The following is a 115,343-nucleotide window of genomic DNA, read 5'->3' as shown; positions in this document are numbered from 1 at the left end:
CTCGACCGTGGTGTACGTGTTGTCGGAGTCGTTCTCCGATCCTTCCCGCGTCCCCGGACTCAAGGTCAACAAGGATTCGATGCCCAATATCCGCAAGATCAAGGAGAGCACCACCTCCGGTCTTATGCTTTCTTCCGGATACGGCGGTGGCACCGCCAACCTCGAATATATGGGGTTGACCGGTTTGTCAATGGCCAATTTCGACTCTTCATTGACCAGTCCATATCAGCAGCTCGTGCCGTCCGAACATTGGACCCCCACCGTGAACCAGCTATGGGGTGCGCCAGCCAACTCATTGGGCTATCATCCGTACGAGTCCAGTATGTACTCACGTGCCACGAACTATAAGAAGTTCGGCTTCTCGCATTTCTATACGCTCACCGGCCCCGATATAATCAAGTATCAGGATAAGATCGACGAGTCGCCTTACGTCTCCGATAAGTCCACCTATGATTCCGCGCTTGAAGGCATCAAGGACGGTTCTGCCAGCAAGTTCATTCAGATCATAACGATGCAGAATCACATGCCGTACCACGAATGGTATGAACATAACGATTACACTGCTCAATCCACCACCGGCACTCCGCTGGAGGAGGATGAGAAGGAGTCGATCGAGACCTATCAGAAGGGTGTGGAACTCACCGATCAGGCCACGCAGGAATTCCTTGATGAACTTGATCAGCTGGATAAGCCGGTTACGGTAGTATTCTACGGCGATCATCTGCCGGGCATCTACTCTTCGGCCAGCCAGGATGAGAACAACTCGTTGGCCCTGCACCTGACCGACTACTTCATCTGGTCGAACAAAGCCTCCAAGTCTCAGGGCACTTCAATCGAGAATGCCGACTATTCCTCGCCGAATTTCTTTGTGGCGCAAGCCGCCGAACATATGAATGCCAAGGTTTCGCCATATTTGGCCTTCCTGACCGAGATGCATACGAAAATTTCCGCGATGGAACCACCGGTGGTCAACAAGATCCAAGGTTGGGACCGTATCCCCGAAGGACAGTCCATCTATCTGGATGCCGAGGGCAATCCGATGAGCGAGACCGACTTCGATGAGGAGACCAAGCAGCTGCTGGCCGACTACAAGCTCATTCAATACGACATCACCACCGGCAAAAACTACCTCAAAACCACCGATTTCATGACGTTGCCGTAAAGCAAACAACCTGCCGAGCCGTGAAGCGGACAGTCCGGTGGACTGTCCGTAGGTGAGGGGAGCGGCTGTGCCGCGACGGAAATCCGTGAGGATTTCGGTTTTTAGGCAACGTGGCGAGCCGTCAGGCGAGTCAGCGGGGTGCGGGCGTAGCCCGTCCGAAATTGCTGTAGCGTTGCCGTAAAGCAAACAACCTGCCGAGCCGTGAAGTGGACAGTCCGGTGGACTGTCCGTAGGTGAGGGGAGCGGCTGTGCCGCGACGGAAATCCGTGAGGATTTCGGTTTGTAGGCAGTGGCGAGCAGTCATATGCCGATCTGGCGTCAGTGAACAACGGCCTGATCAGTGGAAGTGACGGTACGATAGGTGGCAGGTCGGTATCCGAGAACGGCCGGGTGGGAAGGACTTGCCATGATCGATGCGACGTTTGCCCGATTGCGCGACGCTTATGAATCCGGTCGTACGCGGCCCCTGACTTGGCGACGGACTCAATTGGATGCGTTGCGACGGATGGTTGTGGAACATCAGGAGGATTTTGTTGCGGCGCTGACGGTCGATTTAGACAAGCCGGCGGCAGAAACCGTACTGATGGAGCTGAATCTGGTAGCGGATGAGGCAAGGTTTGTGCGCAACCGGTTGGACAGATGGGCTGCCAGGCGTCCAAAGCCGATACCGGCGGCATTGCAGCCTGCTGCCGGTTGGACTGTGGCTGAGCCGAAAGGTGTGGTGCTTGTCATAGCGCCATGGAATTACCCTGTACTGCTTGCATTGGCACCATTGGCCGATGCGATTGCCGCCGGTAATGCCGTATGCTTGAAACCTTCTGAGCTGGTGTCGAACACATCACGACTTATTGCCGAATTGGTGCCGCAGTATCTCGACCCGGAAGCGGTGCGTGTGATCGAAGGCGGTGCGAAAGAGACCGGTGAATTGCTGAAGCAACCGTTCGATCATATTTTCTATACCGGCGGCGAGCGGGTCGGAAAAATCGTGATGAAGGCCGCGGCTGAGCATTTGACGCCAGTCACATTGGAACTTGGCGGCAAATCACCTTGTTTCGTGGACCGTACAGCGGACATCAATGTTGCTGCACGGCGCATTGTCTGGGGTAAATTCACCAATGCCGGGCAGACCTGTGTGGCACCGGATTATGTACTTGCGACGCCGGACGTGGCTGAGAAGCTCGCGAAACGTATCGCTGTGGCTGTCACTGAATTCTTTGGAGAGAATCCGCAAGACTCGCACGATTATGGTCGCATTGTCAACAACCGTCATATGGAACGGCTCATCGGATTATTGCCGGCCGGGACCGTGCCTTCCGAGACGCCAAGTTCGCCGTTGGTGGTGGCCGCATCCGCGGTCGGCGCGGCCATGGATATGATGGGCAGACGTATCAATGCGGGAGTCGTTGCCAATCGGCATGGACGTGGCATTGACACTGATGATTCGGAATCGACGAGTGACATTGTGCCGGTGCCAGGCGTGAGTGATCCGGCCGGCCGTATAATCTGCGGCGGCAAGGTGGATCGTGAAGCGCGTTATTGTGCGCCGACCGTACTGTACGGCACTCGGCCGGATGCGGCAGTGATGCAGGAGGAGATTTTCGGTCCGATTTTGCCGATTCTGGTGGTGAAGGATGCCGATGCGGCCGTTCGATTCATAAATGCCCGGCCGAAGCCGTTGGCTGCATACGTATTCTCCCGCGACCATGCGGTAAGACTCGCCTTCGAACGGCGTACCAGTTCCGGTGCGTTGGGATTCAATTTGCCGCTGGGGCATCTGTTGTCCAGTAGGCTGCCGTTCGGGGGAGTAGGAGCCTCCGGTATGGGTGCCTACCATGGCAAAGCCGGATTTGACACGTTCAGTCACATTAAGACGGTGGTAGTCAAGCCTCAGTTCCCGGATACGTTGCGAGCGGTCTATCCGCCCTTCACGGAGGCCAAGCAACGTCTTCTCGATCTCATCACCAAATTGCGTTGAATACGATTGGGATCTCCTCGGATCGGGGAGTCCAAGCCGATATCTGTACGCCAATCAAAACGAGAGAAGCTCCCTCAATGGGAGCTTCTCTCGTATTTCAACTTATCGCGTCTGCTGAATGCGTGATGATGCGTGCGGTAGCAAGGTGCACCGAAGGAAGCGGTACGGAAGGTACCTCGACCGAGGAGCAACGCCGCTAACGCACGCATCATCACGCATTCAGCTTGCTGAACTGATTGAGGTGGCGTAAATGCAAGGCGCGTCGAGGAAGGCGTACGAAGGTACGTCGACGAGACAGCAACGCCGCAGATACGCCACCTCAATCAGTTCAGCGCTTTGAAGCCGATGTCGTGGCGGTAGAACAGTCCGCGTGTCTCAAGCTTGTCGATAATCGCGTAGACCTTTTCCTGTGCTGCCTTGATGTCCGGAGCTGAGGTCTCCACCAGCAGCACGCGGCCGGAGTTGGCAACCAGACCGCCCTTACCGTCAGATACCACGCCAGCGTAGTAGACGTGAGAATCCTCATCCACCTCGATTTCCGGTACACGGGCTCCCTTGATCACATGCTCCGGATAGCCATTGGAAGCGAGCACCACGCCGAGTGTGGCGTTGTCCTCATCCCAAGTGAATCGCGGCGTGCTATTGTCAAGGATTGCGCTGATACCTTCGCCCAGATCAGAGGTGAGCTTCGGCAACACGACTTCGGTCTCCGGGTCACCGAAGCGAGCATTGAACTCGATAACCTTCGGGCCGTCAGCAGTGGCGATAAGCCCTGCGTACAGAATGCCGGTGAACGGCGTACCTTCTGCGGCCATGCCTTCCACGGTGGGACGAACGATGGTTTCGATGGCTTCGTCCACTACGGATTGCGGAATCTGCGGAACCGGGCTGTAAGCGCCCATGCCGCCGGTGTTCGGGCCTTCGTCGCCGTCATGAGCACGCTTGTGATCCTGGGAAATCGGCATCGGCCAGAACTCGGTGCCGTTCACAAAGCTCATGAGGGAGAATTCCTGACCTTCCAGGAAGTCTTCGATAACGACCTTGGCACCGGCGGAGCCGAAGCGGTGATCGATGAAAATGTCCTCCAGCGCACGCTGGGCGGTGTGATCGTCCATGGCCACGGTCACGCCCTTGCCGGCGGCCAGACCATCGGCCTTGATCACGATCGGGGCACCGTGCTCATGCACATAATGCTGAGCGCTTTCCAGATCGGAGAACGTCTGGTACTTGGCGGTGGGGATGCCGTGACGTTCCATGAGCTGCTTGGCGAAGTCTTTGGAACCTTCGATCTGAGCCGCGGCCTTGTTCGGACCGAACGCTTTGATGCCGGCTGCGGCGAAATCGTCCACCAGACCTTCGATAAGCGGGACCTCCGGGCCTACGAACACCCAGTCATATCCATTGTCCTTCACGAAGTCGATGAGCGCGGCATGGTTCGATTCGCTCAGAGCTGTGGTTTGGATACCGTCCTTGAGCATGCCGGGATTGCCGGGGGCTACGGTCACTTCATCTACACTGGTGCCCTTGAGCAGGGTGTAGGCGATGGTGTGCTCGCGTGCGCCCGAACCGATAACCAGAACCTTCTGTCCCATTTTCAAAGTCCTTTCACATTATCGGTTACTGTTGTTGTGGTTGTTTTGGCATATGGCGCAGCAACAGCAACCGGAATGAACGTTTTACTTCAGTACGATCTGGGTGCCGTCCGTATCCGGGGCGATGCGACCGATGATGTAGCCGGTCTCGCCGTTGGACTTGAGCAGATCAAGGGTTTCATCCGCGCGGTCAGCGGATACGGCAAGCACCATACCGATGCCCATGTTGAAGATGTTGTACATCTCCTTGTGATCGATCTCGCCGGCCTTTTCCAACACGTTGAAGATCGGCAGCACAGGCCAGGTGCCAAGTTCGATTTCGGCGGCCAGGCCGTCCGGGATCATACGCGGAATGTTCTCGATGAAGCCGCCGCCGGTGATGTGGGCAACGCCCTTGACGACGCCGGCCTTGAACAGCGGGGAGAGGGCCTTGACATAGATCTTGGTGGGAGTGAGAATCACCTCGCCGAGGGTCTTGCCGTCCAGTTCGTCCAACACGGTGTCCACGGTGTAGCCGGCCTGTTCGAACAAAGCTTTGCGCACCAAGGAGAAACCGTTGGAGTGAATGCCGGTAGACGGCAGACCGATGAGCACATCGCCTTCGGTGATGCCGGACCCATCCACGATGGCGGATTTCTCGGCCACGCCTACGGAGAAGCCAGCCAGATCGTACTCATCCTCGTCGTACATGCCCGGCATTTCAGCGGTTTCGCCGCCCACCAGAGCGGAACCCGCCTGCACGCAACCGTCCGCTACGCCGGCCACAACCTGTTCCAGCAGAGCGGGATCGTTCTTGCCGCAAGCGATGTAGTCGAGGAAGAACAGCGGTTCGGCACCCTGGGCGGCGATGTCGTTGACGCACATGGCCACGCAGTCGATGCCGATGGTGTCATGCTTGTTCATCATCTTGGCCACCATGAGCTTGGTGCCCACGCCATCGGTACCGGAGATCAGCACCGGCTCCTTGTATCCGAGGGAGGCCAGGTCGAACAGGCCGCCGAATCCGCCGATGCCGCCGACCACACCGGGACGGTTCGTGCGGGCCACGTGCGACTTGATGCGCCTGACGACTTCGTATCCGGCTTCGACGCTTACGCCGGCGTTTTCATATGCTTTGGGCATTGTGGGCCTTTCTTGCTGCTCTTGCTGTAGTTAGGTAACGTATTGGTTGGATAACGGAAAACGGCGATATGATCAGTCGCCGTCGGGCTGCACCGTGTATTCGTTGCCGATGTACTTGCTCTTGTAAAGCGCGAATTCAGGCAGACGAACGCGATCCTCAGGCGTGAGGGACTTCAGGAAGTCGGCTTCGTAATCGTCCAATGCGGTGGGGTAATCGCCATTGAAGTAGGCGACGCACAGGCCTCCGTATGGCGCATCCGCATTCAGGCCGATGGACTCGACGAGGCCGTCGAGCGAAAGATAGGCCAACGAATCGGCACCGATGAACTCGCGAATCTCCTCTACGCTCATTTTGGCAGCGATAAGCTCCTTGGTGGTGGAGATGTCGATGCCGTAGAAGCAAGGGTATTTCAGCGGCGGGGAGCTGATGCGCATATGCACCTCGGCCGCGCCCGCCTCCTTGAGCAGCTGTACGATGCGCTTGGACGTGGTGCCGCGCACGATGGAATCGTCGATGACAATAACGCGCTTGCCCTTGACCACGCTGCGCACGGCGGAGAGCTTCATGCGCACACCCTGTTCGCGCAGTTCCTGTGTGGGCTGGATGAAGGTACGAGCCACATACTGGTTCTTGATCAGACCCATTTCGTTGGGCAGACCCGCAGCTTCTGCATAGCCCGATGCGGCGGATAGGGAAGAGTTCGGCACGCCGATGACCATATCCGCCTCGACCGGAGACTCGGCGGCGAGACGTGCGCCCATACGTTTGCGGGCGGAGTGCACGTTGACGCCGTAGATATCCGAATCAGGACGGGCGAAGTAGATGTACTCCATCGAGCAGATGGCCAGTTGGGTGTTGTGGGTGTACTGCACGATCTTGTAGCCGTGTTCGTTGATGACCACGATCTCGCCCGGACGAATGTTGCGCACCAGTTCGGCTCCGACCACATCCAGCGCGCAGGTTTCGGAGGCCAGTACGTACGCGCCGTTCTTCATCTTGCCCAGAGACAGCGGGCGGAAACCGTTTGGATCAAGTGCGCCGATCATCGCGTCTTCGGTCATGAGCAGGTAAGCGAAGCCGCCATGAACCGTGTTGAGCGCTTCCTTGAGCTTGTCCATGAAGGTACGTTGCAGGGAGCGGCGGATCAAGTGCATGAGCACTTCGGTATCCGAGTTGGAATGGAAGATCGCTCCCTCGTCCTCCAGCTTGCGGCGCAACGACGGGCAATTGGTCAGATTGCCGTTGTGGCACAGGGCCACGTCGCCGTCATGGAAGCGGAAGATGAACGGTTGGATATTGTCTGTGGTACCGGAGCCCGCAGTGGCGTAGCGCACGTGGCCGATGGCGCGATCGCCTTTCAATCGTTCGATTTCACGCTCGTCGCCGAACACCTGGGTCAAGAGGCCCAAGCCGCGGTGTCCGATAAGGTGACCATGGTCATTGGAGACAATGCCGGCGCCTTCCTGACCGCGATGCTGCAGCGCGTGCAGACCGAAATAGGTGAGTCGAGAGGCGTCGGGATGACCCCATACGCCGAAGATGCCACATTCCTCATGAATGTCTTCGAGTTCAGCCGACAAGCCAAAGCTCCTTTTCAAACGTGGTCAAACATGGAGTTCACTACTTGTTCACCCTACCAATCGGCGGCTACATCGAGCGCCCGGTCATGCCGTAGATGCTTCCCGCGTGGTGAGCATGGCGACGGTCAAGGGGACTAGGAAGAAGACAGGCATCAGATAACGCATGGTTTCATCCGTGGTGGTTACCGGGGAAAGCCAGAGGATCGCGTTCCACGCGATAAGAGGAATGAGGGTTTTCATGGCCGTACGATGTCGGCGGCTTTCTTCTATAAGAAAGATCAACGCCCATGTGGACCACAGTGCCTTGGACGATGTCAGCATACCGATTGGCGATTCCTGGAACCAGGAGATGGTGTCCTCCATCACGCCAGCGATGCGTCCGTCGTTGAATGTTAACCCCAGCTGGCCGGCACCATCGAAATGACGCGTCACCATATGTGTCGGTGTCGGAGTCAGATAGGCGTTGTGATCACTGTCTGAACTGTGCGGGAAGGCGAACCATCCCTGCTCCACAGCCAGATACGATTGCATATAGGTTATCGGGTGGCGTATGCCTTCGCTGACCCATGCCTTGAGGAACGCGGGCAGGGCCTGTTCCTGCTGCGGGCTCCACGTGTCTCCCTTAACACTGTCCACGGTCCAATATGCGTATCGGGCGGTTGCGTCATGGCCGAGCATATCGGTAAAGGCCTGTCGATCGGCGTCGCTCATGCTCTCTGCGTGTTTGCTGAGCGTCAACGCGGCCTGTTGGAATGCCTGTCCGAGTAATTCTTGTTTGCCGCCTGGCATGATATGAAATAGCGGCAGCACTATCAGCGGCATGATGAGGCAGATGAGTGATAACGAGCATACTGCTGCGCATATCAACGCCGATATGATGGTTCGCTCACCGGAAATATGTGTTGCTGCGCCGCTCCGTTTCTGCTCGGAGCATTGTTGCTGTACATGTGCGATATGGCATTGTCGTTGCGCGCGTATGGGTCGCCTCATGTGTATCTCGTGCCGTATCCACCGCGCGAGATACATGATGGTGACGAATATGATGAAGATTGCTCCGGTCTTCTTGGTCAGCGTGATGAAGCATGCGCAGCACGTCAATGCTGCTGTCCATGCTTTGGGGTGCAGGACAGACAGCCTACGCTGGGGGATGCCATTGCTGATGGTGACCGGACCGATGAAGAGCAGCAGGATGAATGTCAGAAGAAACGGCAGATTCGTGGAATCCTTCGCCACAGCGCAGGCCCATATCGGCACTGGTGGAAATGCGCAGAGCAGCACTCCGACGAAACGTTGCGCTCGTCTGGACGCGCCCAGCATGCCCAGACTGTACAGGAATACAGCCACGACGCCAGCGGTGAACAGCATCTGCAGCAGGGAGAATACGAAAATACCTGCATCCGCCGATCCCAACGCGCGTCCGGCATCCATGAACAGGCCGTATAGCATGGTGTCGAATATCGGATGATGATCGTTGAGCTGGCCATCTGTATAGACGTTCGGCAATCCGCCCCATTGCAGCAGTTGCTGTTCGGTGTCGTACCAGATGACTCCCGGATACAGCAGTATGGCATATGGCAGCCAGCATAGCGATATCAATGCAAATGTAGCCGATATTTGGCGAACAGGATGCCGCTGATCCCGTGGATGCGCATTCGGATGCTGGGTAGGATCGCCGGATGGAGGTGCCACCCAAGGCCATATCGATTCACTCTCGTGTGCATCTGACGCGCGTAACCAATCCATGCCTCTGCGCCCGATTGCGTACAACACTGAGAGTGTACATACATAAGTGGCGAATCGTATAGGCCAGCTTGCCGGCGGCGGCATGACTTTCCCGGCGTTGAGTATGTCTGCGAGCAGCCCCATCCCTGCCAATGCTCCAATGGCAATGACGGTGGATGGGCGGACCTGAAAGCGGTGGTGACTGGGAGGAGTTTCTGGCTGCCCGGTGTCTATGGGACGAACGGTATCGTCAGGAGACGCCGAATTTATCGGTCGTCGTGCCCCGTTCATGATGCCGTGGGCGCGCCGCAGTTGCTGCAGAATCGGGTGCCGGGCGCCACAGGATTGCCGCATTGCGTGCAGTACTTAGACTGTGAGGCATTGGATTGCTGGGATGTCGGTGCTGCGAACTCGGATTGTTGCGTATCGTTGCCATAGCTCGGAAGCGGTACTGAAGGAATCGTGCTCGACGCCGGTGTGGGCATTGGTATTTGCGGTTGTGGTGCTGGTGCCATTGCGACAGGCGTGGGGAGCGACCTTGCTGGCATCGCTGCAACGGGAGCTGTCGCCGGAACTGGAGACGGGTGGTGCTGGTGTTTGCGTATGACCAATGCCACGATGATGGCAATAGCCAGTACGCCCACTGCACCGGCGGCGATGATGGGAATCCACGGGACTTGCGGTGAGGGGTTGGCCTTCGATTCCGCGGAGGTGTTCTTGGAAGCGCTCTTCAGTCCAGTCGGCCACATGGTGACGGTCTGTCCTACGCGCAGGAGCAGATGTGTGCAGTCGGCATCTGCAACTATGCCCACGGATTGCAATGATGCGCCAGCCGATTCCTCCGGAGGATCGGTCAGCATCGGATTCATGTCGCCAGACTTGAGGTCAAGCAGCTGTACAGAGTCAATGGGCCCTGAAAAGTTTTTCTTGCCGGTAATCGGCAGAATCAGGGATTTTCCATCTGGTGTGACCCGGAGAGCCGTATTGGAGGTGACTATCGCCGGGTAGCGCTGTATCTCCGTGCCGTTGCTGATGTCGTATGCCCGGACGCTGCCGCCATCTGATTCATACGTCGAGACATAGAACGTCTTGCCGTTGGGGCTGATGGCGGTGGTCAACGGAAGGAAGTACGCGTTTTGTCCGGGATTGTCGATGTGATGCAGGATATCTCCGGTGTCGATGTCGAAGACATCGTATCCGTCGGCGTCGTATGTCAGTATGCGTTTCCCGTTGTCCAGCACCGCCACGATTCCCATGGGCAGTGAGTTGGAGAAGTCGATACTGGAAGTTGTTTTACCGCTTGTGGCATCTATGATGTCGAGTGACCAATCGTCATCTTGGTCGCCGGATTGCGCGATGTATAGCGTTGCCCCGTCGGAGGATGCGCCTACAGCCAATTCGTTGCCGGTGCCGTCGATGTTGGCATATCGGGTCGCCTTGTGCTGGTTGAGATCGACCGAAGTGTATTGGATGGTGCTGTGCGCGTCGTTGCCGGTTTCGGCGAATATGGCCAATTGCGATGCGTCGGAAGGCGAGATTTTCATGTTGAACCCGTCTGGCTCGCCATCGTAGATTTTCAGGGCATCGATTTGTTTGCCGTCTTTGGTGTCGAAAACATTCATCACGCCTTGCTTGGAGCGGGACAGGTAATACAAGTACCTGCTGTCATCCGAAGCGTAAATGGAGGGGGACATGAGCGCGACGGATTGATTGCCGTTGTCGTACAACTTGTTCATATCGTCCGGCGTCATGGCGTCGGGCAAATCGATTTCCTGCGATTGTGCGTTGGCGTCCTCTGACGCCCAAACGGTGGGTGCGAAACAGACGGATGGAAGCATGCTGAATACGGCGACGAATAGGACGGTCATAAGCGCGTATGCTTGTCGCGCGCTGACGTGTGTCATATTCGATGCGATGGTGCCGTGATGTCGGTCGTTGCCTGAACCATGACATGCGTAACCTGATGGTTGTTGATGAATCGACATTGATCACCCCTTTCCCCCATGTGTCAGCCGTTGACACATATCCATTATAGAAAGCGATTGCGCATCACATCAGTCGGCGTGTCGAACAAATGTTCGAGTTTTCTGGTATGCTGTATTGCAAGGATCGAACAAATGATGCGCGAATGAGGCATGAGAAGGGCAGGTGGGATCGATGGGGGAGGGGCGAAGCCGATCTCGGGTCTATCTGGCCATTGATCTGAAATCCTTCTACGCTTCGGTGGAGTGTGTGTCCCGTGGATTTGACCCGTTGACCACGCACTTGGTGGTGGCGGATGAAACACGTACCGATAAAACCATCTGTCTGGCCGTTTCTCCCTCACTCAAGGCTTATGGCATTCCCGGTCGTCCGCGTTTGTTCGAGGCTAGGCAACGGTTGGCCCAAGTCAATATGATGCGTGCGGTTCGCGCGCCGGGCGGGCGGTTTGTGGGGGAGTCGTATCGCGCTCGCGAATTATCTGTGCATCCGGGGCTGAAGGCGACTATGGTGATCGCGCCCCCTCGGATGGCGCACTATTTGCAGGTCAGTGGGCGAATATACGGCATCTATTTGAAATATGCGGCTCCTGAGCATATTCATGTCTATTCGATCGACGAGGTGTTCATCGACGCCACGCCGTATCTTATGTCGTTGAACATGACGCCGCATGAAATGGCTCGTGCCATCGTGCGCGACATTCTCGACGAGACCGGCATCACCGCCACCGCGGGTATCGGCACAAACATGTATCTGGCCAAGGTCGCTATGGATATCGTGGCCAAACATATGCCCGCCGATGCGGATGGGGTACGCGTGGCGGAGCTGGACGAGATGTCCTACCGGCGGCTGCTGTGGAACCACAGGCCGCTCACCGATTTCTGGCGTGTGGGGCGTGGGTATGCCCGCAAGCTGGAACGGGCCGGTCTGCTGACTATGGGAGACATCGCCAGATGTTCGGTGGGGCGGGCCTCCGATTATTACAACGAGGATCTGCTGTATCGCATGTTCGGAGTGAATGCCGAACTGCTGATCGACCATGCTTGGGGTTGGGAGCCATGCACTATCGCGGACATTCAGGGCTATGAACCGGATGCGCACAGCGCCAGCATCGGCCAAGTGCTCACCGGCCCGGCCACATGGCATACCGCACGGCTTATCACCAAGGAGATGGCGGATGCGCTTGCCCTTGATCTGGTCGGTAAAGGTGTCAGGACGAATCGGCTGATGCTTGCCGTGGGATATGACGGCGGCAGCCTTGATCCCGGCAAGCTCGATGATTGCGAGGAAGAGGCGATCAGAAAGCTGGCCGAGCGTGCGGCGGAAGAATACAAGGGGCCGATAGTTTACGATCATTATGGTCGTAAAGTGCCCAAGCCGGCAGTGGGGGCTATCGGATTGGGGAACTATACGGCATCCGCTGAACGCATTCGTAAGGCTATGGCGTCGCTGTTCGAGCGCATTGTAGATCCTTTACTCTTGGTGCGGCGCTTGACCGTGATAGCCGATGACATAGCCACGCCGGCAGAACTTGCGGCTGGTAAGCGGTACGAACAGCTTGATCTGTTCGGCCAATCGGAATCATATGAGCCGAGCGGAGGGAAGGTGCAGGCAGCCGCAATGCGTGATTACGACGCGTACGGGGATCCGGTGGACGATGCTGGTTCGTCGAAAGTCTCCGAGGAAGCCATCGAACGTACGTTGTTGGATATCAAACAGCGGTTCGGCAAGAACTCGGTGGTCAAAGCGATGAATATGGAAGATGGCGCTACCGGTCTTGAGCGGAACAATCAGATAGGAGGGCATCGGGCGTGACTTTGCAGGAGACTCACAAATACGATGACATCATCGCTCTGCCGCATCATCAATCACGCAAGCACCCCCACATGTCTCGGCATAAACGTGCCGCGCAATTCATGCCGTTTGCGGCTCTCGCCGGCTATGAGCGAGTGATTGCGCAAACCGCCGAAGAGGCCGAAGCCGCCATCGCCAAGGCCGAGTCCCAAGGCGACGACGACTTCGGTGCATGAACATCAGCCCACGTGACGTTCGAAGCGGTGGAATCCGGTGATCTTGTCGATTTCATCCATCGCGTCGGCCGGAATCTCGAAGCCGGAAGCCTTGAGGTTGTTCTCCAGCTGGCTGGGTTTGCTGGCGCCGGCGATCACGCAGCTGATTTCCGGATGCTGCAGAATCCAAGCCATCGAGAGCACCGGCAGGTTGGTGCCAAGCTCATCGGCCACCTTGCGTAGCTGCTCGACCTTGTCGAGGTTCTCGTCGGTCAGGAGATCGTTGATTTGATGATCGGACTGCCATGTGGCGCGTGAACCGGCAGGCAGCGGCTGGCCCTTGCGGTACTTGCCGGTCAACAATCCTTGGGCCAATGGGGAGAACGTGGTGATGCCGATGCCGAGCTTGCGGCATGTGCCCATGATCTCGTGCTCGATGTAGCGGTCCTGCAGGTTGTACTGCGGCTGCACCACGGTGATCGGGTAGAGATTGTAGCGGTCGATGATGCGCTGGGCCTCTTCAAGGCGAGCTGAACCCCACTCCTCGGAAACGCCATAATACAGCACCTTGCCCTGTGCCACGAGATCACTCATGGCGCGCAAGGTTTCGGTCAGATCGGTGGTTTCATCGAAGCGATGGCAGAAATACATGTCGAGGTAGTCAAGCTGCATGTTCTTCAGCGTCTGATCGATGCTTTCGAAAATGTGCTTGCGAGACAGACCACGGTCGTTCACACCGTCGCCGGTGGGGAAGAACACCTTGCTGGAAATAACCAGCTCCTTGCGGGGGTAGTCCTTGAGCACCTCACCGAGGAAGCGTTCCGCTGCGCCGCCCGAGTAGGCGTCCGCGCAATCGAAGAAGTTGACGCCGTTGTCATATGCCAGCTTCACGGTCTCATGTGCCACATCCTCGGCCGCCGTGCCTTTGAGGTCGGTGACCCAGCTGCCCAGCGCGATTTCGCTGATCTTCAATCCCGACTTGCCCACGCTGCGATACTTCATTGTCTGCTCCTTCGTTCGTTGCGCGTGGTGTGAGGAGCCGGATGCCGTCGCCTCACACATCAATTGCCTATCGATTATTTATCGATAATATCACGGAGTCTCCGTGAGCGCTAACAATCGATATTGAAACAGTTCAACCACACTTGAACGCAAACTCTCGTGCTGCTGCCCCGCGTGTCGCTTCTGGCGATTCGACGCATAGAGGAGGAAAAAAGAGAAGGAATACGGGATATATATGCTCACCGTGAGCATGGAATCGACGCAACAGACCGGCGCTTGTTATCTTTGGTGTGCATACGACTGCTGCGGGCGACTGCTGCGGATCGTGAGACATGCACACCGCGGAACGTGCTGCATCGGAAGGGGAATGGGGAAAGACCTATGGCGGAGACACTGACCATGCTGGCATTCTGCGCGGCGCTGTTCGTCAGCGTGGGCTTCGGATGGCCGATCATCCCCGCGTTGCTCATTGGCGTACTGCTCTTTTCGGGCTACGGTCTGATTCGGAAAGTATCGTTGCGGAGCATAGCCGTTCATGCGGCAAGCAGCATACGCGCCACGTCCACGGTGCTGGTCACATTCGTGTTGATCGGCCTGCTGACCTCATTGTGGCGAGCCAGCGGCACAATCGCATACATCGTGACTCACGCGATCGCGGTTATTCATCCCGTGACGGTGCTTCCGCTGAGCTTCCTGCTCTGCTCAGCCATGTCTGTGCTGACCGGATCCTCTTTTGCCAGTGCGGCCACAATGGGCACGGTTTGCATGTCGTTCGGCCTGACCATGGGGGCAAGCCCGGTGATGCTGGGCGGCTCGATTCTGGCTGGTGTCTACGTGGGGGATCGCTGCTCGCCGGTGTCCACCAGCGCACTGCTCGTCTCACAGCTTACACGCACCAATCTGTTCGATAATCTTGGACGCATGGTGCGTACCGGTGCCATACCGTTCGTGCTGAGCTGCCTCGTATATGGGGCGGCAGCCGTAGTGGGTGCCCGTCGCGGTTCGCAATCCGACGCGTCGCATTTGGCGGTCGCAACCGAACGATCGGCATCATATGGCGTACCGGATATCACCATGCTCTTCTCCGCGAGCTTTCATCTCCACTGGTTGACGGTGCTGCCGGCGGTTGTCGTCATAGTACTGGCACTGATGCGGGTGGATGTACGGTTGATCATGATCGCCAGCATCGCCGTCTCGACGGCAATCTGCATCGGAGTGCAAGGCATGGGACTTATGGATCTTGTGGACTTGCTGGTGTTCGGGTATCACGCGAGCGATCCTCAGATTGCTCGGCTGCTCGATGGCGGAGGAATGGTGTCCATGCTCACCGTAATGGCGATCGTATGTATTTCAGCCGCCTACTCCGGGATTTTCGCGCAGACACACATGCTTGACCGTCTGCAACATGCGATATCGGCATTGGCCGGACACGTCGGGGCCGTCACGGCCACCGTCGTTACGGCGGTTGGTGCCGCGATGCTCGCATGCAACCAGACCTTGGCCATCATGCTGACGCATCAGCTTTGCACGGGATTGCATCGACGTGACGTCGCTTATGGTGAGGGAGGCCGCGGGGACGCCGGTGCAGGGCAGATTGATGGGAATGCTGCGGTAAGTGCCGGAGATGATGACTTGACCGATGCCGATGAGCGCACGCACTTGGCACTCGCTATCGAGGATTCCGCTGTGGTCATTGCGCCGCTGGTACCTTGGGCCATCGCCGGTGCCGTACCGTTGGCCACCATCAACGCGCCGACATCGAGTCTGCTCGCTGCGGTTTTCCTGTATTTCGTGCCTTTGTCTCGCATCATCGGGGAACTGATCACCAGAAAAACCGCGTCAGTCTTGGCTTGACAAAACGTTTCGCATGGCGTTGCTGTATCTTGCCACAAGATCGGAGAGATGCATCGAGGCATTTGCCGGACTTGTGGACGGCAACGGCGTCATTGGAATGGAGATGCCCTCTCCGGCCAGACGAGGTTTGATGAGCGTGCGATACAGCTGTGCTGATTTCGCACCTGTCGTGAAAATATGGGTAATCGGAGCCGTGTGCAGGATTGGTACCAGATCGTTTGGCACGACGTTGCGGATGCTGGAATCGGCTGCTCCCGTGATATCGCACGAGGCGATCACATCCCACAGTGCGAAGTGATGACGCAAGGCGAAAGCGCGGCGGGAATCTGCTGTATCGCCGGTGACATCATCTGCATCATCGGCGAACACCGCTTCCATCACGGGCCAGAACCGGTTGCGTGGATGCATGTAATAGAATGATGCCTCACGGGATTTCGGACTCGGCATGGATCCAAGAATCAGGAGTCTCGATGCGTTGTCCCATACCGGTCCGAACCCGTGCTCGACATGCGTATATCCGTTCACAAGCGTACAACGACGGTCGGGGAGCCGGATGAAAGGTCAGTGGCATGAATGGGCGAGCCATCAGCGGAGAGACGGAATACAGTCAAATTGTTGGAGACCTCGTTCGCCACTAACAGTAGGTTGCCGACCGGCAGAATATGACGCGGGCGGCTTCCACCGCAGTCGATACCGCGGCCTTGCCATCCCGGAGTTTCGAACGGAGCCAGACGGGACAGACGCTCACCGTCCCACTGTAGTGCCACGATGCGTTCCGATCCACGTAGACCGACATATGCGATGCCGGAAATAGATGGTTCGGTTTCGGTTTTGTCATTGCGCAATGAGGACCACGGCACCAATGCCAGTGATGCAGCCTGATCGAGGGGATCTCCGCCGAGATCGACGGTCTGTAGCACTGCAATGCCATCGGCTTCGCTGTGATCGCCGGTACCGGTACCGACAGCATCCGGGCCCAGCATCGTTACCGTGTCGCTCCATTCGCCGACTACAGCCACACGCCATTGCGCCATCGCATCACCTGCGACCGGCAGCAGATGCATGTCACGTGGGCCGGTGCCAGGCTCCAATGCCACCGCTCCGACTCGCTCCAGAACGCCGTTGCTCCATCGATGCACGTAGATGCGATCCGCTCCCAGATCGGTGGACAGCACACGGCCATCCGGCAACGGCAGTATCCAGTGCGCATGTGGACCTTCTTGCGCCGGCAACGGGCCATGACCCTCACCGGTCAACACCTGAGTGGCGTCCAACACGGAGCCGTCGGCGGCGATGGGATGGACACAGACATGCCCGTCAGCATAATTGGCCACGATGAGATGCTTCGCGCCCAGATCGTCGGTGGCGACAACCGCATGCGTCGGGCTGGCGCCGGGCTCCGCCACGCGGGACAATTCGATCAGAACCGGCGCGGGCGAGCGCTCGATGCGGAACGCGGCCACCTCATTCGTATCCTCCAGTACGGCGTACAACAGGTCACCGTCGCGTTCGATCCAAGTAGGGGAAGGAACGTCAGCCAGCACGCCGTCTTTGACCAATGCCAGGGACGATGATGATGAGCCGATTGAAACAGTTGCGTCGGTGCCGGTCGCGCTGTCGCCGTTCGCCGGCCTCAGGGATACCGCTTCGATGCCGGGGCAAGAGGATCCGCGTGCCGCTCCGAACCCGCCAACCAATACCGTGAGATTCGCATGTAGTTCAGTCATGATGCCCTAATGTACTCTCAGACATGCTTTGCCGGTATTTTCCTTGTCTTCGCTGATGGAAGGCCTCCGATATGGGGACCCGTCAGACAGCGCATCAACAAGCCCGAAGGCAACGCACAAAGTCACCAAACAACAAGGGAGGGGACCTGAAAGTCCCCTCCCTATGCGTCCTCAGATACCGTGGTACCTAGGATATATGCCGAATGGTTGTACCGAACGGTCAGGCGGTGAAGTACTCCACGCCGGCCTCGAAGATCGGCTGGTACTTGTTGCCGGGCACGTTGGCGTACAGACCGTTGCCGGAACGCTCCGAGTGACCCATCTTGCCGAACACACGGCCGTCCGGGCTGGTGATGCCTTCGATGGCCAGCAGCGAGCCGTTCGGGTTCACCGCGAGATCCAAGCCGGGCGTGCCGGATTCATCCACATACTGCGTGGCGATCTGACCGTTGGCCTTGAGCTGAGCCAGCACCTCGTCGGAGGCCACGAAACGGCCCTCGCCGTGAGAGATCGCCACCGTGTGCACGTCGCCGACCTCGGTGCGAGACAGCCACGGAGACAGATCGGAGGCCACACGCGTACGCACCAGGCGGCTCTGGTGACGGCCGATGGTGTTGAACGTCAGCGTCGGACACTCGGCAGTCATCGGCACGATGTCGCCGAATGGTACCAGACCCAGCTTGATGAGCGCCTGGAAGCCGTTGCAGATGCCGAGCATCAAACCATCGCGGTTCTTTAACAGATCGCGTACGGCTTCGGTGACGGCCGGAGCGCGGAAGAACGCGGTGATGAACTTGGCGGAGCCGTCCGGTTCGTCACCGCCGGAGAAGCCGCCCGGGATCATTACGATCTGGCTCTTGTTGATCTCCTCGACCAAGGCGGCGGTGGATTCGGCGACGGCGGCCGGAGTCAGGTTGTTGATCACCAGCGTGTGTGCTTCGGCACCCGCACGCTCGAAAGCGGCGGCGGAATCGTACTCGCAGTTGTTGCCCGGGAACACGGGGATGATCACACGCGGCTTGGCGACGCCGGTACCTGTGTACACGGTCTTGCCCACGCCGGCATATTCGGTGTGGAAGTCAACCGTTTCCACGGTCTTGCCTTGCTCCTCGCCCTTGGAACGATACGGGAATACGGATTCGATGCCGCTTTCCCAAGCGTTCTGCAGCTCGGCCAGGTCAATGGTCTCGCCGGCGGCGCGGAAGGTGTATGCTTCCGTGGTCACGCCGATCTCGCCCACCTCGACCAAGTTGGAGACGGCTGGGATCTTCTCGTTGTCCTTCAGTTCCACGATGAACGAGCCATACGCCGGAGCGAATAGGTCATCCAAAGCGATGCCGTCATTGAGATCAACGCCGATGCCGTTGCCCACGGTCATCTTGAACAGGGCTTCGGCGGTGCCGCCGTAACCCGGAGTGGACACGGCCAGGGCGGTGTGGAAGTCGGTGAGTTCCTCAACCAGCGAGAAGGCTTCGAGCAGTGCATCCTTGTCCGGAGTAAGCCCGTCGGCCAGATAACGCGGTGCGATGCGCACGATGCGGTGGCCGGCACCCTTGAACTCGGGGGAGGTGGCGCGCTTCATGTTGCCCACGGCCACAGCGAAGGAGATCAGGGTCGGCGGCACGTCCAGATCCTCGAAGGAGCCGGACATGGAATCCTTACCACCGATGGCACCGGCGCCCAGATCAACCTGAGCCATCAGAGCGCCGAGCACGGCAGCGGTCGGCTTGCCCCAGCGTTCCGGCTCGTCACGCAGCTTCTCGAAGTACTCCTGGAAGCTCAGATACGCCTTCTCATGCTCGAAGCCGGCGGCCACCAGTTTGGCCAGCGATTCGACCACAGACAGGTAAGCGCCGGTGAACTGGTTTTTCTCCATGATGTACGGGTTGAAGCCCCACGCCATCGCGGAAGCGGTGGTGGTTTCGCCGAACACCGGGAACTTGGCCACCATAGCCTCGTTCGGAGTGAGCTGCTTGACGCCGCCGAACGGCATAAGTACGGTGCCGGCACCAATGGTGGAGTCGAAACGCTCGGACAGACCCTTGTTGGAGGCCACATTGAGGTTGGTCACCAAAGCGTGGAAGCGATCGGACAGGGAGCCGGAGGTCCATTCGGCCGGCACGGCGTACGCCTGCTGAGCCTCGACATGCACGATCTGATGCTTGGACGCACCGTTGGAGGCCAGGAATTCACGGGAGAGGTTCACGATCTCGTCGCCGTTCCAGGTCATCACCATGCGCGGGTCCTCGGTCACCGTGGCGATCACCGTGGCTTCAAGATTCTCCTCGCGAGCGTAACCAAGGAACTCGTCCACGTCCTCGGCGGCTACATCCACGGCCATACGCTCCTGAGATTCGGAGATGGCCAGTTCGGTGCCGTCCAGACCCTCGTACTTCTTCGGCACGGTGTTCAAATTCACATACAGGCCATCAGCCAACTCGCCGACCGCCACGGACACGCCACCAGCGCCGAAATCGTTGCAACGCTTGATCAGACGGCAGGCATCGCCGCGGCGGAACAGACGCTGCAGCTTGCGCTCCACCGGAGCATTGCCCTTCTGCACTTCGGCACCATCGAGCTCCAGAGACTCCACATTGTGCGCCTTGGAAGCGCCGGTAGCGCCACCGATGCCGTCACGTCCGGTACGACCACCCAGCAGGATGATCTTGTCGCCCGGAGCCGGGGTCTCGCGGCGCACGTGATCGGCCGGGGTCGCAGCGACTACGGCGCCGACCTCCATACGCTTGGCCACGTAGCCAGGGTGATAGATCTCGGTGACCTGACCGGTGGCCAGACCAATCTGGTTGCCATAGGAGCTGTAGCCGGCGGCGGCAGTGGTCACCAGCTTGCGCTGCGGAAGTTTGCCTTCCAACGTCTGGGAGACCGGTACAGTCGGATCTGCGGCGCCGGTCACGCGCATGGCCTGATACACGTAGGAGCGGCCGGACAGAGGGTCGCGAATGCAGCCGCCGATGCAGGTGGCCGCGCCACCGAACGGTTCGATTTCAGTGGGGTGGTTGTGGGTTTCGTTCTTGAACAGGAACAGCCAATCCTCATCGTGCCCATTCACGTCAACCTTAACCTTGACGGTGCAGGCGTTGATCTCCTCGGACTCGTCGAGGCCCGTGAGGATGCCGTTCTTCTTGAGCCACTTGGCACCGATGGTACCCATATCCATCAGGCACACGGGCTTGGCATCGCGGCCCAGCTCATGGCGCATCTCAAGGTAACGGTCGAAAGCGGCCTTGACTACGGCGTCATCGATGTTCACCTCGTCCAATTCGGTGCCGAACGTGGTGTGGCGGCAGTGATCGGACCAGTAGGTGTCGATCACCTTGATCTCGGTGATGGTAGGCTCACGGCCCTCTTCGGCGAAGTACTTCTGGCAGAATTCCAGATCGGCCAGATCCATGGCCAGGCCGCGATCATCGATGAACTTCTGGCCGGCGGCCGCGTCCATCTCGTTAAAGCCAGCGATGACCTCCACCTTGCCGGGGGTAGGCACCTGGGTTTTCAAGGTTTCCTTGGTGTCAAGGCTGGCCTCGCGAGCTTCCACAGGGTTGATCACGTAATGCTTGATGGCCTCGACGTCCGCGTCTGTGAGCTCGCCTTCAAGGGCGTACACCTTGGCGGAGCGGACGGTGGGACGCTCGCCTTGAGAAATGAGCTGGATGCATTCGCTGGCCGAGTCGGCGCGCTGATCGAACTGACCGGGCAGAAACTCGGTGGCGAAGACCTTGTCCTCGCCGAAATCAGGCAGATCGGCGCAGACGTTGTCCACCTGCGGCTCGCTGAACACGGTGGGGGTGGCCTGGCGGAACAGCTCCTCGCTGATGCCCTCCACGTCGTAACGGTTCACAATGCGTACGGCCTTGAGGCCGGAGATGCCGAGGATGGTCTTCAGTTCGCCGGCGAGCTGCTGGGCCTCGACGTCAAAGCCGGGCTTCTTCTCCACGTATACGCGGAAAACCATGGAAATCCTTTCCTAAACAATCGTAAAAAGACAAATTGGCTCCCTTCTGAAGAGGGGAGCCAAATACATGAATCAGGCGACTTCGATGCCTTCGGACTTGGCCAGTTCGGCCAAGCGGCTTTCGATTTCCTCGTAGGCCGGGATGATCGAGCCCAGACCGCGGCGGAACAGGTCCTTGTCCAGATGCTCCACCTTGCCGGAGTGATCGCGCTGATCCCACAGACGGCAGGAATCCGGGGTGATTTCATCAGCCAGCAACAGCGTGCCATCGGAGGCACGGCCCATTTCGATCTTGAAGTCTACAAGCTTGACATCGATCTTGGCGAAGATGTCGATCAGCGCCTCGTTGATCTTGCGAGCCAACGGGGCGATCTCGGCGAGATCTTCGCGGGTGCATACACCCAAGGCAACCAGATCATCGTCGTTGACGAACGGATCATGCAGATCGTCGTTCTTCAGGAAGTATTCGAGCACCGGCTCCTTGAGCGGCAGACCTTCCTCCACGCCCAGACGGGAGCAGAAGTGACCGGCGGCGGTGTTGCGCAGCACGATCTCCAGCGGGAACATATCCATCTTGCGCACCAGCTGGGCGGTGTCGTTCACACGCTTGACGAGGTGGCTCTCGATGCCGCGAGCCTTGAGCAGGTCGAAGATGATGGTGGTGATGAGGTTGTTCAGACGGCCCTTGCCGGTGAAGTCCTCTTTCTTCTCGCCGTCTCCGGCGGTGGCGGTGTTCTTGTATTCGACCCACAGGATGTCGGGATCGTCGGTTGCATACAGTTGCTTGGCCTTGCCCTCGTAGAGCTTTTCCAGCTTCTCCATAACTCGCCTTTCAGGAGTGGAATTCTGGGTGAACTAACGGTAAAAGGGTATCAACGATAGCTGACACCCCACGGGTCATCTGACGTCGATCTTCAATGTGTCGGCGACTCGTCCCGCCTTGGCTCGCGCATCGGCTTCACTGGTGCCAATGGCGAGCGCCACAGCCATGCGCCGGTGACCGTGCACTTCAGGCTTGGCGAAGATGCGCAGATCGGTGCCGGGCTCGGCCAACGCCTCAGCCACATTGGTGAATTCAGCCTCGCCATCGCCGGCCACTACAATGGCATGGCTGGCGGCCGTGGTGCCATCAGTCAGATTCAGCGCCACGTGCTCAGCCGTAATCGGCAGCCCCAAAATCGCACGTGCATGCAGAGCGAATTCGCTCAAACGCTGGGAAGCCATCGTCACCATGCCGGTGTCATGAGGGCGAGGGGAGACCTCGTTGAACAGAATCGAGCCATCGGTCAACACGAACAGCTCCACACCGAACACGCCCCAACCGGTTTCTCCGGCTTTGTGGGCGCGAGCCACCAGACCCTCGACTGCGGTTCGTGCGATTTCTTGCGCACGCTCGGATTCGCCAGCCGGTTCTGCGGCCGGTTGCCAAGACTCGCGGTAATCGCCGGATTCCTGACGCTGACCGATCGGCGCGCAGGTCACAATGCCGGCCGAGGAGCTCACCGTCAACACCGTCAACTCACGATCCAGCGGAGCCAAAGCCTCCACGATCACACGGGATACGTCACCCTCATCGGCGGCACGGCGACCTTCCTGAGCTTCAGTCCAAGCCGCATCGATCGCATCGGCCGAACGCACCACGGACTGACCGTGGCCCGAGGAGCTCATCACCGGCTTGACCACACACGGGTACCCGACCGTGGCGGCGCCTTCGCGCAGCTCCTCCAGCGAACCGGCGAAACGATACGGCGTGGTCGGCAAACCAAGCTCCTCATGAGCCAGCACACGCAGGCGCTCGCGATCCATGCAGATCGCCGCGATCTCAGCGCTCGGCACCACCTGAGCACCGGCCGCAGCCGCTCCGGCCAGCACATCCGTGGCGATGGCCTCCACTTCAGGCACGATGATGTCCGGCTTCACCTCGTCGAACAATGCCTGCAACTCGGTGGCATTCGCCATATCCAGCACGCGATACTCATGTGCCGCTTGCTGGGCCGGGGCCCCGTCATAGGAGTCCGCTGCGCACACCCAAGCACCCAGTCGCATCAGTTCGATGGTCACTTCTTTGCCCAGCTCGCCAGAGCCCAAAAACAGTACGCGGGTCGGATGCTTGCCGAGTGGAGTGCCGAGTGGACGGTGGGTTGTGCGGGAATCGGAGGAGTTCGCAACGGTGTTCGCTTGAGTCTGAGTCATACCTCACATTCTGCCATGCCGCACGAATTTTGCCGTCTGTAACCTGCCATAAATACTGCATATAGACACGCCGTTGCATGGGCTTGGGCGACGTCGTACGGTATCAGTTACCGGCCGATTTGTTCAGCACGGTCGGGCCAACGTTTGAAGGGGAATCGCTTGCAAGGCCATTCATTGGGGCTTTGCAAGCGAGTGGACGAGGGGATTGGATATGCCAGTGCGATATGAGGCACTGATTTCCAAGCGAGCGGCACATCTGCCGGGCAATCCCTTCGCCGAGGCGGACGCGCGAGTTGCTGCCGCGATTGCTCAGGGGCGTGACGTCATCGATATCAGCAAAGGCAACCCAGACGGACAGCCGCCAGCATTCGTCCAAGATGCGCTCGCCGCTGCGGCGCATGACCCATCCGAATTTCGTTACCCGCCGTTTGACGGGCTGCCGCAATACCTTGACGCCATTGCCGGTTGGTATAGGCGTGAGCATGGAGTTTGCGTGAACCCCGCCACCGAACTGCTCGCCACCTCCGGTTCATCGGTGGGCATCGCCACTGTGATCCAAGCGCTGATTGACCCTGACGACACGGTGGTGGCAGTGGATCCATACTATCCGCAGTATGAAGGTTCCACAGCGGTTGCAGGCGGCCGATTCGAAACGATTCCCGCCAGTGAGGCGCATGGCTTTCTTCCTGATTTAGAAGCAGTGGACCCAGCGTTGTGGACGCGAGCCAAGCTACTGATTCTCAATTACCCAAACAATCCCACCGGCGCGGCGGCCACGTCGGAACTGTATGCGGCTGCCGTGCGCCTCGCCAAACAGTACAACTTTGTGGTACTCAACGATTTTGCCTACGCCGGTTTGGAATTCAACGGTGCGCGTTCGCTGAGTCTGCTGGAAACCCCGGATGCCCTTGATGTGGCATTGGAACTGGGCTCGCTTTCCAAGATGTATATGGTGGCCGGCTGGCGAGGCGGATTTATTGCCGGTAACGCCGAAATTCTGGCCGCAGTCAAGGCTGTGCACCGGCAGACCGCAGTGCTGGCCTCCAGCGTGATTCAACAGGCAGGTGCTGTGGCATTGGACTCCGACCAATCCACGGTGGCGGAACTGGCAGCACAGTATCAGCATCGTTTTGAAATCGTGCGCGACGGACTGCATGGTAGCGGTCTGGAAGTCACTCAGTCGCGTGGTGGCTTATTTGCTTGGGCGCGCGTACCCAATGGTGCTGGCACGTCGGCTGACTTTGTTGACTGGCTGCTCGATACTGCCGGCGTCGCACTGATACCCGGTTCCTGCTTCGGCACAGTGGGTGAGCATTGGGTGCGTATCAGTTTGCTCAAGCAAACCGCTGAACTATATGAGGCCGTTTCACGGATTCGCCGCGCTCTGGAAACGCTGAAGACATTGGCCAAATAGATTGGTCGTTGCTAGGCAATAATTAGGCAATGCATATCTCGCCACACTGTTTTCTCAAGTGAACCGGATGTTTGCCTTTGCCATAGCCACTTGGTGTGTGGCCGTGGCTTAAGATGAGGCAATGCGTGAAAACGGGAGTGAGGAAAGTCTCGATAGGCCTCTGACTATTGCCTTGGTAGTGGATACGGTGGGCAATCAAGGGAATGGCACTTCCAATTCGGCGCTGCAATGGGCAACCGAATTGGAGCGGCAAGGGCATCACGTGCGTTTGGTGGGCATCGGCGCCCCTGAATATCCGGCCCGTGTGAACAAGGTGCCGTTGGTCTCCTGGGTGGCGGCCAAACAGCTCATGCAGTTTGCCCAGCCGAGTGACACGCTTTTCCGTACCGCATTCCAAGGCGTGGATGTGGTGCATATTTACATGCCGTTCAAATTCGGCCGTCATGCGGCTAAAGTCGCCCGCCAGATGGGTATCCCGGTGACTGCCGGCTTCCATCTGCAGCCGGAGAATGTATTGTATTCCGCGGGGCCATTGCGTCATATTCCGGGTATCTCACCCTTTTTGTACTGGCTGTTCAAGCACTGGCTGTATAAGCGTGTCGACCATATCCATGTACCTACCGAGATGACGGCGAGTCTATTGCGTTCGCATGGATATCAGGCGACACTGCATATGATTTCCAACGGATATTCTCCGGAATATCAACCGGGCGAGCTTCCGGACCCGAAAGCCGCATCGCCGGTGCCGTTCCGCATCATCGCGTCGGGACGTCTGGCGCATGAGAAGGATCAGATCACGCTGATCAAGGCGATTGCCATGTCTCGTCATGCGGGGGATATCCAGCTGGTGATTGCCGGTACCGGACCATTACGCCATTACCTCAAGTTCCGTGCCGGCAGACTGTTGGCGCGCAAAGCGGAAATCGGCTTCCATCGGCATGCTGAAATGCCGAGTTTGCTAAGGTCGGGCGATTTGTTCGTACACTGTTCCATTGCGGACATCGAATCGGTAAGTGTGATCGAAGCGATGGCCTGTGGTTTGGTGCCTGTTATCGCCGCATCGGAGCTCTCTGCTGCCAGCCAGTTCGCTTTGCTGGACGAATCGCTGTTTCCTGTACGGGATGTGGCGTTGCTGGCTCGTCGCATCGATTGGTGGATCGCACATCCGCGAGAACGAGCCGAGTGGAGCGCCAAGTATGCCGAGAGCACCAAGGAACATTATTCCGTGGAGGCCTCGGTCCATAAATTTGTGGATATGGAGCGTGAGGCCATCGAGGGATAGCCTCACGCGATTGAGCGTTTAATGGTCGTGCTGCTGTGGTTCGCCGTATGCCGACTTACAGCAGTTGGATAAGCTGATCGACTTCCTCGTCGGTGGTGGCCCAGCTGGTGCAGATACGCATCACGGTGTGGGCGTCATCGGCTTTTTCCGTGAATCCAAGTTTCACATGCTGCGCCAGACGGTCGATGGTCGGCTGATCGAGCGTCACGAAAATCTGATTGGTCGGGGCCTCGAACGTGAGCTGATAGCCCTTGGCCTTGAGCGCTTCGCGAATACGGTCGGCGGCAACATTGGCGTTGCGGGCAATCTGGAGGTACAGGCCATCGGTAAACAGTGCGTCAAATTGTGCGCCCAGCACGAAGCCTTTGGCCAAAAGCGCGCCGTGCTGTTTGATTTGCGTCAGGAAATGCTTCGGTGTGTTGTTCTTGGTGAAGACTACGGCCTCGCCGAAGAGCGCGCCCACTTTGGTGCCTCCGATGTAGAACACGTCGGCGATACGGGCCAAGTCGGGCAGCGTCAAGTCGCCGCCGGTCGCCGTCAGCGCATAGCCGAGGCGCGCGCCGTCCACGAAGAGCGGCATGTCGTATCGATGAGCCACATCGGCAAGTGCTTCCAGCTCGGCCTTGGAATACAAGGTGCCGTATTCGGTGCTTTGCGAAACATAGACGCAGCCGGGGAAGACCATGTGCTCGTAATTGCCGTCCGCATAGAAGGTCTTGCAGAATTCGTCGAGCTCGGCAGCGTCCATCTTGCCGTTGTGATGGGGAAGCGTAAGTACCTTATGCCCGCTGAATTCGATGGCGCCGGCCTCATGCACGTTCGGATGTCCGGATTCGACCGCCACCACACCCGCGTATGCCGGTGTGACCGTGTCGATAACCACTTGATTGGTCTGTGTGCCGCCCACCAGGAACCAGACGTCAGCATTCGGCAGATCGCAGGCTTCGCGGATTTTGGACTTGGCCTGAGCGGTCAGCTCATCCGAGCCGTAGCCGGAATAGAGGTGCTCATTGGCGCGCGCCACGGCGTCAAGCACAGCCGGGTGAGCGGCGCGGGAATAGTCGTTTTCAAAAGACAACATTGCGAATCCTTCTTTTTTCGGGCCTCATGAAGCAATAGCCCCGAGTCTACAACGCTGTAGTTTGCAACAGGAAAACTAAAAACCCCTCCGATTCCTCGGAGGGGTACTGGGGTGGCCAACGCGGCTCGAACGCGCGACCTTCTGAACCACAATCAGATGCTCTACCAACTGAGCTATGGCCACCATGCATGTTTTCCAGTGGACTGGAAGACAACAGATGAAGACTATACACAACTTTGCGTCATTGCGCATCTCGGCGTGTCGCGAATGCGTTGGGTGGCGGGTGCAATTGTCGGGTGCGATTCGGTGGCCCGTTGATCGAATGTCACAACGTGGCACCGCCTTCGTTGTAGGAATGCCTAAAAATGATCGGTTGCCAGTAAGAGTTCGTTCACAATGTGAGCAGAATGTTTCGTGTCAAGTTGGATGAGCATAACTTCATGCGATGTTGTATTCCATTACCAGAGAGAGAAACACCAATGGAAAAGGTTAAGGCTTTTGCTGACTGGCTGACCAAATGGTTCACGGTCATCGTCATCGTCTGGGCCGTCTTCAACTACTTCGTGCCGCAGGCGAGCCTGTGGGGCAAGCCGTACACCGGCTACATGCTGGGCATCGTGCTCTTCGGCATGGGCCTGACGCTGAGCCTCGACGACTTCAAGCGCATCCTCACCCAGCCGCTGATGGTTATCGTCGGTACCGTCGCCCACTTCTCATCATGCCGCTTATCGCCGTGCTGCTGTGCTGGATCTTCCGTCTTGACGGCCCGCTGGCTGTGGGCGTGATCCTCGTGGGCTGCTGCCCGTCCGGCACCTCCTCCAACGTGATGAGCTACCTGTCCCGCGGTGACGTAGCCCTGGACGTCTCCATCGGCATCCTCTCCACCCTGTGCGCACCGTTCATGATCCCGCTGCTGATGCAGCTGCTGGCTTCTCAGTACGTGTCCGTGCCGGTCGAGTCCCTGTTCCTCAACGCCGTCAAGGTGGTGCTCTTCCCGATCGCCCTTGGTGTGATCTGCCATATGATCTTCGGCAAGAAGATAGAGAAGGTCACCGTGGCCCTGCCGATCGTCTCTCAGGTCGCCATCCTCCTGATCATCGGCGTGGTGGTTGCCGCCAACGGCCCGAAGCTGTTCCAGGCCGCCTCCCTGCTGGCCATCCCGGTGGTTATGCTGCACAACCTGTCCGGTTATGCTCTGGGCTTCGGCTTCTCCAAGCTGATGTACAAGGTCTACCCGAAGGGCTTCCGTTACGCTCAGCAGAAGGCCATCACCTTCGAGGTCGGCATGCAGGACTCCGCTCTGGGTGCCACCTTGGCCCTGCAGTCCTTCGCGACCAACCCGCTCGCGGCCGTGCCGTCCACCTTCTTCTCCGTGTGGCACAACATTTCCGGCTCCATCCTTTCCAGCTGGTGGCGTAACCACGATGACAAGCACGAAATCCATTGGGATTCCGACAATGGCGAGAAGGGATCCGCTAAGGATGCCGACTCCGTGCATGCCTTCGATGCCGACAAGGCCACCGCTAAGGCCGAGGCCTGATTCGGTGCCGGTCCGCAGCGTATAAGCTGCATTCCTCGCGCTGATTGACCGCAACCGCTCCTGCTTACTCCCGATTGTCTTACCGGGCGTTTTGCAGGAGCGGTTTTGCTATACTTGGAGGTGCGGAAAACATTGAAGAGAAGCGGCGAAGAGGCCGATTCCGCAAGAGGTTTCCAAGAACAAAAACTCAGATAGACAACAAAAAATATATGAGGCGATAGCTGGTTAAGTAATGGTGTTCCCTCCTCTTGGCGGTGCCCCCGAGTGACATAGACTCCTCGGGGGCACCTGCTGTCTGGGGATTGTGGGGAATGCCAACGGTCCACGCGGAGCTGGCTGGTTGGAATGTCTGTTGCGAGACCGTAAACTTGGCCGAACGGCCTTGAGTGTGTCGAACAACAGCCATCCCGACCAGATGGCGGCCAGTACGTATCGATGATGTAAGCCGGCGCGTCGTTGTCCGGGGAATTCGTAATATAGATATTCGTGTGTGCCAACGGCATGCCTTATGTAACAGGCGTGCGGGTTGGGATATCCTTCGATTCGCTGATCGCATGCAGTAATGCATCGACGGGAGAAGCGGAGGCCATCGGGCCGGTGGACTGGGCTAGCTTTTTATGATTCGTCGAGCGCGGATATACCGTGCTGAAAGCGATTCGGTGAGAAGTGCGGGCGCAGTGCGGCGGTCGCACGAAACCAAGAGAAATCACTGAATCGGAGAATTCAAGTTGCCTACTATTGAACAGCTCGTCCGTAAGGGACGTCAGGCAAAGCCGAAGAAGTCCAAGACTTTGGCCCTGAAGGGCAGCCCGCTGCGTCGTGGCGTGTGCACCCGTGTCTACACCACCACCCCGAAGAAGCCGAACTCGGCTCTGCGTAAGGTCGCTCGTGTGCGCCTGTCCTCCGGCATCGAAGTCACCGCCTACATTCCGGGCGAAGGCCACAACCTGCAGGAGCACTCCATCGTGCTCGTGCGCGGCGGCCGTGTGAAGGATCTGCCGGGTGTGCGTTACCACATCGTGCGTGGTGCGCTCGATACCCAGGGTGTTAAGGACCGCAAGCAGGGTCGTTCCCTGTATGGAGCAAAGAAGGCGAAGTAAGAGATATGTCACGTAAGGGACCTTCCAAGAAGCACGTCGTGCTGCCCGATCCGATCTACGGTTCCACCGTGGTGGCGCAGCTCATCAACAAGATTCTGCTCGACGGCAAGAAGTCGATCGCTGAGGACATCGTCTACTCCGCGCTCGATATCGTCAAGGAGAAGTCCGACCAGGAGCCGGTCGCTGTTCTGAAGCGCGCCCTGGACAACATCCGTCCGTCCCTTGAGGTGCGTTCCCGCCGTGTCGGTGGCGCCACCTATCAGGTGCCGGTCGAGGTCAAGCCGAACCGCGCCAACACTCTGTCCCTGCGCTGGCTGACCGACTTCTCCCGCGCTCGTCGTGAGAAGACCATGGCCGAGCGTCTGGCCAACGAGATCCTGGACGCCTCCAATGGTCTCGGCGCTTCTGTCAAGCGTCGCGAGGATACTCATAAGATGGCAGAGGCTAACAAGGCCTTCGCTCATTACCGCTGGTAATTAATCCAGGAGAATAAGGAATAACGATGGCTCAAGAGATTTCGGACCTTCACGACGTCCGCAATATCGGCATCATGGCTCACATCGATGCCGGTAAGACCACCACTACCGAGCGAATTCTGTTCTACACCGGTAAGAGCTACAAGATCGGTGAGGTTCACGATGGCGCCGCCACCATGGACTTCATGGCACAGGAGCAGGAGCGCGGCATCACCATTCAGTCCGCCGCTACCACCTGCTTCTGGAACCGTCAGACTCACGATACCAAGGACAAGTTCCAGATCAACATCATCGATACCCCTGGCCACGTGGACTTCACGGCCGAGGTGGAGCGCTCCCTGCGCGTGCTCGATGGTGCCGTTGCCGTGTTCGACGGCAAGGAAGGTGTGGAGCCGCAGTCCGAGACCGTGTGGCGTCAGGCTGATAAGTACGGCGTGCCGCGTATCTGCTTCGTCAACAAGATGGATAAGCTCGGTGCGAACTTCTACTACTCCGTCGACACCATCAAGGAGAAGCTGGGCGCAACCCCGATCGTCATGCAGCTGCCGATTGGCGCCGAGAACGACTTCGTCGGCGTTGTCGATCTGGTCGAGATGCAGGCATACGTGTGGAACGGCACCGAGGGCCTCGGCGCCAAGTACGACACCACCGACATCCCGGAGGACCTCAAGGACAAGGCTGAGGAGTACCACGAGAAGCTCGTGGAGGCCGCAGCCGAAGCCAACGACGACCTCATGAACAAGTTCTTCGAGGACGGCGATCTGTCCAAGGAAGACATCCGCGCCGGTGTGCGTCAGCTGACCATCGCCAAGGAAGCCTTCCCGGTCTTCTGCGGTTCCGCCTTCAAGGACAAGGGCGTGCAGCCGATGCTGGATGCCGTTGTCGATTACCTGCCGTCCCCTGAGGACGTGCCGGCCATCAAGGGCTACAAGCCCGGCGATGAGTCCGTCGAGATCGATCGTCACCCCACCAAGTCCGATCCGTTCTCCGCACTGGTCTTCAAGATCTCCACGCACCCGTTCTACGGCAAGCTCGTGTTCGTGCGCGTCTACTCCGGTTCCGTCAAGCCCGGCGACTCCGTGCTCGACTCCACCCGTGAGAAGAAGGAGCGCATCGGCAAGATCTTCCAGATGCACGCCGACAAGGAGAACCCGATGGATGTGGCCGATGCCGGCAACATCTACACCTTCGTGGGTCTGAAGAACGTCACCACCGGTGACACCCTGTGCGCTATCGACGACCCGATCACCCTTGACTCCATGACCTTCCCGGATACGGTGATCCAGGTGGCCGTCGAGCCGAAGACCAAGGCCGATCAGGAGAAGATGGGCATCGCTCTGGCCAAGCTGGCCGAAGAGGATCCGACCTTCCAGGTCACCACCGACGAAGAGTCCGGCCAGACCCTGATCGCCGGCATGGGCGAGCTCCAGCTCGACATCATCGTCGACCGTATGCGTCGCGAGTTCAAGGTGGAGTGCAACCAGGGCAAGCCGCAGGTGGCCTACCGCGAGACCATCCGCAAGGCCGTCATGGATCAGGGCTACACCCACAAGAAGCAGACTGGTGGTTCCGGCCAGTTCGCAAAGGTCCTGATGAACTTCGAGCCGCTCGACACCACCGAAGGCAAGACCTTCGAGTTCGAGAACGCCGTCACCGGTGGCCACATCTCCCAGGAATTCATTCCGTCCATCGAAGCTGGCGTCAAGGAGGCCATGGAATCCGGTGTTCTCGCTGGCTTCCCGGTCGTGGGCGTCAAGGCCACCGTCACCGACGGCCAGATGCACCCGGTCGATTCCTCCGAAATGGCCTTCAAGCTCGCAGGCTCCATGTGCTTCAAGGAGGCTGCTCCGAAGGCCAAGCCGGTTATCCTCGAACCGATCATGAAGGTCGAAGTCCGTACTCCGGAGGAGTACATGGGCGAGGTTATCGGCGATCTGAACCAGCGTCGTGGCAACATCCAGTCCATGACCGACGCCATTGGTGTCAAGGTCATCGACGCCAAGGTCCCGCTGTCCGAGATGTTCGGCTACATCGGCGATCTTCGTTCCAAGACGCAGGGCCGCGCCATGTTCACCATGGAGATGGACTCCTACGACGAGGTGCCGAAGAGCGTCTCCGAAGAGATCATCAAGGCTCAGCGCGGCGAGTGACACGCGCTGCTTGAGGAGTTGGCCAGTGTCTCCAGTCAGCGGTAATATTCTGTACCGCTGACTGGGTTCTGGCTCTCCAAAGTGGCACATAACCCAGAAACCCAGTAGAATAGAGCGAGTGCCTGCGTGATAGGGCGCAGGAAACTCACGAGACGTCCAGGAGGACAAAAGCAAATGGCAAAGGAAAAGTACGAGCGTACTAAGCCGCACGTTAACATTGGTACCATCGGCCACGTCGATCACGGTAAGACCACCCTGACTGCCGCCATCTCCAAGGTGCTGCACGAGGAGTTCCCGGATGTCAACCCGGAGTACGACTTCAACCAGATCGATTCCGCTCCGGAAGAGGCCGCCCGCGGTATCACCATCAACATCGCCCACATCGAGTATCAGACCGCCAAGCGTCACTACGCTCACGTGGACTGCCCGGGCCACGCCGACTTCGTGAAGAACATGATCACCGGTGCCGCCCAGATGGATGGCGCTATCCTCGTTGTGGCCGCCACCGACGGCCCGATGGCTCAGACCCGCGAGCACGTGCTGCTCGCTCGTCAGGTGGGCGTCCCGAAGATCCTGGTCGCCCTGAACAAGTGCGATATGGTCGACGATGAGGAGCTCATCGAGCTCGTTGAGGAAGAGGTCCGTGACCTCCTCGACGAGAACGGCTTCGATCGTGACTGCCCGGTCATCCACGTGTCCGCTTACGGCGCTCTGCACGATGACGCTCCGGACCACGAGAAGTGGGTTGAGCAGATCAAGAAGCTCATGGACGCTGTCGATGAGTACATCCCGACCCCGGTTCACGATCTGGACAAGCCGTTCCTGATGCCGATCGAGGACGTCTTCACCATCTCCGGCCGTGGCACCGTGGTGACCGGCCGTGTGGAGCGTGGCCAGCTGGCCGTCAACTCCCCGGTCGAGATCGTCGGTATCCGTCCGACCCAGTCCACCACCGTGACCTCCATCGAGACCTTCCACAAGACGATGGACGCCTGCGAGGCTGGCGACAACACCGGTCTGCTGCTGCGTGGTATCAACCGTACCGACGTCGAGCGTGGTCAGGTTCTGGCCAAGCCGGGCTCCGTCACCCCGCACACCAAGTTCGAGGGTGAGGTCTACGTGCTGACCAAGGATGAGGGTGGCCGTCACTCGCCGTTCTTCTCCAACTACCGTCCGCAGTTCTACTTCCGCACCACCGACGTCACCGGCGTCATCGAGCTGCCGGAAGGCGTCGAGATGGTTCAGCCGGGCGACCACGCTACCTTCACCGTTGAGCTGATTCAGCCCATCGCAATGGAGGAAGGCCTGACCTTCGCTGTGCGTGAGGGTGGCCACACCGTGGGCTCCGGTCGAGTCACCAAGATCCTGGCCTGATTTTCATCAGACAAGATCTAGTGCGCTTGAACTAGCGTCTTAGGAAATCCCCTTCGGGTTCGTCCCGGAGGGGATTTTGCTATATATACCTATATATACGAGTACGGTATGAATAGCACGAATACAGCAAAGGAGATGACGATGCGGGAACTTCGATGGGCGACGCTTGGATGTGGCGTCATCGCCAATCAACTTGCACAGGCTATGGAGAGCAAAGGGCGCGAACTGTATGCCGTGGCCAATCGCACACATGCCAAAGGCGTGGCGTTTGCTGAGCGATACGGCATCGGTAAGGTCTACGACCAGATCGACGATGTGTTTGACGATCCGGATGTAGACGTCATATACATCTCCACTCCACACAACACGCATATTGCATATCTGCGCCGAGCGCTGGCTGCCGGCAAGCATGTGTTGTGTGAGAAATCGATTACACTCAATTCGGATGAGCTTCGGGAGGCCATGGATTTGGCGGATGCCAATCACGTGGTACTTGCCGAAGCCATGACCCTGTATCACATGCCGGTGTATAAGAAGCTCAATGACCTCATCGCTTCCGGTGCTTTGGGTGAACTGAAGCTTATTCAGATGAACTTCGGTTCCTACAAGGAATACGATATGGCCAATCGTTTCTTCAACCGCAATCTGGCGGGTGGCGCCATGCTGGATATCGGCGTGTATGCGCTTTCATTCGTACGTTGGTTCATGAGTTCCAAGCCGGATCAGATGCTTTCCCAAGTCAAGGCTGCTCCCACTGGCGTTGACGAGCAAGCCGGCATCCTGTTGACCAACCCTGACGGGCAGATGGCCACGGTTACTCTTTCTTTGCATGCCAAGCAGCCCAAGCGTGGCACTGCGGTTTTCGACAAAGGATACGTGGAAATCTACGATTATCCGCGTGCAGAACGCGCCACCATCACATATGTTGCGGACGGTCATACTGAGGTTGTTGAGGCCGGTGCTACAGACAATGCTTTGGCCTATGAGGTGGAAGACATGGAAACCGCCATCGCCGGGGATCCGTCGGTGATGCATCTCGACTATACGCGTGACGTGATGGACATGATGACCGAGATCCGTTGCAATCAGTGGCATATGTATTACCCGGAAGAAGAACAGGCATAGGCATCGCCGCACAATGCAGGTGGATATGATTTCATGATTTTGGGCCACGGGATCATGGCGAACCATGCGCTGAGAGCATGACTGCGTATGGCTGAAATCTATTGGATGTCATAACGAAACCGGTCTTCAATAGGGAGCGAAGTCGGTGCCGTGACCGAATAGTTCCAGCACGCGATCGACTGCATATGGTGGGCGGCGGCATATGACGCCTCGAAATAAGGAGCAATGCGCAATGAGTGAAACCATGAAGGCCGCGATTTTCGTGGAACCCGGCAAGATGGCCGTGGAAGAGGTGCCGAAGGCACACCTCGAAAAGGACGACGACGCGGTGGTGCGTGTGGTGCGTGCCTGCGTATGCGGCTCCGACCTGTGGTACTTCCGCGGCCTGTCCGACCATCCGCGCCACAGCCAGATCGGTCATGAATCCATCGGCGTGGTCGAGGAGATCGGTTCCGAGGTCACATCCGTCAAGCCCGGCGACTTTGTGGTGCTGCCCTTCCCGTACAGCTGCGGCAAATGCCCGGTATGTAAGGCCGGCTTCGAATCCGTGTGCCCACACGGCGGTTATTTCGGTGCCAGTCAAGCCGAGTATGTGCGCGTACCCGAGGGCGACGGCACGGTGGTCAAGGTACCCGGCTCCCCTGAGGACTATGACGACGCCACGCTTGCCTCGCTGTTGACTATCGCCGATGTGATGTCCACCGGTTATCATGCGGCCGTTTCCGCCGAAGTCAAGCCCGGTGACACCGCCGTGGTGATGGGTGACGGCGCCGTGGGATTGTGCGGCGTGCTGTCCGCCCATATGCTTGGTGCCGGCCGCATTATCGCCATGAGCCGTCACGAGGATCGTGCCGCGTTGGCTCGTGAATTTGGCGCTACGGATATCGTGGCTGAGCGCGACCAGGCTGCCATCGATAAGGTGCTGGAGATGACCGGCGGCTATGGAGCGGATGCCGTACTCGAATGCGTGGGCTCCAGGCAGTCCTTCGATACCGTCATCGGTCTGATTCGTCGCGGCGGCGTGATCGGCCGTGTGGGCCTGCCGCATGATGTTGCGATCAGCGCCGAAGGCACGTTCTACGGCAATATCGGTATCAAGGGCGGCCCGGCACCGGTGCGTCACTACGATCTTCACGCCGGTCTGCTCGACGCGGTACTCAAGAAGGAGATCAACCCCGGTCGCGTGTTCACCGCCGAGTTCGACCTCGATCACATCCATGAGGCCTACGAAGCCATGGACCAGCGCAAGGTCATCAAATCCCTGATTCGCTTCTGAAAAACCACTATACGGATGCGTGAGGCAAGGGCTTCGACAATAAGTAAAGGTTCCTGTGATGGGCTATCACAGGAACCTTTACTTATGCGTCAGACCGTGTTCAGTGCATTGACCGTATGATGGCAGCTCTACTGAACGGTGCTGAGTTTCTCGTTGACGCGGGTCTGTACTTCGATGTAGTACTGCAACTCCTCGTCAGTCAAGGAGCCGTCGTTCAACGCATCGAACTTCTGCATCGTATCGTTGTACTGCTTCAGCCACTTCGTGTAGTCCACCAACATGGAAGCCGGTTGACCTTCGGAGTCGTACTTGTTCATGAAGTCCACGTAGTCGTTCATGGTCTTCTCATAACTGTCCATCGCAGCTTTGAAATCGCTGTCGGAAGTTCCGGCAGATGCATCGGCATCCGAGTTCGTGGAGGAATCAGTCGAGGAATTGGAATCCGCGTTGGCGGAACCGTCAGTGGAGGAGTCCGAAGTGGAGTCTTGAGGCGGGTAGATGGAGACATCCATCACATCGGTGTTGTACTCGTTCACCGAAGCATGCACGCGGTAGCCGGCTTCATTCTTTGCGGTGAAGGCATCCTCGCCCTTGGAGTATTCGACAGTGAAGCCCTTATCTTGCAACGACTTCACGTATGCCTCGTACTGTGTGGCATCCGTATCACATACGGAAATGGAGAACAGGCTGGAGCTTTCGGTGTTGATGTGCCCCTTGACGGCCTGCGGCTTCGGCAGCTGCGCAACCAAGTCGGAGGACGGCCAGTTATACGCCTTGCAGTCCACCTTCATGTTCCTTGAATGCGGCATCATTGGCCGCGCTCTTAGCGCCAATGCGCACTACGTTCACGCTGCCGACAATCAATCCCACTACGGCAATGCCGACTGCCACCCAAGCCAGAACACGACCCTGCATCTTGCTGTTCTTGCGCGTTGTGTACAGGGAGAAGCCGGAAAGCAGTAGCGGCAGAACCGCAAGAATTACAAGCGTGCTCCAAGAATTTACGCCGATAAAGGTGCTCAGCAGGAACACCACGTCCACAATGATGGCGAAAATCGTCAACTTCGAGGTTTTCTTATGCGGCTGCGGCTGGCCAATAGGCGCTGAGCCAGGTGCCAGATCACCAGCCGGACCGCTGACAGAACTGTTGGTGGAGCCGCCAGCGGTTGCGTTCGGGTACACGATAGGAGCGGTGGTTGGGCTCGTCTGTGCGATTGGCTGCCCACCCGGCTGTCCGCTTGTCTGATGTGCCGAAGCCGTCGGCATAGACGTGGTCGGCTGATCGGATTGATTGGTCATAGTTCTTCTCTCCTTTCCAATCGAAAGCCACTCATCTCGCGGGAGATTATTGCGCGAAAACAAGCATTATTCCTCAGTCCGTTGCTGAATTATTCAGTTGCCAACTGAATAATCGACAATTTGCCCGGCATCCGCCCTTGCTTCACTGCAATACGGCGGTATAAAAGAAACCATGAGAACGAACGGCACTTCAGGCGAAAAAATCCTTACCGAAGAACTTTTGGATCGGCTTCTCGCCAGCGATAGCATCGAGACCTATCTGGATGAAGAGAAGGTCAAAGACCGCGAGCTGGTCGACTATCTGCAGTTCCTACTTGTTCGTCATGGACTGAAGCGTGCCGACGTAGCCCGTGCATCTGGCCTGAATGCCACGGTGGTATATGACATTTTCGCCGGCAAGAGCAGGCCTGGACGCGATCATGCCATCATGCTCGCCTTCGGTTTGGACTGCGATGTGCGAGAAACCCAACGCGTGCTGAGGTTCGCCGGCGTATCAGAACTATGGTGCAGACAGCGGCGTGACGCGATTATTCTTTGGTGTGTGAAACAAGGGCTCGGCCGTGCGTCCACTGATGATGAATTGCATCGGTTTGGCGAGCCGACCCTACTGAGCGTGGACTAGCATGGGGAATACGTGATGGAGCATGGCAGAAGGCCTTGCTGCTCGTCGCGATGTGGGCTGATACGGCATCGGTATGGCGTCAGGGAGAGGAATACGTCGTGGATGATATGCAGACGATGCATGCCATGATGCTTGACGATGCCTATCATGTGGAACAGGTGCTGGCGAGTGGCCCGTATGGAGTCACCGAACTGGTGACGCTCGACGGCACAGGGCCGTTCGTGCGCAAAAAGATTCCTCTGCAATTCGCACGCCGCCGGTTATGGTCCACGATTGCCGAATGTCATTCACCTCGACTGCCGCATATTGAAGCCACTTACGAGCTGCCCGACTGGTTCGTGGTCGTCTACGATTACGTGCAGGGTGTCACGTTGGAACAGCGGATAGTCGAGGACGGCAGATTGTCCGCACATGCAGTGACTCGCATTGGATTACAGCTGTGCGAAGCGGTTGGAGAATTGCATCGTTGCGGTATTGTCCATCGTGATATCACCCCGGCGAATATCATCATGGCAGCGGATGGCGCGCACTTGATTGACTTCGGCATCGCGCGCGAACAAGATGATGCCGGTGGTGCGCCGCGTTCGCATGACACGACCACGCTGGGCACTTGGGGGTTTGCGGCACCGGAACAGTATGGCTTTGCTGCCACCGATGCACGCAGCGATGTATACGCGATTGGTTGCGTGCTCGGATTCCTGCTTACCGGGGTACAGCCATCCGATAAGCCGCGATATGAGCAACTGCTCGCCGATAGCGATGTGGTCGATCCACGCCTTCGTGCAATAGTGAATCAGGCGTGCGCGTTTGAGCCGAGCACTCGACCGCAGAACGCGGAAGCATTGTATCGATTGCTCAGTTCCACGTCAGCCGCCATGATGGTCGCAGACGAGGCAGGCGTTTCGCACGGCAGCAAGATGCGGCATATTCATCGACGAGCGCTGATATGGATTGCGACGGTGTTGGTGGCGGTGCTGGTGGCGGCCGGCGGCGTTAGCGGATACATGCTCATGCACCGGAATGTGAACACGGTTTCGCAAACGGACTCTGGTGCGCAATCGTCGGCTGGGAATAATGTTGATAAGCACAATGACGATGTATCATCGGATTCGCCGTCTACCAGTGGCAATGGGGAAAAGACGTTGCAGGGCAATCCTGTTGCATTGACGGAATCCGGTTGGTCGGCGCCGACCGGGTATGTGGAATATGCGTTGGCGCTGCACAATACCGATACCGAGCATGCCGTGCAATTTCCTCAGGTCACGGTTACCGGCAAAAGTGCCGATGGGTCAGTGATGTTTTCGCATACGCAGGTGTTCGCGATTGTGTACGCCGGGGAGACCGCGTATTTTTCCGGTCAGGCTGGGAATGGGGAAAAACCGACGAGCGTGGAGTTCAATGTGGAGAAGCCCTCAGCGGATGATTTGCTTGACACCGGTGGCGATGAATCGTTCGTCGTCCGCAATGAGAAGAAACACGACATTGACTTTGGTGGCACCACGTTCAGCGGGGAAGTGGTCTGCGAACGTGATAATGACAACGGCAAGGGCGTGTACACGGATGATATTGGTGTGACATTGGTGTTGCGCGACAAACAGGGACGAATCGTATACGGACGCAGTACCAATGTGACCAAGCCCGCTCTTGGCGGTGCGAAGGCGTTTTCCATCGAAACGTATGATCTGCCGCAATATGTGTCGTATGAATTGTATGGACACAGTTATTAGGGAGATATTGTTTTGCCTTGTACCGTTGAAACTGCACCATACTTTTGATACACTTTAAACTGTATTAGAAGTATGGTGCAGTTTGCGTTGGTGGTCGAGGTTGAGCGCCTCCGTGCAAACTGCTCCTCACGGGGCGAATGGGGTGATTGCGATGTCAATCATGGCGTCTTATGTGGTCGTGGCGATGCTGATCTGGCTGCTCATGCTGGTCCTTACCATCACCGTGCTAGTGCTGGTGATCAGGGCTCTGCTGCGGATGAACCGGGAGCCCTCGCTTTCGATGCGGGCGGGGACAGCCGGCGGGAATCCGCCGTTCTCCGGCGACGGCCCGATATCGGTGGCTCGTCATCGTGTGTTGATGGCGTTGCTCGCCGGCGCAATCGTGCTGATTGCTGGTCTCGTTCTCAATGATGCGTTCCCGCAAAGTATGGCACTCATCGCGGCGCTTACGCCGGGGCTCGCCGCATCCACGGTCATGGCGGTCATCGCGCTGCCGTTCCCGGATTCGGTGTCGCGGCAGGAAGACAGTGACGGTGTGCGCGTGGCGTCCCTGCGGTCGCGTGAGCCGTGGACCTACGTTCGGCGGTACGTACTCATGCAGCCGTTGCTGGCCGCGGGATTGCTCATCGCCTATCTTGGCTTCACCATCGCCACAGCGAGTCCCGACGATTCCGGCCTGATGCGAAGCATCGCACTGACCGGACCGAACGGCGAATCGCAAGGTTCGGCGGGCCCCTATCCAGGCTCCTACTATGCGGTGCCGCTAATCGTCGTCACCTGCGTGCTGGCGGCGTCGGCCTGCCTGGCGCTGTGGCGCATCGCCCATGTGCCCAGCTCCCCGGATCCGCGATACGGCGAAGAAGACAAGGCGTGGCGCGTGCTGCTGACGCGGTTCGCGGTGTTCCTGCCCGCCGGCTCGATGCTCACCTACGCGGTGAGCGTGCTGATGGTGGCCGGTACCGCCACCGTGCGCGTCGGCACCAATAACGGTTTGCTGTCGCCGGACTATGCGGACGACGTGTATCCCACGCTGGGCAACGCGCAGATCATCATGGGCGGTGTGGTGGCCGTGGTCGCCTGCATCTACCTGATCCTGGCGTGTGTCTCAGTCGTACGTCTCTGGACCGGGACGAGCCGTGAGGACCGTCGATGAGCGGCGGGGGAGACGAGCTGCGTCTGGTGATTCGCGAATCGTCGCCGACGCCCGTCTATGAACAGATTCGCGCGCAGATCGAAGGCATGGTGAAGGTCGGTGCCCTGCATGACGGCGACAAACTGCCCTCGGTGCGTCAATTGGCCGGTGACCTGCGACTGGCGCCCGGCACCGTGGCCAAGGCGTATGCCGAGCTCGCCGAGCGGGGCGTCATCGAGACGGCGCCCGGCCGTGCCGCACGCATCAGGCGTGTGACGACGGTTCCCGAGCCGTTGCTCCAAGCGGCGAAGACCTATGCTGAGCAGTCGCATCGGCTCGGCGCGACGTTCGAGGACGCCATCAACGCCCTGCGCGCCCAGTGGGACTGATGCTCGGGGACATCGCCGTTCGCGGCGCGGAATCGGTGTGGTACCGGCCGTACAATGGCCGCATGGTTGTTCAGGGAAACATGACGAAGTCCGGTGCGAGCAAACCCAGCGTGATCGAGGTGCGCGGCGCTCGCGTACATAATCTCAAGAACATCGATGTCAATGTGCCGTTGGGTGAGCTGGTGGGCGTCGCCGGTGTCTCTGGTTCGGGCAAAAGTTCGCTGGCCTTGGGTGTGCTGTATGCGGAAGGTTCTCGACGGTATCTGGAAGCGCTGTCCACCTATACGCGACGGCGCCTCACCCAAGCCTCCCGCGCGCAGGTAGACGAAGTGCTGCATGTACCAGCTGCGCTTGCCCTGCATCAGCGGCCTGCGGTGCCTGGCATACGTTCGACCTTCGGCACCATGACCGAACTGCTGAACAGCTTGCGTTTGCTGTTCTCCCGCTGCGCTTCGCATGTGTGTCCGCATTGCGGGGCACGCCAACAGCCCACGATGAATGTGGCCGCCGAACTGCCCATCGTATGCGGGCACTGCGGCAAGGAGTTCCAAGCCCCCGGTGCGGAATCGCTGGCTTTCAATTCCGGCGGCGCGTGCCCCACCTGTTCCGGCACCGGCATCGTGCGTGAGGTGAACCGGGCGGCTTTGGTGCCGGACGAATCGAAAAGCATCGACGACGGCGCGGTACTGCCGTGGGGCTCCCTGATGTGGGATCTGATGAAGCAGGTGTGCGGGGCGATGGGCGTGCGCACCAACGTGCCATTCCGGGATCTCACGCCTGAAGAGCGTGACATTGTATTCAACGGGCCGGCCGTCAAGAAGCACATCCTCTACCGTTCCAAGAAAGCGGACGACTTCGCCGAACTCGACTTCACCTATTACAACGCTGTCTACACGGTGGAGAATGCGCTCGCCAAAGCCAAGGACGAGCAGGGGTTGAAGCGTGTGGCGCGTTTTCTGGAAGAAAAGCCGTGTCCGGACTGCGGCGGCAGCAGGTTGAGCGCGGCTGCCCGCGCACCACAAATTCTTGGGCTGAATTTGGCTGAAGTCACCGCCATGACCTTGGACAATGCGGTGACGTGGGTGCGCGGCGTACCCGATTCGCTCCCGTCTGAAATGCAATCGATGGCCACGAACATCTGCGAATCGTTCCTTGACGTGGCCCGTCGTCTGCTGGAACTCGGCCTTGGATACCTCTCGCTCGACCGTGCCGGAGCGACCCTGTCCACCGGCGAACGCCAGCGCGTGCAATTGGCGCGTGCCGTGCGCAACCGCACCACCGGCGTGCTGTATGTGCTGGATGAGCCGTCCATCGGTCTGCATCCCTCGAATGTGGACGGACTGCTCGGCGTTATGCATGATTTGGTGGCGGATGGCAACTCCGTGGTGGTGGTCGACCATGATGTGCGCGTGCTCAAGGCGGCCGATTACCTGATTGAAATGGGTCCGGTTGCCGGTGTCGATGGAGGCCACGTGATCGCGCAGGGCACGGTGAGCGATGTGGAACATACCGCTGCCAGCCGTATTGCGCCTTTTCTCCTGGAATCCGGACAGCGGCGCATACGGGCACAACGTGTTGCGGCAGTCGATGCCGAGACGGCCGAAGGACGACAAGTCGCCGATACTGCTGTGGAGATTGACGGTTCAGTTGAATCTCCGGTGTCAGGAAACGCGGAGATATTCGCTTTCGGGCGCATCCATATGGAAACCGGGCCGCTGCACACGGTCAAGCCGCTTACCGTGGACATTCCACGCGGACGTTTGGTAGCGGTCACCGGCGTGTCTGGCTCGGGAAAGACCACGTTGGTTTTGGAAACGCTGATTCCGGCGCTTCAAACTGCTGCAGCCGGAGCATCGCTGCCTCAGCATGTTCGCAAGCTTGATGCGGACGGTATCGCACGCGCCAACCTCATCGACGCCACGCCGATTGGCGCCAACGTTCGTTCTACGGTGGCTACCTACGCCGATATCCATGACGAATTGCGACGAACTTTCGCCCGTACGGAAGAAGCCAAAGCGAGTGGATATAAGGCCGGTGACTTCTCCTACAACACCGGTCGTTTGCGTTGCCCCACCTGCGACGGCACCGGCTCCATTTCGCTGGACGTGCAGTTTTTGCCGGACGTGACCATTGCATGCCCGGATTGCCGAGGCTCCCGGTATGCGCCTGAAGCCGGCAGGATCCATCGCGTCATCAAGACAACGAAAAGTAAAGTCGTGCGCAAGTCCGCAGTATCCGTTGCGGATAGTCAGGGTTCTTCCGCCGTGGCAGAACACACGGCGCAAACGTCGAACATAGGGGTTGAGCGTTCGTTGACCTTGCCGCAGATGATGGCGATGAGCGTGGACGAAGCTTTGGCCGTAACCGGTGACATGAAAAAAGTGCATGCACGACTGACTACGTTGCATGACTTAGGACTTGGTTATCTGACGTTGGGGGAGCCGACGCCTGCGCTTTCCGGCGGTGAGGCTCAGCGCTTGAAACTCGCCAGCGAGATGGGCAAGGCGCAGTCGGACGCCGTATTCGTATTCGACGAACCGACTATCGGCCTTCATCCGCTTGATGTACGTGTGCTGTTGGGCGTATTCGACCGGCTGGTGGCAAGTGGGGCCACCGTGGTGGTTATCGAGCATGACTTGGACGTTATCGCCAATGCTGATTGGGTGATCGATCTTGGTCCGGGTGGTGGCATGGCAGGTGGCCGGATCGTGGCTGAAGGTACGCCTGAGCAGATTGCCGCCAATCCAAAAAGCGTTACCGGTCGGTATCTCAATATCCTGTAGCTGGCATAGCTGTCGCACAAGACAGGGCCATAGGGTGTGATGCGGTGTGATGCTTTGCGTTGTTGGGTATGATCTCTTGTTCGTCTCGCCTTGTGTACGGATGTACCTATGCGTGGGTAGGGTCGGTTGATATGGAAGACAGTGTCGAAACGCCGCGCAAACGTGTGGATCCAGAACGCAAGCAACGTATCATCGAATCATGTCTGACCGTGATCGCCGATCGCGGTGTGGCCGGCACTTCGCACCGCGTGGTGGCTGCCGAAGCACATGTGCCGCTTGGACCCATGACCTATCACTTCGATGGTATGCATGATTTGCTGCATCAGGCATTCGACCAGTTCGCTGACCGCTCCATCGCACTGTTTGCGGCGCGAATGAACGCGGCGCGCACGCCCGAGGAGGCATGCGAAGCCATAGCCGACAGTGTTGAACATGACGTACTCGCCACCGAACGGGACACTATCATCACCTTTGAGTTGTACACACTTGCCGCCCGTGACGCTTCTTTCCGTGACATCAGCGACCGCTGGATGGGTGCCGTGCAGCAGGAACTGGGCCGGTTCTTTGACGCACGTACCGTGGCGTTGCTGGATGCCATGATCGAGGGGCTTACCCTGCATCGGGCGTTAGGCGGAGAGCCCAAGAACGTGGATGATTTGCGCGAGGGCATCCGACGTGTGGCATTTGGCAAGGATCGTTCTGAATGAAATCGGACTCTTTGCCAATGCAATATGAGGAAGATGCTCCATCCCAGATCACTCTCCCCATGCTGCATATGATTCGATTCCTTGCGGGATTCTTCATCTGCGGTCTGCTGTGGGTGACGGCTTTCAACTCCGCCAGCATGGTGTTGCTGCCGCAACGCCTCAAAGACGACGGATTCGCCAATCCCAATGGCCTGATTGCGCAGTTAAACGCGGCAGGTGCGGTCGTGGCATTATGCGCAAACATCATCTTCGGCTCACTGTCTGATCGTTCGCGCTCGCGGTTCGGACGTCGTACACCATTCATGATCGCCGGCGCAATCGCATCGGGCACCTGCCTGTTTTTGGTTTCGGTCGCACAGCATGCGGCTACCATTATCGCCGCTTGGTGTGGTTTGCAGCTGTTCCTCAACGCATTGCTGTCGCCGGCTCTTGCCACGTTGTCGGATAGGATTCCCGGCAACCTTCGCGTGCGCATGTCCGTAGCCTACGGTTTGGGCATCACTATGGGCAACGCCTTCGGCACAATGCTCGGTGCATTGTTTCACGAACGGAAAACCATCGGTTTCGCCGTCGCCGCATGTCTTTTGGCATTGGATGGGCTGATTGTCGTATCGATCTGGCCCAAGGAACCTTCCGCTGAGAACCTGCCGAAAGCTGGAAACGGTGTGAAGGCGATGCTGAAAAGCTTCCAGCCACCTATCCGGGGTGCGTCGGATTTCTATAAGGCGTTGATTGGCCGGTTCTGCCTGATGCTGGCATACAACATGGTGTTCGCCTACCAGCTCTATATTCTCGAAAGCTATCTTGGGCAAAATGCTAAACAAGCCGCAGCCACTATCGCAGTGCTGTCATCATGTACCATGATCGCCAGTCTGACCGGCATGATCGTCAGCGGTGTTATTGCGGAGCGATGGGGAAGAAGAAAGCCGCTGCTGATTATCGCGGCGGTATTGCTCGCCTGCGGGTTTCTTGCTCCCCGATTGATGCCGTCGGTGCAGGGATTCTATATCTACGGTGTGCTGGCCGGACTGGGGTACGGCACGTATAACGCCAGCAATCAGGCGTTGAGCATTGATGTGTTGCCTAATAAGAACGAGGCCGGCAAAGGGCTGGGCATATTGAACCTCGCCAACACCTCCGGCATGATTCTGGCCGCAGTGATTACCTCGTCCGTATATGCGATTTGCGGAACCTACCGTCCGGTGTTTATCGGCGCGGCATTGCTGGCGTTGATCAGCATTCCTTGCATCGCGACGATTCGTTCAGCTCGATGACGGTTCTGGATTACGTATTTACTTGGGTTTTCGCCATATCTGCCTGACATATCCGTCTGGCGTAGTTTCGAGGCCATACGCGTGTGGCATAACCTACGGCGAATCGTTCCACGTATGACTCGTGCAGTTAGAGCGCTCGCATAATGTATAAACGCAGCATCTCCAAAACCTTGAACGATCAAGGGTTCTGGAGATGCTGCGTATGGTTGTCTCAGTCTGATTCCTCAGTGTTCCTTATCGAAGCGATTCTCTGTAGGAGAGTCTTACTTCACGACCTTGAAGCCGCCGGTCCACGGGGTCTGCTCGGTCACACCGAGGATGATCTGCAGGGCGCCGTAGCCCTCAAGGTACTGGGCGCGCTTCAGCGGACCTGCGTCCACGGTCTTCAAGCCGCCGGCCTCGATGAATGCGGCGACGGACTTCTTGGCATCCTCATCGTCGGCCGCAAGCTGCACCACGGTCGGGGCTCCATCGTTCTCGCCGGTGGCAAGGGTGGCGGCGAAAGTGGTGTTGAAGCCCTTGACCACCTTGGAGTTCGGCAGTTTGGCGGCTACGTACTCGGCGGCGGACTTTGCGCCTTCCGGCAGAGCCAGGTCAAAGGTGGTGAAGTCGATCGGGTTGGCCACGTCCACCACGGTCTTGCCGGCCAGCTGGTCGGCGTAGGTGGCGAGCACTTCGTCGTAGGCCGGGAACGGGAGGGCCAGAACCACGATGTCACCGGAAACGGTGGCCTCGCCGAACTTGGCTCCGGTGACGCCGTCGGCTGCTGCGGCGGCCTTGTCCGGGTTGCGGTCGATGACCTGTACGGAAGCGCCGGACTTGACGGCGATGCCCGCCACTGCGGAACCGATGTTGCCTGCGCCGAAGATGGTGATGTTGCTCATGATGAGTCCTTTCGATATGGGTGTGTATTTCTCACTGCCTTGCGATTGCTTTGGTTGGTGTTCCGTTGCGTTCGCGTTGATGCCAGTATGCACCTCAATGAGAGATATTTCAAACTGAGATATATCGGAAAGGTTTATATCGATTTGAAAATCGTTGGAATTGCAAGGGTTCTGATGTATGCAAAGTCTTTCGCTCCGGGCGTGTCGTTCTGAGATATCTCGACTTGAGATATCATGGAAGGTATGATGAACACGATAGAACTCATGACATTGGGCTTCCTCTCTGAGGAACCCTTATGCGGCTACCGTCTGCGCAAGAAGATGGAGCAGCTGCAAGGCTATATGCAGGCGGTTTCCGACGGTACTTTGCATTCGGTGACGAACAAATTCGTCAAGGCCGGTTATATCGGCGAGACCTTCAACATAGTGAACGGTCGCCGTCTGCGTGAATTCCACCTTGAGGAAGCCGGTCGCGAGAAGCTTATCGAGGAGCTGAAGGAAACCGGCGGCTACAATCTCACCAACATCACCAAGTGGGCGGTAGTCATGTCGTTCCTTTCGGTGATTCCCGACGAAGCCGACCGCCGAGTCGTATTGCAACGTCGTCTTGACCTGCTTGAGTCCGATGTGCGACGCCTGTACAGCGATGGCGAGGGGCCGATTGACAACGACAAGGTACAAGACAAATACCGTCGTGCCATCATTATGGTGCACGATGCCGAAATCGATGCCGAACGGCAGTGGCTTAAAGAGGAACTCGGCGTTGAGTAACAGGCGGGTGCCGTCCGCGGCCGCATTGGAATCGTTGTATGGCACCATGCTCCAGCACATGGGGCCAACTGGCTGGTGGCCGGCGGAGACGTTGTTTGAAATCATGGTCGGTGCAGTGCTGACGCAGAACACCGCATGGGGGAATGTCGATCGATCGTTGCACGCGCTGAAAGCGGTTAATGCGCTTGGACCGCATGCGATTGCGTCATTGGAGCCGGAGACTCTTCAGGATTTGATTCGCCCGTCCGGGTTCTACCGGAATAAGGCGAAGACGTTGCAATCGCTCAGTCGCTGGTATATCGAACGATGCGGCGCGCGGCCGGAAGGCGCGGCGGATATCGACGATGATGGGTTGCGCGCAGAACTGTTGGGATTGTTCGGCATCGGCGGGGAGACCGCGGATGATCTGGTGCTGTATGTGTTCGGCCGCCGAGCATTCGTGGCGGATACGTATGCGCGGCGACTCTTCGCGTTTCTCGGGTTCGATGTGCCGGGCGGCTATCCCGCGTTTCACAAGGCATTCGCTCCGATTGTGTTGGAAACAGAGCTGGACGTTGCCGGATTGCAGGAATTCCATGGCCTCATCGACGAATACGGCAAAGCGTATCGCACCGACGAGGCCAAAGCGGAATCATTCCTGCACGGCTTCAAGGTGTGAGCGCACTTTCGCCACCACATACCAGACGAGCAGCGCCACCACGATGGCTGCCACCGCGTACTGGAACTTATCAAGGAATCCTAGGATTGAGCACCAACTCGCACCCAGCACGTAACCGGCCATGACCAGAATCGTGTTCCATACCGCAGAACCCAGCGTGGTGAGCAGTGTGAACTTCATGAGATTCGTGCGGGCAATACCGGCTGGGATTGAAATCAGCGAACGCACGATTGGAATCACGCGGCCGATGAGCACGGAGACCAATCCATACTTCGCGAACCAATCGTTGGCCTTGTTGATGTCGGAAGCGTCGGTGAGCGGCATCGAATCAAACAATTTGCGCATACGTTCAGCGCCAATCGCATAGGCGATGCCATACAACACCAGTGCTCCGATCACGGAGCCGATGGTCGCGCCGGCAATGGCTTCGATGAGGGTCATGCGGCCTTGTGCCGCCGTGAAGCCAGCCAATGGCAAAATGACTTCGCTGGGAATCGGCGGAAACAGGTTTTCAAGGAACACGGCGATGCCGGTGCCAAGCCAGCCCATCACGGACATGAGCCCGACAAGCCAGTTGGTGATAGCGCCAATGAATCCGCCCGTGGAAACCGGGCACTGCGTAATCGTTGCAATGTTCATGTCGCTTACGCTATGGCATGCGTGCTTATGTGAAGCTAAGACACTGATGTCAGCTGGTTGCGGCGGCAATCATGCATTTTGCGCATAGCAAATCATTGCTGTTTTCTATTGGACGGATGAGGGTATCGGCGATTCAATGGAGCTGAACATTGTGATGGGAGGAATCGATATGAGCAAGAGGATTCTGGTTGCATACTTCTCCGTCACTGGTACTACACGGGCCGTGGCGGAACGTTTGGCGAAAGCGATTGGTGCGGATCTGACCGAGATCGAACCGGCGGAACCGTATACCGCGGCCGATGTGGATTGGCGTGATGTGTCCAGCCGTTCGTCGGTGGAGCATAAGCACCGCGAGATGCGACCGGCGTTGGCCAAGCCGATTGATGTGAAGCCATATGACGTGGTGTTCGTCGGCTATCCGCTGTGGTGGGAGACCGCTCCACGCGTGGTGCGCACATTCCTTGAAAGCGAGGATTGGGCCGGTAAGACCATCGTGACGTTCGCTACTTCGGGTTCCAGCACGCGTGGTGCCGACGGCGTGCAGTTGCATGATTCCGCGCCGGCTGCGCGTTGGGTGGCGGGCCGCCGTCTGGCCGCAAACGTCAAGGAATCCGAGCTGGCCAAGTGGGTCTCCGGCCTCAATCTGTAAAAACTCAGCCTGTTGATTCGAAAGGAACAGCAATGGACAATCCGAGCGCATTCCCGATGGGCAAACCGAACGACGCATACGCTCAGTACTTCGAGGGGCAAAGCTATCTTGCACCGCTTGCCGGTGACGATCAGGTGAACGTGGCCAATGTGACCTTCGAGCCCGGCTGCACGAACCACTGGCATATCCATCATGGTGTCTGCCAGATTCTGCTGGCTGTGGGCGGCCGCGGCTACTACCAGATCGAAGGCCAGGAGCCAGTCGAGTTGAAGCCCGGCGATGTGGCGTACATTCCGCCGGGAACCAAGCATTGGCATGGTGCCGCACCCACCGAGGCGTTCGCCCACGTGGCGATCATGCCCAAGAAGGAAGGCGCCTCCAACGAATGGCTTGAACCAGTCGACGAGGAAGCCTACAAGAAGTTGGCGTAACGGCCTGATTGCACCGCAGGTGTCCTCTATGGCGGGGCAATGCTGCTGAAACCCTCACTAAGTATGCGAATGCTTCGTTGAACCGCATACTTAGTGAGAGTTTTCGCGTATCTCGCGTCCGGAAGTGGCGCTCAACCGCCCGCTACCGCATTTCCGGGGGCTTGTATTGGTCGTCGGTGATGAAACAGGTGCGGTAGAACTGTCAAAGTTCTACCGCATGCAGTGGATTAATTCGAAAGTGCTTTCCTGTTCTCCTTCGCTTTGCAATAAGCGGACTGGACGGCAAGGTTGCCGCAATCGGAGACGGACTCACTTAGGACTTTCAGAAAATACTGTTTATCGGAATCGGGATACTGAAAGGATGCTTTCGCGATAGCGGATACCAGCTCGGGGCTTTGAGCCTGATAGATGAGTTCGTCAAATACCTCGCTCAGATAGTTCATGTCATCAACTGAACATTCATTTGTAATGAATGCGACGGTGGCGGATATGTTCTGAGCGCAGGCTTCCACCATATCGTGCCAGGCCTTATCGAGCATCACATTGTCCTCGTCAAGGTTCTCGCGACGTTGTTTTATGACTTGCTGAATCTTTGTTATCGCTCTTTTTTGTTGCTTGTATAAGGTATGTGCGTCCTTATACCATCGGTGTGGAACGCCAGCCGCATTGAGTTGTTGTTCCATGACGGTGTCGTATCTTCCGTAGAGCATCACGCGAGACGGTTTGAGCGTATGGAGCTTGACTGCATAGGAATAATCGCTGTCTTCGGTGAGTTCGCAGCCCAGAGTGCCAGAAGCGCACATGATGTCTTCCGGTACATTGAGCAGGCATCTCAATGTTGAAGGCAGGCCGATACGCAGATTCTGCACAATTTTGATTCCGTTGACCGCGAGAACGGCACCGAACAGTTGATTGAGCAGAATAGTTGCTTGCTGACATTCGATGTCCATGTCCTCGGTGATGGTCACATCGGCGCCGATTACACCCATGAACTGTCGGTATTCATCCAGCTCGATCAATACCTGTTCTAATCGTGGATAAATTCGATTGTCTGCGCAGTAGAAGCACAGCACCGTATGAGACGGATCAAGGACGAGCGATGACTTGCGGTCGCGGAACGGAATGATTAGTTTCGGCCATTCATCATTATCCGGGATCTCAAGGTACCATTCACGACGCATTAGGGGGAAGCCTTCGCTGTCGAGAAGTACGTTATTCTGTTTCAGATAACGCTGGTATTCGCCAATCAAATCCAGCAGTTCCATGAGCGTATCCATCAGGCGACCAGCTTCATATCAGGTGGCCGCATCAAAGTTATGGAGGCATTGGGCAGTATGCTCTCCAAGAGCTGTAATATCTGGCGTACGCGATGGCGGAAGAATCGTTGTGGAACGCATCCTTGCGATGTCGGCGTATAGTCGCAGAGTACCGCGATGCCGGTGCAGTCTACCAATTGTGTGGTGAGCGTAGATACAGTCTGTTCTGAGTCCGCAGCCAGCAGTTTGCTCAGCGTGATGTACCGGCGCTTGCCGATACAGTCGAAAAGACAGTCAGGATGTCCGGCTTCGAGGTAGAACGGATCGTAATCAATCGGTTCCAATGAGGTGTTTGATTCTGGCCGATGATCCCAGAACACGCCGATCAGCTTATATGTACTTTTCAATTTCGGTACCTCTATAGTTCGATAACTACGCCAGTGTTGTACTGAACCGCACGTCGGGCGAAGTCGTCAAGTTTGCGATAAATTTCTGCCAAGCGTGGAGTGATAGGCTGCTCCAGACGAGCCTCTAGCCACCCAGCTAGCAGCCTGCATTGCTTCGCATCGAAGAAATCCACATCGCCATAACCAAGCGTCGTATCGCATACGCGGTTGACGGCATCAGTGAAGTCCTCATCCATCGGGTCACGGTCGGACTCGCGCATCTTGTACACTTCAACATGCCCATCAGGTTGCATCGGACGATTAGGAATGTTTCCGTAATACGAGGTGACGTTGTCGAAATCATGAAACAGGGTCGCTTCCATGCTGATCACATGTCCTTCCGCTTGAGAATTTTGAAATGGGTCTCTTTGCCGTCTTTGCTCACTGTTCCGTCCAATGTAACGAACCCGCCGGTATGTTTGTCGATGATACGAAGGTAACCGGCAATCATGTCGGCGAGGACGATATAGTCCTTACCGACGTATTTGACTTTGTACCCTTTCCTTCGCCCTACGGCACCTGGTGTGAACTTGTCGACGATGTCATTGATGTTGACGGAACGTTGAATCCAATCATCATTATGTTTTGTCTCGCGTTCTTTGGCTTTTCGATGACGTTCCTGCTCTTTTTCTGAGCCGGGAACGATGTCTTCGATGTAGTGCCTGGATGCTGATGAATAAGCTGATTTTGTGTCGGACACAGCAAGTCCCCTTTACGAATTAATGTCAAGTGTCTTTCGTATTGCGAGAATCACTTGAGTGTTTTCCGGAAGATGCTGCATAATCAAATTGCAGTGTGAGGGTGCGTGCATCTTCGCGGAGGGTGTTTTTTGATTCGCCTTGGCGTTTCAGGAATGCCCTCAATTTCTTAAATGCATTGGTGCTACCTCTGTCTGTTGCTCAATCAAGAGCTTGTTATCGCGCTCTTCGATTAGGAGTCCTTTCATATACAGTTCAAGGATGCTGCCGTCAATGTCTTCGTTCTCTGACCGATGTCTTAACCATTTCAGGTAGGCGTCAAATGCATTGCTGGCACATTCATTGGAAAGTCCAAAGTGTTCAGCCACTTCGGAACCGGATTGCAATCCCATATGATGGATGAGTGCTGGAGGCGCAATGGCGTATCTGGCCCAAAAATTCGCTTGCCGTTCAGCTAATGGACTATCACATTTGTGACCAAGGAAGCAATGACCAGCTTCATGCGCAGTGGTAAAACGGTTTCGTCCATGTGGCTCGTAGTTGTTATATGCTGCTAGTCTGGTCTCTCCGTTTGTGCCTTGGAGCGTAAATGATATGCCGCTCGGACACCCGGATAGCATTACGATATCGTCGAAATTCGTTGTGTCGAAAGCGATTGAGTATGGCATTACTTGGATGCCTGCTGATGCCATAAGTTCCACTGGATCTATCGGCACGCGAATGAATCCCAGCTGTTTGAACGCGCTCGCGACGTTCCACTTCAACATGGTGTACATGGGATCATCGATCTGTATCATTTCGTTCCTTTCGCGCGGCGAGCAAAGTCGTGATAAGCTCGGCCACTTCGTCTTCGGTCAGATCTCCACCGTGTCGTGCGCAGTATTCCTTGACGAATCCGAATGAGGTGCTGATTGTAGGTTCCGGTTTGCCTAGTAGCTCGGCTGAAGTCGTATGAAGCGCTGTTGCGATATTCGCAAGTATTTCTCCTCCTGGTTCCTGCGCTCCAGATAAATACTTCGATATGCTCGACTGAGATGTACCTGCATATCCGGCAAGCTGGGCTTGTGTAATGCCGTACTGTTTCATCAGTGACCTCATCCTTTCTCCGAGTTGCTCGCCCATTGTTTTCCTTTCCTTGATTGCGTTTCCGAATATCAGTATATCATAAATATTCCTAAACGAATACTTATGATATTTATGCCTGATGAGAGAGGTTCCGGTGAGGTTCTTATCGATGATTCAGAGTAAACAACGAAGCCAGAGCCTCTCAGGCGTATTCCCGGTTGAGGACGCGCGTTTCGCTAACGACCGGCTTGGTCCGATTGAACCAGTGGTGAAGGAAGGATTCACCTTGCAGGACGAACGTGGGGGGGGGGGCAGGTTTTGCTGTTGTTGCTCAGCGCGGCCTTGTGCGGATAGCCGACTATCGGTAATAGTGAAGGTGTCATTATCCACTGCGTGGTAATGCCTATCATAGTGAAAGTGCTCTCGCTGTTTCTCGGTGGCCTCCCGCCTGGCCGTCTACGGATAACGTGGTGATATGCCTATGTTGGGGCAAGTGGAATCGGCGCCGCGGTTATCTCATTTGATGGAGTGGTAGTTCCAGCCGAGTCTCGTGGCATGAGCCAATGCCGGTATTTTCACATATGCATCTTCAGGCCCGACCATCATGCTCTCCCTTGATTGATACCGTGTGCGTTAGTTATTCATCATAATGTGCGCGAGCGGTACAACGAGGGAGGTCGGGTTTAGTGTTTGCTTGGGCTTTGCTGGCGTATTGTTCCTTGCCCGCTACCGCATTTCCGGGGGCCTGTATTGGTCGTCGGCGGTAAAGCAGGTGCGGTAGACCATCGCCATGATGAGACTGTCGGCTACCAGCGTCAGCGCGGCGATGGCCGCGAATACCACGAACTGGTATTTGGCTGCCTCAAGCGGGTCGCCGCCGGCGATGACCTGACCGGCCATCATGCCGGGGATGGTCACGATACCGCAAGACGCCAATGTGGCTGTGGTGGGCAACAGGCCCAGTCGAATCGAAGAGACGATGGACGGGCGAGCGGCCTCCCAAGCCGTGGAGCCCAACGCCAGAAGCGTATCGATCTCATCACGGCGCTCATTCATGCTTTCGTAGAACCGACTCAAGCCCACAGCCAATGCCGAGACCGTATTGCCGAGCAGCATGCCGGTCAGCGGCACCACCAGCTGCGGCGCATACCATGGGTGCGGCCGCACCACGAGTTCGGTGACCAGTGAAATCATCAGCAGCATCGTGATGGTCAGGCTCAGCAGCACCGGCCCAGCCAATCCTTTCGGCACACCTTTGGCGCGCGAGAGCGTGATCTGCACGGCGGCCACCAGCATCACCGCAATCACCGCGAACACCAGAAACACATTGTTCGCGCGGATTACATAGCCGATGATGAAGCCCATCGCGCACAATTGCAATAGTGCGCGGCAAGCGGACCACAGCAGTGTCTTGCCGATGTTGATGCGCATAAGCTCGCTGATGCCAGCCGCAATGGCCACCATAACCAGCGCGACCAGGAGGCCCCAGATATCAATGTCGTATGCGTTACCGGTCATGCCTGTTCACCAGCTTTTTCGTTTAGGGTCCCGTTGGCCAACGTCACGATTCTGGATGCGCGGCCGTCCGGCGGGCGATGGCGAATGCGGATAATCGCCATGCCTTGGGCTGCGGCCTCGGCCATGATATCCGCCACTTTCTCGGCATTCTCGTCATCCAAGCCGGCATCCACTTCGTCTGCCAACAGCACTTTCGGCTCGCTCAGCAGCGTGCGTGCCAAGGAGACGCGTGCCGCTTGGCCGCCGGACAGGTCATGTGGCGGGCGGGCGAGGTCGATATCCTCGCAGCCCATCGCATCCAGCGTCATACGAATCTTCTGATCAGTGAGCAGTTTGCGCGCCTGCTGATCATTGTTGCGAAACAGGGCCATGAATTTGCGGCCCAAGCCAATTTTCCCGATGCGATGCGGAGTATTCGCTGAGCGGCCTGCAGTAACAGCGGATGCAGAGACTGGTGCGACGGCGCTGGCGGCAGTTGCCGCATCGGTTACCTCAGCGACTGTCGCGCCACCAACATTCTGATTGCCGATTCCACTCGCTCCTGCGCGAATCACCAACGTGAACGGCAAGCGGATTGCCTCGGCCACCGTCTCACCCGGCAGAATCGGTTTCTGCGGCAGATACGCCACCTCGTACCGCCATTGCTGCGGCGTGAACTCGCCGGAATCATGCCCGGCAAGTGCAAACGAACCGTTCGCGTGCGGATTGAGTCGCGCGAACGCGGTCAATAGACTGCTTTTACCGGAACCGGATGGACCGACCAGATCCACAATCTCACCGGGGGCTATCGCAAACTCAAGATTGTCGAAAATCGTGCGTCGCTTACCCTGCGCCGGCACGATACAGGTCACCCCGCTCGCGGTGAACACATGCTCCGTATTGCTCATAGTGCGCACGTTACTTCTCCTACGGTATTGCGCCAATCCGTGAGCGTTTCTTAGCGGTCTCTTAGACGGTTGGCGATCTGATATAACCGTAAGAAAAGGCTCTTGTTATCGGGACACAGTAATAATGACGACGGCGAACGAATACGCGACTGATCCGGAGCGACTGCTGCTGCCGGCAGTGCTGTTTATTGAAGACGATCCGAACTTGGGATCGATGACTTCGGAAATGCTTGGTCTCGACTATCGCGTGGACTGGGTGCGGACGATTACCGATGCGCGAGCACGCCTTGCCGCAGACGCCTATGATGCACTGATCGTCGATCGCCGTTTGCCGGATGGCGATGGGTTGGATCTGATCCGATCGTTACGCAGCGGTGGCGTTGCGACTCCCGCATTGATGCTGACTGCGCTCGCTGAAGTGGACGATATTGTGGATGGGCTCGACGCCGGAGCCAATGATTATCTCACAAAACCATTCCATGTGGTTGAACTTGAGGCCCGATTGCGAGCGTTGCTGCGCGGCTTCCATGCACAGGCGGCGAGCGTCATGATCGGCGATTGGCTGCTGAAACCCAGCGCCAACATCATCGAGGATCCGGACGGGCGCACTGTGCCGTTAACCGATGTGGAATCGAAGCTGCTGGCCGCGCTCGCCGCAGCACCGGATCATGTGTTCAGCCGGGAGGAGCTGCTGAAGAACGCGTTCTCAACTGGCAGTGATATCGGTGCCGTGGACGTGTACGTATCGTATGTGCGCGGCAAAACCACGCGCGGCATCATCGCCACCGTGCGCGGCAAGGGATATCGCATCGGGCAGCCGCGGGACTAGACGTATGAATGGCATGGCAGCCCATGAGCTTCACGAACCATTGATGAGGGAGCGTGGATGATGACAAGTGACAAGCAAGTGCAGCGTGATCACCATCATCATGCCGGCACTGTGGCCGGACTGATCAGTCTGCGCATGACCATTGCGATGACGGTGATTACGGTAGTCGGCGGGGTGATATTCGTGGCTGGCGTGCTGCTCGGCTCGCGCCATGAATTCACTGAGCGTGGCCTCGATCCGAACGCCATGTCCGTTACCGAACAATTCGGTTCCGGCATGATGGTGATCGACACTAAAAAGGCCGTGGGCTTCACTGTGCTGTTTGTGCTCGGTGTGATTGCGGCAGTGGCCTTGGTGGGGCGGTATTACTCGCGTAAGGAGGTTGCGCCGCTTGAGCATGCCTTCGAACTGCAGAAGGATTTCGTGGCGGACGCCAGCCACGAGCTGAAGACGCCGTTGGCGGTGATTTCCACGCGCATTGATCTGATTGAGTTCCGACGTGCTCATGGGCAGCCGATTGACAGTGTCATCGTCGATTTGCGCGGTGATGTGGACCGCATGAATGGCATTATTACGGACCTGTTGGTGGCCGCACGCGGTGCCGTGGACACCGAGCCGGTGGCGCTCGCCGGGGTGATCGGTCAGTCCGTGGATTCGGTCAGGCCTCTGGCGGATAAGCGAAGCGTGGAATTGCGCACGCATATTGACGGTGATCCGTCGCACTTTGTGGTGCGTGGCAATGCGGTTGGGCTTTCGCGCTGTCTAGTGGCGGTGCTTGATAACGCCATCGCACATTCGCCGGCGGAGTCTGCGGTTACGGTATCGCTCGGCTATCATCATCACGGCGATGTGGCCATTCGTGTCACCGATTGCGGAAGCGGCATCGGCTCGGACCCGGAACGACTGTTCCGCAGATTCGCGCGTGACGACGATGGCACCGAACATCAGGGCTATGGCTTGGGATTGGCGTTGGCCCGCGATGTAGCCAACCGGTATGGCGGCATGCTCAGTGTGGAATCCACATCATCGCATGGCACCACGATGCTGATTACGCTGCCGTTGGCGGCATAGCGCGTTGCACGTATCAGGATGAGGTTCCGGCGAGTTCCCGAATGCGCGCGATGAACGCGGCGACGCCTGGGGAAGGGTTCAGCGGATAGAGCAGGCCGTAGGAAAGACCCACCGGTTCGGGCCAATCCACGGGAACGTTGACCAACTGCGGATGTACGCCAGCCCACATGGTTTTTGAAATCATCACGTCGCCGTCTTGAGCGCATTCGTTGAAAGTGTCGAGGTCATAGTGGTCGATGTCAACGAGCGTGATGCCAGGATGCTCGGCGAGTAACGTTCGTGCCGTGTCATTACCACCGCTGCGTTGCTTGAGAATATGGACTCGAACACCTTCGAGGTCATCCAGAGTGATAATCGGCTTGCGTGCCAGTTCATTATCGCGCGGAACTGCAAGACAAAGGGGCTCGAAATCAAGCGTCAGAGTGCTGCAATGTTGTGCCCAATACTCAGGATCAAACGCGGTGGACACCATATCCACCTCTTCACCCAGATGCGTGATGATATCGCTGACGGTTGTGGTGTCGTCCGATAGGGAAACCAGTTCCAAACGGATTTCCGGATGCTTGCCGGCATCCTTCTGCCAAAGGTCGAGGACGCGTCGGCCGGAACGCAACACCGAAACACCAAGCCGCACGGGTTCGACGCTGGTTGCCGAACGGCGTTGCGCGCGGCTGATGATTTCATCGCATTCATGCATGATCGGCCGCGCATCGGCGACGAAATCACGCCCCTGCGGAGTGAGTTCCACGCCGCTTCGTGAACGATTGAACAGCGTGAGTCCATATTCTTTTTCGAACGTATTGATCTGCTTGGCCAATGCCGGTGTGGAGATGTGCAGCAGCCTGCCTGCGCCGGCGAAACTGCCGGTATCGGCCGCCGCAATCACCGCATCCAAACGCTTGTCATACATGATGAAGCCTTTTATAAACCAATGGTTTACACACTATAAACAATAATCATCAACAAACCAATGTTTTCCAATGTTTCTCAAGCGTACACTATCTCACGCAGTAATCAAAAGTATATGTATGAAGGATACCAGTGAGTTCCGTATCGAAGCTTTCCTCAAACCTCACCACAGCTGCGGCCGCGGTCGCTTCCTTCCTGGCGGGCATGGACGTGCTCATCGTCAATGTGGCGCTGCCGTCCATCGCCAAGGAACTGGGCGGTGATATGGCCGTGCAGCAATGGGTGGTGGACGGCTACACCTTGCTGTTCGCAGCTCTGCTGCTGCTCGCGGGCAGTCTGGCCGATCAGTTCGGCGCCAAGCGCATTTTCATCATCGGCGCGGCGCTGTTTGGTGCGGCCTCGCTGTTCTGCACCTTCGCATGGTCGATGATGGCGCTGGTCGCTGGCCGCTGCATCCTCGGCATCGCTTCGGCTTTGTTGCTGCCGGCGTCGATGTCGCTGATCAATGAGGCGAGTCCGAATCCCCGCTATCGCGCATGGGCGCTGGCGCTTTGGGGTGCGGGCGGCGCTTCGGCCTCGGCGGTGGGGCCGTTGCTCGGTGGATTGCTGACGCCGGTTCACTGGAGCCTGGTGTTTGCTATCAATGTTCCGTTCTGCCTGATGATTCTGGCGGTCGTGCCGCGCATCGCGCCTTCACCGAAGCGGGAGACCAAGTTCGACTGGATTGGCCAGGTGCTGGCGTTGATTGGATTGAGCACGCTGGTCGCCGGCATTATTCAGGTCGGTTCCGCCGGCATTGCTGCGCCCGCAACGCTGGTGTTGCTGATTATTGGCGTGGTGGCGCTCATGGCATTCGGGTATTCGCAAGCCAAAGTTGCGTATCCAATGATGCCGCTCGGCCTGTTCCGCGTTCGCGGTATGCAAGTGGCGCTGCAGATCGGCTTCATCATGATTTTCAACTGGTACGGCATGGTGTTCATCTGTACGATGTTCCTGCAGAATGAGCTCCACATGAATCCGTTCGCGGCCGGTCTGGTGTTCGTGCCGTCCGCATTCGTGACCATCTTCGGCAACCTGATGGGCGGGCGCATCGTGACCGCACGTGGCTCGAAATTCTCGATTACTTTGGGGCTGTCCATTATGATCGCCGGATTCCTGTTCGAGTTCCTGTCTCCACAGCCGATTCCTGTTTGGGTAATCGCCACAGGGCTCAGCGTGGTTGGTTTTGGTGCGGCCATCACCACACCGGCTGCGGCGGGTGTGGTGCTGAAAAGTGTGGATGCTTCGCAGGCCGGCATCGCATCCGCCATGTTCAACACGTTCCGTCAAGTCGGCGGCGCAATCGGCGTGGCGGTGTTCGGCGTGGTCGCCACATTCCTGCCCTCGCTTGATCTCGCATTGCGAGCGGTGTTCCTCGCCTCCGCGTTGCTGCTGGCGTATGTGCTGGTATTCGAACTGTTGCGTTGGAAGGATTCTGCGTTTGCCGCAGCTGCAGTGAACGCGTAATCAGTGGCATAATCGGGAACTGAGCCGAATCATCAATGACGAAGATGAATGGAGATGGCGGTTATGGCACAGGAGCATGGCGGCGCGGCGGCACTGGACGTCAAGAACGCGAATGATATCAAGGTAATTGCGAACGTAGGCACAGGCACTATGGGGCATGCCATTGCGTTGCAGTTCGCGCTCGCCGGCTACGAGACGCGACTGGTCGGGCGCAGCGAGGCTTCGTTGGACCGTTCGATGGGCCGTATTCGTGCTGATGCCGAGGCCTTCGCCGGTGCCGGGCTGCTGCACACCGGTGAGACCGTGGAGGATGTGCTCGCCCGTATCACGCCGATTGTTGGCTATGAGCAAGGTGTGGCCGGCGCCGACTTCGTCATCGAATCGGTGGCGGAAAACCTTGAAGTCAAGCAGCAGGTGTGGCGTGAAATCGAACAGTTCGCGCCAAAGGATGCGATTTTCGCCACCAATACTTCGGGTCTGAGCCCCACGGCAATCCAGTCGGTACTTGAGTGCCCCGGGCGATTCGTGGTGGCGCACTTCTGGAACCCGGCGCAGCTGATGCCGTTGGTGGAAGTGGTGCCTGGCGCCCATACCGCCCCGCATGTGGTGGACGTGACCTTCGACCTCATGAAGCTCATCGGCAAGAAGCCGGCGAAAATCAAGAAGGAATCCCTGGGATTCGTGGGCAACCGACTGCAGATGGCCGTATTGCGCGAGGAATTCCATATCATTCAGGAAGGCATCGCCGACGCCGCCACCGTGGACGACGTGATGAAATACAGCCTCGGCCGCCGCTGGAATCTGGTCGGCCCTGTGGCCAGCATCGATTTGGGCGGGCTCGACGTGTTCTACAACATCAGCACCTACCTGTTCGACGACATGGACAACGGTACCGGTCCCTCGCCTCTGCTCGCTGAAAAAGTCAAGGAAGGCAACCTCGGTGCCAAAACCGGGCGTGGTTTCTTCTCCTGGCAGGGCGAGGATGGCAGGCGTGTCATCGAACAGCGCGACAAAGCGTTGCTGCGTGCGCTCAAGGAGGATTCGGCAGAAGCCGGAAAGTAACCTGCTGAAGCCCTGCCCTAGGCTCCGCTAATCCCACACGTCGAGCTTGCGATTCTTGCAGTAATAATCTCTGTCTTTCTCACCGATCGGGCGCGCGACCTTGCAGGGCACGCCGTAGGCTACGGAGTTTGCCGGAATATCACGGCTCACCACCGAGCCGGCACCGATGACGCAGTTATCGCCAATAGTTACACCCGGCAGGATAGTCACATTCGCGCCGATCCAAACATTGCGGCCGATCGTGACCGGAATCGCATAGACGTAGTGGTGTTCGCGCAGCACCGGCAACACGGGGTGGCCGGCCGTGGCGATGACCACGTTCGGGCCGAACATGCACCAGTCGCCGATGGTGATGTCTGCGTCATCCACGCAGGTGAAGTTCACGTTGCAGTAGACGCCTTTGCCCATATGCACATGATGGAAGCCCCAGTTCGCGTGCGCCGGCGTCTCAACATGGCAACCTTCGCCGATTTCGGCGAACATCTCCCTGAGGAGCTTCTGCTTGCCGGCTTGGTCCGTGGGATGCGTCTGGTTGAACTCCCAGAGTTTTTCCTGATATTCGAGCTGACCGTCCATGATGCTCGGGTCGTCGTAATGATAGGGGAGTTGTTCCTCGCACCTCTTTGCATTATCCATGATTGCCGCCTCGCTATTCCAGTAATTGCAATGATGTTTGCGTTATCATTCCAGTATAGACGCTATAGAGTTGGCCGGCTGGGTGTCCAACAGTACGCCGAAGTGGTCTGCGACGGGTGGATCTTCGCGCAGTACTGCCGGTTTTGGAACTGCTACAGGCAGTACTGCGCGAAGCGATGAAGTGGATTGGCGTTCGGGGAACTCGGAGACAGTGTCCTATCGTTCGTAGGCGGTAATGAAGCTACGCGCCTGTGGAAGGCAGGATGGGAAATCCGTGTCAATGGGGCTCATTGACAGTGACCTTGGACCCAGCCGTTTTCTGTCCGGAAGTTCATCGGTCTTTCAGTCTGTAAGGAATGTTTGATACTGCTTGGCGGTTTCGGCCAGTGCCTCGTCGGAGAGCTCCATCGCGCCAAACACTACGAACGGTTCGCGCCATGTGGCATGTACGTAACGGGCCATCATGCGGTATGGCGAGAGCACTTCGCGCATGGTGGCACCGTTGTCCTCCGTCTGATATTCGCTTTCCGGGCCGCCGGCCGTGGTGGCTACCGTGATTTCCTTGCTTTCAAGCGCCCTGCCGTCCGGCCCATATGCCCATCCAAATGCCAGCACTTGATCCTCCCATTCCTTGAGCAGGGCGGGGGAGGAGTACCAGTATAGCGGGAACTGCAATACGATGCGGTCATGCGACTCGATGAGACGCTGCTCGGCTGCGATGTCGATGCGGCCATCCGGGTATTGCGCATATTCGTCGCGCACGGTGACCGTAGAGCCGTCGTCGTCGGGTAGGGCTTGCGCTGCCGCCATCAACGCCGCATTGGCGTGGGACTTCGCCATATTCGGGTGAAATACTAGTACCAAGGTCTTCATGGTGACTGCTCCTTGTGAATTGACTTGGTATCTATGGTACTTTCGCTGGTTTGTGGACGCGAGCAAGGCGAATGATGAGTAATTGTTGCGCACAACGTGGCGAATCAAGTAGAAACCGCAAATTGTGCAGAGGATTCTGATGGTCATAACAAGTTGCAGATAAAGCAAATGGCGGAATTGCAACGATTCTTGGTCTTAGTGGGTTGCGCACTACACGGCGGCCGGGTGTTTTTCCTTGAATTGTGCGAACACAACGGAGCAAAAGAAGAGAAATAGGTTAATAGTGCGCAGCTCATGGCCTGATGACTGTGGTGAAAGTGGTCATTTATGGACCGCGGAGATGCTGATTGAATCCGATATGTACTCAGTAAGAATTGTTCGAAATATGATCGGTAATATGGACGCTACAGGGCTCTCGGGCTAGCGTGAGCCGCATGGTTGTATGGGATTCCGAACAGTACCTTCGTTTCAAGAACGAGCGCACACAGCCCTCGCGCGACTTGGCAATGCAGCTGCCTCCTGATGATGGCACGGTCAATCGTGTGCTCGATATTGGCTGTGGGCCGGGCAATAGCACGGCCGTGCTGCGCGAACGCTATCCAAAGGCAATGATTCTCGGCGTCGATAATTCGCCGGAGATGATTGAAGCCGCGCGCAAAGCACACCCTGATATCGATTTCGCGCTGTGCGATGCGTCAAATCCGGAAGCGCTAGCCGCACTGCCCGGTGATTTTGACGTGGTGTTCTCCAATGCCTGCATCCAATGGGTGCCGAATCATGAACGACTGATTCCGGCATTGCTTGCCAAGCTCAAGCATGGCGGCATGCTTGCCGTGCAGACGCCGATGAACTATGAGGAGCCGATTCATCGCATCATCGCCGGAATCGTGCATTCGTCGGAATATGCGGATCGATTGCCGCAACAGAGGGAATTCTATAATCTGACGCCGCCTGAATATTGGGAATTGCTGCATGAGCACGCGGCGCGTTTCCGCATGTGGAAGACCTCGTATATGCATACGCTGCCTTCGCATGAGGCGATCATGGATTGGTATCGCGGCACCGGACTGCGCCCATATCTGCAAGCGCTGCCGGATGATGCCGCTCGCAACGTGTTTGAATCCAAGGTATTTGCCCAAGTGCGTGAAGCCTACCCGACCCGGTCGGACGGCAGCGTTATCTTCCCGTTCCCGCGCTTCTTCTTCACCGCAGTGAAGTGATGCGGGTCGGTTCTTGGCAGAGGTTGCGAGTTGCGGGAAAGCTCGCGTAGGGAAAGGAAAGCTTGTGATTGCGTCGCATCACAATCGGGTGGTGATTGTAGGCACTGGCAGCGTGGGGTCGGCGGTGGCCAGCGCCATTGTGGAACAGGGGCTGTGCAATGAGCTGGTGCTCATCAACCATAATCCAAACAAAGCAAAAGGCTTGGCTATGGATTTGGCTGATGGCTCCGAATTCCTCGGCCGATTCATCACCATTCGTCAGGGTGATTGGGAGGATTGCACCAGTGCTGATGTGGTGGTCATCACGGCTGGGCCGAAACCGAAGCCAGGCGAGACCCGTATGCAGGAACTCGATGCGGCCATCGACATTGTGGACCCTATACTGAAGCACATCAAGGATTCGGGTTTTGACGGCATTTTGATCATGGTGTCGAACCCGGTCGATGTGTTGAGCTGGTTCGCGTGGCGACGCACCGGTTTGCCGCGCGCGCAGGTATTCGGTTCGGGTGCTGCGCTTGATACCTCCCGTATGAAAGCGATTATCGGCACAACCACGCATCTCGATCCCAGACTGGTGTCGGGGTATGTGATCGGTGAGCATGGCGACTCACAATTCGTGCCATGGTCCACGGTTTCGTTCATCGGTAAATCGTTCGCGCAGTATCTGGAAGACAATCGCGACCGATATCCGGGCGTCACACTGGCCGGCATCGAGGAGCAGACCCGCAAGCGCGGCCTTGATATCAAAGGATTGCGCGGCGGAACCAGCTACGGCATTGCCGCCACCGTCGCCGGGTTGATTCGAACGATGCTCTGGAACGAGCGCAGCGTGGTGTCCGTATCCACGTTGATCAGCGGCGAATATGAATACGATGAGCGCGATGTATTCCTGTCGCTCCCGGTCGCGCTTGACGGCAGTGGCGTAGGCGATTTTGTAGACCTTCATCTGAGCGATGAGGAGCTCGCGAAATTCCGCGCTTCCGCTGCCGTGGTGCGAGAGCATTGCGCTTTGGTCGCCGACCGACTGTGAGGTAAGGCTCGCTGGTCAGGCTGCTTGGCATCCGGTATGGTAGCGCTCGGCGGTGGCGACGCCATGAAGCATGAGATCGGTCATGATGTCGGCCAGCGTTTCGTCAGGTGCATCCATGTCGTTGAGCACCCACTGGTCGATGACTTCGCATAGCGCGCCCGCCCAATAACAGGCAGCATAACGCGGGCCAATCTGACTGCGTTCGGAGCTGCGGTTCATGCTCGCACGCATCCCCTCGCGAATGCGCGCGCCTTGGCCTGCTTCAAGAATGAGTCGATACTGCGGCGCGATGCTGCGTACGCCGACAAGCATGGCCAGCCAAGCTTCGCGGGTTTGTGTCATCGGATCGTATTGCAATAGGCTTTGATTGATTCGCTCGAAAATGGCGGAGAGAAAACCATCTAAAATCGCTTCTTTCGAGGTGTAGTTACGGTAGTAGGCATTGCGGGAGACTCCGGCTCGTTTGGCGATGTCGGTGACGGTGATTGATTCGAACGGTTTCGTTTCCATAAGCTGAATGAGCGCGGCTTCGATGCATTCGCGTACAAAAGCGTTCGATTCCTCGTTATTGCGATGCAGGGTGGCGAGTCTGCGGGCTTTGATGCCGTCGCCGTCATCTGCGGACTGCCGATCTGATGCCCCAGTCTGAGGTGCATGCGCCATGTCACAATTCCTTTCGTTCTGTCATCGCCGTGCCGTGGCACCTTGCGGTCACTGAAACTTGATGGCTATCGTCAATGATGTCACACTTGTTACATCATAATCGGAAAGCATGATCGACTGCCATGGACAATACGAAACAACCCGACAACGCGACATTTGCCGGCAAAGTCATTCTGGTCACCGGCGCATCCAGTGGTATCGGCAAACAGACGGCGCTTGCGCTCGCCGCCCAGGGGCATATGATCATCATGCATGGTCGCAATCCCCAAAAAAACACAGGAAGTGCGTGACTGGATCGTCGAGCGAACCGGCAATCACAATGTACGAGCTCATGTAGCCGACTTGTCGCTGATGAGTGAAGTCGTGCGATTCGCAAACGCGATCACCGCCACTTACGACCGACTCGACGTGCTTGTCAATAATGCTGGCGGGCAATTCGGCTCCGAACGGGAAGTCACGGCGGAAGGTCATGAGAAGACGTTCGCCATCAATACGCTTGCGCCGTTTCTGCTGACCAATCTGCTGCTGCCGGTACTCAAGCGCAGTAAATCCGCGCGCATCGTCACCGTGGCCAGCGAATCCTATCGTCAGGGTGGACGGCCGATGCTTGATGATATCGAACTGGAGCGTCATTATTCGATGGTTCGCGCTTACGGACTCTCCAAACTGTATGTCTGGTGGTTGATGCGACAGTTCGATGCGCAGCTCAAAGCGGCTGGTGTGCGCAATGTTACGGCGAATACTGTGGAACCCGGATCGGCTGCGACCTCGTTGCAGCGCGAATCAATGCGAAAGTCTCCGTGGATGCTGCCATTGCTTGTATTGTGGCTGCCGTTTATTCGCACCGCGCGATATGGGGCGCGAACCAGTGTGATGATGGCTACTTCACCCCTTGTCGAGGGGAAAGGCGGCGAATTCTGGGGCAATAAGCGGCGCAAGCGCATCAATCCGAAATGGATATCCGAAGAAGGTGAGCATCGTATTTGGCAGTATTGCGCCGAAGTGTGCCGCCCGTATCTTGAAGATGCCGATTTGGTGTTGCCGCTGTATTGATTGTGATGCATCGGATGCGTATGCATGCAAAAACGGCTCCTTCACAGTGGAAGGAGCCGTGATGATTGAGGAAACCCGAGGTTACTTGGTCAGGTAATCCTTGTAGCTCTTGACGGACTCGGCCAGAGCCTCATCGGTGATGCCGAAGGAACCGAAAGTCACGAACGGCTTGAGCCACGTGGCGTTGACGTAGTTGGCGGTTCCCTGGAACGGCACGAGCACCTGGTCGATGACGAACTTGTTGGAGCCTTCCGGCTGGTAGGCGGATTCCGGCGAGCCGGTGGAGACGGCCACGCCGAACTCCTTGCCTTCGAAAGCATGGCCCTCGGAGCCGTATGCCCAGCCGTGCTCCAGCACGTCGTCCTCCCAGGTTTTCAGCAGGGCGGGGGAGGAGAACCAGTACAGCGGGAACTGGAACGCCACACGGTCGGCGGCATCGATGGCGGCCTGTTCGGCCTTGACATCGATCTTGCCGTCTGGGTACAGCGCATACTCATCGCGCACGGTCACGTTCTCCAAGCCCTCGGCGGCTTCGGCCAGAGCGGCGTTGACGTGGGACTGGCCCTTCAGAGACGGGTGGAATACGAGCACCAGAGTCTTCATCTTGTTTCTCCTTGATATGGCATTCCTATGGTTCACTCAGTAATATCGCAAGCCGATATATCTCAAAATGAACTATATATGCAAGGATGACGTTTCGTGCGTGCGGCGTGTCATATTCATCTCATAGCTGATTGGATGCAACGATATTGCGTGCGGCGATGCGCTCGCAGAAACCGGTTTTGTCCGCTTCGGTGATCGGGCGAAGTACGCGGGCCGGGTTGCCTACCGCGACCACGCCGGCCGGAATATCCTTGGTGACCACCGAGCCTGCACCGATTACCGAGCCGCGGCCGATGGTCACACCGCCGAGCACGGTCACATGGCCGCCAAGCCACACGCCGTCCTCAATCACAATCGGCTTGGCTTGGCAGGCACCGTTCTTACGCTCTTCGAAATCAAGCGAATGATTGGTGGCGAAGAGGCCCACCATCGGCGCGATCCATACGTAGTCGCCCAAAGTGATCGGTGCGTTGTCGAGCATTACGCAATCGAAATTGATGTAGGCATGAGATCCGATGGTGATGTTGCGGCCCATCTCACAGCGGAAGTTCGGCTCGATGAATACGTCCTCGCCGACTGCGGCGAACAACTGCTCCATAATCGCACGGCGTTCGGCCTCCTGATCGTAATCAAGCTGGTTGTAAGCGCGGAACAGTTTCTTGGCCTCCACGCGCTTGCGTTCGATTTCCGGGTGGGAATCCTCATAGACCTCGCCGGCAACCATGCGCTGCCATTCCACCAGTCCTTCCGGGGTGAGGTCGGCAGTGACATCGTATAGATTGACGGTCATAATCGCTCCTTTGTCTGAAACGGTGTTCTTCATTGAAGACCAGTGTTCGTTACTTATCCTAATATTGCCACGACATAACACCGGCGGAGCTGCTGCGTGTGTGATACCTGGCGAAAGAGCGAAAATCCGAAGTTGTACTGATCTGTTATAGAAAAAGGTCGCTGTGCGATGCTCTGAACAATCAGGACATCGCACAGCGACCTATGAAAAAACTATTGCTCGTAACCTCACAGGCGGCAGAGCGCTGCTGCGGCAAGGGTGGTGATAGTTGCGATAGTAATGGCGGCCATAAGAACTTCCTTCCTCTCTTTTCCAATAGCCGGGACTGGATAGTAGTGGCAGGGGTCGAAAAGGGATGCGGGAAATGTTCGCTTTTTGGACGGCGATGTATTGAAGGCGGTCTTATGGGCGGCGGACGCGTGAATTTACCCCATTGCGATTCATCAGTAGATAGATGCCGATGGCGATTGGCATGGTGAGCATCAATATCGGATAGAACCATGCCAAATCAACATTGGCGTAGAGCGCTCCGCCGATGATCGGACCCAACGCCATGCCCAGATCAAGTCCGATGTAGTACGTGGCGTTGCCTCGGCCTCCATGGCCGGTGCCTGCCAGGCGTACGGCGGAGGATTGACTGACCGAACTCATGATGCCGTACGATGCGGCCATGAAAATCGAGGCGATCAGTAATATGCCGTTGTTGTTGAGCGCGGCCAGCGCGCCGAGCGCGACAATCATGCATGCAGCGCAGAACCATAGGAACCAGCGGAATGAGCGTCGATCGAACATGTTGCGCATTGCTACGCGCAGAATCAGCAGTGCCACGGCATAGAGCGGGAAGAACAGGCTGACATTGACGCTCAGATGGCGGGTTTCCGTATAGGTGACGATATAGGACTGCGTGGCGCAATAGGGGATGGCGAACAGCATGAATACCGCCGCCACGGGAATCACGCGTATGGAAATCACCTGCTCTGCGCGATCGCGGAGGGTAGGATGCTGCGGTTGTTGTGTCGGCGTAATCGGTGGCGTGGATTCCCTGGCGCGCGTCCGTGGCGTCGATCGTGAGCCGTCACGGCGGACCAGCAACACCATGATGAGTGCCGCGATCATCGCCGCCGTGGTCACCGCGAAAGCGGCGCGATAGCCTAGGGAAGTGCATATGCGAATGCCGACAGCTGGTCCGAGCGCCATAGCCAGGGCGTTGGCCAAGCCGTAATACCCCATGGCTTTACCGATGTGTGCCAGTGGGATGAGCGAAGACATCCAAGCCGCAAGACATACGGACAGGCCGGAAAATCCGATGCCGTTGATGATTCGGGCTGCGAACAGCGTTGATGCATGAGGGGATGCCATGTAGCCGGCATTGGCTGCAATCATCAGCAGGACGGCGATGATGGAGAATTGCTTCATCGGTATACGGTCGCTGAGGCGGCCCGCCCAAGGCCGGCAAAACAGGGAAACGATGTTCATGGTGCCGGCGATGATGCCGGCGAACTCTCCGCTCGCTCCCAAGGCGTGCGAGTAGCCGACGATGAGCGTGGTGCCCATCATCGTACCGGCCATGTAGAAGAAGGCGGCCGCCATAATCAGGATGATGCTGCCGTTCATGAACGAATCATTGCCCGCGGGCTTGTTGATGTGCTCGGAACCTTGTATTTGCGCTGATAATGGCGGCATGTGCGATGCTCTCCTTATGTTGCGCCATGATCATGAATAGCCCTTTGGTGGCGCTTCCAAGCGTTGCATTGTAGGGAATCGCGTGAGTATATGCGGTGGCCTGCTGCTCCCTATTATGATATGAGTTCACTCTTTTGGTGTGAACTGATTTCAACCAGCTGACTGAAATCAGCCGCGCGAAGGAGGAGATGCTCATGTATGACCGACGTTTGGATGCCATCATCGCGGTGGCGGAATGCGGCAGTTTCAATCAGGCGGCGAGGCGGTTGCATCTTTCGGCGACCGCGTTGATCAAACAAGTCACTGGATTCGAGAACGAATATGGGCTTACGCTCTTTGCGCGCAGCAGCAATGGCGTGAGGCTCACCACTTCCGGTCAGGCGCTGATCGAGGATGCGAAGGATCTCATTCGCTAAAGCGAACAGGCGCTGCGCCATGCGCGTCAACTGGAACATGGACAGAACATGACGGTCCGGCTCGCCATCTCGATGCTTCGCCCGGCGACTCCGTTGCTGGAACTCTGGCCGCGCGCCTCGGCCTGGCTTGAACAACGTGGACAGCACCTGCGTCTGGAACTGGTTTCCATGTCGGATTCGCCCGACGGATACATGAATGCACTCGATCATCTCGGCGAAATGGTGGATGTGGCGGCCAACGGCTTTTCGCCGGAACATCAGAAATATCCTTGCCAAGTGCTGAAGCTGGGGGAGTACCCGCTGCACATGGGTGTTCCGGTGTCGAATCCACTGTCCGCAGAGCCTCTTCCCGTGCTTCGCCTCAGCGATTTGGAAGGCCAGCGCATCCATATCCCCCAGACCGGCAACAATGATGCGATGGATCGGGCGCGTGACCTGCTGGACAAGGTTCCCGGCGTCACGTTGATCGACATGGAGCAATACACGTTTGAGGAGTTCAATGCCTGTGCCGCCAATGGCGACCTCATCGTTGCGCGAACGTTCGGCACCGACATCCACCCGATGATGCGCACCATGCCGGTGGAGTGGAATGTAACCATCGATTATGGGTTGTTCTATCCGATTAATCCATCGGAGGCGGTGCGGCAGTTCGTGGAGGCGATGACCGCCGTGCGATAGCAGTAAGTGCACAGCGGGCGGCTGTTATGGCAGGAGCCGATGCAGGGCTGCAGCCAAGCCGTTGTTATCGACGTGTGGCGCAATCATATCGGCGACTGACTTGGCAGGTGCTGTGCCATTGCCCATTGCCACGCCGATGCCTGCGGCCTGAATCATCTCAAGATCGTTTTCGCTGTCCCCAATGGCGATGGTATCGGCTATCGGCACGTTGAGACGCTGAGCAATGGTGGTGAGCGCGGTTCCCTTGTTGACTCCGGGGATAAGAATTTCACCGTTGTCGTCGCTGGAGGCGTGGATGGATCCGTGGATGATGGTCGCGTATCCTGCAAGTGCGTGCTGCACGTCCTCTATGGTGAGGCTGCCATCTTCGGGAATATAGAATGTGCCCTTGCGGACCAATGGCAGAGGGGTGGAATAGTCGGTGATGGTATGCCAGGAGCTGCGCATCTGCGGATGCCGCAGCAGTTTGCGCCAGATGCCGAGCCGGTGCAGGTAGCGTTCGGTGGCATGCATGCCGTCGGGGCAGTGCCAGGCATACGGCATGGAGTGTGCGGTGAAGAACGAGGTCGCCATGCGGACGGATTCAGCGGGCATGTGCTCGTCGATAATGGTCTCGCCGTCGAGCTTGGCGCATGCGCCGCCGTCGGATACGATGCCGTCGAACCCAAGTTCGAGCACCGGCGGATCGATGTCCAGCGCCGCACGGCCTGAACAAATGAACAGCCGGTGCCCGGCTTGCTGCGCGCGCTGGCACTCCTTGCGCGCGGACTCAGGAATATGATGACTGCTATCGAGCAGTGTTCCGTCGATGTCGATGAATACTAATTTGGATGCGCCCATATGCGTGTTCTCCTATGGAATGCCGACCGCTGTGTCCGGGCTATGGATGATTTCATTCGTAAGCGTAATTCATTCGAATGAATTTTGGGGTAAGGTGGCGTGTCTCCATAAAGACTTTGGCCTTCAAATGTCGGGATTATGCCGTGGTTTCAGGTGGTTCCGCCATATACTTGAAATTATTCGAATACTTGAAGGTTATGTGGCGTTTGGTGATATGAGGTGTCTCGATGTCGAAGATATCGCTGGCCGCATGGTTTTCCCCATAGGAGGAGTAATTATGGCTGCGAAGCAGCATGAATTGGCAACGGACCTCGAGCGTCGTATTGCCGCGGGGGAGTTCTCTGAGACCAATAAGCTACCCACGGAGGATCAGCTCATTGAGCAGTATGGGGCATCTCGGTATTGCGTGCGTGGTGCTATCGCTGTGCTTGCTGAGGCGGGTGAGGTGTTTCCTGTACGTGGGTCTGGCGTATTTGTGCGCGAGGACCGTGAGGGCATGTACATGCCAATCAGTACGTCCTATGGCATTGCGGCTGACTTCCCGGATCGGAAGGTTGTTTCGATGGTGCGCGAGCTCGCTTTGACCCGCACGGATGAGAAACTGGCGAAACGTATGCGCTGCGACGTGGATGCACCGGTGTGGCGTGTGGTGCGTCTGCGGTGCGTGGATGATCTACCGATTAGTTATGAGACAGCTTGGTATCTCAAGGAATATGTGCCGTTCCTCAATGAGGAGATAGCATCCGGGTCGTTGTACCGATATATGCGTGAGGATCTGGGATTGCGTTTCGGCTTCACCGACAAAGTAATCCATATGGACTGGTTGGGCGCGGAGGCTGCGCGCCAGTTGGGGCTTGAAGAGGGGGACCCCGCGATTTGCATCGAGGATGATGCATTCCTGTCTAATGGCAAGCTGTTCAATGCTTCATACAACCTGTATCACTACAAGAACGCGAAGTTCTACTCAATGGCGTCGATGCGTTGACGTGGTAACGTACCAAAACCGCTGAGGGACGGTGATATTCATTGAATTTGGCGGTGGCTGCACGATTGCGGCCACCGCCAAAAAATTATTCGAATAAATTTTGACATGCGGTGTGTCGCGATAAGTTAACAATCCGTCAAAAACGGCGGATTTCCAACGATTTCATGCGGGAAATACACGTTTTTTCATTAATTTGACTCTCGGTCACTAACGGCGTTATGCTACAACATAGTTGTTCGCATAAATCGTTGATTAACGAATAACTGGACACTGTAAAGCTCGGGCATAGTAGCTTGAGCTTCCAAGGAAGGAAAATAACGATGAAGGAGAAAATGCAAGCCATCGGCGATGCGATGCTGAATGGCTTCATGAAGTTCGCCAGCCTGAAGGCGCTGGTGGCTCTGAAGGATGGCTTCATCCTGACCATGCCAGCCACATTGATTGGCTCGCTGTTCCTGTTGCTTGCCAACCTGCCGTTCGAGGGCTATAGCGATTGGATGGCCGGAATCTTTGGCGATATGTGGAACGTCGGCCTCAACCAGGTCACCACCGCAACGTTCAACATCCTGGCCATCATCGTCGCGGTCGGCATTGGTTATGCTTACGCCCGCAACGAGAAGTGCGATGGAATTTCCTCCGGCCTGCTTTCTCTGGTCGCATTCTTCATCGTTTCCCCGTCCTCGATGACCCTGTCCAAGGATAACGTTGAGGCCCTCGGCAACAAGACCGCCGAGCTTACCGGCATCTTCAACCAGACCTGGACCGGCTCCAACGGCATTATTTCCGCCATTATCATGGGCCTGCTCACCGGCTGGGTGTACACCGCCTGCATCAAGCACAACCTGAAGATCAAGATGCCTGATGCCGTGCCGCAGGGCGTTACCAACGCCTTCTCCGCCCTTATCCCTGGCCTGTTCGTCATGACCGGCTCCGCCATCCTGTACCACCTGTGCAAGGCCTTCGGCGGTCTGTCCCTGACCGAGCTCATCTTCAAGATTCTGCAAATCCCGCTGCAATCCCTGACTGATACTTGGGCTGGTGCCATCATCATTATCCTGCTGATGTCCCTGCTGTTCTGGTGCGGCATTCACGGCGCCAACGTCGTTTCCGGTGTGGTTACCCCGTTGCTGCTTGCTAACACCCTGAGCAACCAGAAGCTCTTCGATGCCGGTGTCGTTCCCTACACCAAGGCCAATGGTTACCACTACCTGACCCCGCAGGTCATTGACTGCTTCTGCAAGTACTCCGGCGTTGGCCTGACCGTGGGCCTGCTGGTCGCAGCTTTGATCTTCGCCAAGTCCGAGCAGATGCGCACAGTCTCCAAGTTCTCCATCGTGCCTGGCATCTTCGGCATCAACGAGCCTGTGATCTTCGGCCTGCCGATCGTCTTCAACCCGATTATGCTCATTCCGTTCATCGTGAGCCCGCTCATCGCCATGATCATCATGTACGGTGCAATCTCCGTCGGATTCATCGCTCCGTTCGGTGCCGTCCAGGTGCCGTGGACCACTCCGCCGATCATCTCCGGCATCATCCTGGGTGGCTGGAAGGCCGCGCTGCTGCAGGTCATCATCGGTGTGATTTCGGTCTTCGTCTACTACCCGTTCGTCAAGATGCAGGACAAGATCTGCCTCGAACAGGAAGCCGGCGCTGCCGAAGCCAAGTGATCTGATTCATCACAACGTGTGTCCGGCTGCGTGAACGAATTCCCTTCGCGGCCGGACACATAACCTAAAACTTGCCCCCTACCTAACTTGCCAACTGGGGCGTGACGCTGGTTATCACATCGGAGACGCGCCCCGGTATTCATTCTTTGAGTCAACCCAAAACATACTTTCCAAAAAACAAACCGATTCATTTCAAAGGAGAAAATCATGAAGATCGTACTGTGCTGCTCCGATGGTATGTCCACCAGCATCCTGGTTCGCAAGATGCAGGATGCCGCTGCTAAGCGTGGAATGGACGCTGACATCTCGGCTATGCCTGTTTCCACTCTTGAGACCAACGCTCAGGATGCCGATGTGATTCTGCTCGGCCCGCAGGTTCGCTACATGCTCAGCGATGTCAAGAAGGAGTTCGAGAGCAAGCCGGTTGAGGTCATTGCTCCGCAGGATTACGGCATGGCTCGCGGCGACAAGGTTCTGGACTTCGCCCTCAAACTCGCTGGCAAGTGATCGAACGCGGCAGCAAGCACTAGAAAGACAATGACGATGGCAGAAGAAATGGATCTTGAAATGACCTGCTTCCAGCTGATTACTGCAGCTGGAACCGCTAAGTCCGATTACATTGAAGCGCTGAACAAAGCCAAGGAAGGTGACTTCGAAGGTGCTCAGGCCAGCCTTGACGAGGGCGACAAGAGCTACCAGGAAGGCCACAAGGTGCACTCTACGCTGGTGCAGCAGGAGGCTTCCGGCAACCCGGTGAAGGTTGGTCTGCTGCTCATCCACGTTGAGGATCAGATGATGGCCGCTGAAGTGTTCCGCCAGATGGTCGTAGAAATGATCGATCTGTACAAGCGTCTCGATGGCAAGACCTCGGACGGTCAGGACAAGTGATTTGCCGATGAAATTCCCTGATGGATTCCTGTGGGGCGGTGCCGTTGCCGCTCACCAGCTGGAAGGCGCATGGAATGTGGATGGCCGCGGCCCAAGCATTTGCGATGTGCTTACCGGTGGCGCGCACGGTGTTGCCCGTGAGATTACCGATGGCGTAGTGCCTGGCAAGAACTACCCGAACCAGCGCGGTATCGACTACTACCACACCTTCCGCGAGGATGATGCACTGTTCCAGGAGATGGGTTTCAAGTGCTTCCGCACTTCGATTTCCTGGTCCCGCATTTTCCCGAACGGTGACGATACCGAGCCGAACGAGGCCGGTCTCAAGTTCTACGAGGAGCTATTCAAGGACTATCGCGCCAAGGGTATGGAACCGGTGGTGACGCTCTCGCACTTTGAGATGCCGTTGCATCTGGCCAAGATGGGTGGCTTCACCAACCGTAAGGCGATTGACTGCTTTGTGCGCTTCGCCACCACGGTAATGGAACGCTACAAGGATTTGGTCAAGTACTGGTTGACTTTCAATGAAGTCAATAACCAGATGGAAATGCACACCGCCATCTTCCCCTACACAAACTCCGGCATCATTCCCAATCCGAATGATACGAAGCATGATGTGGAGCAGAAGGTCTGGCAGTCCATTCACAACGAGTTCGTGGCTAGCGCACTAGTGGTTCGCAAGGGTCATGCAATCAACCCGAACTTCCAGATTGGCTGCATGCTCGCTATGGTGCCGATTTACCCGGCCACTTGCAACCCAAACGATGTAATGCACGCAGAGATTCTGATGCGCGACCGCCTATTGTTCGGTGACGTGTACGTGTATGGCGAATACCCGCACTACCTGTTGAACCGCTGGCAGCGCGAGGGGTTCCATATCGCAATGAACCCTGGCGACCTTGAAATCATCAAGGAGGGCACAGTCGATTTCATCTCAATCAGCTACTACATGTCCGCTGCGGTGCAGGCGAACAAGGTTGATGAATGGGATGGTCACGGTTTGCCTGGCCAGGTGCGTAACCCGTACATCGAAGCTACGGACTGGGGATGGCAGATCGATCCGGTGGGTCTGCGCTATGTGCTGTGCACACTGTACGAGCGCTACCGCAAGCCAATCTTCATCGTTGAGAACGGCATCGGCATGTACGAGAGTCCGGATGCGAACGGTTATGTGGAAGACAACGCACGTATCTCGTACCTGCGCGAACACATCGCCCAGGTTGGCCGTGCCATTGCGCTGGATGGCGTTGAGGTCATGGGCTACACGGTCTGGGGCTGCATCGACGTCATCTCCTTCGGTACCGGCGAAATGAAGAAACGCTACGGCATGATCTACGTGGATGCCGACGATTACGGCAAAGGTACGTACTGCCGAACCCGTAAGAAGTCGTTCTACTGGTACCGCAACGTTATTGCCAGTAACGGCGAAGATCTGTAACGCATTATTAGACGCATCAAGCGTACAAGGAGCAATATTATGTCTCAGGAATTCAAGTTCACTGTGTCCGACCCTGCGGGCATGCACGCCCGCCCGGCCGGCCTGTTGGTGGCCAAGGCCCGCGAATACGAATCGAGCATCATCGTCAGCTATAACGGCAAGTCTGTGGATGCCAAGCGTATTTTCGGCGTCATGGGGCTCGGCGTTAAGCAAGGCGACGAGGTCACTGTCAAGGTTGAGGGTAATGACGAGGACAAGGCTGCCGCCGAGTTCGAGCAGTTCCTCAAGGAGAACCTGTGATGAAGACGATACAAGGAGTCGGGGTTTCCGCGGGCATTGCCATTGGTGAAGTCCGCGTGCTGGATACCGCTGACCACGCTGTGGAACGTCGCGTAGTCGATGATCCGCAGGCTGAGGTGGAGCGTTTCCGTGCGGCCCGTGACGAGGCTGTCGCCCAGCTCAAGCAGCTGCGTGACAAGACCGCGGCGGAGTTTGGTGAAGGTAAGGCGGAGCTGTTCGATACCCATCAGCTTATGCTGCAGGATCCGGATTATGTGGAAAGTATCGAAGATCTGATTGCGCAGAGCAAAGTGAACGCAGAGTTTGCGGTCAACAGCACTGCCGAACAGTTCGCCGCCATGTTCGCCGCGATGGACAACTCGTACATGCAGGCGCGCGCCGCCGATGTCAAGGATGTCTCTCGCCGCGTGATCAACGTGCTCGAAGGCAAGCGTGGAGGAGCCGCTGAAGATGAGGATGGTGGCGAGAGCCGGATCATCCTTGCCGAGGACTTGGCTCCCAGCGAGACCGTGCAGCTCGACCGCGCCAAGGTGCTCGGCTTCGTGACCGCCAAGGGCTCCGCGAACTCGCACACCGCAATCCTGGCCCGCACGATGGGATTGCCGGCCATCATCGGCATCGGCGACGCTTTCAATCCGGACGACGACGGCCATACCGCAGTGATTGACGGCACCAGCGGCCTGGTGTTCGTTGACCCGGATGAGAAGACCCTCGCTGAATACCAGGGCAAGAAGGCCAAGTACGAGGAGCACCTGCGTCTGCTGCAGGAGCTCAAGGGCAAGCCTACCGAAACCAAGAGTGGCCAGAAGGTTCGCCTGTATGCCAACATCGGTCGTCCTTCCGACGTGGCCGCGGTGCTAGCCAACGACGCCGAAGGCATCGGCCTGTTCCGCAGCGAATTCCTGTACTTGGAAAGTGAGGACTACCCGACCGAGGAGTTCCAGTTCCAGGCATACAAGGAAGTCGCGCAGAAGATGGGCGACCGACTCGTCGTCATCCGCACGCTCGACATCGGCGCGGACAAGCAGGTCGGCTACTTCAACCTGGAGCATGAGGCCAATCCCGCCCTCGGCTACCGTGCCATCCGTATCTGCCTGACCCGCCCGGAGATTTTCAAGGTGCAGCTGCGCGCTCTGCTCAGGGCCTCGGTGTACGGCAACATCGCCATCATGCTGCCCATGATCACCTCGGTCGAGGAGGTGCGCGACGCCAAGAAGATTCTCGAAGAGGTCAAGGAGGAGCTGCGCGGCGAGCACATCGACTTCAACGAGCACATCCAGGTCGGCATCATGATCGAGACGCCTGCCTCGGTGATCATGGCCGACGAACTGGCCGCCGAAGTCGACTTCTTCTCCATCGGCACCAACGACCTGACCCAGTACACGCTGGCATGCGACCGGCAGAACCCGAACCTCGGGCGTTTCGCCGACCCGCATTCGCCAGCCGTGCTGCGCATGATCAAGATGGCCACCGAAGCCGCGCACCGCCATGGCATCTGGTGCGGCATCTGCGGCGAACTCGGTGCAGACCTGAGCCTGACCGACATATTCCTTGAAATCGGACTCGACGAACTGTCCGTTTCGCCCACCAGCGTGCTGCCTCTGCGCAATGCCATCCGCAATCACTGAGTAATACTACAAGGCGCTAATGGCCCGCCCTGCAACATATGTTGTGGGTGCGGGCCATTGGCGTATCTGTGGCTATGCTGCTTACCATCTGTGCCATGTTCCAGGAATTGGACATGGTGCGCCGGATTCAAGTGGCATGTCAACGTTGATGATTATGGTCAGCAACTATGTGTTCTATGCGTTGCATGATGACGATGGCGCGATTCGCGCTCAAGCCTGCGATCTAACGGGTAAGTGGGCCCACGGGTGGGCCTATGCATGTCTGGATTCGCGCTGATGACTGCGCGTTGGCATGCCGGTTTGTCGTATGCAAATCAATGTTTGGATAGCATGCGATGCGCAAGTAAGCGGCTCTGTTCCAGTCCGCTCATCGCGCATCGAGAGAAAAAAAGAAAGTTAAGAACACGTATGTCCCAATCTTCTGTGGAAGAACCAACTGTGTCTGAAACCGGATGGATGCGGCGCGCCGCGCTGCTGCTCACTGGTCAGGCCTTCTCGCTGCTTGGCTCCAGTGTGGTGCAATTCGCTATCTGGTGGTGGATTGTGCTGCAAACCCGCACCGGTTCGGCCATGCTGCTGGCCACATTGTTCGGTGTACTGCCGCAGTCGCTGGTCTCGATCTTCGGCGGCCCGATGGCTGACCGGTACAATCGCAAGGCGCTGATTATTCTGCCGGATCTGATTATTGCCGGCGTGACGGTGTTGCTGTCCATCAGCTTCGCACTCGACTGGGCAAGCCTGTCGCTGATTTTCGTCGTGCTGCTTATCCGCTCGGCGGGCGGCGGTATTCAGCAGCCGGCGGTGCAATCGTTTATTCCGGACGTGGTGCCGGGCGGCAAACTGCTGCGTGTCAATGCGATATTCGGCGTGATTGATTCCGCGAATCGCATCGCAGCGCCGGCGCTCGCCGCCGTGCTCGTCAATCTGGTGCCGTTGTGGGCAATTTTGCTAGTGGATGTGACCACGGCGGTGATCGGCGTGGGCTTTGTGGCGATGATTCGTGTGCCGCGTGCGGTTGTGCAGAATACTGTCTCGCGGGATAGCGCTGTGTCGGATAGGGAAGCGGAAGCGCAGGGGAGTGACGCTGCTGTGTCCGCTGATTCCACAGCCGCGAATCCTCTCGTGGTCCTGCGCCGCACCTTTGTCGATCTGAAGATCGGCTTGACCTATGCGATGCGTCATCCGTATCTTAAGGGCGTAATTCTGGGCGACGCGCTGACCTGCCTTGTGGCGGTCGCGCCGATGAACTTGACCTTACTGCTCATGACCCGCGAATTCGAGGGCATCGATCTGAACCTCGGATTCGTGAACCTCACCACGGCTTCCGACAAGCTCGCCGCCAATGAGCTTGGCATGAGCGTCGGTATGCTGCTTGGCGGCGCGCTGATGTCCGTCATCGGTCCCAAGCTGTTGCGCAGAAGTGTTGCTCAGATGTATGCGGTTGCGTTCGGCATTGCCATGGTTGGCATCACGGTTATTGGGTTGGGTGTCGCCCGAAATCTGCTGCTCTACCTCATCATTGATGTATTGAACGGCGTTGCCTCGGCGGTCTGCGTCGGACCGATGCGCACCGTGATGCAGACCGAATCGGACGAGTCGATGGTCGGCCGCGTGTTCGGGCTTGACACCATGCTTTCCACGCTTGGCATGCCGCTGGGCATGCTCATCTTCGCGCCGCTCGCCGATGTGATTCCCATTGCATGGGTGTTCGTGGCCGGAGGCTTGCTCGCTGTACCGGTTGCCGTATATGTGTTGATGCTCTCGCGTAAGGATGTGCCGGTAGACGATTGACGGGTGCCGGATTGGCTGCCGGCACTGCGCTGGTCACCAGATCTGGGGTCTGACCAATCCGTTGGATTCCAGGAACCGCTGAATATCACGCAGTTCCGGCATATTGATGGAGTGCGCCATCCCAGGGTAGATGCGTTCGGTAAGCGTGCCGTGTTCATTCCAGAACGCGCTCATCGCCTCCACGTCGGCTTTGGGGAAGATGTCGTCAGCGGATCCATGACCGTAGAATACCGCCGGCTTGAGTTCGGACAACAGTTCGTCCGTTTTCACTGGCCCTGGTGCCAGCCAGCCGGAGCATGAAATAGCGGCGGTGTATCGCTCGGGATACATGCGCAGCATATGCCCTGCCAGAAGGCCGCCTTGCGAGAATCCCATTACCGCCACTGGGCGTTCGGATGGGATGTTCTCGCTTACCCATGCGTCGATGGCTTGGCATGCCGCCGCAGCCTGCTTATCCAATGAGGCACCCTCCGGCACTCCTTCATGAGCCCAGTCGCCGAACCACGTGTACCCCATACCGTAGGCGATTGGTGCTTGAAGGCTGGCGTAATCCGCAGATCCGGCACCGCAATAGTTCAGGATGTCCGGCAGATCGTATTCGTTGGAGCCCCATCCGTGAAGCAATACAAACACAGGGGAGGAGCTGTTGCCCTTCATGCGGGTCAATGCCTTGGAAATCTTCATAACGCACAGTGTAGTCCGCCTGATTTGGCCTATGGCAAACGCAACAATGATGCTGCGTCGCTTGCTATGCGATTCTCGATCGGGAGTCAGCCGAGCGCGAACAATTCGTTAACGGCCCATAAATAACCGTTATAACTGTTCAGTCCTGCCGCATTCCCTGATACTCTACGATAATCCAAAGGGGGCTGTATTGGTTCAGCCCCTTATGTCGTATTGTACGCATATTGCGTTGTGTCGCGATGCGTGCCGTGGACAGAATGGAAACGAACACCGATTCAATCGGTGGACGTTACCCCGGAAACTATGAGAGAAGCCAAGTTTATGAGAGAACCGGAGAGAAAGGAGCGCATCCGTGGTCTTTGACTGGTCGTTTGTGGCACGTTATGCGCCTTTCTTCGTCAACGGCACGCTGATGACCTTATTCATTTCCGTGTTCGGCATACTGCTCGCCATCGTGGTGGGATTGGCGTGCGCCGGCATCGAGATCGCTCGGGTTCCAGTGCTTCGCCAAATCGTACGTATATATATTGAGCTCAGCCGCAACACTCCATTGCTGGTTCAGCTGTACTTCCTGTATTTCGGTTTGCCGAAGCTGGGTGTGGTCTGGTCTGCTGAAACCTGTGCGATCGTCGGCCTTGGATTCTTGGGCGGATCGTATATGGCCGAAGCGATGCGCGGCGGTCTGGAAGCCGTACCTAAGGTGCAACGCGAAAATGCGTATGTTCTGGGATTGACTCCGATGCAATCCATCACCCACGTAGTGATGCCGCAGGCCATATCCACTGCGATTCCCGGCATCGTTGCCAATGTGATCTTCCTGTTCAAGGAATCCAGCGTGGTTTCTGCCATTGCGCTGGCAGATGTGATGTATATGGCCAAGGATCTGATCGGCATGTATTACAGCACCTATGAATCGCTGTTTATGCTGGTGATCGCCTATCTGGTGATTCTGCTGCCGATCTCCGTCCTCGGCACGTGGCTGGAAAGCAGGTTCGACTATGCAAGGCGCTGAAATCCTCCTGCAGCCCGGCGTATTTCCCCGCCTATTGCAAGGCCTGTGGGTCACGGTGTGGATCGCCGGCGTATCCGTGGGCGTCTCCATTCCGGTCGGTCTCGTGGTCGGCTGGCTGATGACGCTCAAGAATCCGGTGGTGCGTGCACTGATGCGCATCTACCTTGATTTCATCCGTATCATGCCGCAACTGGCATTGTTGTTCCTCGCCTACTATGGCTTTGCTCGATGGTTCGATTGGAATCTGGATGCCACCGGTGCCTGCGTACTGGTATTCATCCTCTGGGGTGGCGCGGAACTTGGCGATCTGGTACGCGGCGCATTGCAATCCATTCCCAAAGTGCAGTACGAGTCAAGTTATGTGCTGGGATTGAGCCCGTGGCAGACCTTCAGCCGTGTGATTCTGCCGCAAGCCGTTCGGCGACTGTTGCCGGCCAGTGTGAATCTGGCCACACGTATCGTCAAAACCACGTCATTGGCTGTGCTGCTCGGTGTTGTGGAGGTCATCAAGGTGGGCCAGCAGATCATCGACGCGAACCGATTCCAGTATCCGTCAGGCACGCTGTGGATCTACGGAGTCATCTTCTTCATGTATTTCATCGTGTGCTGGCCGTTGTCCATCGTGGCTCGCCAGCTGGAAAAGAGGTGGTCCCATGACTGAACCCGCCCAATTCAATACCGACAACGCCGTGAACGACGAGGCGGTGACCGCGTTCGAGACCTCCGCCCCGTCGCCTTCCTCGGATTGCAAGGGATTCGAGGTCCGGCATCTGGTCAAGCAGTACGCCAATGCCGACAAGCCGGTGCTCAACGATATCTCCTTCAAAGTGGAGCACGGCACCGTGCTTGTGGTACTGGGACCGTCCGGATCGGGCAAGTCGACGTTGCTGCGCACCATCGCCGGGCTTGAACCGATTCAGGGCGGCACTATCTCCATTAATGATCAGGTGATTGATGAAGGTCGTCCGGGCACCGAAAAAGCGGGCCGATCCAATCGTTCGAGCGCTTTGCGCACGCGGATCGGCATGGTGTTCCAAAGTTACGACTTGTTCCCGAACAAAACCGTGCTCGGTAACATCACGATGGCTCCGCTGCTGGTGCAGAAACGAGATAAGGCCCAAGTGGAGGCTGAGGCGTTGAAGCTTCTGGACCGTGTTGGCCTTGCCGACCGTAAGGATGCGTGGCCCCATGAGCTTTCCGGCGGTCAGCGTCAGCGCGTGGCCATCTGCCGTGCGTTGATTCTCCATCCGGAGGTATTGCTGCTGGATGAGATCACTGCGGCGCTTGACCCGGAAATGGTGCGTGAAGTGCTGGATGTGGTGCTGGAACTGGCCAAGGCCGGTCAGACCATGCTGATCGTCACCCATGAGATGCAGTTCGCACGAGCCATCGCCGATCATGTGATTTTGTTGGACGGCGGTCACATCGTGGAGGAATCGCACGATGCCTACGCTTTCTTCGCACATCCGCAAACCGAACGTGCGCGTCAATTCCTGCACACTTTTGAATTCGAGTGATGGTTCGATAACGAAAACCGATACATCAAAGAGTTACCACAATAGTCACCACAGAGAGGAAGAAACCTATGACTATCAAGGTAGGAACAACCATCAAGTCCATCATCGCCGCAGGCGCAGCGCTGATCATGGCTGCCTCCGTGGCGGCCTGCGGTCCGTCCGCCGCAACGCCGAGCGACACTGCTTCGAGCGATTCCGGCAGCTCCTCCAGCGCAAACGCCAAGGCCCGCAGCCTTGACGAGATCAAGAAGAGCGGCACCATCAAGATCGCTGTCTTCTCCGACAAGGCACCGTTCGGCTATGTTGATCAGGACGGCAAATACCAGGGGTACGATGTGGTCTTCGCGGAGCGTCTGGCTAAGGACCTCGGCGTCAAGGTCGAGTACACGTCCGTGGACCCGGCCGCCCGTGTGGATGTGCTGACCTCGAACAAGGTGGATCTGGTGCTCGCCAACTTCACTGTGACCGACGAACGTAAGGAGAAGGTCGACTTCGCCAAGCCGTACATGAAGGTAGCTCTCGGCGTCGTATCCCCGGAGAGCGCCGAAATCACCGATGTCAGCCAGCTTGACGGCAAGACTCTGATCATTGCCAAGGGCACCACCGCCGAAACGTACTTCGAGGAGAACTACCCGAACGTTACGTTGCAGAAGTATGACCAGTACGCCGACGCCTACAATGCGCTGCTCGACGGCCGTGGAGACGCCTTCTCCACCGACAACACCGAGGTGCTCGCTTGGGCCAAGGCCAACAAGGGATTCAAGGTAGGCATCACCAAGCTTGGCGATGAGGACACCATCGCGCCGGCCGTGCAGAAGGGCAACAAGGAGCTGCTGGACTTCGTGAACGAAGAGATCGCCAAGCTCGGCGAGGAGAACTTCTTCCACAAGGACTATGAGCAGACTCTGGAACCGGTCTACGGCGATGAAGTCAATCCTGACGACATCGTGGTGGAGAACGGCGAGCTCTGATCGATCGATACATAACCTCCCATAACCAACGCATATAACAACGCCGGCCTTCGGGCCGGCGTTTTGCGTTATCGTCTAAAACGTACCGAACATCACATGAATTCATAACCGTAAAGGGGGTGCGCAATGACCAGATTCAATACCCAGCTTGTTCATGGACTGCCGGTTGATGACAACAACACCGGAGCTGTGAACCCGCCGATCTACAATTCAACGACATATGCCTTCGAGAGGGTCGATGCGATGCCTCGCTACGATTATGCGCGCAGCGGCAACCCTACTCGCGATTTCCTCGAACGCCAGATCGCACAGCTTGAACATGGCGATCGTGGCTTCGCTTTCGCTTCCGGACTGGCCGCCATCCATGCCGTGCTGAGCATATTCAAGCCCGGTGATCGCATCGTCGTGGGCAAGAACATCTATGGTGGCACGTATTCGCTGTTCCATGAATATTTCGCCGATCGCGGTCTGGTGTTCACTCCGGTGAACACCCATGACGCGCAGGCGTTGGAGAATGCCGTCGCGGCGCAGCCGGATCGGAACATTCCTGCGGCCAAAGCTGTCTACTTTGAGGTGCTTACCAATCCTCTGCTCGATGTCAATGATGTGCGGCTCATCGCCAACATCGCGCATCGCTATGGTGCCATCGCCGTCGTGGACAACACCTTCGTGACCCCGTACCTGCAGCGTCCTCTTGATCTCGGCGCGGATGTGGTCATCCATTCCGCCACCAAATATCTTGCCGGGCATTCCGACGTGAACGCTGGGTTGGTAGTCACCCTCAGCAAGGAGATCGGTAACGCCATCTACTTCGCGCAGAATCGTTTTGGCGGTGTTCTGGCGCCGACGGAATGCGACGCCGTGCGTCGCGGCATTCAGACGCTCGCCCTGCGCATGGACCGTCAGCAGGCCAACGCCAAGTCCATCGCCCAATACCTGCTTGCTCATCCACTGGTCAAAACCGTCAACTATCCGGGTCTTCCGGGGCGTGAACGTGAGCTGGCCGCCAAGGGATTGCGAGGTGCCGGCGGTGTGCTGAGCTTTGAAGTCGTGCCCGGTGTGGATCCTGCCGACGTGCTCAACAATCTGCATATCTTCCATTTGGCGGTCTCGCTTGGTGCGGTCGAATCGCTCGCCGAACTGCCTTGTCGCATGACCCATTTCGAACTGCCGCGTGAAGAAAGGCTCAAGGTGGGTATCACCGATGAGCTGGTGCGTCTTGCCGTGGGCATCGAAGACGCCGCTGATCTCATCGAAGATCTGGGGCAGGCCTTCGACATCGCCTATGAGTGCTATCTCCAACGGCATGGGGGCGAGGATGTGTTCGGCAAGATCGCGGAAGGCGTGTTCGCCTGAATCGCAACTGGAGCATTCGGAGTCTGAATGACGAAGGTCGGCGTCAATAATTGACGCCGACCTTCGTCATTGTTGCTTATTGGTTCTGGTAACAAAAAATAAGCGGTCATCACAATCAGATGGCCGCTTATTCCAAGCTGTCGGTTCTAGTACGCGGAGGCAATGGCCTGATCGAGATCCGCGATGAGATCGTGTGCGGATTCGAGCCCGATGGACAGTCGGATGAGATTATCGCTCACTCCAGCGGCGATACGCGCCTCGGCGGGCACCTCTCGATGGGTGATATGCGCGGGGTCCACAATCAATGAACGGGCGTCGCCGATGTTCGGGACATAGGAGAACAACCGTGTGCCGTCGATGATTCGACGTACGTTGTTGGCGTCGCCGTCCACCAGGAACGAAAGGATCTGTCCCACGCCGCGAGGGAAATACTTGCCGACCAGCTCATATTGCGGCGTATAGCCCAGACCGGAATAGTTGACCTTGATGACATGTGGACTACGGGACAGATGTTCGGCGATCGCCTTTGCGGAGGCCACCTGCTGGGCAACCCGCTGAGGCAGGGTCTCCAATCCGATGAGGGAGAGATAGGCGTTGAACGGGCTTGCCACTGCGCCGAACGTACGCAGATACTTGATGCGGATACGTTTGATGAAGGCGGCCTTGCCGAACTTTTCGGCAAAACTGTGCCATTGGCCGGTGCGGTCGTCGCTGATGACTTGTTGGCGAGCGGTGAATTGGGGGAAGCGGCCGTTGGCCCAGTCGAAATGACCTCCGTCGATAACCGCTCCGCCAATGGCGTTGCCATGACCGGTGATGCCCTTGGTGGTGGAATGGACCACGATATCTGCGCCGAAGAGAATCGGATTGAACAGATACGGTGTCGGTACGGTGTTGTCCACGATAAGGGCGACGCCATGTCGATGGGCAAGCTCGGCCAATGGCTCGACATCCAGGATCGTGGTGGAAGGATTGGCTACAGTCTCTGCGAAGATTGCGCGTGTGTCCGGTCCGATCTTGGAGGCCACTTCGTCGAGATCGTTGATATTGCTTACAAAATCGGTGTGAATGCCGAACTGGGGCAAGAAGTCGCCGAGCGCGTCCACGCTGGCACCGTAAAGATTCGTTGGGGCGATGATACGGCCGCCGCCTTCCGCGGCGCACATCAGTGCGTAGGTTACGGCTGCCATGCCGGAACTCACCGCAACGGCACCTATTCCGTGCTCCAAGACGGCAAGGCGCTGCTCCAGTGCATCCACAGTGGGATTGGCCACACGTGAGTATTCGAAGCCTTCGGCTTGGCCTGAGGCGAGTGCGTCGCCTCGTAATGCGTTTTCGAGATCGAATGCCGCTGAGGCGTAGATCGGAGGTACTGCGGCATGTCCATGTTCGAGCGGGTCGTACCCGGCATGAATGGTTTGCGTACTGAAATCGGTGACCATCAATTCCTCTTCTCGTACCAATGCGATGCGTTGAAAAACGGTTCTGCATTTGAACTTAGCAAGTTTTACCGGCTGACACTGGCAGAAAGATATTGCGATTGCCGATATACACCTATAAGCCGTGGCTATAGAACAATGGTCTTTTCGACGGGTGTTCCATAGCCACGGCTTATGTCAGAGCTGAACAATGCTTGTCGGAGTCTTCGGCAAGAGTGGGTATGCAAGACGGATGGGAAGTTATTCTTTGCTGTAATCCTTGCCGAAGTGTTTGATCGATATCTTGGAGAGAGTACCGTCCTCGATGATCTCCTTCAGCCCTTTGTCGAAGGCTTTCTTGGCTTCGGTGCTCTTCTCGTCCTTGCCGAAGACGAAGTAGGATTTGTTTCCTTGATTCGCCTGCTCATCCTTCGGCAGATCCACGACCTTCAGATCCGTGCCATGCTCCTTGGCGTAGTCCGCGGCAGTGGTGGCGTTGACCACAGTCGCATCGGTCTGTCCGTTTTCGGTGGCGAGTAGAAGATCCGAGGCGCTGCCATCGGTATGGACGAGGTCTAATGCCTGATCCGGATGCTCGTTATTGTAGGCTTCTACAAGGTTTTGTACCGCTGAACCGTTGGAGAACGTACCTACTTTCTTGCCTGCCAGATCCTTGAGACTATCTACTTCCCCGGTAATTCTATTGGTGTTGTATGCAATGGCAAAAGTGATATTGAGATAGCCTTGGTCGCTGAACTGGTATTTCTTTTCGCGCTCGGGATTTTTAATGAGATTGTTTGCCACGACTTGGTATTGACCGGCGTCCAGTCCTAAGAATAAGGATTGGAAATCAGTGGAATTCCAGTGCAGCTTTATTTCCGGTACCTTCTCGTCAATGGCATTGGCTACGTCATAGTCGTAGCCTTCAAGCTTGCCTTGGTCGTTTTTCCATACATATGGACGAGACGCTACGCTGGATGCAATTTCTATAGTGGTGACGCCGTTGTCGTCGGTGTTGTTTGCGGTCTTTGCTGTCGAATCGGTGTTTGAGCATCCGGTAAGTAGTGTTGCTGTTGCAAGGATTATGACGCCGGTGGATACGGCACTGCGGAAATTCATTATATTGCCCCTTCTTATTCATGGCGTAATTATCATCGCATGATATGCGTGCGCCATATAAAAAATGCTAGCAAATGATGAGGTGGTCAATGGGTGATTATCTATATGCATAATTTATATAGCGTTTGATTTTCAATTGATTGTTGACTGCGATATCACATTCAAAAAAATAGTTATTACTGTTTTTAATCTGCCGCTGTAATGCGGTCTTACACTGAAAATGTTGGGCATTGATACGTAAACAATAAAACTGCAATAAAGGTGGGGGAATGGCGTATTCTGTTGCTGAAAAACACAGTATTCGCGAGACGTTGTCGAAGAATAACCGCGTTATCGCTGCAGGCATTGTGTTCACAGGCGTGCCTGGACAGGTGATTCGCAATGGTGCTGTGGCCATTGCCGGTAAGCGCATTGAATGGGTGGGGTCGGATGCCGATCTGCCCGCTCAGTACAGAAGCTGGCCATATGAGCAGTATCCGGATTCGACGGTTCTTCCCGGTCTTGTTGAAGCGCATGCGCATCTCGGTACCGAATGGCGGGAACAGAGCGAACCGGATGTCATCGATCCGTTGCCTTTGGAGCAGGGATGGAATGTCCTCCAATCGTTGCATGAAGCACAGCAATTGGCTCTTGTCGGCGTGACGGCTGTTCAATCGTTGGGCTCCAGATACTATGCGGATGTGGTGGTTCGAGAGGCGATCGAACAGGGGCTCGTAGCTGGACCTCGCATCGTTGCCGCCGGCGCGATACTGACACCGACTGCCGGGCATGGTTGGAAGAACGGTTCAGAAGTCGATTCGGAATCGGAGATCCTCCGCGCCATCAGGGAACACCACAAAGCCGGGGTGAATGTGATCAAGATCGCGGGAACCGGTGGCTTTTTGAGCAAGGGATCAGCCCAATGGAAGCCTCAATTCAGCATTGAAGAGCTGAAAATCGCCACTCGGGAGGCTCATCGCCTCGGCAAACGCGTTGCCGTGCATGCGCACGGCACGTTGGGAATCGAGTATGCCGTCGAAGCGGGAGTGGATTTCATCGCGCACGCTTCGTTCGTCTCCGACGATGGCGTGACCTGCTTCGTTCCTGAACTCGCCGATCGTATAGCTCAAGCCGGCATCTATGTTGACGTGGCTTCGGCCAGAACCTATCCTCCGGTAGCTGACGAGCCTCGATCTCCTCGCGCCTACGAACTCTACCGGCATGGCGTAAAGATTGTCGCCGGCCATGATGTCGGCATTTATGGCGTGACACCTTCCTACTACGTGTATGGACTTCGACAACTCGCAAAACAAGGCATACCGACAGAGGAGATTCTCATTTCCGCGACCTCCAGAGCGGCTGCGGCGATCGGATTGGCCGGTATTACCGGGGTCCTTCAGTCTGGATACGAGGCTGACATCATCGTAGTGGAGGGCAATCCGTTGCAGGATTTGGTTTCATTGGAAAAACTGCAGCAGGTGATTTTGCGGGGAGACAGGTTCCTGCCGCAATCATCTCATGATTTCTGCGATTGGACGGACGACTTCGATTATCTGCGGAACAATACGGGCGTGCAGCATGCGCTTGAAACACGGTTCGCCTACCTGCAAAGGCAACAGATGCAGCAGTGGTGATGCATCTGTAGTGGTGATGCATCGGTCCCGTGGTCTATGTCGTCCCTCCTGACACGGGACCTGCGGCATAGGATCGAACTTGGGCCGGTGATATGGTTCGGTCTCCTCGGAAACATCAATCCCGAGGAGACCGAACCATATCACCGGCCCATTCACCGAGTCAACGGATGCGCAAGGAATCAGCGTGCCGTGGCCAGTTCCTGCACATGCTGCCAGACGGCAAGAAGGTTGCCGCCGACGATCTTCGCTGTGGTCTGCTCGTCGTGACGGCGTGCGATCTCATTCACCACATTCGCCGTATCGGCGTGATTGAGCCAGCCGGCAATGCCGCCGCCGTGATTGAAGTCCGAGGCGAAGCCCACGTGATCGGCGCCGGCGACATCGATGACATGATCGATGGCATCGGCCAAAGTCGATACTGTGCTATGCGGCCAGCCATGGCGAACAGCCGTATGATATTCCTTCAGATAGTCGCCGAACTTCTGCGCATCCCAATCGGCCGTCTCCTTGTCGAGCGTCTCGTAATAGTCTGCAGGGCCGGCGTAGCGCGGCAGGCCGAACCGTTCGCGCAGATCTCCGATTGCCTTGGCGATATCCGGATCGGATCCGCGGAACGTGAGGTATCCGTCAAAGGCCACCACTTGCACCAGTCCATCCTGGTCGGCGATCTGACGGATCTCGTCGTCGGACAGTGCACGGTCCACTGGACCCACTATGGATTTGAGTCCGTTGTGCGAGGCGATAATCGGAGCTTGCGAATGCTCAAGCGCCAGCTTGCGCGCAGCGGGAGAGAGCTGCGCGGTATCCACGATTACACCATGCTCATTGAGCAATGCGATGGCTTCGAGCGCCAGCTCGCTCAAGCCCTGTTCAGCCCCAGGCACGCTGGCATATGGATAGGGACGTGCTGATTGAGCCCATTGGTTGCTGCCGATGAAACCGAAGTCGAACACGCTTACGCCACGATCGATCCAACGGCGTACATCTTCCAGCGTGGTGAGCGGACGTGCGTTCTGGAAGCCGAGAATGAAGGAGAACACGCCATTGGCGGCGTTGCTGCGTACCTCATCCGCCGAACGAGCCAAGGCGGCCTTGCCGTTTGAATCGGCAACCGTGCGGACGATGGCCTGATAGGTTGCCTCCAGCTCATCGGAGCCGGTGCCGGCAGCGGCGGTGTTGGGAATGAGCCCGGCGTGCGCGGGAACGACGGCGGCGTTCAGACCGCCCTTGGCGGCTTTGCTCAGATCAAATGTGATATTGCCGTCGTGTTGGGCCAGATCGGTATGGCCATCGATGACGATGCGCTCTAATTGAGTCATGGATTGTTCCCCTCTGTGAATGATGCATGATGTGAAGGCGTCCCGCATGCCGCGGTGACGATCGTAAAGCGACTTCCAGTGTAAAAAGAGTGTGATCGGGCCACGCTGGAACATCTATAAATGTTTGTTTGAACGATTCATCGCACATAGGATTCAGGCCGGGATTGAGCGGCGTATAAGCAAAGCGTATAAGCGACAGCGCGTTTGACCTGTGTCGTGATGTTAGGTTAGATGTCATTGCGCAAGCAGGTTGGTCGGTCATGCCGTACGCGGCGTCAGGGAACCGATGTTCTGGTAACGCGAATGGAAGGCTTGCGCTCGTCATATACGGGAAGGAAAGGGAACTTCATGACTGCTCGTCGTATTGCTGCTGCGGGACTCGCTGTACTGGTTTCTCTCGGTTTGCTGGCCGGATGCTCGAATACGGATGGCGGTGCATCGGCTTCTTCGTCATCCACGAAATCCGATTCGAATTCGAAGGTCACCACCATCGAGATCGCTTCCGGTGTGGCCTCCAAGCCGTACACATGGAAGAACGACAAGGGTGAGCTCGAAGGCTATGACATCGATGTGGCCAAAGCCATCGATGAGAAGCTGCCGGAAATCAAGCTGCACTGGAATTCCACGGATTTCCAGTCCTTGTTCCTGGGTGTTGACGCCGGCCAGTATCAGGTGGTGGCCAACGATGTATTCAAGAACGCCGAACGTGAGCAGAAGTACCAGTTCAGCGACCAGAGCTATCTCAACGTCACTTACGCGATCGCCTACAACCCGGAACGTTTCGACGGTAAGGTGAGCAGCCTCAAGGATCTTGCCGGCAAGACCGTCAGCACGTTCTCCGATGGCTCTGCGGTGCAGAACCTGCTGGAGGCTTTCAATAAGGATAATCCTGACGAGGCCAGCAACCTGGTACATGGCGACTACAGCGCCGGCGATCTGCTGCTGACTGTGGAAAACGGTCAGGCGGACGCCACCGTGGTGAACGGTCCTACCGCTCAGGTCTATGCCAAGGAGCATGGCACGGATCTGAAGGTGGTGGATCTGCCAGCTGATGAGCAGGGCGGCCAAGGCAACAAGGCATACTTCCTGTTCGGCAAGGATGAGAAGAGCACCGAAGCCAAGAAGGCCTTCGACAAGGGTCTGAAGGAGATCATCGACGACGGTACTCTGTCGAAGATCTCCATCGAACATTTCGGCGTAGACTACACCAAGAACTGAGCATAGGAACCGACCATTGCGGTATTAGGCCGAACAGTTCGGTATGAGTTCGGCAGGCGCCTTGCAATGAGGCGCCTGTTCGTCGTCAATTATGGAGCGTGAAATGACAGTGCATGCAACGCATGACAATCGGAACCGATATGCTGTATCCGTTGTGCGGCAGACGGTTCGGGACATCTACCTTGCCTACGGGTTCAGTGCCGCCGACAGTGAGATCGTGGCCGATTCGTTGGTGTTCACCGATGTGAACGGCATCGAATCGCATGGCGTGCAGCGATTGAGCATGTATGACCGTAAAGTTCGGCGAGGCAAGGTGCGTGTGCATGCGGACAGCGAAATCGTTCACGAGACGCCGCTCTCCGCAACGATTGACGCGCATTTCTCCATGGGGCAGGTGGCCGGTGCCAAGGCCATGAAACTTGCCATCGCCAAGGCTCAGGCTCACGGCATCGGTTTTGTGGTCGTGCGTAATTCGAACCATTATGGCGCGTCGGGCTACTATGCTCAGCTCGCCGCCTAACAAGGTCTCATCGGCATCTCCAGCACCAATACCACGCCTGGAGTTCTACCGCTGTTCTCCACTCAGGAGTATCTGGGCACCAATCCGATTGCCTTCGCCGTGCCGGCCGAACCGCATCCGTTCTTCTTCGATGCGGCCACCAGTTGCGTGGCGCAGGGCAAGGTGGAACTGTATGCGAAGCGTAATGAGCCGTTGCCGGCCACTTGGGTGGTCGACCGACAGTATCGGACGGTCACCGATGCTGAAGCGGCCGTTCCCAAACTGGACGCCAAGACCGGAGAGTTTGCGCTGGTGCCTTTGGGCGGGGTCAGCGAATACACCGGCGGACATAAAGGCTATGGTTTTTCGATGGTGGTCGAGTTGCTGACTGGAATTCTGGCTCAGGGCCATCTCTCCCATGAGTCCAAAGAGTCGGATATCAACACCGCATTGTGCCATAACTTCATAGCCGTGGATCCGGCGCTGTTCGGCGATCGCGAAGCCATTTATCAACGGTTCAGCCAATTCCTCGATGAGGTGCGGGCCTTGCCGCCAGTCGAGGGGCATCGGGTCTACGTCCATGGAGATAAGGAAGCGATAGCCCGCGAAGAGAGAACGGCGCATGGTATCCCGCTATATCCGCAGACCGAGGATGAGATCCATGAGATTATGAGGCGACTCGGACTCGATACCGCCCAGTTCGCGCCATTGGTGTAACGTTCGACGCAATCGAGCGGCAGCAAGACCCGGTGAGCCGAAACTCGATGAGCCGAAACCCCCGTAGGACATCCCAGATTTCACCGCGCTAGGAGCATTGCCATGAGTACAACCATTTTCGATTTCAACTTCTTCCTTGGAGTATTTCCCAAGGTTATGCCGTATTTCCCGATTACCGTGCTTATCGTGGTGGTGGCATTCGTGGGAGGCGTGCTGCTGGGCTTCGTCTGCGCGTTGATCAAGCTGACTCGCATACCGGTGCTGGTCCAACTGGGTGACCTGTATGTGTCCTTCATCCGTGGAACACCGTTGCTGGTGCAGCTTTATCTTATCTATTTCGGCATCCCCATCGGCATCCGTCTGTGGAACGCCAATTTCGGAACTGATTTCTCGGTACAGGGCATCCCCGCCCTGCTCAGCGTGCTGATTGCGTACAGTCTCAATGAGGGCGCCTACCAGCGTGAGACCATTCGAGGCGCCATCGAATCGGTGGATCCCGGCCCTGTGGAGGCGGCCCGCTCCTTCGGTCTGACCGAATGGCAGGTCATGAGACGTGTGATTCTGCCGGATGCGTTGCGTATCGCAATCCCGAATCTCGGCAACAGTCTGCTCAAATTGCTGAAGAACACCTCGCTGGCATTCACTGTGTCGGTGATGGATATCATGGCTCAGGGCAAGATCATCGGCTCTCAGGGATATCGGTATTTCGAGGTGTACATCGCTCTGGCTGTCATCTACTGGGTGTCCTGCACGCTGCTGTCGTGGGTGATCAATGCTGTGGAACGTTGGCTCAACCGGTATCGTCGCGAAGCCGCTGAGTGAGATAGACAATAATCAATAGGGATGGGGATGCATCGTTATGAGTGATATTCGTATGCCTCACGCTTATGAGAACAGCGTGTCGATTGAAGACGCCGGTCCGCTGCTGTCCAAGCTGGGCCGTAGCGCCTTCGTGGTTGCTGGCCGGCGCGCGTTTGCCGCAGCCGGTCAGGCGTTGTCGAAGGCCTTGGACGGACAAGGTATCGACTATGTCGTGCATTATCTGGAGGGCGAGCCTACAGTGAGCAGAGCGGATGCCTTTGCCGCTGTGGCAGCCGGCCGCGATCTGGTTATCGCCTTGGGTGGTGGCAAGGTCATGGATTTGGCGAAGGCGGTGTCGCGTCGCACGGGCGCACGTCTGGTCACTGTTCCCACCATCGCCGCCACTTGCGCGGCCTGGACCAGTGTGTACCTGCTGTATACCGAGGATCACAAGGTGGACCGTCATGAATGGATCGACGGCGTGCCGGAACTGGTGCTGGTTGACAAGTCGGTAATACTTGCCGCGCCTGAACGATACTTGTTCTCCGGAGTGGGGGACGCCTTGGCGAAATGGTACGAAGAGTGCCATGCCGAGGACGATTCCACCATCGATCTGCTGTACCGTCTGCGCACCCGGATCGGGTCCCTGACTCGGGACACCTTGGAGCACGAGTTCCTGGACCGCTATGATCCTACGGCACCGCATGATATTGTCTCTGAGCTCAAGTCGGATGCGGTGGATTCCATTATGCTGCTTGCCGGCTTGCCGGTGGGATTCCGCCCGCATGCGCCTCGCAAGGCCGTGCCGCGGTTGGAGCTGGCGCATGCCTTCTACAATTCATGGACGTGGGTTCCCACGGCTATACGTCCTTTGCATGGTGAACTGGTGTCTTTCGGCGTGGCTGTTCAGCTGGCTCAGCAGGGTGCCGATGAGGCAACGCTGACGCAGTACCTGCAGCGCATTCACCGCATCGGACTGCCGGTCACCTTGGCGCAGACCGGCATCAAACGGGACGAACAGATTCATGCGTTGGCGACGTATGTTGTCGAGGGCATTCCCGGATACAGCGGCCCGTACCGGCAGCTTACCGTAGCCGGTTATGAACTCGCTCTACGCGAGGCGGATCGTATCGGTAGGTCCGTCGTCGCTGCCGACGCACAGTAAGCCGTACAGTAATCGGAGAACTCGTATCGCGTCACACCCCGCCGGTCATATCCCCATCCGTAATCGTCAGGAGCACATCATGAGTGAGACCATCCAAGAGAATACGTCGCAAGGCGCAACCTCTGAGCCCTTCGTACGCATCGAAAAGCTGAGTAAGACGTATCGGACCAAGCAGGGTGAGAAAACCGCGTTGCATGACGTCGATCTGTCCATTAGCAAGGGCGATATCTACGGCATCATCGGTCTGTCCGGTGCCGGTAAGAGCACGTTGGTCCGGTGCATCAACGGCCTGGAGCGTTACGACGGCGGAAGCCTGACCGTCAACGGGCGTGAGGTGAAGGATCTGACCGGTGAGCAGCTGCGTGGGCTGCGACGCAAGATCGGCATGATCTTTCAGTCGTTCAACCTGATCGAATCCAAAACGGTGGGCGCCAATGTGGAATTGCCGCTGCTGGATTCAGGCCTGGATAAAAACGCACGCAGCGAACGCGTTCGCGAGCTGCTGTCTTTGGTCGATCTGGAAGATCGCGTGGACAGTTATCCGGGCGAGCTGTCCGGTGGTCAGAAGCAGCGTGTGGCCATCGCCCGAGCGCTTGCCAACAATCCCGATATTCTGCTCAGCGACGAAGCCACCAGCGCATTGGACCCGAACACCACCCGTGCCATCCTGGCTTTGCTGCGTCGGCTGCGGGATAAGTTCGGTCTGACGATCATCATCATCACCCATGAGATGTCGGTGATTCGTGAGGTCTGCAATAGGGTCGCGGTCATCGACCACGGCACCATCGTGGAGCATGGCGATGTGTTTGACCTGTTTGCCAACCCACAGGCCGAACTGACCAAATCCTTCGTGGACACGACTTCCAATCTCGGCAAGGTACGTCGATTGATCGAAGCGCATTCTCCGCTGGTGGAGCCGAAGCCGGGGCAACGGCTCATTCGCATGAAATACGTGTCCAAGGAAGTGTCCGATGCGCTGGTCTCCGATATCTCCACACGATTCGGCGTCCGGGTCAACATTGTCTTCGGAGACATCGATGTGGTGGCGAACGCGCCGATCGGTGGCCTTGTCGTCATATTCGATGGTGCGAGCGACCAGATCGATGCGGCGATCGCGTATCTGAGGGAACGCAACATCAGCGTTGAAGTGTTGTTGCCGGCACCGGAAAACAGATGATTACGGCTGAGTACACATTTGTGTACTCAGCTGGGTCCACCTGCCATACGCTGCTAGCATGGGACATGTCAGGTGCGGTACGAAGAAGACCGCGCCGCAACCTTGCCCGGAAGGGGGAGACTGTCATGTCGAATAGTCTGGCAATGTTGGGAGGTTCCATGATCATCGGTATTGTCGTTCTGGTATTGCTCATCGTGTTGCTGTTCTCGGCCATTTTCATCGTGCCGCAGCAGCAGGCGTACATCATCGAGCGATTCGGTAAATTCAACAAGGTGCAGTTCGCCGGAATCCACATCCGCATTCCGTTTGTGGATCGAATCGCCATGAAAACCAATATGCGCGTCAATCAGCTCAATGTGCAGTTGGAGACCAAAACGCTTGACAATGTGTTCGTCACCGTGGTGGCCTCCACCCAGTTTCGTGTGAATCCGGAGAACGTGGCCACCGCCTACTATGAGCTGCGAGATCCGGCCGGCCAGTTGCGTTCGTATATGGAGGATGCGCTTCGTTCCGCGATTCCTGCTCTCACTTTGGACGACGCCTTCGCCCGTAAGGATGATGTGGCTTCCGACGTGCAGAAAACCGTGGGCAACGAGATGAGTCGGTTCGGCTTCACTGTGGTCAAGACGTTGATCACCGCCATCGATCCTTCGCCGCAGGTCAAGAACGCGATGGATTCCATCAACGCCGCCCAGCGTGAAAAGGAAGCCACCCGTCAGCGCGCCGAGGCCCAGCGCATCCAGATCGAGACGCAGGCCGCGGCCGAGGCGGAGAAGACCCGTTTGCAGGGTGAGGGCCAAGCCAACTATCGTCGTGAGATCGCCAACGGTATTGTCGATCAGATCAAGTCCCTGCAGGCCGTGGGTATGAGCATCAACGATGTGAACAACGTGGTGCTGTTCAACCAGTATCTCGATGTGATGCGGTCACTGTCCGAGTCCGACAATGCCAAGACCGTGGTGCTGCCGGCTTCCACGCCGGGCGGTTATCAGGATCTTTACGAACAGGTGACCAAAGCCATGCTGACTGCCGCTGAGCAGAAGTAATTGTTCTTTTGCGTGGGTTGCCGTCTCTTGGTTGTTCATCTACAGCTGGACGCTTGACCGGTGAACGAGTCAGCGTACGTTTCTCCAGACTGGGTTGATTGTTTTCTGGAAGAACGTACGCTGACATTCACTGAGCGTACGTTCTTCCAGAAAGGGGCGTAGTAACTCTGGAAAAACGTACGCTGACGTACTGCTTCGATGGTGTATGCAGTACGTCAGCGTTGTGGCGCGGCTACCGTGCCAAAAACTCAGGAATGGCTTCGGCTGCGGCGTATCCCTTGCGATACATCATTTCCAGCCCCTCGAAATTCTTCTTCAAGGTATTGAGGCCGTACAGATCTTCAGGGGCCAGGATGAGCACCCGTCCCTCGGCCTCATACTTCTTGGCTAGCTCGATCTCGTCATTGTAGGTTTTGTAACGTTGCCGCAGTCGCTCGGCCGCCGCCGGATACGTGCGCTCCAGAATACGGGCGGGCGGCAGATCCTTGCGTTGCTGACGCACCTCGTCGCGCAGACGCGACAACACCAGAATCACCTTCTCGTAGCCGTCGTCCAGCGCCTTCTGAACCGGTACCGGATCGGCGATGCCGCCGTCGAAATACGGCACGCCGTCCACCACATACGGCTCGCAGGCCACCGGCACTGCGGAGGACGCCTTGACTACATCGAAGTCATCGAAATGGATTCGGGATTTGTCGAAGTATTTGGTCGAGCCGTCCTCGGCGTTGCACGCCACGACGGTAAAACCGGTGGGATTGGCCTCGAACGCCTCGAAATCCACCGGATATTCACCATCATGGTTGCTCAATGTGCCATAGATGTAATCAAGATTGGCGAAGTTGTGGTTCTTGAAGTAGCTTTCCGCACTCGCATACTCTTTGCGGAACGCGTATTTGGTGTAGAACGTGTGGTTGCGGCCGTGCTGCCGGGCGATGAACGAGGTCATATTGGCCGCGCCTGCGGACACGCCGTAACACATGTCTACGTCAATGCCGTCCTCCAACATGCGATCCATCACGCCGCATCCGAAAATCGCACGGAAGCCTCCGCCCACATCGATCATCGCGGATTTGACTGCCATAATTGCCCCCTGTACCTACATGAATACAACTGTGCGTAACACCCCTGCGCTTGCTTATGGATTCGAGCTTACGCGCGCTGACTGGACAACGAAATAGACAGTATTCGTCCGATCGTGCGGTAGCTTCCTTTGCGATGAGGCATGCATGCCGCAAAAGCGTTATCGATTGAGCAGGTCGCGTGAAAGTGCGGCAATACGTTCCGATGGATCGGAATTGGCAAGCGCCACACCGCCGTGCGCTCCCTCCGGAGCCAATTTGCCCAGTGATTCCAGCACGACGCCGAGATGTCGGACCGTGCCTTCATTGCCGTCGATGATCGCGGCGCGCTCCGGCAGCAGCGCTCGGAAATACTCGCGGTAAAACACGAAATGCGTGCATCCGAGCACCACCGAGTCAATGCGATTCAGATCATACTGGTCGAAGTACCCATGCAACGTACTCATCACCAGGTCACGGTCGCCAAGTCGGCCGGACTCCACGATCTCCACCAGATCGGGGCACGGCTCCTTATAGATCTCGTTATCCGAATCGAAGCGTTCCATGAGTTTGGCGAACTTGCGCTCACGCAACGTCAGGGGAGTGGCGGCCACGATGACGCGTTGCGGGATGTGATGCGGATCCGACGGCACATCACCACGGTCGCAAGCGACTTTCAGCGCGGGCTCCATGCCGATAATCGGAATATCGTAATGCTCGCGCAGCTCGTTGACCGCTGCGGAAGTGGCGGTATTGCAGGCGATGACCACGGCCTTGACGCCTTGGCGCACAAAGTGCTCCACAATGGCAAAGCTCAACGCGCGCACCTGTTCGGGCGACTTGGTGCCATACGGCGCATGTGCAGAGTCTCCGAAATACAACACCTGCTCATTCGGCATATCCTTTACGATCTGCCGCACTACGGAAATGCCGCCGAGACCAGAATCGAACACACCAATCGGTGCCGAAGAGCTCATGCCTGAAGTCCTTTCCGAAAACCTTACGGAATTACTGCCAGTGTCTTGCCGTTACCAGAGTACTCTTACCAATTATGAGTCTTCCGAAACAAGTGACTAAAGTTCACGCCACTGGCAATGATTTCGTCGTCTATCTTGACCGGTCCGGCAAGTTCGAGCCTACTCCCGACGAAATACGCTTCCTATGCGATCGTCATTTTGGCATTGGCGGCGATGGTCTGATTCGCCTGACTCGCCCCGATTTCGTCTCCGACTTAAGTGACGATCAGCTTGCCGAGACGCTTGCCGGTGGTGCGAAATGGTTTATGGATTATCGCAACGCCGACGGCTCGTTGGCGGAGATGTGCGGCAACGGAACGCGAGCCATCACCCTGTTCGCGCAGCGCATGGGTGTTGCCGACGAAACCGAACCGTTCCGGTTGGGGACGCGCGCCGGGGTGAAGATCCTTACCCCGCGAGGCAACATGAAGCCGTATGGGGCTGATGTGTTCCAGGTGCAGATGGGGACGTGGACGATCGGTGAAGCCGATGCCTACGAGGTCACCATCCCCGGAACCGCGGGTTCGGCGCAAGGCACATTCGTGGATATGGGCAATCCGCATGTGGTCGCAGTCATCGAGGACGCATTTTCCACGTTGCCGGTGGTCGAAGACCTTGATCTCGTCACGAAACCGGTGGTGAGTCCGGTTATCGAGTCGGATCAGAATGTGGAGTTCGCGCGCATCGATGACATCGACGAACGCGCGGGACTGGGTGAGGCCACGATGCGTGTCAATGAGCGCGGATGCGGGGAGACGCTCTCGTGTGGCACGGGATTATGTGCCACCGGCATTGTGCTCAGGTCCAAAACCGGTATCGATCATTGGGACATCACCGTGCGCGGCGGCACGCTCCGTGTGGATGTGACCGATAACGACGTACGGCTTACCGGTTCCGCCAGCATCGTGGCCGATATTACGTTGCTGTAGTTGCTGTAGCTAAGTCGCCTCAGGCGAACAGTGCGGCACCTTCGGTCGTGATAATCAATACCACGATCGCCACGATCCACAGCACGTCGATCATCAGATCGATGTTGAGACGGTAATATTTCACCAAGCCGGACGGTACTTCGGACGGTGTTTCATCGGCATTGCCGTTGTTGCCGTTCCGGCTGCGACGCGACGGCAATCCCTGGACAGCCACGGTGGCATGGCTCAGCGCCATGAACTGAACGGTGGTGGAGAACATCAGGGCCAGGCACCAAGGGCATAATGCGTGAATCACGAACAATGATTGCGTGCTGAGCCAGTAGGCATAGGTGAGTGCCGCCAAGCCACCGAGCCAAGTGCAGGTGGCGAACCATCGCGGCACGCGAATCTTGGCCAATCCGATTACGGCGATGGTGACGAATACTGATTCCGCGGCAATGCCGAAGAACGCATTCGGATAGGACAGGCCGCCGAATTTGATGATTTCCGCCTGCCAGGATTGCGCCACGGTGGAACATGACACCACGGCGTTCACGTCACAGCCCAAAGACTGCTCCGGGTGCCGGGCCAGCTGCAAGGTTTCCGCTGACAGGATGAACGAGACGCCCAACGCCACTGCGGAGGCGATCAGCATCACTAGATAGGTCCATGTCGATGAGTGTCGCCAGCCTTTCAGCGTGGGAATTGCCGACATGTGTGCTGATGGTTGAGTTACGGATGCATTGCTGTTGGTCATACTGCTCCTCATTGTCCCTTCACGAGCTGCTGCACACTAGCGTAGCGTTTGCGGTTGTCATGGACAGCTTCCTTATCTTCTTGATTGGTGAGGTTGACGAGGGAGGAAGGAAATGAAAACGGAGTTACGATGGAAGGTATGACTGGATACGTGATGCCTATGGAGCCTCCCGCCGTGGGGTGGGACATCCATTGCCATACCGTCTTCTCTGATGGCACGGAGACTCCCGCCACGCTTGCCGAGTGTTCGAAGGCATGTGGTCTTCGAGGCGTATCCATCTCCGACCACGACACCACAGCCGGATGGTCCGAGGCTCAGCATGCCGCAAGGGCCGTAGGCTTGCCGTTGCTGAGAGGCACGGAAATCACGGCGGCGGATGACGGCGTCTCCGTGCATATGCTCGGATATCAGTACGATCCCGATAATGCGCATATCAAGAAGCTTTTCTCGGACACCCGCGAAGCCCGGCTGCACCGTACGCGGCGAATGGTGGAACTGCTTTCCCATGATTATCCGATTTCCTGGCAGTCCGTGGCCGCTCAGATTCACGAGGGAGACAACACCACCATCGGCAGACCGCATATCGCTGACGCCTTGGTGGCCGCAGGCGTCTATGAGAATCGTTCGCAGGCATTCGCCGATGCGGTGAACTCGTCCTCCAAATACTACATTCCCACTCCTTCTCCTACCGCACATGAGGTGGTCGCTGCGATGAAGGAAGCCGGCGGCGTCATCGTGATCGCGCATGCCGGCGATCTGAGCCGTAATCGTCGGCTGCTCTCTGACGAACAAATCGTTGCGCTGGTACGTGAGGGACTCGATGGCCTGGAAGTATGGCATCGCGGCAATTCTGCCGAACAGCGCGTCCGATTGCTGGATCTGGCGCGTCGCTATGGTCTTCTGGTCACCGGTGGCTCGGACTGGCATGGCAAGGGCAAGCCGAACGCGTTGGGGGAGAACCTGACCGATGAGGCTACGGTGGAGGCGATCGTGAGCAGGGGAGCGTTGCCGCTGTATCGATGATCGCGGCGTGACATTTTGCCTGTCATAGACCGTTCTGACGTATTGATGGCCGTATGATATAGAGCAAAGATTTGCAACAGTGTGGTGGTGGGTTAGGAGGTGCTGTGATGGCCGGTATCAAAGATGTGGCGGCGAAGGCAGGAGTCTCGATCAGTACGGTCTCCTATGTCATGAGCGGCAAGCGCTCCTTGAAGGAGGAGACCAAGCGTCGCGTACTTCGTGCCGCGAAGGATCTCGGGTACGCGCCATCGCATTTCAAGGATGACTCTTCGATGGTGCGCAGGAGCGGACCCACCAAAGTGCTGGCGCTGAGCTCGCCCATCCACGAATACACCGACTACTCGAATTATGCGATGTTTTTCTTCGCATTGGCCATGCGCGCCAAACGTTACGGTTACGATCTGCTGCTGCTGATGCATGAATACGGTGATCAGGAGCTCACCCGCGTGGTTTCCGAAGGCATGGTGGACGGCATTCTATTGTTGGATGTGCTGATGTGCGATGCGCGTGCCGATGTGGCTCATACGCTGGACGTGCCGGTGGTGTCCGTGGGATATCCGAGCAATACGGATGCCGTCTACTGCGTGGATGTGGATTTCGAACGCATGGGGCGCGAGGCCGCCGAGAAGATTCACGCGCTTGGCCACCGGCATGTGCTGGTGGCGGGGGCGAGTCGGAGCGCCTATGAAGACGGATCCAACTATCTGGTCCGGTTCCTTGACGCAATGAAGAAAAAGGGTGAGGATCTAGGCGTCTCGGTGCTGTTCAAATCATCTACCGGCAACGGGCGTGACGATGTGAATCTGATGCTCGACGAGGCGTTCCTGGAGGATCCCGATATCTCGATGATCGTATGCCAGACGAATGCGACCCATGTGACCAACGTGCTCAATGGGTTGAGCGACCGTGGTCTGTCGGTTCCCGATGACATCTCGGTGATGGCCGCGTGCACCTATGGCCTGGGAACCTTGCCCAAGGCGGTTGACGAGATGCCGATGATGCCCAATGAGACATGCTCCCGTGCTGTTGACCTCATGATGGAGGTGTTCAATGGCGACCGGCATGACGTCGGTCATATTGAGTTGCTGGCGCCTAGGTATGTCGCTAGGGGCAGTATGGCAAAATGTGCGCGCGGCTGACCGCCTGATGTGACGGTGTCATGTCACGGTGCGATTGCTGTGCAGGCGGCCTCATGCCTGATCGGTATGACGCTGGATTATCGGCGCGGCCGGTTCGTGCGGCGAAACTGTTTTTCGATTATGTCTTTCGACTATATTTCGACTGACGGCGTCGTCGCGCCGCAACAGCGGTGGCGGTTGCCGGTCTTGGGCCTTGCCTTGCTGTCTTGTTCAAGGTAATGCCGCGCTTTGCATAGCAAGGGAATAATGGTTCCTGCCCTCATGGTCGGTAGGGTGCTCGGCACTCGTATTAACGCAATTAATGATGTGAACGCTAACGTCGAAAATTCGTTGAAATAATTGTCGAAATTTGTCGAAATGATTTGAAAGCATCGTTATGAATTCGTTATATTACTAGTGGAAGTCATCCGGTACACGGTTTCACTATCGGATGATCTCCCGTCAGTAAAGAGGCTGAAAAGGAGAAAACGATGAAGTCGACTCGCAAATTTATTGCTGCAGGTCTGGCGGTCGCTACCATGATTGGTGTCGCCGGCTGTGGCAACGGAGAAACCGCACAGGAGGAGAACCCCTCCTCCATCAAGATCTGGCACTATGAGGAAGCCACCACCGCCCAGGGCAAGGCATGGGATAAGGCCATCGAAATCTTCGAGAAGGAAACCGGCGTCAAGGTCGAGTTCGAGAAGAAGGCCTTCGAGCAGATCCGTCAGAACGCGTCCCAGATCCTCAACTCCGATGACGCTCCGGATGTCATGGAGTACAACAAGGGCAACGCTACCGCCGGCCTGCTTGCCAGCCAGGGCCTGCTGACCAACCTGAACGATTACGTCTCCCAGTACGGCTGGGACAAGATCATCACCGGTTCCTTGGCCGACACCGGCAAGTACAACGAGCAGGGCGTCATGGGCTCCGGCGACTGGTACGGCATCACCAACTACGGCGAGGACTGCCTGCTGTACTTCAACCAGGACATGTTCGACAAGTACGGCATCGCCATCCCGACCACCTTCGACGAGCTGGAAGACGCGATGGCCAAGTTCAAGGAGAACGGCGTCACCGCTCTGTCCGTCGGCTCCGCCGAGTACCCGACCCAGCACCTGTGGTGGCAGCTCGTGCTCTCCAAGGCCGACGACAAGTTCCTCAAGGCCTACGAGATGTACGACGGCAAGGTCGATTGGAACTCCGAGCCGGTGACCTACGCCACCGAGAAAATCAAGGAATGGGTCGACAAGGGCTACATCTCCAAGGACTCCACCAACCTCAAGGCTGAGGATGCCGGACAGAACTTCATGACCGGCGTCAACCCGATCTTCTTCTCCGGCACCTGGTGGCACGCACGCTTCAAGGAAGAGGCCAAGGGCCTGAACTCCACCTACGCGAAGTTCCCCGACACCAAGAAGATCGTCGGCTCCTCCGGCAACGTGTGGGTCATCCCCGAGAACTCCAAGAAGAAGGATCTGGCCGCCAAGTTCATCAACATCACCTTGGGCAAGGAAGTCCAGAACTACATGGCTGAGCAGGGTGGTCTGGCCATCAACGCCGACACCGATTCCATCCCGGATGAGGACACCAAGAAGTTCGTGGCCCAGTTCGACGAGGCCGTCAAGGAAGATCAGCTCGGCTTCTACCCGGATTGGCCGACCTCCACCTTCTACGACGAGCTCAACGCCTCCCTGCAGGAGCTGGTCAACGGCACCGCCGATGTCAAGACCGTGCTCGGCCAGATGGAAGACAACTACAACAAGGGTCTTGAGGCTTCCGGCATCACCGTCGAGTAACAGCTGACCTTTCCCTCCTCCCCATATTGAATAAAGGCGCGCGGACGCTTTTCCTCCTCATTCCCGCTCTGCGCGCCTTTTTTCATCCCCAAACAGTTTCACCGATATTACGTTTGGAAGTGTCTGATGAACGCAAAGACCAAGAAAACCAAGCGCCCCGACGAATCCGCAATGTCGCGCATTCCGGGCAGCCCCTCGAATCGTTTCTGGCTCTATCTTGTCCCCGGCGTGGCGATGCTCACCTGGATCATCATCGTCCCCGGCATCTGGAACATCTACCTGAGCTTCACCAACTACCGCGGTATCAAGCCCCCGGTCTGGGCCGGCCTCAAGAACTGGGCCCGACTGATGAAGGATGACACCTTCTGGATCTCCTTCCGCAACTCGATCTGGATGATCGTGGCCATGGTGGTGATCCCGATTCTGCTCGGCCTCATCCTTTCCTCGCTGATCTTCGATGTGGTGCAGAAGAAGTTCGGTCCCAAGGCCGCATCCACGATGCGCGCCATCTACTACTTCCCGCAGCTGCTGCCAATCGCCATCGCATCCCTGGTCATGGGCTGGATCTTCCGTGCCGAGAACGGTGCTCTGAACTCCGTGCTCAAGGCCATAGGCTTGGGATCACTGCAACATGACTGGCTGGGCAAGCCGGATACCGCGCTGATCTTCCTCATGCTCATCATGGTGTGGATTCAGGTCGGCTATCCGCTGGTCATCTTCATGTCCGGCCTGCAGCGCGTCGATCCTGAGCTTTACGAGGCCGCCGGTCTCGATGGTGCCAACTGGTGGCAGCGCTTCCTCGCCATCACGCTTCCGTCCATCAAGCCGGAGATCTTCGTGGTGGCCCTCACCTGCACCATCGCGGCACTGAAGGTGTTCGCCCCGGTGTACATGCTGACCAAGGGTGGCCCCGGCACCAAGACCATCGTGCCGTCGTACTACTCCTACACCCAGTTCTTCCAGGTGCAGCAGGTTGGCTACGGTGCTGCAATCGCAACTGCATTGACGATTGTCATCATCATCGTGGCCATCGCGTTCACCAACCTTCAGCAGAAGGTCGAAGCCGAGGACGGAGAGTGATTCAAAATGAGCACTATGAGCGCAGCTGAACTGAAGAAAATCGCTAAAGTCAAGAAGAACCGTACCGCGGGCGACTGGCTGATCATCGTACTGCTGGCCATCGGCGGCGTGGTGATGCTGTTCCCGTTCATCGTCCTGTGCCTGAACGCCTTCAAGACCGCGGCCGATTACAATGCCAACGGCCCGTTGTCCTGGCCTACCTCATTCACGCTGGACGGCTTTATCAAGTTCTGGACCCGTGTCAACTTCCCTGAAAAGGTGTGGAACTCCATCTGGACCTCTGGCGTGGTGGCAATCTGCGCCGTCGCCCTGTCCGTGTTCAACTCCTTCGCTCTGGGCATTGGTCGAGTCAAGGGCCGTCGCTGGATCATCCTGCTGATCATGCTTGCCAACATGCTGCCGCAGGAAGCCCTGCTCTACCCGCTGTACATCATGTTCAAGGGCATTGGTCTGTACAACAACCCGTGGTCCATCGTGATCATCTTCACGGTGATTCAGTCCGCATTCGGTACCTATCTGCTCTCCTCCGTGTACGGCACATTCCCGAAGGCAATTCTTGAGGCGGCCACCATCGACGGCGCCAGCCGCTGGAAGATCCTCAAGGATATCGTCTTCCCGATCTCCAAGCCCACGTTGGCTGTCATGCTGGTCTTCTTCTTCATCTGGACCTGGAACGACTACATGATCCCGATGGCCTTCCTGATCGACAACTCGTCGCAGACCGTGCCTATCGCCATCGCATCGCTTTCCGGCGATCGTCTGATGGATGTGACCACCACGGCCTCCGCATCGCTGATCAGTATCGTCCCGACCCTGATCTTCTTCCTGCTCTTCCAGAGGACACTGTCCAACGGCATCACCACCGGTGCAGTGAAGTAAGGAAAACGGGTGCCAGAGGCATCCGGACAAACAAATAATGCACGATTCGGTTTCGGCCGCCCAAGGGATGGACGGCCGAAACCGAATCTCCCAACAAGGAGCAATACAACAATGAAGTTCACCAACGGTTACTGGATGATTCGCGACGGCATCGACGCCCTCTACGCGCGCGAAGCCTATGAGTTGGCCGCAGACTCCTCAACTGAATCCCTTAACGTGCTCGCCCCCACTTCAGTGGTCCGTGGCCGTTACGATACCCTGAACCTTCCCACATTCAATGTAGACATCACCTCTCCGGCGGAGGGCGTGATTCGTGTACGCGCCGAGCATTGGCAAGGTGCCACTGAGTACCCGGGATTCCCGCTGAACGCCGATAAGGTCGGCGGTCGCGACTATGTGACTGTAGCCGCACACGGCAACGGCGATGGCGAAGTCGGCGAAAACGGCGCCGACGTCACGCTGACCACCGGTGGCCTTACCGCCAAGGTCGTCAAGGGCTCTCCTTGGAACCTCACCTTCATCGGCGAAGACGGCAAGGTGCTCACTGAATCCGCCGGAAAGTCTCTGGGACATTTCAAGCTGTCTCCCGGCTCCAACGTCACGGCACAGCCGGTCGGCGAGTTCGGCGTGACCATGGACGGCTCCGCTTATGATGAGTCCGATGTCTTCACCTCCATCCAGCTGCATCTGGGTGTTGGCGAGAACGTGTACGGTTTGGGCGAGCGCTTCAGCGCCTATGTCAAGAACGGCCAGACCGTGGACATCTGGAACGAGGACGGTGGTACCGCATCCGAGCAGGGATACAAGGACATCCCGTTCTACATGACCTCCAACGGCTATGGCGTGCTGGTGAACAACCGTGGCCATGTCTCCTTCGAAATCGGTTCCGAAAACACCGAAGCCGTGCAGTTCTCCGTGCCGGGCGAAGCAGTGGACTTCTGCGTGATCTACGGCCCGACGCCGAAGCAGATCCTCGACCGCTACACCAAGCTCGTCGGCCGTCCGGCCAACGTTCCGGCTTGGAGCTACGGTCTGTGGCTGACCACCTCGTTCACCACCAAGTACGATGAGAAGACCATCAACTCCTTCATCGACGGCATGGCCGAGCGAGATATTCCTCTGGCCGCCTTCCACTACGACTGCTATTGGATGCGTGAGTTCCATTGGTGCGATTTCGAGTGGGACAAGCGTTTCTTCGGCGACATCGAATCCACGCTGAAGCGTCTGCACGAAGACAAGGGTCTGCATATCTGCGCCTGGATCAACCCGTACATCGGCCAGCGTGGCGAGATGTTCAAGGAAGGCAAGGAGAAGGGCTACCTGGTCAAGAAGGCCAACGGCGAAGTCTGGCAGACCGATTTCTGGCAGGCTGGCATGGGCTTGGTGGACTTCACCAACCCTGAGGCCCGCGAGTGGTTCAAGGACAAGGTCAAGCACCTGCTGAGCCAGGGTGTGGACGCCATCAAGACCGATTTCGGCGAGCGCATCCCGCGCGATGTGGTCTGGTACGATGGCTCCCCGAAGCTTTCCATGCACAACTGGTATACGCAGCTGTACAACCAGGCAGTGTTTGAAGCCATTGAGGAAACCTACGGCAAGGGCAATGCCTGCCTCTACGCCCGTTCGGCCACCGTCGGCGGTCAGCAGCAGCCTGTGCACTGGGGTGGTGACTGCGAGTCCACCTTCAACGGCATGGCACAGTCCCTGCGCGCCGGCCTGTCCCTGACCTCCTCCGGCTTCGGCTTCTGGAGCCATGACATCGGCGGCTTCGAAGGCGCCTTCCCGGATCCGGCCGTGTACAAGCGCTGGGTGGCATTCGGCATGCTCGGCTCCCACTCCCGTCTGCATGGTTCCACCGTGTACCGTGTGCCGTGGCTGTTCGATCAGGAAGACGAGAAGAACGGCGTGAAGCTTGTTCCCGGCCAGACCGCAGTGGACGTGGTGCGTCAGTTCACCAAGCTCAAGCTCGAACTCATGCCGTATGTCTACCAGCTCGGCCTGCAGCCGCACCTCAACGGTACTCCGGTCATGCGCTCGATGTTCGTGGAATTCCCGGATGATCAGGCTTGCCGTACCTTGGATCGCCAGTACATGTTTGGTCCGTCGTTCCTGGTGGCTCCGGTGTTCACCTACTCCGGCGAAGTGTCCTACTACCTGCCCGAAGGCGTGTGGACCAACTGGTTCACCGGCGAACAGGCCAAGGGTGGCGTGTGGCGCAACGAAACCCACGGCTACGATTCCATCCCGCTGTGGGTGCGCGATGGTTCCGTTATCGTCACCAACCCGGGCGAAACCAAGCCGGACCGTGTCTACGGTACTGATGCACTGGTCTCCGTGTTCTTGGCGGACGTCGAGTCCGGAGAAGCGGTCGTCAGCGAGATTGACGGTTCGTCCGTGACCTTCACCGCTCGCCGCACCGATGCCGGTGTCGAAGTGACGAGCTCGGATGGTCGTCCGTTCTCCGCTCGTCTGGGTGTCAACGGCGAAGTCGTCAAGGCAGAAAACGGCACTGTGGTGCTGTGAACGCACGATACCAGTGCCATGAGCGCATTCGTTCAGGTTCGTTGAGCTTGGCACGAATGATTGCTCGTCCATTCCGTCCCCGCTCGCGGGGCCATCGGTGAAACCGGCTGGGGTGACTTGAGGGAATTGCATTCCTTTGAGTCACCCCAGTCTTTTTGCATCGGCTGATGCTGACTCGTTGCCTCAGTATGCTTGGGGAATGAGGAATTTGTAATGTCATTGGAGTTACATAGGAGTATGACCGAAAACAACGCTGACGTGGCACACAATGACACCACCATCGTCAAACAGTTCACTAATCCCGTCAAAGAGCCGATTGACAGTGACATCAATCTGTTTGATTTGCTTGATCGGCGCGCCAAACGCGATCCTGAAGGCTCGATGATCGAAGTCAAGGGCGAGGATGGCACTTGGCGGCCATACAGTGCTCAAGTGTTCCGTGATATGGTGATCGGTTTGGCGAAGGGGCTGATCGGACTCGGCGTGAAGAAAGGCGACGCGGTATCCATCGTCTCCCATACCCGTTGGGAGTGGACCGCGCTGGATATGGCCATCATGTCCATCGGCGCGCTCACCGTACCGGTCTACGAAACGAACTCTGCCAGCCAGGTCAGCTGGATCTTCAATGATGCCCAAGTGACCATCGCCATTGCCGAAGACGATGGCCAGCGTGACAAAATCGAATCCGTGCGTGATGAAGTGCCCACGCTGCGCAATGTGTTCGTCATTGAAGCCGGTGGTCTCGATGCCATCACCGCCTATGGCGCAAGCGTGACCGACGCCGAATTCCGGGAATACAAAAACGCCTCCCACGGTGATGATCTGGCCACTATCGTCTATACTTCAGGCTCCACCGGAACGCCTAAGGGTGTGGAGCTCACTCATCGCAATTTCGCGTTCCTTGTGCTTTCGGCATTGCAGTATATGCCGCGTGCAGGCGCTTGGCCGGATCGTCGTTTGCTGCTGTTCCTGCCGTTGAGTCATGTGTTTGCGCGGTTCATGGAATTCTTCAGCTTCGCCGGTACGATTACCTTGGCATTGAGCTCAAATATGAAGACCATGGTCAAGGATTTCGAAACCTTCGGTCCTACGCTATTGCTTGCCGTGCCGCGAGTGTATGAGAAGGTGTATAACGCCGCCTCGCAACGAGCCGGAAGCGGCTTCGCTGGCAAGATGTTCGCCCGTGCCGCTGAGAATGCACGCGCATGGTCCCGTGCCGAACAGCGTGGAGAGAAACTGCCCTTGGGCGGTCGAATCGCTCATGCTTTCTATGAGCAGGTGGTGTATAAGAAGATTCGTACGATTTTCGGGCCGAACGCCGACTTCGCCATCACCGGTGGCGCTCCGATGGATTCCGAATTGTCGCACTTCTTCAACGGTATCGGTATGCCGGTGCTTGAAGGCTATGGCATGACCGAAACCTGCGGCCCGGTGTGCGTGAGTTTGCCGGAGGATAATCGCATCGGTACGATTGGCATGCCGATGTGCGGCATCACCGCAGGTATTGCCGAAGACGGTGAATTGGTGGTCAAGGGGCCTCTGGTGTGCAAGGGCTACCACAATAATCCTGAGGTCACCGCTCAGCAGATTACCGATGGCTGGCTGCATACCGGCGATCTTGGTGACATCGACGAGGACGGCTTCATTTCCATCACCGGCCGTAAGAAGGATCTGATCATTACCGCGGGCGGCAAGAATGTTTCGCCCGGGCTGCTGGAGGCCTCCGTGATGACTTCTCCCGTAGTCAATCAGTGTCTGGTGATCGGTGACAAGAAGCCGTTCGTTGCTGCTTTGATCACTCTGGATTTGGCGGACGCCAACGCATGGCTGGAATCGCAGGGAGCCAAGCCGGAACCTGACTTGGCTGCGCTATCTCGGAATGCCATTGTGCATGCCGAGGTGGAGCGTGCGGTGAATGCTGCCAATGAGGGTGTGTCTCGCGCTGAATCCATTCGTAAGTTCGAGATTTTGGCGGATGAGTTCACCGAGGCCAATGGCATGCTGACTCCAAGTCTCAAGACCCGCCGCGCACAGATTGTCAAGCACTATCAGGAGCTGATCGATACCGTGATCTATGTGCCGCTGAAAAAGTAGCCAAGCATGCCAATAAAGTCAGTGGGTTCTACCGTCGTAGTCGGCGTGTAGAACCCACTGACATATCAGGCAAAGAAACTACCCGTGCCGCGAAGGGGAACTCAGTCCAGATTGGACTGGGCTGAGCCGTGAGGCGGGCAGTCCGGTGGACTGCCTGTAGGTGAGGTGAGCGGCTGTGCCGCGAAGGGGAACTCAGTCCAAATTGGACTGAGTTCCCGCCGTAGCCTGATTGGCCGCTTGATCGGCCTGTGCCTGATCAAGCTTGGCTCGCACCTCGTTGAGCAGCCTCTGAGCTCGCTTGGCCAAAGCTTCGCCAATTTCCCACTGACGCATCGACTGGTCAAGATTCAATCCGCCGGTTTCCAGAGCCTGCACCGCCTGAATAAGCTTGTCGCGGGCTTCTTCGTACGGCATCTGTGCGATGAGTTCACGTTCTTTGTCAGTAAGGGAGGATGCTGGCGTGGTGGTTGCTGCGTTCGTTTCGGTGTCGGTATTGGTCATGAGATTCTCCTTTATAAACGGTATCGATGGTTGAATAATGTATGACGTTTACGCTGTCGCGGATGTGGTGGTTGCCGTGATGACGCCCCTCTTCAACGTGACGGTGATATCGTCTCCGTCATTGACCTGCGAAGCGTCATCCAACACATGGCCGTCGGCTGACTGCACCACTGCATAGCCTCTGTCGAGCGTGGACTGAGGACTGAGCGCGGTCAGCGAAGCATGGGCTTTTTCTATAGTGAGCTGTGCATCGTCCACGATACGTCGCAAACCGATATCGAGCCGTTGCAGGGCATCATCGATCACTCGCTGATGCGGCTCGATCATGGTGTGCGGCTGAGTCAGACTCGGACGATTCGCATAGCCTTCAACCAGACGAATCTCATTCTCCACGCGCGACCTTACGCGCAGACGCATGCGATCGATTGCTCCTTCTATCAATTGCGACTGCTCATTGACGTCGGGAACCACTCGTTTGGCTGCGTCCGTGGGTGTCGAGGCACGCAAATCAGCCACCAGATCCAGAAGTGTCCAATCGTCTTCATGCCCGATGGCGGAGACTAGGGGAGTGGTACAGGCATAGGCGGCGCGCACCACTTGCTCGTCTGAAAAACCGATAAGATCTTCGAACGAACCGCCGCCGCGCGCCACGATAATCACATCAACATCCGTATCGGCGTCCAGTTGTTTGATAGCTTGCACCACTTCACCGGGGCATTGCTCTCCCTGAACATGTACATGCGCCACCTTAAATGTTACGGTGGGCCAACGCAGATTCACATTGGTGATGACATCGCCCTCAGCACGAGCCTGTGGAGCGCATATCAGTCCGATGGTTTTGGGAAATTCCGGTAAGGCGAGCTTGTGCTCCTGATCGAACAGTCCTTCGCCTTTGAGCCGCTTGCGCAACTCATCAATCATGGCCTTGAGACTACCGCCGGAGCCGACTTTGAGAATGGCGTCTCCTCGTAGCGACAGCGACGTCCGCTTCATCCACAGGTTGGCTTTGCCGTGAATGACCACTCGGTCGCCTTGAACAAATTGGCTGGCGGCGGCGGCGAATCGGCCGAATCCATTGACCTCCATGGCGATGTCTTCAAAATCATCGCGAAGCGTGATATATGCCGAACCTGCGCGGCGCGTATTGATCTGCGTGATCTGGCCGGTGACCCAAGCGGCTGGCCACCGTTCAACGGCTCCATAGAACTTCTCGCTCAATACGCTGACAGGCCAAGGGTTCTGCGCGGTGGTTTCCGCGGCACGCTGCGGCAATTGGGCGGCCGGGCGAGGAGAGACCGATTGCGCGCCCACCTGCTCCCAGCCGGTGGGCTGCTGACCGTTGCCTAATCCGGCTGAAGCCAGCGACGCCGCGGTCGGCGCTCCTGAAGCTGATGAATAACCTGTTGCAGTAGTCATGCACTCCACTATAAATGCGTCGGTCGAGCCCCGGTAAAATTTTACCGAGGACGTGTGCCTCATGGTTCTCGGCATAGCTCTCGTATCTATGAGGCAGAGCCGTATGGCGAGTGTTGCCGGTCCCGGATTGAGGAAGTTGCGAATCGGGCTTGCACGGCGCAGTATATTGGCATGTCATACGCGGGACGAAACTCGGCGTATCGAGTGAAACGAAAAAACCTCGGATTGGAATCCGAGGTTTGTGTGGCTCCTGCGACTGGGCTTGAACCAGTGACCGTCCGATTAACAGTCGGATGCTCTGCCAACTGAGCTACGCAGGAATGGTATGTGTGAGATTGCTCTCTCGCACAAGAAATAAATAATATACCCGTATTAAATAAATGCAACTCGCAGATCGTTCCGCGTGTCGCGTCGCTGGGGCGGGTTGAGGGGGCG

Annotated in this window: 102 protein-coding genes, 2 tRNA genes and 2 pseudogenes (1 of these 106 running past the window's edge); 63 read left to right on the top strand and 43 right to left on the bottom strand. The window is 57.2% G+C overall.

Features of this window, described 5'->3' with window-relative positions:
- A protein-coding gene (locus G1C97_RS08540; RefSeq protein WP_100496718.1) for an LTA synthase family protein crosses the window boundary here: on the top strand, positions 1-1,162 show its 3' portion. Its footprint begins 914 nt before the window's first position; only the last 1,162 of its 2,076 coding nucleotides appear in the window; its start codon lies beyond the left edge, outside the window; it ends in the stop codon at positions 1,160-1,162.
- A gap of 406 nt (positions 1,163-1,568) precedes the next feature.
- Entirely contained in the window at positions 1,569-3,137 is a 1,569-nt protein-coding gene (locus G1C97_RS08535) for an aldehyde dehydrogenase family protein (RefSeq protein WP_169241401.1), read from the top strand.
- Positions 3,138-3,460: 323 nt separating this feature from the next.
- Here the strand turns inward: G1C97_RS08535 and purD are convergent, their stop codons facing one another.
- The 5 genes from purD to G1C97_RS08510 all read right to left on the bottom strand — a co-directional run bounded on the left by purD (position 3,461) and on the right by G1C97_RS08510 (position 11,022).
- On the bottom strand, positions 3,461-4,729 hold the full coding sequence (purD, locus tag G1C97_RS08530; RefSeq protein WP_169241400.1) for a phosphoribosylamine--glycine ligase: 1,269 nt from the start codon (positions 4,727-4,729) through the stop codon (positions 3,461-3,463).
- Positions 4,730-4,813: 84 nt separating this feature from the next.
- A complete protein-coding gene (purM, locus tag G1C97_RS08525) occupies positions 4,814-5,851 on the bottom strand; it encodes a phosphoribosylformylglycinamidine cyclo-ligase (protein ID WP_169241399.1) in 1,038 nt (345 codons plus the stop codon).
- 72 nt (positions 5,852-5,923) lie between these two features.
- Positions 5,924-7,432 (bottom strand): amidophosphoribosyltransferase, encoded by a 1,509-nt coding sequence (gene purF / locus G1C97_RS08520; RefSeq protein ID WP_100496714.1) that lies wholly within the window; start codon positions 7,430-7,432, stop codon positions 5,924-5,926.
- Positions 7,433-7,516: 84 nt separating this feature from the next.
- The gene (locus G1C97_RS08515) at positions 7,517-9,028 is read right to left on the bottom strand and encodes a DUF6020 family protein (protein ID WP_169241398.1); all 1,512 of its coding nucleotides are present in this window, start codon (positions 9,026-9,028) and stop codon (positions 7,517-7,519) included.
- Between the two features lie 413 nt (positions 9,029-9,441).
- A complete protein-coding gene (locus G1C97_RS08510) occupies positions 9,442-11,022 on the bottom strand; it encodes a zinc-ribbon domain-containing protein (RefSeq protein ID WP_169241397.1) in 1,581 nt (526 codons plus the stop codon).
- A gap of 289 nt (positions 11,023-11,311) precedes the next feature.
- Here G1C97_RS08510 and G1C97_RS08505 point away from each other — a divergent pair, with 289 nt between their 5' ends.
- Together G1C97_RS08505 and G1C97_RS08500 are read left to right on the top strand one after the other, a co-directional pair.
- Positions 11,312-12,949 (top strand): Y-family DNA polymerase, encoded by a 1,638-nt coding sequence (locus G1C97_RS08505; RefSeq protein ID WP_169241396.1) that lies wholly within the window; start codon positions 11,312-11,314, stop codon positions 12,947-12,949.
- Positions 12,946-13,164, top strand: a complete 219-nt coding sequence (locus tag G1C97_RS08500) for a hypothetical protein (RefSeq protein ID WP_169241395.1) — start codon at positions 12,946-12,948, stop codon at positions 13,162-13,164. Before G1C97_RS08505 ends, G1C97_RS08500 begins: the two co-directional genes overlap by 4 nt.
- A 3-nt stretch (positions 13,165-13,167) precedes the next feature.
- Here G1C97_RS08500 and G1C97_RS08495 read toward each other — a convergent pair whose 3' ends face one another.
- Positions 13,168-14,145, bottom strand: a complete 978-nt coding sequence (locus G1C97_RS08495; protein WP_169241394.1) for an aldo/keto reductase family protein — start codon at positions 14,143-14,145, stop codon at positions 13,168-13,170.
- Positions 14,146-14,526: 381 nt separating this feature from the next.
- Here G1C97_RS08495 and G1C97_RS08490 point away from each other — a divergent pair, with 381 nt between their 5' ends.
- Positions 14,527-15,999 carry a Na+/H+ antiporter NhaC family protein gene (locus tag G1C97_RS08490; protein WP_169241393.1) on the top strand — a complete coding sequence of 491 codons (1,473 nt, stop codon included), beginning with the start codon at positions 14,527-14,529 and terminating at the stop codon, positions 15,997-15,999.
- Here the strand turns inward: G1C97_RS08490 and G1C97_RS08485 are convergent.
- From G1C97_RS08485 to purT, 5 genes are all read right to left on the bottom strand, one after another.
- Positions 15,985-16,524, bottom strand: coding sequence for a DNA-deoxyinosine glycosylase (locus G1C97_RS08485; RefSeq protein WP_169241392.1), 540 nt, complete (start codon positions 16,522-16,524; stop codon positions 15,985-15,987). The two genes, G1C97_RS08490 and G1C97_RS08485, sit on opposite strands and share 15 nt — an antisense overlap.
- Positions 16,521-17,726, bottom strand: coding sequence for a lactonase family protein (locus tag G1C97_RS08480; protein ID WP_169241391.1), 1,206 nt, complete (start codon positions 17,724-17,726; stop codon positions 16,521-16,523). Before G1C97_RS08480 ends, G1C97_RS08485 begins: the two co-directional genes overlap by 4 nt.
- A gap of 220 nt (positions 17,727-17,946) precedes the next feature.
- Entirely contained in the window at positions 17,947-21,699 is a 3,753-nt protein-coding gene (locus tag G1C97_RS08475) for a phosphoribosylformylglycinamidine synthase (protein WP_169241390.1), read from the bottom strand.
- 72 nt (positions 21,700-21,771) lie between these two features.
- The gene (gene purC / locus G1C97_RS08470; RefSeq protein ID WP_100496703.1) at positions 21,772-22,521 is read right to left on the bottom strand and encodes a phosphoribosylaminoimidazolesuccinocarboxamide synthase; all 750 of its coding nucleotides are present in this window, start codon (positions 22,519-22,521) and stop codon (positions 21,772-21,774) included.
- Between the two features lie 75 nt (positions 22,522-22,596).
- On the bottom strand, positions 22,597-23,892 hold the full coding sequence (gene purT, locus G1C97_RS08465; RefSeq protein WP_169241389.1) for a formate-dependent phosphoribosylglycinamide formyltransferase: 1,296 nt from the start codon (positions 23,890-23,892) through the stop codon (positions 22,597-22,599).
- 217 nt (positions 23,893-24,109) lie between these two features.
- Between purT and G1C97_RS08460 the strand changes: the two genes are divergently transcribed.
- Positions 24,110-25,306: a pyridoxal phosphate-dependent aminotransferase gene (locus G1C97_RS08460; protein ID WP_169241443.1), complete on the top strand. Its 1,197-nt coding sequence runs from the start codon at positions 24,110-24,112 to the stop codon at positions 25,304-25,306.
- A 121-nt stretch (positions 25,307-25,427) separates the two neighbouring features.
- Positions 25,428-26,588 (top strand): glycosyltransferase, encoded by a 1,161-nt coding sequence (locus G1C97_RS08455; protein WP_169241388.1) that lies wholly within the window; start codon positions 25,428-25,430, stop codon positions 26,586-26,588.
- Between the two features lie 55 nt (positions 26,589-26,643).
- Here the strand turns inward: G1C97_RS08455 and G1C97_RS08450 are convergent, their stop codons facing one another.
- On the bottom strand, positions 26,644-27,669 hold the full coding sequence (locus tag G1C97_RS08450) for a threonine aldolase family protein (RefSeq protein ID WP_169241387.1): 1,026 nt from the start codon (positions 27,667-27,669) through the stop codon (positions 26,644-26,646).
- Positions 27,670-27,776: 107 nt separating this feature from the next.
- Positions 27,777-27,852 (bottom strand) — tRNA-His (locus G1C97_RS08445).
- A gap of 296 nt (positions 27,853-28,148) precedes the next feature.
- Between G1C97_RS08445 and G1C97_RS08440 the strand changes: the two are divergent.
- The 7 genes and pseudogenes from G1C97_RS08440 (at position 28,149) to G1C97_RS08405 (ending at position 36,710) form a co-directional block, all read left to right on the top strand.
- Positions 28,149-29,209: pseudogene (locus tag G1C97_RS08440) on the top strand (bile acid:sodium symporter family protein).
- Positions 29,210-29,937: 728 nt separating this feature from the next.
- Positions 29,938-30,309 carry a 30S ribosomal protein S12 gene (gene rpsL / locus G1C97_RS08435; protein ID WP_003813881.1) on the top strand — a complete coding sequence of 124 codons (372 nt, stop codon included), beginning with the start codon at positions 29,938-29,940 and terminating at the stop codon, positions 30,307-30,309.
- Between the two features lie 5 nt (positions 30,310-30,314).
- Positions 30,315-30,785: a 30S ribosomal protein S7 gene (rpsG, locus tag G1C97_RS08430; RefSeq protein ID WP_094667337.1), complete on the top strand. Its 471-nt coding sequence runs from the start codon at positions 30,315-30,317 to the stop codon at positions 30,783-30,785.
- A 26-nt stretch (positions 30,786-30,811) separates the two neighbouring features.
- Positions 30,812-32,935 carry an elongation factor G gene (gene fusA / locus G1C97_RS08425; protein WP_169241386.1) on the top strand — a complete coding sequence of 708 codons (2,124 nt, stop codon included), beginning with the start codon at positions 30,812-30,814 and terminating at the stop codon, positions 32,933-32,935.
- 174 nt (positions 32,936-33,109) lie between these two features.
- Positions 33,110-34,309: an elongation factor Tu gene (gene tuf, locus G1C97_RS08415; RefSeq protein ID WP_100496698.1), complete on the top strand. Its 1,200-nt coding sequence runs from the start codon at positions 33,110-33,112 to the stop codon at positions 34,307-34,309.
- Between the two features lie 141 nt (positions 34,310-34,450).
- Positions 34,451-35,434, top strand: a complete 984-nt coding sequence (locus G1C97_RS08410) for a Gfo/Idh/MocA family protein (protein ID WP_205832577.1) — start codon at positions 34,451-34,453, stop codon at positions 35,432-35,434.
- 232 nt (positions 35,435-35,666) lie between these two features.
- Complete coding sequence (locus tag G1C97_RS08405) at positions 35,667-36,710, top strand: zinc-dependent alcohol dehydrogenase family protein (RefSeq protein ID WP_169241384.1); 1,044 nt, start codon at positions 35,667-35,669, stop codon at positions 36,708-36,710.
- A gap of 128 nt (positions 36,711-36,838) precedes the next feature.
- Here the strand turns inward: G1C97_RS08405 and G1C97_RS12330 are convergent, their stop codons facing one another.
- Both G1C97_RS12330 and G1C97_RS12325 read right to left on the bottom strand, forming a co-directional pair.
- A complete protein-coding gene (locus G1C97_RS12330; protein WP_240951078.1) occupies positions 36,839-37,501 on the bottom strand; it encodes a DUF6591 domain-containing protein in 663 nt (220 codons plus the stop codon).
- Positions 37,476-38,009: a hypothetical protein gene (locus G1C97_RS12325; protein WP_240951077.1), complete on the bottom strand. Its 534-nt coding sequence runs from the start codon at positions 38,007-38,009 to the stop codon at positions 37,476-37,478. The genes G1C97_RS12330 and G1C97_RS12325 overlap by 26 nt, the downstream gene beginning before the upstream one ends.
- 172 nt (positions 38,010-38,181) lie before the next feature.
- On the opposite strand from G1C97_RS12325, the gene G1C97_RS08395 reads away from it, so the two are divergent.
- From G1C97_RS08395 to G1C97_RS08360, 7 genes are all read left to right on the top strand, one after another.
- The gene (locus tag G1C97_RS08395) at positions 38,182-38,631 is read left to right on the top strand and encodes a helix-turn-helix domain-containing protein (protein WP_169241383.1); all 450 of its coding nucleotides are present in this window, start codon (positions 38,182-38,184) and stop codon (positions 38,629-38,631) included.
- Positions 38,632-38,738: 107 nt separating this feature from the next.
- The gene (locus G1C97_RS12105; RefSeq protein ID WP_240951084.1) at positions 38,739-40,358 is read left to right on the top strand and encodes a serine/threonine protein kinase; all 1,620 of its coding nucleotides are present in this window, start codon (positions 38,739-38,741) and stop codon (positions 40,356-40,358) included.
- A 151-nt stretch (positions 40,359-40,509) separates the two neighbouring features.
- Positions 40,510-41,511 carry a hypothetical protein gene (locus tag G1C97_RS08380; RefSeq protein WP_169241382.1) on the top strand — a complete coding sequence of 334 codons (1,002 nt, stop codon included), beginning with the start codon at positions 40,510-40,512 and terminating at the stop codon, positions 41,509-41,511.
- Positions 41,508-41,879 (top strand): GntR family transcriptional regulator, encoded by a 372-nt coding sequence (locus tag G1C97_RS08375; protein ID WP_169241381.1) that lies wholly within the window; start codon positions 41,508-41,510, stop codon positions 41,877-41,879. The genes G1C97_RS08380 and G1C97_RS08375 overlap by 4 nt, the downstream gene beginning before the upstream one ends.
- 80 nt (positions 41,880-41,959) lie before the next feature.
- The gene (locus G1C97_RS08370) at positions 41,960-44,662 is read left to right on the top strand and encodes an excinuclease ABC subunit UvrA (protein WP_169241380.1); all 2,703 of its coding nucleotides are present in this window, start codon (positions 41,960-41,962) and stop codon (positions 44,660-44,662) included.
- 131 nt (positions 44,663-44,793) lie between these two features.
- Entirely contained in the window at positions 44,794-45,369 is a 576-nt protein-coding gene (locus tag G1C97_RS08365) for a TetR/AcrR family transcriptional regulator (protein WP_169241379.1), read from the top strand.
- Positions 45,366-46,643, top strand: a complete 1,278-nt coding sequence (locus tag G1C97_RS08360; protein ID WP_169241378.1) for an MFS transporter — start codon at positions 45,366-45,368, stop codon at positions 46,641-46,643. Before G1C97_RS08365 ends, G1C97_RS08360 begins: the two co-directional genes overlap by 4 nt.
- Before the next feature lie 263 nt (positions 46,644-46,906).
- Here G1C97_RS08360 and G1C97_RS08355 read toward each other — a convergent pair whose 3' ends face one another.
- Entirely contained in the window at positions 46,907-47,620 is a 714-nt protein-coding gene (locus G1C97_RS08355) for an NADPH-dependent F420 reductase (protein WP_335341355.1), read from the bottom strand.
- A gap of 150 nt (positions 47,621-47,770) precedes the next feature.
- On the opposite strand from G1C97_RS08355, the gene G1C97_RS08350 reads away from it, so the two are divergent.
- Both G1C97_RS08350 and G1C97_RS08345 read left to right on the top strand, forming a co-directional pair.
- The gene (locus tag G1C97_RS08350; protein WP_240951076.1) at positions 47,771-48,298 is read left to right on the top strand and encodes a PadR family transcriptional regulator; all 528 of its coding nucleotides are present in this window, start codon (positions 47,771-47,773) and stop codon (positions 48,296-48,298) included.
- Positions 48,255-48,956: an endonuclease III domain-containing protein gene (locus G1C97_RS08345; protein WP_169241439.1), complete on the top strand. Its 702-nt coding sequence runs from the start codon at positions 48,255-48,257 to the stop codon at positions 48,954-48,956. The genes G1C97_RS08350 and G1C97_RS08345 overlap by 44 nt, the downstream gene beginning before the upstream one ends.
- On the opposite strand, the gene G1C97_RS08340 is transcribed toward G1C97_RS08345, so the two are convergent.
- Positions 48,930-49,595 (bottom strand): DedA family protein, encoded by a 666-nt coding sequence (locus tag G1C97_RS08340; protein WP_169241377.1) that lies wholly within the window; start codon positions 49,593-49,595, stop codon positions 48,930-48,932. The genes G1C97_RS08345 and G1C97_RS08340 overlap by 27 nt on opposite strands.
- Before the next feature lie 169 nt (positions 49,596-49,764).
- On the opposite strand from G1C97_RS08340, the gene G1C97_RS08335 reads away from it, so the two are divergent.
- Both G1C97_RS08335 and G1C97_RS08330 read left to right on the top strand, forming a co-directional pair.
- The gene (locus tag G1C97_RS08335; RefSeq protein ID WP_169241376.1) at positions 49,765-50,244 is read left to right on the top strand and encodes a flavodoxin; all 480 of its coding nucleotides are present in this window, start codon (positions 49,765-49,767) and stop codon (positions 50,242-50,244) included.
- Positions 50,245-50,276: 32 nt separating this feature from the next.
- Entirely contained in the window at positions 50,277-50,675 is a 399-nt protein-coding gene (locus tag G1C97_RS08330; protein WP_169241375.1) for a cupin domain-containing protein, read from the top strand.
- A 227-nt stretch (positions 50,676-50,902) separates the two neighbouring features.
- Here G1C97_RS08330 and G1C97_RS08325 read toward each other — a convergent pair whose 3' ends face one another.
- The 8 genes from G1C97_RS08325 to G1C97_RS08290 all read right to left on the bottom strand — a co-directional run bounded on the left by G1C97_RS08325 (position 50,903) and on the right by G1C97_RS08290 (position 56,545).
- Complete coding sequence (locus tag G1C97_RS08325) at positions 50,903-51,940, bottom strand: DUF4417 domain-containing protein (protein ID WP_169241374.1); 1,038 nt, start codon at positions 51,938-51,940, stop codon at positions 50,903-50,905.
- Between the two features lie 11 nt (positions 51,941-51,951).
- On the bottom strand, positions 51,952-52,338 hold the full coding sequence (locus G1C97_RS08320) for a hypothetical protein (RefSeq protein WP_169241373.1): 387 nt from the start codon (positions 52,336-52,338) through the stop codon (positions 51,952-51,954).
- 11 nt (positions 52,339-52,349) lie between these two features.
- Complete coding sequence (locus G1C97_RS08315) at positions 52,350-52,700, bottom strand: hypothetical protein (RefSeq protein ID WP_169241372.1); 351 nt, start codon at positions 52,698-52,700, stop codon at positions 52,350-52,352.
- A gap of 5 nt (positions 52,701-52,705) precedes the next feature.
- Positions 52,706-53,077, bottom strand: a complete 372-nt coding sequence (locus G1C97_RS08310; RefSeq protein WP_169241371.1) for a hypothetical protein — start codon at positions 53,075-53,077, stop codon at positions 52,706-52,708.
- Positions 53,078-53,236: 159 nt separating this feature from the next.
- Positions 53,237-53,872: an ImmA/IrrE family metallo-endopeptidase gene (locus tag G1C97_RS08305; protein ID WP_240951075.1), complete on the bottom strand. Its 636-nt coding sequence runs from the start codon at positions 53,870-53,872 to the stop codon at positions 53,237-53,239.
- Positions 53,856-54,197 (bottom strand): helix-turn-helix domain-containing protein, encoded by a 342-nt coding sequence (locus tag G1C97_RS08300; RefSeq protein ID WP_169241370.1) that lies wholly within the window; start codon positions 54,195-54,197, stop codon positions 53,856-53,858. Before G1C97_RS08300 ends, G1C97_RS08305 begins: the two co-directional genes overlap by 17 nt.
- A gap of 669 nt (positions 54,198-54,866) precedes the next feature.
- A complete protein-coding gene (locus G1C97_RS08295; protein WP_169241369.1) occupies positions 54,867-55,658 on the bottom strand; it encodes an ABC transporter permease in 792 nt (263 codons plus the stop codon).
- A complete protein-coding gene (locus G1C97_RS08290) occupies positions 55,655-56,545 on the bottom strand; it encodes an ABC transporter ATP-binding protein (protein ID WP_169241368.1) in 891 nt (296 codons plus the stop codon). The genes G1C97_RS08295 and G1C97_RS08290 overlap by 4 nt, the downstream gene beginning before the upstream one ends.
- A 124-nt stretch (positions 56,546-56,669) precedes the next feature.
- Here G1C97_RS08290 and G1C97_RS08285 point away from each other — a divergent pair, with 124 nt between their 5' ends.
- Positions 56,670-57,374: a response regulator transcription factor gene (locus tag G1C97_RS08285; RefSeq protein WP_205832575.1), complete on the top strand. Its 705-nt coding sequence runs from the start codon at positions 56,670-56,672 to the stop codon at positions 57,372-57,374.
- Positions 57,375-57,431: 57 nt separating this feature from the next.
- A complete protein-coding gene (locus G1C97_RS08280) occupies positions 57,432-58,445 on the top strand; it encodes a sensor histidine kinase (RefSeq protein ID WP_169241367.1) in 1,014 nt (337 codons plus the stop codon).
- 13 nt (positions 58,446-58,458) lie between these two features.
- Here the strand turns inward: G1C97_RS08280 and G1C97_RS08275 are convergent, their stop codons facing one another.
- A complete protein-coding gene (locus tag G1C97_RS08275; protein ID WP_335341357.1) occupies positions 58,459-59,331 on the bottom strand; it encodes a LysR family transcriptional regulator in 873 nt (290 codons plus the stop codon).
- A gap of 155 nt (positions 59,332-59,486) precedes the next feature.
- Between G1C97_RS08275 and G1C97_RS08270 the strand changes: the two genes are divergently transcribed.
- Positions 59,487-60,860, top strand: a complete 1,374-nt coding sequence (locus G1C97_RS08270; protein WP_335341354.1) for an MFS transporter — start codon at positions 59,487-59,489, stop codon at positions 60,858-60,860.
- A 63-nt stretch (positions 60,861-60,923) separates the two neighbouring features.
- Entirely contained in the window at positions 60,924-61,922 is a 999-nt protein-coding gene (locus G1C97_RS08265; protein ID WP_169241365.1) for a 3-hydroxyacyl-CoA dehydrogenase family protein, read from the top strand.
- A gap of 27 nt (positions 61,923-61,949) precedes the next feature.
- Here G1C97_RS08265 and G1C97_RS12420 read toward each other — a convergent pair whose 3' ends face one another.
- Positions 61,950-62,561 carry a sugar O-acetyltransferase gene (locus tag G1C97_RS12420; RefSeq protein ID WP_417852222.1) on the bottom strand — a complete coding sequence of 204 codons (612 nt, stop codon included), beginning with the start codon at positions 62,559-62,561 and terminating at the stop codon, positions 61,950-61,952.
- 339 nt (positions 62,562-62,900) lie between these two features.
- Entirely contained in the window at positions 62,901-63,431 is a 531-nt protein-coding gene (locus G1C97_RS08255) for an NAD(P)H-dependent oxidoreductase (RefSeq protein WP_169241363.1), read from the bottom strand.
- 434 nt (positions 63,432-63,865) lie between these two features.
- On the opposite strand from G1C97_RS08255, the gene G1C97_RS08250 reads away from it, so the two are divergent.
- Both G1C97_RS08250 and G1C97_RS08245 read left to right on the top strand, forming a co-directional pair.
- On the top strand, positions 63,866-64,651 hold the full coding sequence (locus tag G1C97_RS08250; protein ID WP_169241362.1) for a methyltransferase domain-containing protein: 786 nt from the start codon (positions 63,866-63,868) through the stop codon (positions 64,649-64,651).
- A gap of 64 nt (positions 64,652-64,715) precedes the next feature.
- Positions 64,716-65,681: an L-lactate dehydrogenase gene (locus tag G1C97_RS08245; RefSeq protein WP_169241361.1), complete on the top strand. Its 966-nt coding sequence runs from the start codon at positions 64,716-64,718 to the stop codon at positions 65,679-65,681.
- A gap of 15 nt (positions 65,682-65,696) precedes the next feature.
- On the opposite strand, the gene G1C97_RS08240 is transcribed toward G1C97_RS08245, so the two are convergent.
- Entirely contained in the window at positions 65,697-66,344 is a 648-nt protein-coding gene (locus tag G1C97_RS08240) for a TetR/AcrR family transcriptional regulator (protein ID WP_169241360.1), read from the bottom strand.
- A gap of 122 nt (positions 66,345-66,466) precedes the next feature.
- Here G1C97_RS08240 and G1C97_RS12415 point away from each other — a divergent pair, with 122 nt between their 5' ends.
- On the top strand, positions 66,467-66,634 hold the full coding sequence (locus G1C97_RS12415; protein ID WP_169241359.1) for an SDR family NAD(P)-dependent oxidoreductase: 168 nt from the start codon (positions 66,467-66,469) through the stop codon (positions 66,632-66,634).
- On the top strand, positions 66,597-67,397 hold the full coding sequence (locus G1C97_RS08230; protein ID WP_169241358.1) for an SDR family NAD(P)-dependent oxidoreductase: 801 nt from the start codon (positions 66,597-66,599) through the stop codon (positions 67,395-67,397). Before G1C97_RS12415 ends, G1C97_RS08230 begins: the two co-directional genes overlap by 38 nt.
- Positions 67,398-67,478: 81 nt before the next feature.
- Here the strand turns inward: G1C97_RS08230 and G1C97_RS08225 are convergent, their stop codons facing one another.
- The 3 genes from G1C97_RS08225 to G1C97_RS08215 form a co-directional block, all read right to left on the bottom strand.
- Positions 67,479-68,000: an NAD(P)H-dependent oxidoreductase gene (locus tag G1C97_RS08225; protein WP_169241357.1), complete on the bottom strand. Its 522-nt coding sequence runs from the start codon at positions 67,998-68,000 to the stop codon at positions 67,479-67,481.
- 121 nt (positions 68,001-68,121) lie between these two features.
- A complete protein-coding gene (locus G1C97_RS08220; RefSeq protein WP_205832573.1) occupies positions 68,122-68,790 on the bottom strand; it encodes a sugar O-acetyltransferase in 669 nt (222 codons plus the stop codon).
- 402 nt (positions 68,791-69,192) lie between these two features.
- Entirely contained in the window at positions 69,193-70,473 is a 1,281-nt protein-coding gene (locus G1C97_RS08215; protein ID WP_169241356.1) for an MFS transporter, read from the bottom strand.
- A 188-nt stretch (positions 70,474-70,661) separates the two neighbouring features.
- Between G1C97_RS08215 and G1C97_RS08210 the strand changes: the two genes are divergently transcribed.
- Together G1C97_RS08210 and G1C97_RS08205 are read left to right on the top strand one after the other, a co-directional pair.
- Entirely contained in the window at positions 70,662-70,889 is a 228-nt protein-coding gene (locus G1C97_RS08210; RefSeq protein WP_169241355.1) for a helix-turn-helix domain-containing protein, read from the top strand.
- Between the two features lie 48 nt (positions 70,890-70,937).
- Entirely contained in the window at positions 70,938-71,567 is a 630-nt protein-coding gene (locus G1C97_RS08205; protein ID WP_169241354.1) for a hypothetical protein, read from the top strand.
- 24 nt (positions 71,568-71,591) lie between these two features.
- Here the strand turns inward: G1C97_RS08205 and G1C97_RS08200 are convergent, their stop codons facing one another.
- Entirely contained in the window at positions 71,592-72,407 is an 816-nt protein-coding gene (locus tag G1C97_RS08200) for a Cof-type HAD-IIB family hydrolase (protein ID WP_169241353.1), read from the bottom strand.
- A gap of 277 nt (positions 72,408-72,684) precedes the next feature.
- Here G1C97_RS08200 and G1C97_RS08195 point away from each other — a divergent pair, with 277 nt between their 5' ends.
- From G1C97_RS08195 to G1C97_RS08160, 8 genes are all read left to right on the top strand, one after another.
- On the top strand, positions 72,685-73,392 hold the full coding sequence (locus G1C97_RS08195; RefSeq protein WP_169241352.1) for a GntR family transcriptional regulator: 708 nt from the start codon (positions 72,685-72,687) through the stop codon (positions 73,390-73,392).
- 320 nt (positions 73,393-73,712) lie between these two features.
- Complete coding sequence (locus G1C97_RS08190; RefSeq protein ID WP_205832572.1) at positions 73,713-75,059, top strand: PTS sugar transporter subunit IIC; 1,347 nt, start codon at positions 73,713-73,715, stop codon at positions 75,057-75,059.
- Positions 75,060-75,266: 207 nt separating this feature from the next.
- Positions 75,267-75,566, top strand: coding sequence for a PTS sugar transporter subunit IIB (locus G1C97_RS08185; protein ID WP_169241351.1), 300 nt, complete (start codon positions 75,267-75,269; stop codon positions 75,564-75,566).
- Positions 75,567-75,602: 36 nt separating this feature from the next.
- A complete protein-coding gene (locus G1C97_RS08180) occupies positions 75,603-75,947 on the top strand; it encodes a PTS sugar transporter subunit IIA (RefSeq protein ID WP_169241350.1) in 345 nt (114 codons plus the stop codon).
- Between the two features lie 7 nt (positions 75,948-75,954).
- Positions 75,955-77,385 (top strand): 6-phospho-beta-glucosidase, encoded by a 1,431-nt coding sequence (locus G1C97_RS08175; protein ID WP_169241349.1) that lies wholly within the window; start codon positions 75,955-75,957, stop codon positions 77,383-77,385.
- Positions 77,386-77,424: 39 nt separating this feature from the next.
- Entirely contained in the window at positions 77,425-77,685 is a 261-nt protein-coding gene (locus G1C97_RS08170; protein WP_169241348.1) for an HPr family phosphocarrier protein, read from the top strand.
- Positions 77,685-79,313, top strand: coding sequence for a phosphoenolpyruvate--protein phosphotransferase (gene ptsP / locus G1C97_RS08165; RefSeq protein WP_169241347.1), 1,629 nt, complete (start codon positions 77,685-77,687; stop codon positions 79,311-79,313). The genes G1C97_RS08170 and ptsP overlap by 1 nt, the downstream gene beginning before the upstream one ends.
- 456 nt (positions 79,314-79,769) lie before the next feature.
- Entirely contained in the window at positions 79,770-81,104 is a 1,335-nt protein-coding gene (locus G1C97_RS08160; protein WP_417852221.1) for an MFS transporter, read from the top strand.
- Positions 81,105-81,137: 33 nt separating this feature from the next.
- Here the strand turns inward: G1C97_RS08160 and G1C97_RS08155 are convergent, their stop codons facing one another.
- Positions 81,138-81,788: an alpha/beta hydrolase gene (locus tag G1C97_RS08155; protein ID WP_169241345.1), complete on the bottom strand. Its 651-nt coding sequence runs from the start codon at positions 81,786-81,788 to the stop codon at positions 81,138-81,140.
- 352 nt (positions 81,789-82,140) lie between these two features.
- Here G1C97_RS08155 and G1C97_RS08150 point away from each other — a divergent pair, with 352 nt between their 5' ends.
- From G1C97_RS08150 to G1C97_RS08130, 5 genes are all read left to right on the top strand, one after another.
- Positions 82,141-82,800, top strand: coding sequence for an amino acid ABC transporter permease (locus G1C97_RS08150; protein ID WP_169241344.1), 660 nt, complete (start codon positions 82,141-82,143; stop codon positions 82,798-82,800).
- Complete coding sequence (locus G1C97_RS08145; RefSeq protein ID WP_100496657.1) at positions 82,787-83,461, top strand: amino acid ABC transporter permease; 675 nt, start codon at positions 82,787-82,789, stop codon at positions 83,459-83,461. The genes G1C97_RS08150 and G1C97_RS08145 overlap by 14 nt, the downstream gene beginning before the upstream one ends.
- On the top strand, positions 83,454-84,317 hold the full coding sequence (locus G1C97_RS08140) for an amino acid ABC transporter ATP-binding protein (protein WP_240951073.1): 864 nt from the start codon (positions 83,454-83,456) through the stop codon (positions 84,315-84,317). The genes G1C97_RS08145 and G1C97_RS08140 overlap by 8 nt, the downstream gene beginning before the upstream one ends.
- Positions 84,318-84,385: 68 nt before the next feature.
- Positions 84,386-85,288 (top strand): cysteine ABC transporter substrate-binding protein, encoded by a 903-nt coding sequence (locus G1C97_RS08135; RefSeq protein WP_169241343.1) that lies wholly within the window; start codon positions 84,386-84,388, stop codon positions 85,286-85,288.
- 126 nt (positions 85,289-85,414) lie between these two features.
- Positions 85,415-86,644 carry a trans-sulfuration enzyme family protein gene (locus G1C97_RS08130; RefSeq protein ID WP_169241342.1) on the top strand — a complete coding sequence of 410 codons (1,230 nt, stop codon included), beginning with the start codon at positions 85,415-85,417 and terminating at the stop codon, positions 86,642-86,644.
- A gap of 146 nt (positions 86,645-86,790) precedes the next feature.
- Here the strand turns inward: G1C97_RS08130 and G1C97_RS08125 are convergent, their stop codons facing one another.
- Positions 86,791-88,086 (bottom strand): O-acetylhomoserine aminocarboxypropyltransferase/cysteine synthase family protein, encoded by a 1,296-nt coding sequence (locus G1C97_RS08125; protein ID WP_169241341.1) that lies wholly within the window; start codon positions 88,084-88,086, stop codon positions 86,791-86,793.
- 237 nt (positions 88,087-88,323) lie between these two features.
- Positions 88,324-89,181, bottom strand: coding sequence for a transporter substrate-binding domain-containing protein (locus G1C97_RS08120; protein WP_169241340.1), 858 nt, complete (start codon positions 89,179-89,181; stop codon positions 88,324-88,326).
- Between the two features lie 269 nt (positions 89,182-89,450).
- Between G1C97_RS08120 and G1C97_RS08115 the strand changes: the two genes are divergently transcribed.
- Positions 89,451-90,794 (top strand): amidohydrolase family protein, encoded by a 1,344-nt coding sequence (locus tag G1C97_RS08115; RefSeq protein WP_169241339.1) that lies wholly within the window; start codon positions 89,451-89,453, stop codon positions 90,792-90,794.
- A 179-nt stretch (positions 90,795-90,973) separates the two neighbouring features.
- On the opposite strand, the gene G1C97_RS08110 is transcribed toward G1C97_RS08115, so the two are convergent.
- Complete coding sequence (locus G1C97_RS08110) at positions 90,974-92,113, bottom strand: dipeptidase (protein WP_169241338.1); 1,140 nt, start codon at positions 92,111-92,113, stop codon at positions 90,974-90,976.
- 348 nt (positions 92,114-92,461) lie between these two features.
- On the opposite strand from G1C97_RS08110, the gene G1C97_RS08105 reads away from it, so the two are divergent.
- The 6 genes and pseudogenes from G1C97_RS08105 (at position 92,462) to G1C97_RS08080 (ending at position 98,736) form a co-directional block, all read left to right on the top strand.
- Positions 92,462-93,331: a transporter substrate-binding domain-containing protein gene (locus G1C97_RS08105; RefSeq protein WP_169241337.1), complete on the top strand. Its 870-nt coding sequence runs from the start codon at positions 92,462-92,464 to the stop codon at positions 93,329-93,331.
- Between the two features lie 91 nt (positions 93,332-93,422).
- Positions 93,423-94,547 (top strand): annotated as a pseudogene (locus tag G1C97_RS12310) (Ldh family oxidoreductase).
- 102 nt (positions 94,548-94,649) lie between these two features.
- A complete protein-coding gene (locus G1C97_RS08095) occupies positions 94,650-95,369 on the top strand; it encodes an amino acid ABC transporter permease (protein WP_169241336.1) in 720 nt (239 codons plus the stop codon).
- Positions 95,370-95,406: 37 nt separating this feature from the next.
- On the top strand, positions 95,407-96,513 hold the full coding sequence (locus G1C97_RS08090; protein WP_169241335.1) for an iron-containing alcohol dehydrogenase: 1,107 nt from the start codon (positions 95,407-95,409) through the stop codon (positions 96,511-96,513).
- A gap of 79 nt (positions 96,514-96,592) precedes the next feature.
- Positions 96,593-97,690 carry a methionine ABC transporter ATP-binding protein gene (locus G1C97_RS08085; protein WP_169241334.1) on the top strand — a complete coding sequence of 366 codons (1,098 nt, stop codon included), beginning with the start codon at positions 96,593-96,595 and terminating at the stop codon, positions 97,688-97,690.
- Between the two features lie 158 nt (positions 97,691-97,848).
- A complete protein-coding gene (locus G1C97_RS08080) occupies positions 97,849-98,736 on the top strand; it encodes an SPFH domain-containing protein (RefSeq protein ID WP_100496758.1) in 888 nt (295 codons plus the stop codon).
- 232 nt (positions 98,737-98,968) lie between these two features.
- Here the strand turns inward: G1C97_RS08080 and G1C97_RS08075 are convergent, their stop codons facing one another.
- Positions 98,969-99,817, bottom strand: a complete 849-nt coding sequence (locus tag G1C97_RS08075; RefSeq protein WP_165775879.1) for a patatin family protein — start codon at positions 99,815-99,817, stop codon at positions 98,969-98,971.
- A gap of 159 nt (positions 99,818-99,976) precedes the next feature.
- Positions 99,977-100,771, bottom strand: coding sequence for a glutamate racemase (murI, locus tag G1C97_RS08070; RefSeq protein WP_169241333.1), 795 nt, complete (start codon positions 100,769-100,771; stop codon positions 99,977-99,979).
- 74 nt (positions 100,772-100,845) lie between these two features.
- On the opposite strand from murI, the gene dapF reads away from it, so the two are divergent.
- Complete coding sequence (gene dapF, locus G1C97_RS08065) at positions 100,846-101,739, top strand: diaminopimelate epimerase (protein WP_169241332.1); 894 nt, start codon at positions 100,846-100,848, stop codon at positions 101,737-101,739.
- 19 nt (positions 101,740-101,758) lie between these two features.
- On the opposite strand, the gene G1C97_RS08060 is transcribed toward dapF, so the two are convergent.
- Positions 101,759-102,475, bottom strand: a complete 717-nt coding sequence (locus G1C97_RS08060) for a vitamin K epoxide reductase family protein (protein WP_169241331.1) — start codon at positions 102,473-102,475, stop codon at positions 101,759-101,761.
- 129 nt (positions 102,476-102,604) lie between these two features.
- On the opposite strand from G1C97_RS08060, the gene G1C97_RS08055 reads away from it, so the two are divergent.
- The 7 genes from G1C97_RS08055 to G1C97_RS08025 all read left to right on the top strand — a co-directional run bounded on the left by G1C97_RS08055 (position 102,605) and on the right by G1C97_RS08025 (position 112,991).
- Positions 102,605-103,498, top strand: a complete 894-nt coding sequence (locus tag G1C97_RS08055; protein WP_169241330.1) for a PHP domain-containing protein — start codon at positions 102,605-102,607, stop codon at positions 103,496-103,498.
- A 107-nt stretch (positions 103,499-103,605) separates the two neighbouring features.
- Positions 103,606-104,637 carry a LacI family DNA-binding transcriptional regulator gene (locus G1C97_RS08050; RefSeq protein WP_169241329.1) on the top strand — a complete coding sequence of 344 codons (1,032 nt, stop codon included), beginning with the start codon at positions 103,606-103,608 and terminating at the stop codon, positions 104,635-104,637.
- 470 nt (positions 104,638-105,107) lie between these two features.
- A complete protein-coding gene (locus tag G1C97_RS08045) occupies positions 105,108-106,415 on the top strand; it encodes an ABC transporter substrate-binding protein (RefSeq protein ID WP_169241328.1) in 1,308 nt (435 codons plus the stop codon).
- Positions 106,416-106,541: 126 nt separating this feature from the next.
- Positions 106,542-107,495, top strand: coding sequence for a carbohydrate ABC transporter permease (locus tag G1C97_RS08040; RefSeq protein WP_100496640.1), 954 nt, complete (start codon positions 106,542-106,544; stop codon positions 107,493-107,495).
- 15 nt (positions 107,496-107,510) lie between these two features.
- Entirely contained in the window at positions 107,511-108,374 is an 864-nt protein-coding gene (locus G1C97_RS08035) for a carbohydrate ABC transporter permease (RefSeq protein ID WP_417852220.1), read from the top strand.
- A gap of 111 nt (positions 108,375-108,485) precedes the next feature.
- The gene (gene yicI, locus G1C97_RS08030; protein WP_169241327.1) at positions 108,486-110,897 is read left to right on the top strand and encodes an alpha-xylosidase; all 2,412 of its coding nucleotides are present in this window, start codon (positions 108,486-108,488) and stop codon (positions 110,895-110,897) included.
- Positions 110,898-111,134: 237 nt separating this feature from the next.
- Positions 111,135-112,991 (top strand): AMP-dependent synthetase/ligase, encoded by a 1,857-nt coding sequence (locus G1C97_RS08025; protein WP_169241326.1) that lies wholly within the window; start codon positions 111,135-111,137, stop codon positions 112,989-112,991.
- A gap of 192 nt (positions 112,992-113,183) precedes the next feature.
- On the opposite strand, the gene G1C97_RS08020 is transcribed toward G1C97_RS08025, so the two are convergent.
- From G1C97_RS08020 to G1C97_RS08010, 3 genes are all read right to left on the bottom strand, one after another.
- Positions 113,184-113,492, bottom strand: a complete 309-nt coding sequence (locus G1C97_RS08020; protein WP_169241325.1) for an exodeoxyribonuclease VII small subunit — start codon at positions 113,490-113,492, stop codon at positions 113,184-113,186.
- Positions 113,493-113,540: 48 nt separating this feature from the next.
- On the bottom strand, positions 113,541-114,908 hold the full coding sequence (xseA, locus tag G1C97_RS08015; RefSeq protein WP_169241324.1) for an exodeoxyribonuclease VII large subunit: 1,368 nt from the start codon (positions 114,906-114,908) through the stop codon (positions 113,541-113,543).
- A gap of 244 nt (positions 114,909-115,152) precedes the next feature.
- Positions 115,153-115,228: transfer RNA gene (locus G1C97_RS08010), tRNA-Asn, on the bottom strand.
- Positions 115,229-115,343 lie beyond the last annotated feature (115 nt).

Origin of the sequence: Bifidobacterium olomucense (genome assembly GCF_012932375.1) — a bacterium.
Taxonomy (GTDB): domain Bacteria; phylum Actinomycetota; class Actinomycetes; order Actinomycetales; family Bifidobacteriaceae; genus Bifidobacterium; species Bifidobacterium olomucense.
Note: the sequence above shows the minus strand (reverse complement) of the source record. Positions and strands in the feature narration are given on the sequence as shown.

Coding starts and splice junctions, on each gene's coding strand:
- G1C97_RS08160 (WP_417852221.1), top strand. CDS start 79,770: ATGCGGCGCGCCGCGCTGCTGCTCACTGGTCAGGCCTTCTCGCTGCTT.
- G1C97_RS08115 (WP_169241339.1), top strand. CDS start 89,451: ATGGCGTATTCTGTTGCTGAAAAACACAGTATTCGCGAGACGTTGTCG.
- G1C97_RS08050 (WP_169241329.1), top strand. CDS start 103,606: ATGGCCGGTATCAAAGATGTGGCGGCGAAGGCAGGAGTCTCGATCAGT.
- G1C97_RS12105 (WP_240951084.1), top strand. CDS start 38,739: ATGCAGACGATGCATGCCATGATGCTTGACGATGCCTATCATGTGGAA.
- G1C97_RS08535 (WP_169241401.1), top strand. CDS start 1,569: ATGATCGATGCGACGTTTGCCCGATTGCGCGACGCTTATGAATCCGGT.
- G1C97_RS08265 (WP_169241365.1), top strand. CDS start 60,924: ATGGCACAGGAGCATGGCGGCGCGGCGGCACTGGACGTCAAGAACGCG.
- G1C97_RS08455 (WP_169241388.1), top strand. CDS start 25,428: ATGCGTGAAAACGGGAGTGAGGAAAGTCTCGATAGGCCTCTGACTATT.
- G1C97_RS08495 (WP_169241394.1), bottom strand. CDS start 14,145: ATGAAGTATCGCAGCGTGGGCAAGTCGGGATTGAAGATCAGCGAAATC.
- xseA (WP_169241324.1), bottom strand. CDS start 114,908: ATGACTACTGCAACAGGTTATTCATCAGCTTCAGGAGCGCCGACCGCG.
- G1C97_RS08250 (WP_169241362.1), top strand. CDS start 63,866: ATGGTTGTATGGGATTCCGAACAGTACCTTCGTTTCAAGAACGAGCGC.
- G1C97_RS08205 (WP_169241354.1), top strand. CDS start 70,938: ATGACGGTCCGGCTCGCCATCTCGATGCTTCGCCCGGCGACTCCGTTG.
- G1C97_RS08080 (WP_100496758.1), top strand. CDS start 97,849: ATGATCATCGGTATTGTCGTTCTGGTATTGCTCATCGTGTTGCTGTTC.
- purM (WP_169241399.1), bottom strand. CDS start 5,851: ATGCCCAAAGCATATGAAAACGCCGGCGTAAGCGTCGAAGCCGGATAC.
- G1C97_RS08510 (WP_169241397.1), bottom strand. CDS start 11,022: ATGACCGTCCTATTCGTCGCCGTATTCAGCATGCTTCCATCCGTCTGT.
- G1C97_RS08020 (WP_169241325.1), bottom strand. CDS start 113,492: ATGACCAATACCGACACCGAAACGAACGCAGCAACCACCACGCCAGCA.
- G1C97_RS08450 (WP_169241387.1), bottom strand. CDS start 27,669: ATGTTGTCTTTTGAAAACGACTATTCCCGCGCCGCTCACCCGGCTGTG.
- G1C97_RS08120 (WP_169241340.1), bottom strand. CDS start 89,181: ATGAATTTCCGCAGTGCCGTATCCACCGGCGTCATAATCCTTGCAACA.
- G1C97_RS08155 (WP_169241345.1), bottom strand. CDS start 81,788: ATGAAGATTTCCAAGGCATTGACCCGCATGAAGGGCAACAGCTCCTCC.
- G1C97_RS12415 (WP_169241359.1), top strand. CDS start 66,467: ATGGACAATACGAAACAACCCGACAACGCGACATTTGCCGGCAAAGTC.
- purT (WP_169241389.1), bottom strand. CDS start 23,892: ATGACTCAGACTCAAGCGAACACCGTTGCGAACTCCTCCGATTCCCGC.
- ptsP (WP_169241347.1), top strand. CDS start 77,685: ATGAAGACGATACAAGGAGTCGGGGTTTCCGCGGGCATTGCCATTGGT.
- G1C97_RS08395 (WP_169241383.1), top strand. CDS start 38,182: ATGAGAACGAACGGCACTTCAGGCGAAAAAATCCTTACCGAAGAACTT.
- G1C97_RS08375 (WP_169241381.1), top strand. CDS start 41,508: ATGAGCGGCGGGGGAGACGAGCTGCGTCTGGTGATTCGCGAATCGTCG.
- G1C97_RS08125 (WP_169241341.1), bottom strand. CDS start 88,086: ATGGTCACCGATTTCAGTACGCAAACCATTCATGCCGGGTACGACCCG.
- G1C97_RS08175 (WP_169241349.1), top strand. CDS start 75,955: ATGAAATTCCCTGATGGATTCCTGTGGGGCGGTGCCGTTGCCGCTCAC.
- tuf (WP_100496698.1), top strand. CDS start 33,110: ATGGCAAAGGAAAAGTACGAGCGTACTAAGCCGCACGTTAACATTGGT.
- G1C97_RS08480 (WP_169241391.1), bottom strand. CDS start 17,726: ATGACTGAACTACATGCGAATCTCACGGTATTGGTTGGCGGGTTCGGA.
- G1C97_RS08090 (WP_169241335.1), top strand. CDS start 95,407: ATGAGTGATATTCGTATGCCTCACGCTTATGAGAACAGCGTGTCGATT.
- G1C97_RS08230 (WP_169241358.1), top strand. CDS start 66,597: ATGGTCGCAATCCCCAAAAAAACACAGGAAGTGCGTGACTGGATCGTC.
- G1C97_RS08490 (WP_169241393.1), top strand. CDS start 14,527: ATGGCGGAGACACTGACCATGCTGGCATTCTGCGCGGCGCTGTTCGTC.
- G1C97_RS08200 (WP_169241353.1), bottom strand. CDS start 72,407: ATGGGCGCATCCAAATTAGTATTCATCGACATCGACGGAACACTGCTC.
- G1C97_RS08300 (WP_169241370.1), bottom strand. CDS start 54,197: ATGGGCGAGCAACTCGGAGAAAGGATGAGGTCACTGATGAAACAGTAC.
- fusA (WP_169241386.1), top strand. CDS start 30,812: ATGGCTCAAGAGATTTCGGACCTTCACGACGTCCGCAATATCGGCATC.
- G1C97_RS08085 (WP_169241334.1), top strand. CDS start 96,593: ATGAGTGAGACCATCCAAGAGAATACGTCGCAAGGCGCAACCTCTGAG.
- G1C97_RS08255 (WP_169241363.1), bottom strand. CDS start 63,431: ATGAAGACCTTGGTACTAGTATTTCACCCGAATATGGCGAAGTCCCAC.
- G1C97_RS08350 (WP_240951076.1), top strand. CDS start 47,771: ATGATGAACACGATAGAACTCATGACATTGGGCTTCCTCTCTGAGGAA.
- G1C97_RS08305 (WP_240951075.1), bottom strand. CDS start 53,872: ATGATACAGATCGATGATCCCATGTACACCATGTTGAAGTGGAACGTC.
- G1C97_RS08035 (WP_417852220.1), top strand. CDS start 107,511: ATGAGCGCAGCTGAACTGAAGAAAATCGCTAAAGTCAAGAAGAACCGT.
- G1C97_RS08045 (WP_169241328.1), top strand. CDS start 105,108: ATGAAGTCGACTCGCAAATTTATTGCTGCAGGTCTGGCGGTCGCTACC.
- G1C97_RS08025 (WP_169241326.1), top strand. CDS start 111,135: ATGACCGAAAACAACGCTGACGTGGCACACAATGACACCACCATCGTC.
- G1C97_RS08285 (WP_205832575.1), top strand. CDS start 56,670: ATGACGACGGCGAACGAATACGCGACTGATCCGGAGCGACTGCTGCTG.
- G1C97_RS08145 (WP_100496657.1), top strand. CDS start 82,787: ATGCAAGGCGCTGAAATCCTCCTGCAGCCCGGCGTATTTCCCCGCCTA.
- dapF (WP_169241332.1), top strand. CDS start 100,846: ATGAGTCTTCCGAAACAAGTGACTAAAGTTCACGCCACTGGCAATGAT.
- G1C97_RS08110 (WP_169241338.1), bottom strand. CDS start 92,113: ATGACTCAATTAGAGCGCATCGTCATCGATGGCCATACCGATCTGGCC.
- G1C97_RS08215 (WP_169241356.1), bottom strand. CDS start 70,473: ATGCCGCCATTATCAGCGCAAATACAAGGTTCCGAGCACATCAACAAG.
- G1C97_RS08505 (WP_169241396.1), top strand. CDS start 11,312: ATGGGGGAGGGGCGAAGCCGATCTCGGGTCTATCTGGCCATTGATCTG.
- G1C97_RS08365 (WP_169241379.1), top strand. CDS start 44,794: ATGGAAGACAGTGTCGAAACGCCGCGCAAACGTGTGGATCCAGAACGC.
- G1C97_RS08055 (WP_169241330.1), top strand. CDS start 102,605: ATGGAAGGTATGACTGGATACGTGATGCCTATGGAGCCTCCCGCCGTG.
- G1C97_RS08315 (WP_169241372.1), bottom strand. CDS start 52,700: ATGGAAGCGACCCTGTTTCATGATTTCGACAACGTCACCTCGTATTAC.
- G1C97_RS12330 (WP_240951078.1), bottom strand. CDS start 37,501: ATGAAGGTGGACTGCAAGGCGTATAACTGGCCGTCCTCCGACTTGGTT.
- G1C97_RS08295 (WP_169241369.1), bottom strand. CDS start 55,658: ATGACCGGTAACGCATACGACATTGATATCTGGGGCCTCCTGGTCGCG.
- yicI (WP_169241327.1), top strand. CDS start 108,486: ATGAAGTTCACCAACGGTTACTGGATGATTCGCGACGGCATCGACGCC.
- G1C97_RS08280 (WP_169241367.1), top strand. CDS start 57,432: ATGATGACAAGTGACAAGCAAGTGCAGCGTGATCACCATCATCATGCC.
- G1C97_RS08190 (WP_205832572.1), top strand. CDS start 73,713: ATGAAGGAGAAAATGCAAGCCATCGGCGATGCGATGCTGAATGGCTTC.
- G1C97_RS08340 (WP_169241377.1), bottom strand. CDS start 49,595: ATGAACATTGCAACGATTACGCAGTGCCCGGTTTCCACGGGCGGATTC.
- murI (WP_169241333.1), bottom strand. CDS start 100,771: ATGAGCTCTTCGGCACCGATTGGTGTGTTCGATTCTGGTCTCGGCGGC.
- G1C97_RS08290 (WP_169241368.1), bottom strand. CDS start 56,545: ATGAGCAATACGGAGCATGTGTTCACCGCGAGCGGGGTGACCTGTATC.
- G1C97_RS08105 (WP_169241337.1), top strand. CDS start 92,462: ATGACTGCTCGTCGTATTGCTGCTGCGGGACTCGCTGTACTGGTTTCT.
- G1C97_RS08330 (WP_169241375.1), top strand. CDS start 50,277: ATGGACAATCCGAGCGCATTCCCGATGGGCAAACCGAACGACGCATAC.
- G1C97_RS08370 (WP_169241380.1), top strand. CDS start 41,960: ATGACGAAGTCCGGTGCGAGCAAACCCAGCGTGATCGAGGTGCGCGGC.
- G1C97_RS08410 (WP_205832577.1), top strand. CDS start 34,451: ATGCGGGAACTTCGATGGGCGACGCTTGGATGTGGCGTCATCGCCAAT.
- G1C97_RS08360 (WP_169241378.1), top strand. CDS start 45,366: ATGAAATCGGACTCTTTGCCAATGCAATATGAGGAAGATGCTCCATCC.
- G1C97_RS08195 (WP_169241352.1), top strand. CDS start 72,685: ATGGCTGCGAAGCAGCATGAATTGGCAACGGACCTCGAGCGTCGTATT.
- G1C97_RS08130 (WP_169241342.1), top strand. CDS start 85,415: ATGACCAGATTCAATACCCAGCTTGTTCATGGACTGCCGGTTGATGAC.
- G1C97_RS08185 (WP_169241351.1), top strand. CDS start 75,267: ATGAAGATCGTACTGTGCTGCTCCGATGGTATGTCCACCAGCATCCTG.
- G1C97_RS08170 (WP_169241348.1), top strand. CDS start 77,425: ATGTCTCAGGAATTCAAGTTCACTGTGTCCGACCCTGCGGGCATGCAC.
- G1C97_RS08060 (WP_169241331.1), bottom strand. CDS start 102,475: ATGACCAACAGCAATGCATCCGTAACTCAACCATCAGCACACATGTCG.
- G1C97_RS08380 (WP_169241382.1), top strand. CDS start 40,510: ATGTCAATCATGGCGTCTTATGTGGTCGTGGCGATGCTGATCTGGCTG.
- G1C97_RS08240 (WP_169241360.1), bottom strand. CDS start 66,344: ATGGCGCATGCACCTCAGACTGGGGCATCAGATCGGCAGTCCGCAGAT.
- G1C97_RS08405 (WP_169241384.1), top strand. CDS start 35,667: ATGAGTGAAACCATGAAGGCCGCGATTTTCGTGGAACCCGGCAAGATG.
- G1C97_RS08335 (WP_169241376.1), top strand. CDS start 49,765: ATGAGCAAGAGGATTCTGGTTGCATACTTCTCCGTCACTGGTACTACA.
- purC (WP_100496703.1), bottom strand. CDS start 22,521: ATGGAGAAGCTGGAAAAGCTCTACGAGGGCAAGGCCAAGCAACTGTAT.
- purD (WP_169241400.1), bottom strand. CDS start 4,729: ATGGGACAGAAGGTTCTGGTTATCGGTTCGGGCGCACGCGAGCACACC.
- G1C97_RS08345 (WP_169241439.1), top strand. CDS start 48,255: ATGCCGAACGGCAGTGGCTTAAAGAGGAACTCGGCGTTGAGTAACAGG.
- G1C97_RS08135 (WP_169241343.1), top strand. CDS start 84,386: ATGACTATCAAGGTAGGAACAACCATCAAGTCCATCATCGCCGCAGGC.
- G1C97_RS08225 (WP_169241357.1), bottom strand. CDS start 68,000: ATGAAGACTCTGGTGCTCGTATTCCACCCGTCTCTGAAGGGCCAGTCC.
- G1C97_RS08220 (WP_205832573.1), bottom strand. CDS start 68,790: ATGACCGTCAATCTATACGATGTCACTGCCGACCTCACCCCGGAAGGA.
- G1C97_RS08475 (WP_169241390.1), bottom strand. CDS start 21,699: ATGGTTTTCCGCGTATACGTGGAGAAGAAGCCCGGCTTTGACGTCGAG.
- G1C97_RS08325 (WP_169241374.1), bottom strand. CDS start 51,940: ATGGAACTGCTGGATTTGATTGGCGAATACCAGCGTTATCTGAAACAG.
- G1C97_RS08095 (WP_169241336.1), top strand. CDS start 94,650: ATGAGTACAACCATTTTCGATTTCAACTTCTTCCTTGGAGTATTTCCC.
- G1C97_RS08180 (WP_169241350.1), top strand. CDS start 75,603: ATGGCAGAAGAAATGGATCTTGAAATGACCTGCTTCCAGCTGATTACT.
- G1C97_RS08140 (WP_240951073.1), top strand. CDS start 83,454: ATGACTGAACCCGCCCAATTCAATACCGACAACGCCGTGAACGACGAG.
- G1C97_RS12325 (WP_240951077.1), bottom strand. CDS start 38,009: ATGACCAATCAATCCGATCAGCCGACCACGTCTATGCCGACGGCTTCG.
- rpsG (WP_094667337.1), top strand. CDS start 30,315: ATGTCACGTAAGGGACCTTCCAAGAAGCACGTCGTGCTGCCCGATCCG.
- G1C97_RS08040 (WP_100496640.1), top strand. CDS start 106,542: ATGAACGCAAAGACCAAGAAAACCAAGCGCCCCGACGAATCCGCAATG.
- G1C97_RS08210 (WP_169241355.1), top strand. CDS start 70,662: ATGCTCATGTATGACCGACGTTTGGATGCCATCATCGCGGTGGCGGAA.
- G1C97_RS08075 (WP_165775879.1), bottom strand. CDS start 99,817: ATGGCAGTCAAATCCGCGATGATCGATGTGGGCGGAGGCTTCCGTGCG.